We start from the raw sequence: 89,183 nt of genomic DNA, 5'->3' as shown, positions 1-89,183 counted from the left end.
GGAGGAGGGCGACGGGCGGGCGGGGGGCGGCGAGGGGGGGGGTGGGGGTTCGGGGGTCCAGGGGAGGCATGCACAGGAGACACGCGAGGTCCCTGTTCGTGACGCGGAGGCGCGGAATGCGTCCGGGGTGGCGCAGTGATCGGTGTCGGACCGGCGCGACCGGCAGGGGCTGTGCCATCGTCGGGAGAGGGCGGAGTCCCCGCCGATCCGGAACCGACACCCAGGAGACGACCGCATGGCGCACGCCGCGCTGATCATCCACAGCGCACGGAAGGTCGACGCGGCCGGGACGGTGGAGGACCACTGGCTCCTCGCGCGGGACGGCGCGATCACGGCGACCGGCACCGGCACCGGCTGGCAGGCGCAGGCGGAGGGGGCGCAGCTGCACGACGCGCGGGGCCTCACCGCTGTCCCGGGCTTCATCGACCTCCATGTGCACGGAGGGGGCGGTCACGGCTTCGACGGAGGAGCGGAGACGATCCGCGCGGGCCTCGCGCTGCACCGCTCCCGCGGCACCACGCGCTCGCTGGTCAGCCTGGTGTCGGCACCGCTGGAGCAGCTGGAGGCCTCTCTGGACGCGGTCTCGGCTCTCGCGGCCGCCGACCCGCTCGTGCTCGGCGCGCACCTGGAGGGCCCGTTCCTTGCGCCCTCGCGCAGGGGAGCGCACGACCCCGCGGCTCTCGTGCACCCCTCCTCCGGCGCGGTCGGCCGGCTGCTGGACGCCGCCCGCGGACGCCTCGCGCAGATCACGCTCGCGCCCGAGCTGCCGGGAGCCCTCGCCGCGGTGGAGCGGCTCGCCGGCGCCGGCACGGTGGTCGCGGTGGGCCACACCGAGGCGGACGCCGACCAGGCGCGGGCCGCGTTCGACCGCGGAGCCCGGCTGGTCACGCACGCGTTCAACGCCATGCCCGGGATCGGCCACCGCTCCCCGGGCCCGATCCCGGTGGCCCTGGGAGACGAGCGGGTCGCGCTCGAGCTGATCCTCGACGGCCGGCACGTGGACGTCGAGGTGGTGCGGCTCGCGTTCGCGGCGGCTCCCGGGCGGATCGCGCTCGTCACCGACGCGATGGCGGCGGCCGGGGCGGGCGACGGAACGCACCGCCTCGGCCCGGTCGACGTCGAGGTGCTCGGCGGAGTCGCCCGGCTCGCGGGCACCGCTGTGCTCGCCGGATCCACGCTCACGCAGGAGGAGGCCCTGCGGCGGGCCGTCGGGCCCGGCCGGCTCGGGCTGGAGGCGTCCGTCGCCGCCCTCACCGCCGTTCCCGCCCGCGTGCTCGGCCGTGGCGACCTCGGCCTGCTGGCCCCCGGGTACCGCGCCGACGTCGTCCTGCTCGACGCATCGCTCCGCGTGCAGCGGGTCTGGGCCGAGGGGCGCCCGTTCCCCGACTCCGCGGCCGGCGCGACGCGACCCCGGGTCAGGGCGTCGGCGTGACGGTCCAGGTCCCCTCGGTCTGGACGGCCATGACGCCGGGCAGGTCGGCCTCGAACACCTCGGAGAAGGCGACGGAGTCGCCGAACAGCTGCGGCTGATCGGAGGTCGTGAACACGCGGCCGGAGAACGAGTCGTCCGGACCCGCGGGCGTGTAGTCGACCGTCACGCGCGGGACGTCGTCGGAGAAGAACAGGACGGCCGGGCCGGTGCCGGACTGCGCACCGCTCACCGTCGCGAGGTCGTTCCAGCTCTGCAGGCCGAGCGTCCACGGCCCGTCGGCTCGGACGATCACCTGCTGCTCGACGGGGTCGTCTCGGAAGATCCCGGTCAGGAACGACCCCGTCATCGGGGCGGCGGCCTCGCCGAAGGGCGTCATCCGGCCCGCGGCGGTGACGATCGCCGTGCCGGTGCAGGCCGAGCAGTCCAGGCTCAGGACGACCGCGAACTCGCCCTGCCGCTGGAACGACACGTCGGCCGGGCCGGTGCCCGAGACGGTGGCGGGGACTCCCTCGCCGACCGGCCCGGCGTCGACGACGGTGCCGACCGGCTCGGCGGTCGCCGGAGCGGAGGGGGTCGGGCTCGGAGTGATCAGGTCGGTGATGGCGGGTCTCGGCGTCCGCGAGGCGGGCGCGGACGCCGTGGCGCCCGCCTCGGCCCCGCCGCCGGCGGTGCACCCGCCCAGCAGCAGGAGCCCCGCCGCTGCCGTCGTCGCCACTGCCGCTGTCGTCCCCCGAGCCCTCATGCGTCCAGACTGCCAGGGCTGGTCCGGATCGTCGTCCCCGGAGGGAGTCAGAGGAGCAGGGCGCCGAGGCCCGCGGCGGCGAGGACGACGATCCACGGGGGCACGGTCCAGCGCGTCAGCGCCACGAAGGCGCCGATCGCGAGCGCCAGAGCGCCGGTCGAGCCGATGCCCTCGGTCAGCACCGGGTCGTAGAGGGCGCCGCCGAGCAGTCCCACCACGCCGGCGTTCACGCCGGCCAGCGCCCTCTGCGCGACCGGCAGGTGCCGCAGCCGCTGCCAGAACGGGAGCACGCCGACCACGAGCAGAGCGCCCGGCAGGAAGATCGCGACCAGCGCGATCGCCGCCCCCGCGACGCCGTCCGGCGTCCCCGCGCCCACCGCGCCGAGGAACGCGGAGAAGGTGAAGAGCGGGCCCGGCACCGCCTGCGCCGCGCCGTAGCCGGCCAGGAACTCGCTCTGCCCGACCGTGCCGGCGCCGACCGTCTGCGCCTCCAGCAGAGGCAGCACGACGTGGCCGCCCCCGAACACCAGAGCGCCCGCGCGGTAGAAGACGGAGGCGAGACCCGCCGCTCCCTCGCCGGTGAGCGCGGCGAGCAGGGGGAGGCCGGCCAGGAGGAGCCCCCAGAGGGCGAGGGCCGAGACCGCGAGCGCCGTCGGGATCCGGACCGCGAAGCCCGGGCCCTCGTCCGGAGCCGCCTCCTCGCCGCGCAGCCACAGGACGCCGGCCAGGCCCGCCGCCGCGATCACCGCCACCTGCAGCGCGGGCTCCGGGGCGAGGAGGACGGCGACAGCCGCTGCGCCGGCGATCGTCGCGCGGCGGCGGTCCGGTGCGAGCGAGCGCGCCATCCCGAGCACGGCCTGCGCGACGACCGCGGCCGCCGCCGCCTGGAGGCCCAGGAGCCAGCCGGCGGAGGCGACATCGCCCGCACCGGCGACGAGACCGGCGACGAGGACCAGGGCGATCGCCGAGGGGAGCGTGAATCCGCACCACGCGGCGACCAGTCCGGCGAGCCCCGCGCGCTGCAGGCCGACCGCCATCCCGACCTGGCTGGACGCGGGTCCGGGGAGGAACTGGCACAGCGCGACGAGGTCGGCGTACGCGCGATCGGTCAGCCAGCCGCGGCGCACCACGAACTCCTCGCGGAAGTAGCCGAGGTGCGCGATCGGCCCGCCGAACGAGGTCAGCCCGAGGCGGAGGAACACGAGGAGCACGGGGAGGGCGCCGCCCCGCTGCAGCCGACCCGTCTCCGACACGGGGGCATCCTGCCAGACGGCGGTGTCCGGCGCGCGTCGTGTCACCGGAAAAGGGACGATAAGCGGCTGGATAAGCGATTCCTCGCCCATTCTCCTCCGGTTGATAAAGCGGTGGGTAGAAATACTGAACCCCTTCTCATCCCCTCTGTTAGCCTGATCCGGCTTCCCTTTCCTTCTCGAGGAGAAGGTGATCCGCATCAGTAGCGCGAGCACTGCCGCTCGTTCACTGAACGCCTTCTCCTCCTCTTTCGATCGGTGTACCCGGAACGGTGACGATCGGAAAGGCTATCTCTTCCGTGACTCCTCAGGACACTGCCGTCGGCGACTCCGCCGACTCCTCCCGCACCGGCTCCCGGTCGGGCGTCAAGGCCCTCTCCGCTCTCTCCCGCCGCACGATCCTCGCCGGATCCGTCGCCGGCGCGGGCGCGATCGCGTTCGCGACGCCGGCCCTCGCGGCCGGCGACCTCACCGCGGTGCCCCGACTGCCCGGCGAGGTCTCGCGCCTGTCCACCGCCACGTCGAAGACGGGCGGGAAGCGCTACGAGATCATCGACGTCGTCGTCGCGGGGGACCGGGCGCGCCTGTTCGTGCCGCACGCGACGCCTCCGTCGCAGACCAGGGGCGCATCGATGCTCTGGTACTACCACGCCCGCAACGGCACCCACACGGCGCTCTCGAGCGCGTTCGCCTACTCCGCCGACCTCGCCGTGGACCGCGGCATCGTCAGCATCTGCCCGACCTACGGCGGCAGCATCTGGTCGAGCCCGCGGGCGATCGAGATCCAGGCCGCTGTCGCCGCCTGGGCCTCGTCGGTGTGGCGGATCGACGCGAGCCTCCTGCGCTCCGACTCCGGAGGCGGGCCGCTCCTGGCCTGGGCCTACGGGAAGCGGATGGTGCCGAACATCCGGGGCGCGTACCTCTGCAGCAGCTCCTACGACATGGAGGAGCGCGCGGCGAGCGAGCCGGACAAGATCGGCCCCGAGTACGCGGATGCGGCGGCGATCGCCGCCACCAACCCGGCGCGGCTGCCCGCGTCGGTGTGGCGCGGCGCCCGGCTGAGGATCACCGGATCTCCCGACGACGTCATGGTGCCGCTCGCCCTGCACGGCGCCGCCCTGCACGCCGCTGCCCTGCCCCTGGCGAAGGAGGCGACGCTGCGCACCCACCCGGGGGAGGGCACCGACGGCCACAAGGTCCCGAGCTTCACCAACAAGGAGATGATCGACACCTTCCAGCGCTGGATCGCCGAGGGCCCCGTGCCGCAGACGGAGCCCGTGCCCGAGACGCCGCCCGTGTCCACGCTGCCCGGCGCGGGCACCTACGAGAACGGCGCCGCGCAGATCGTCACCACCGGCACCTGGACGACGCTGAAGGCCACCGCGGACAGCGGCGGGAGCATCGCCTACTCGACCAGCTCCGGCGCCTCCGCGACGCTCGCCTTCACCGGCACGAGCATCGCCTGGATCAGCCGACTCACGTCGTCCTCCGGGATCAACGACGTCGAGCTCGACGGCGTGAAGGTCGCCTCCGTCGACCGCTACAGCGCGTCCGCCCGCTCGAAGCAGACGGTGTGGAGCAGCGGACAGCTCGCGGCCGGGCCGCACACGCTGACGATCCGCCGGGGGAGCAGCCGCAATCCGGCCTCGACCGGCAGCAATCTGCTGCTCGACTCCTTCGTGGTCGGCGACGCGACGCCTCCGCCGGCGACGACCCTGCCCGGAGCGGGCACCTACGAGAACGGCGCCGCCCCGATCGTCACGACCGGCACGTGGTCGACGCTGAAGGCGAGCACGGACAGCGGCGGCAGCATCGCCTACTCGACCACCGCGGGCGCCTCCGCCACCCTCGCCTTCACGGGTACCAGCGTGAGCTGGATCAGCCGCCTCACCGGCTCGTCCGGCATCAACGACGTCGAGCTCGACGGAGTCACGGTCGCGTCCGTCGACCGCTACAGCGCCGCGACGCGGTCGAAGCAGACGGTCTGGAGCAGCGGACAGCTCGCGGCCGGGCCGCACACGGTGACCATCCGCCGCGGAAGCGGCCGCAATCCCTCCTCGAGCGGCACCAACCTGATCCTCGACGCGTTCGTGGTCGGCGACGCCGCTCCGGTCCCCACGGTCACCGTGCCCACGCCGATCGCGGAGTGGTCCTTCGCCGAGAGCGCCGCCCCCTTCGCCTCGGCCGTCGCGGGCGCTCCGGCGCTCCGGCAGGGTGCGGGCTCCTCCGCCCGCGCCGTCGCCACGCCGTTCGGCACCGGAGTCGCCCTCAACGGGACGACGGACCACCTGGTCGTCCCCAAGGGCGAGGTCGGCCCGCTCAACCTGGGCGCCTCGACCGGCCAGGTGACGATCGCGGTGTGGGTGCTCAACTCCGACGCGGACGGCGCCTGCATCGCGGGCGTCTGGGAGGAGTCGACGGTCGGGCCGCTGCGCTCCTACGCGCTGTTCAACAACCTCCCCGAGTACGGCGGCTGGGAGCGAGTGTGCATGCACGTCTCGAAGCTCGGCGGGCCGACGCCCGGCTACCCGTACTCGCGCGACTACTCGGTGGAGCCCCGCCGGATCACGCGCGGCGTGTGGCAGCTGCACGTCGGGACGTACGACGGCGCAGTCGCGGTCTCGTACCTCGACGGCGCCGCCACCGCGTACCCGGTGTACACCGACAAGCTCGGCGCGACCTACGCCAAGAACCCCTACGTCTACCCCGACGGCCTCAACGCGGCTCCGGGCGACTTCGTGGTCGGAGCGGTCGGCCGGGACGGCACGATGATCAACCGCTTCGCCGGCTCCCTCGCCCGACTGCGGGTGTGGGACCGGGCGCTGACCGCGGAGCAGGTGAAGCAGCTCTACTCGGCCGAGAAGGGCGCTCTCGGCTGACGACACGAGGGCGGTGACACGAGTCCGAGAAGCGGATGATCCGCTTCTCGGACAAGGCCGTGTGAGCGATAGCGGGCGTCCCTCTTTCGAGGGTGGTGTTATCGGTTGAATACAGATCGGCGGGCGTCCGCTTCACGGCTGCTCCACCGTCCTCCGCCGCCTGTATCCGCTGCGCGGAATTCCGTACTCAGGCGGACGTGCGTTCCCGGAGGGCCGTACGGCGGGGGATCATCGCCCGGCGGCCGCGCAGCCCTGTCCCGGATCTCGGAGTGCGGCCCTGCGCCAGATGCGCACCGGCGCGACCACCTCCCAGCCGAGGGTGAGGTAGAGGGCGCGGCCGTCCGTGCTGGCGACGAGGAGACCGTTCCGTGCGCCCTCGGACCGGGCCCAGGCGGTGAGGGCGTCGACGACCCGCCGTCCCAGCCCGCGTCGGCGGAACCGCGCATCGGTCTCGATCCGGTCCAGGACCGCGACCGTCCCGTGCACGGCGGCGGTGCCCTGAGCGGCGACGACTCCGTCGACCAGCAGCCGGACGCTCGCCACTCCGTCGGCGGCCTCGAGCACGGCTCCCTCGAGCACGGCTCCCTCGAGCACGGCTCCCTCGAGCAGGGCACCCTCGGCGGTGCGGCCCGGGCCGAGGAGCGCCGCCATCAGGCTCTCGTCGCCCGCGACGAGCTCCAGCCCGGCGGCGGGTGCGAGGCGGGCGTCGTCGCCCCGGCCGATGACCGTCAGCCACTCCTGGGGCCCGGCCATCCGCTCGGCGCCCGCCTGCAGCGCGGAGGGCGACGGATCGACCAGGATCCGCTCCCGCGTGCGCGACTCCGCTCCGACATCGACCAGCCATGCCCCGTCCTCGCGGACGCGCTGCACGCCGCGTGCCCGGCACCAGCCCTCGACCCAGTCGTCCACCCGCTCCGTCGTCGTGATCACGCCCCGAGAGTAGCCGCGACCGGACGGGCGCGATCGTGGGAAGCGGGTTCTCCCGGCGGTGGCCGTCGATCCCCAGCAGGACCGCCCTCGCCCGGATCGCACCCCGCGCACCGCGATCCGCCGGGTCCTCCCGTTGTCAACCTCAGTGCCACGGCGCCGTCCCCGGCCCTACCGTCGGCGCGAGACATCCGCTGCACCGCCGGGACCCTGACGGCCGTGCCGAGAGTGAGGGGCCGATCCGATGCCCAGGCAGGACGGCGACCCGCGGAGCACCACCCGAGTGCTGCGCGAGCTGGTCGCCGCGTTCGAGGATCCGGGGGCCGTGCACCCGGCGCTGGCGCGGCAGGTGCGGAGCGCCGCCCGCGAGCTGCTCGGCGCGTCGGAGCGGGAACCGCTGCGCCTGCGCGTGCGGATGCCGACCCTGATGGTCCCGCGCTCGGTCGTGGACGAGGTGCCCGATCCGCCCCCGGTGCCGCCCGCCGCGCTCTGACCCGACGGCGCTCGTACACTCGGACGATGCGACACGGCATCGTCATCCTCCCGCAGGACCCGTGGGCCGAGGCCCGCCGGAAGTGGCAGTCGGCCGAGGGCCTGGGCTTCGACCACGCGTGGACCTACGACCACCTCTCCTGGCGCTCCCTCGCCGACCAGCCGTGGCACGCGACCGTCCCCACCCTCACCGCTGCTGCGATGGTGACCGAGACGCTCCGCCTGGGCACGTTCGTGGCCTCCCCGAACTTCCGCCACCCGGTGCCGTTCGCGAAGGAGATCGCGACGCTGGACGAGATCTCGGGCGGTCGGACGATCCTCGGGGTCGGCTCGGGCGGCACGGGCTTCGACGCGCGCGTGCTCGGGCAGCCCGACTACTCGCCCCGGCAGCGGCACGAGCGCTTCACCGAGTTCGTCACGGCCCTCGACGCGCTGCTGCGCTTCGAGGAGCCCGGCTCGAGCGGCGTGGACCTCGAGGGGGAGTGGTTCACCGCCCGCTCGGCGCGCATGGTGGGCGAGCCCGTGCAGAGCCCCCGCGTCCCGTTCGTCCTCGCCGCGAACGGGCCGAAGGGCCTCGCGCTCGTCGCCGATCGCGGGCAGGGCTGGGTCACCACCGGCCCGGAGGGAGTGTCGAGCGAGGAGTGGTGGCGGGCGGTCGCGTCCCTCTCCCGGCGGCTCGACGCGGCGCTCGAGGCGGCCGGGCGCGACCCGCGCACCGTCGAGCGCCACCTCTCGCTCGACTCCGGGAGCGACTACTCCCTCGAGAGCGTCGCCCGGTTCGAGGACATGGCCGGCCGGGCGGAGGAGCTCGGCTTCACGGACGTGATCGCGCACTGGCCGCGGCGCGACGGCGTCTACGCGGGCGACGACGAGGTCCTCTACGAGGTCGCCTCGCGATTCTGACCGGGCCTCGGGGGCTCCGGAGCGGTCCTCAGACCGCGCGGGCGCTCCCGCGGTCGACGAGACGCGCGGGCAGGAGGCGGATCGACGGCTCCTCGCCGCGGGACGGCTGCTCGATCCGCTCGACGAGCGTGTCGACCAGGTGCGCGCCGAGCTCGGCGGCACCCGTCTCGACGTAGCTGTAGGGGAGCGAGAAGTCGCGGGCGAACTCGGCCGAGTACAGGCTCACGACGGACAGCTGCCCGGGCACGGCGACAGCGCGTCGGCCCAGGATCGCGGGAAGCATCGCGATGGTCCGGTCGCTGTGGACGACCAGCGCCGTGAGACCGGGGTTGTCGTCGAGGAACGCCGTGACCATCGGCTCGACGGCGTCGGCGGCGGTGGCGGCCGGGCGCAGCACCAGCTCGATCCCGAGCCGACCGGCGGTCTCGAGAGCCGACTCGCGGAACCGGAGCCCGTAGGTCCCTCCGCGGTCGAAGACGCGCTCAGGAGGGGTGACGAGACCGATGCTCCGATGCCCGAGGGCGCCCAGGTGCTCGATCAGCAGGCGGGCCGCGTCGCCGAAGTCGAGGTCGAAGACGTCCACCCCGGAGGCGTCCGCGGGCACGCCGAGGGCGGCACCGGGCCGCCGCGAGGCGCGCAGGACGGGCAGCCGGTCGTCGTCGTCCGCGACGCTCAGGAGGATCAGTCCGTCGACCTGGCCGGAGCGCGTGAGCCGGCGGACGGCAGCCGCCCCGTCGGCCTCGGTGGCCAGCAGCACGTCGTAGCCGAGCTCGCGGGCGCGGGCCGTGATGGGGAGGACGTACTCGACCATCGCGGGCGCGAACTCGTCCGGGTCGAAGTGGACGAGCAGGCCCAGCGCCATGGTGCGGCGCGTCGCGAGCGCCCGTGCTCCGGCGTTGACCGTGAAGTCGAGCTCGGCGATCGCGTCCTCGATGCGCTTGCGCGTCTCGGGGGAGATGCTGCGCTTGCCGGAGAGGACGTACGACACCGTGCTGCGAGAGACCCCTGCCGCTTTCGCGACGTCTCCGATCGTGGCCATCTCCACCCCCGCTCGAACCGTGTCGAGAGTGGCAGTGCGGCGCGGCGCACGCAACTCGGGCGCCGCGTCCCCGGAGCGAGGACCGGACGCTGCGGCTCCGGCGCTCTGCTCGTCCACGGCGCGCTCGTCCCCGTCGGGGAACGTCCGGTCCCGACGACACGCCGACGCGGCCGGGCGCACGAGGTGCCCGGCCGCGTCAGGGCGTTCTGGACGGATCAGCCGCAGCGCGCCGCACCGTAGGCCGGTGCCGTGGATCCGCTCGCCGCAGCGCCGTCGACCGTCCCCGCGATCCGCACGTCGAGAGCGCCGGCTCCGACGCTCGCAGCGCGGGTGCTGAAGGCGGCTGAGACCGTCTTGCCGGGAGCGACCCCGGTGAAGGTCTTCGTGCCCCAGGCCGAGCCGATCGTGATGTCAGCGGCGACCGCGCTGGTGTTGGTCGCCGTCCCCGTGATCGTGACCTTCCCCGCGGTGCAGCGCGAGGCCGCCGTGCCGGTCACCGTCAGGCTCGTGGTCCGCCCGACGAAGGGCGTGACCGAGATCCTGTCGATGTTGGGCGCGTACTGCGAGGTGAGCAGGACGCCGGGGAAGGTGTCGGAGAGGTAGGTCGTCCCGTCGAAGCCCGGGAGCTCCTTCGAGGTGATCGCGATGGTGTTCGAGCCCTTCCTGAGCGTGACCGGCACGCTCAGGTCCCACAGCTGGTTCTGGTGGAACGTGTGCGGGAAGAGCACGCGCTGCGTCACTCCGTTGACCGTGATGTCCGCGTGGCGGGCGAGCGGGTCGGGGTTGTAGTGCGTCGCGGGGGACTGCTCCTCGTTGGAGTAGCGCAGCGTGAGCGCGTAGGTCCCGTCCTGCTCGGCCTTCACGTCGCCGAAGGTCAGGGTCGAGTCGCCGTCGCGTCCGCCGCCGATGTTCCCGACGGCCTTGCCGCCCGACGCGAAGGACAGGTCGCGGACCGTGGCGGGGCCGGTGATCGTGGCCGCCTCCGCCTCGTAGCTCGTCGTCGCGGGCGGGTTCGCGCTCGCTCCGACGACGATCCGATCGACGAGGAGCGTACCGCTCGTGCCGACGACCTCGATCTTGTTCACGCCGCCCGAGAGGAAGACCTGGCGGGTCGAGCTCGCGCCCACCGGCCCGACCTTCACGTCGTTGACGTAGAGGTCGCCGGTGCCGCCGCCCAGGGTGTCCACGGTCACGGAGGACGGCGCGTCCTTCGCGGAGTAGCCCCAGACGGTGGTGGAGGCACCGCTGGTGAGCGTCGCCGTGCCCGAGCCGGAGACGCCGGCGCGGGAGTAGTCGGCCGTCGCTCCGTTGTCGAGCGTGCCGGTCTCGGCCTCGTGGATCGAGGTCGCGGCGGCCGCGCTGGGGAGGGAGAGCTCGATCTTGTCGACGATCGCGTCGCCCACGGTCGACTTCGTGCCGGCGAGGTTCTTCGCGGCGAGCGAGATCGTGTGGGTGCCGGCGGTCAGCTTCACCTTCGTGTCCGCGTGGTCCCAGACCACGAACTTGTAGGCCAGCGGAAGGAGGATCTCCTGCTCCGCAGCGCCGTCGACGCTCAGGAACGCGTTGATCGGACCCTGCTGGGCGTTGGCGGCGTAGGTGTTGAGGGAGTTGGCGAAGACGCTGAGGTCGTACTCGCCGTCCTTCGGGACGGTGACCGCGAAGTCGAGCTTCAGGTCGCCGCCGGTGCGGATCCCGCCGACGTTGCGTCCGCCCGAGGTGTAGAAGCCGCCGACGTTGGTCGGCGAGCCCTCGGGTCCGTTCAGGTTCCGCGATCCGGTGTAGCGGGCGTCCTCGGCCTCGTACTTCTGGCGGAAGTCGACGGGCGAGGCGGACGGCGACGACGCGTTGGCGCCCGGGGTCAGGACGACCTCGTAGGCGGAGTCGACGTCGAGCGCGGGGAGGGATCCTCCGAAGTCGAGCGAGAGGGCGCCGTCCACGACGGACGCGTCGAACTCCTTCACCGTCTGCGGGGCTCCCGAGTCGCCGACCTGGCCGGTCCAGCGGATCTCGCTGACCTCCACGTGGACCTTCGAGCCGAAGGTGGCGGCCGGGATGCGCTCGAACGCGACCTTCTGCGAGCCGCCGACGCCTCCGAAGAGGGCTCTCGCCTGCTTGGCCGCGGTGTCGAGGGTCGCGACGCCCTGGAGGGTGTAGCTCTGGCCGGGCTTGGGCGGCGTGACCGCGACGGTGTCGCCGGTCATCGAGGCGTAGGCGTTGAGGAGCCACCACTGGCCGTTGGCGCGGTTGGCCTGCACCGCGGAGTCGGAGAGGTTGCCGTCGATGTTCCAGTAGGCGATGTCGCCGTCGACCTTCTTGTCCTCGAGCGCGCTGATCCACTGGACCATCTGGCCGGGCACGGAGGTGTGGTAGTTGAAGGCGTACTCGTTGAGGTTCACCGGCAGGTGCTTCCCGGCGTAGGACGTGCCCGCGTACAGCTCGTCCTCCCAGGCCCGGAAGCGGTCGACGTTGGTGCGGATCTCACCCGGGGCGCTCAGCTCGTGCCAGGTCATCACGTCGGGGACGGTGTCCTGCTCGAGCGTGTGGGTCATGAACCCGCGGACCTGGTCGTAGAGGACGCTGGTGTTCGGTCCGGCGATGCGGGCGTCGGGCATCCGGTCGCGGATCAGCGCGTAGGTGCTGTCCCAGGCCGCGAAGAACGCGGTCGGGTCCTCCAGCCAGCTCTTCCCGTCGTAGCTCCACTTCCCGTTGCCGAACATGTTGCCCTCGGGCTCGTTGAACGGCACGAACACGATGTTGTCCTGGTACTCCTCGGGGAGCGCGAGCACCTGGTCGACCTGCGTGGCGATCTTCGCCTGGTAGTCGGCCAGCTTCTCCTGGGGAGTGCTGCCCGGCCACTCGTAGGGGAAGCCGCGGTAGATGTCCGTCATGTAGATGTAGGTGTCGCCGTCCGAGGTGTCGGCGACGGCCTTCGCGACGCTGAGCGCGTCGGCGCCCGGATGCTGCGGCCCGTCCTGCGCCTTGGTCGAGACCGTGCGCAGGTCGATCCCCTCGAGGAGGTTGTCGGAGGGGAGGCCCTCGCCGTAGACCCCGTAGAGGGTGCCGGACGCGCCGCCCATGAACTCCCCGGTGCTCGTGCCGAGGTCGATGGTCATCTCGTCGAGTGCGCGCACCGTGACGGTCGCCGTGACCGCGGTGCCGAGGCCGGTGACGGTGCCCTTCACGGTGAAGGTGCCGCGCTTCGCGTACGCGGAGGCGGGGACGCTCTCCCAGGTGACCGGGGCGTCGCGGTTCACGCCGTCGGAGTAGGTGGCGGGGACCCCCGGCAGGGCCGGCGCGACGCCGATGCCGGTGGTGACCGCGACGCTCATCGAGAGAACGCCGGTGACGGCCGGCGCGGCGTCGCCCGCCAGACCCCGGACCTGAGCGGCGGTCAGAGCCCGGTCGTAGACGCGGAAGTCGTCGATCGCTCCGTCGAAGTAGGGGTGCACGTTCCAGAGCGCCCGGCCGATGTTGCCGCTCTTGGAGGCGGAGGCGGAGTAGAGCTGCTTCGCGAGGTCGACGGAGGCGGGAGCCGTCGCGACCTGCAGACCGTTGAGGTACAGGGTCACGGTCGTGCCGTCCATCGTCGCGGTGACGTTGACCCACTGGTCCTTCTGCAGCGGCGAGGAGCTGGAGACTCCGGTCTCGCCGCCGTCCTTCAGCTGCTTGATGATCGCGCGGGCGCTGCCGCCGTCGAACGACGGAGCGAAGGCCGACGCGGCGTCGGGGCTGATGCCCAGGCACCACAGCCACTGGAAGCCTCCGGTGCCGGACCACTTCGTCCAGGCGGAGACGGTGGTCTGCGTCACGCCCTGGAAGAGCCCGTTCGGCACGGTCAGGTACGGCGCGGAGGTCGAGTCCGCTGCGCCCCCGGGAAGGTCGATCGCGGTCGTACCGGCCTTCCGACCCGCGACGTACGTCGCTCTCGCGCTGTTGACGACGGTGCCGTCGAGCTTCTTCGACGAGAGGTCGGCGACCGTGGATCCGGACACCTGCCCCTGCTCGAAGTCGTACTGGAGGATGAGCGCGTCGGCGGGGACGGAGGTGTCGGCCGCGGAGGCGGACTCGGCGCTCGGGAGAGCGACGGCGAGGGCGGCGAGTGTCGCGGCACTCAGCGCGAGGGCGAGGGAGCGGGTGCCGCGCCTCGGGGAGGACATCGTTGTCACGCTGGTCACTTTCTGTGGGGACAGCCGGCCGGACGACGGCGGGCGTCGGTCCGAGGTCGGAGCAACAGTGCTTCGAACCGGTTCGACAAAACTAGGTTCCGCGCCTGCGACACGCAAGAGGACCTGAGAAGTTCCTCGTCCGGCTCGCAGGTGACGGCAGTCGCTCCGGGCTCTCGCCGGGACCCGTCAGCCCGCCGGAGCGGCCGTCGCCGCGACGCTCGACGGTGAGCGGACGGGTCCGAGGGGGGCGCGCATCGCCGGGGGAGTGCTGCTGATCGGGATGCTCGCCGGATGCACGGCGGGTCCCTCCGCTCCCGTCGACGACCGGATCATCGTCGCCGCGGAGACCGGCGACCGGCCCGCAGGAGGACGTCCTGGACGCGGTCGAGGGGAGCCGCCCGGTCTGGCTGAGCCCGGACGGCGTCCTCCCGCGGTGACCCGCAGGACCGCGGCGGCCTGTGCCGGGTGCGGGAGGATGAGGGCATGACGCTCCCTCCGCCGACGCTCCTCTCCCCGCCGCTCCAGGACCGGCTGGCCCGGTGGTTCGACGGGGAGGCGCCGCCGGCCCCCTCGGTGAGCTGGGCCCTGTTCGACCGCACCGGGCTGCTCGTCCACCACGGCCGCGGCGAGCACCGCCTCGACGGCGCCGCTCCCGGGCCCGGGACCGTGCACCGCATCGCCTCCATGTCGAAGAGCTTCGAGGCGGCGGCGGTGCTGATCCTGCGCGACCGCGGGCTGCTCCGCCTCGACGACCGCGTCGCCGACCACGTGCCGGAGTTCACCGACCCGCTCGACTCCGCGGGCCGGCCGCTGCCCGTGACGGTCAGGATGCTCCTCAGCAACTGCTCGGGGCTCCCGGAGGACAACGGCTGGGCCGACGACGTCATGGCTCTGACGCGGGAGGAGTTCCTCGAGGTCGTCCGCCGCGGGCTGACCTTCACGGAGCGGCCGGGTGAGGTCTACCAGTACTCCAACATCGGCTTCTGGCTGCTCGGCGTGCTCGTCGAGAACGTGACCGGGGAGGACTTCCCGTCCTTCGCGACGCGGACGATCCTCGAGCCGCTCGGCCTCCACGACACCCGCTACGACAGCGGCGACTACCCTGACGGCACCGACCTCGCGGCCGGCTTCAGCACCTTCGACGACGGAGCGACCTGGGTGCCCCGCCCCGTCACCGGCACCGGAGCGGGCGCCTGCGCCGCGAGCATGTTCAGCACGGTCGGCGACATCGCCCGCTGGAGCGGCTGGCTCTCCTCCGCGTTCGAGGGCGAGGACGGCGCGGACGACGACCCGGTGCTGAGCCGCGCGTCCCGCCGCGAGATGCAGCGCGGCTGGACGCCGGTCCCCGCGCTGAGCCCTCGCGCCGTCGAGAGCACGCTCGACGGCTCCGCCTACGGGTTCGGCCTCGTCGTCGAGCACGACGTCCGCTTCGGCGGGATCGCCCACCACTCCGGCGGCCTGCCGGGCTGGTCGTCGAACATGCGGTGGCATCTGGAGTCGGGCCTGGGGGCCGTGGTCTTCGCGACCGCGAACGGGGCGAAGCTCGCCGCCGCCGCGACGGGACTCCTCCGCGCCGCCCTCGAGGACACCGCTCCTCCGGCGCGGACCATCACCCTCCTCCCGTCGACGCTCGCCGCGGCCGCCGCCGTCGAGGCCGCGATCGTCGCGGGAGACCTCACCCGGGCGGGGGAGCCGGGCAGCGGCGCCCTGTTCAGCCCCAACCTGCTGAGCGATGTGCCGGCCGACGTGCGCGCCCGCCGCCTCGCCACGGCGATCGCGGAGATCGGCGGGCTCGCCGAGGACCCGACCGCGAGGCCGCTGGTGGAGCGGCTGCTCTGGAGCGCCTCCGCGGCGCAGGCGGCCTTCCTCCTGCCGGGCCGCGACGGAGAGCTCGAGTGCCGGCTCGAGACCACGCCGACCGTCCCGGCCCTGATCCAGCGCCTCGAGATCGTCGTGCGCGAGGCTCCGACGGCTGCCCTCCCGGTCGTGCGCTTCTACCGCCCTCGGGCCGGCTAGCGGTCGAAGACGAGGCGCGGACGCGGCGGACCTCGACGCTCCCGCATCGAGAACGGCGGGCGGCCCGCGAGGGACCGCCCGCCGTCACGCTCCCGCGGTCAGCGGATCGTCGTGCTCGCCGTGTCCGCGTTGCTGCGGATGGACGGGTCGGGCGTCTTCGTCGAGAACGCCGCCGCCAGCGCGGTCGCCGTGCCCGAGACGGCCGCCCTCACCGTGATCTTCTCCGACACGGTCCGCCCGTCCGCCAGGCCGGCCCGCTGGAACACCACGACGTTCCCGACCCTGGTGTACGAGCCGGTCGCCGAGACGAACTGCACACCCGCGGGCAGGACGACCTGCGAGAAGACCGACCCAGACGCAGCCGGACCGGCGTTCGTCGTGATGAGGGTGTAGGTGAGCGTCCTCCCCTTCACCGCCGAGGCCGGCCCGGAGAGGTCGACGCGCAGATCGGCCTTCGTCGCGACCTGCTTCGGCGAGACCGTCAGCGTGCTCGTCGCCCGAGCCGTGCCCGCCGAGTTCGCGGCCTGGATGCTGAAGGTGGTGGTCCCGGCCGTGGTCGGCGTCCCGGAGAGGCGCCCGGTCGCGTCGAGGGTGAGTCCGGCGGGCAGTGCGCCGGAGACCAGGGAGACCGACGGAGCGGGCGTGCCGCTCACCGCGTAGCGGAAGTCGTAGGCCGAGCCGACGACGCCGGCCGCGACCGTCCCGGAGAGGGTCGGCGCGACCGTCGGCGACGAGACGGTGACGGTGCTGGTGGTCTCCGCGGAGGCGGTGCCGGCGCGGGCCGCCAGCGTGAACGTGAAGGTGCCCGGCGCGGACGGAGTCCCGGTCAGGCGCCCGGCCGGAGTCAGGGTGAGGCCGGACGGGAGCGCACCGGAGGAGACGGCCACCGACGGCGCGGGGAAGCCGGAGACGGTGTAGCCGAAGTCGTAGGGGGTGCCGACGACGCCCGGCCCGGGGGTGCCGGAGATCGCCGGTGCAGCGGCGGCGGGGGAGACGACGACGGTGCTGGTGGTCTCCGCGCTCCCCGCAGCGCTCGAGGCCCGCAGGGTGAAGGTGGAGCGTCCGGCGGTCGTCGGCGTCCCGGTCAGGCCGCCACGATCATCGAGGCTCAGGCCGGCGGGGAGCGTTCCGGAGACGAGCGAGACCGTCGGCGCCGGTGTGCCCGTCACGCTGTAGTCGAAGTCGTACGGGGTGCCCACCGTCGCGGCGGGCGGGTCGCCGGCCAGGGTCGGCGCGACCGTCGTCTCCGCCACGGCGAACGTGTGCGGGGCCCCGACGGTGGCGCCGAAGGGGTTCCGCGCGGAGACGGCGAAGGTGGACGTGCCCGCGGTCGTCGGCGTGCCGGAGAGGACCCCGGACGCGCTGAGGGTCAGGCCGTCGGGGAGGGAGCCGGAGGCGATCGCGAACGAGGCGGGGCGGTCGGCCGCGAAGGTGTACGAGGCGGCCGCTCCGAGCGACCCGGACGCGGGAGGAGCGTCCGCCGTCAGGACGGGACGCGGGCCCCGGGCGAGCACGTGATCGGGTCCGGCTGCGAGAGCCGTCGTGCCGGCGAGGCCGGCGGGGAACTGCAGCTGCCCGGCCGAGCTCCGGCCCCACCCGACGATCGTGCCGTCGCCCTTCAGCGCGAGGCTGTAGTCGGACGCGGCGGCGATCGCCACGACCCCGGACAGGCCTTCCGGCACCGTGGTCTGGCCGTAGTCGACGACGACCGAATCGGAGCTCGCGCCCCAGGCGACGACGGTGCCGTCCTCCTTCAGCGCGAGGCTGTGGGTCTCTCCCGCCGCGACGGCCACCACGCCCTCGAGCCCCGCGGGGACGTCGGTCTGCCCGTAGAGGTCCCAGCCCCAGGCGACCACCCTCCCGCCGGACACGGCGAGGCTGTGGCGCCGGCCCGCGGCGATGGCCGTGACGCCTCCGAGGCCGGCCGGGACCAGGCCCTCGCCCAGCCCGTTGCTGCCCCACGATGTGACGGTGCCGTCGTTGCCGAGCGCGAGGCTGTTGTCGCGGGAGGACGAGATCGCGACGATCCCGGTCAGCGCGGCACTCCTCGACACCTGCCCGTCACCGTCGTAGCCCCAGGAGACGACGGTCCCGTCGCTCTTCAGCGCATGGCTGCTGTAGTCGCCGGCGGAGACCGTGACGACCCCCGTGAGACCGTCGGGGACGCTGGTCTGCCCGTACGACCCGCGGCCCCAGGCCACGACCGCGCCGTCGCCGTTCGCGGCGAGGCTGTGGGTCCGGCCCGCGGCGAGGGAGCGGACGCCCTCGACCCCGGCCGGGACCGTGGTCTTCCCGTCGGTGCTGCTTCCCCAGGCCGCCACCCCGAGGACCGGGACGGACGGAGCGGCGACCGCCGCGAGAGGAACGGCGGTGCCGACGAGGAGCGCGACGGCCGCGATCAGCCCGAGCAGACCCCGCCGGAGCCGCCGCGCCGCTCCTGGATCCCGCGGCTGCGACGTGCCGTCCTCGACGGCGGGCGGACGAGGGACGGTGCTGGAGCGCATGTGCTGCCTTCGATCGGGACGGCCCCCATCGGCCGTCCTCGAACCGTGGCACGGCCGTCCCGCCGCTGACAATGTCCTCTAGCGGCCCTGTCCGGAAGAGGGCGCTGCGAAGCTCCGCGGAGGGGACGTAGGCCCGGTCTCACTGCGGCCGAGCGCTCCCGCCGCGGGCCCGTGACGGTCAGCGCATCCCGAGGGACGCCGTCGCGTCCTGACCGCTCAGCGGGGTCGGAACGGGGACCCCGACCCTCCCGCGTACGGGGCGTCCGCCTGGTCGAAGTCCCAGCGGCCCGCGGTGGACGGGCGGACGACGGGGGTCTTCGTCGGGGTCGGCGTCGCCGACGGCGCCGGCGCGGCGGCCAGCGCGGCGTGCCAGCGGAAGATCGCGTCGATGCCGTCCTGGTTCACCCACGACGGCGCGTTGTGGCCGAGCGCGTGCGTCCGGACGGTCGCCTCCCTGGCCGTGGCCGTCGCCTTCTTCACGAGGGCGAGCCCGTGCAGTGCCGGCGGCACGCTCGGGTCCGGGTGAGCCGTGTCGGACACCACCGCGCGGATGTTCGCGCCGGCCCAGGCGGAGGCCGGCAGCCGCTTCGGGTTGTGGGAGTCGATCTGAGCGGTGCTGCCGCCGAAGGCACCGCCGATCGAGAAGCGGCCCCGCGCCGTGCGGTCGTGGGTGTCGCGGAGGTCGTAGACGCCGTTGACCAGATAGACGCCGTTGATGCCGGGGAAGACCCGTGCGCCGTAGTCCTCGCAGGCGAGCGCGCCGCCGGCCGACATCGCCCAGAGGTAGCTGGCGGCGATCGGGAACTGGCCGGAGAGGTAGGCGTAGCCGTTCCGCTGGTGCTTCTGCGCGGTGTCGTTGGTCCAGATCGTGCCGCCGAGCGTCTGGCAGATCGCGATGGCGCCCCGCTCGACGGCGAGCTCGGCCGGGTACGCGAAGACGCTGGACAGCGAGGTGTGGTCGGCCTGCGCGGAGTGGATGAACCAGATCACCGGAACCGCCGCGGCCTGCCGCGGCTTCACCGTCTGCGGCACGAAGATCCGCGCGAGGTCGCCCGCGATCGAGACCGTGAGGACGTCGTAGAGCACGCCGCGGTTCTTCGTCCTCACGTTGATCGTGCGGGTCCTCTCCCCGGGCAGGCCGGGCACGGGGGAGGCGGAGGCGGAGGCGGCCGGGAGCGTCGCCGCGCCCAGAGCGAGAGCACCCGTGAGGGCGCCGCCGATGACGGCGCGCCGCCGGAGGCCGGGAGTTCGAGAGGGGGGTCCTGCGGAATCGTCGGGGGACACGGGAGCTCCTCGTGCAGGGACCGCGGGCCGACGAGGTCGGCGGAGCAGTCCGGGTCGGCGGGGGGTGTGCCTGCAACGCTAGCCGGAGGACCGGCCGGACGACCCGTCGATGCGCGCCAGTCGCGAGACGGCGGAGGGACGACGCCGCAGGGGCGGAACGATCCACGGGCTCGGCGACCGCATCGGCGGCGGATCGAGGCGCTCCGGAATCGAAGGAGAGGCCCGTTCCTGATCGCCCGCCCCACCGGTTCCGACCCTTTCGCTCCGTTCGGGAGCACTTCCCCGCACCGGTCCGGCCCCCCGGTGTGAAGGCTCCCGGCTTCCTCGCGCTCGCCAGCGGTCCGGAACGACCACGCCGTCCGACCTGTCCTCCCGTCGACCCGCCCGAGCATCACTCCAGCACAGGCCCCAGCTCCGCCAGGACCTCCGCGACCCGGGCCCGCGCCCGTGCACCGAGCCCGCGGACCGGACGCGGGAGGCAGCGCGCCTCGGCGAGACCGAGCTGCTCCGCCATCGCCGCGACCACGCGGTAGCTGCCGCCGTGCTCCGCGAAGAGGTCCCAGACGGGCTGCAGGCGTGCCGATCCCGCGATCGCCGCCGCCTCATCGCCCGACTGCGCCGCCCGGGCGATCGACAGCGCCGTCCGCGGGAAGATGCCGCCGATCACCGAGTACCAGGCGTCGCAGCCGCCGAGCAGCCCGCGCGCACCCGCGGCGTCCCCCGAGACCCCGACAGTGACCCCCTCCGGCACCCGCGCCCGGATCTCGCTGACGCGCGCCGCGCGGCGCCCGGTCCCTCCGGCACGCCGGGGATCTTGAGGGAGGCGACCTGCGGCAGCCGGGCGACGGCCCCGTAGAGGTCGTCGGAGAAGGAGAAGCGCGTCGTCCCGGGGTTGTCGTACACGACGAGCGGCACCGAGAGCTGAGCCGTCACGTCCTCGTAGAGCCCGAGCACATCCTCGTCCGTCAGCGGCTGGTAGCCGAGCGGCGCCAGGAGCACCGCGCTCGCCCCGGCGCTCTGCGCGTCCTCGGCGAGCGCCAGCACCTGCGAGGTGCGCAGCGCCCCGATCCCGACCACGACCGGCACCGGGCCGGCGCCGCGGACGGCGATCTCGACGGCGCGCCGGCGCTCGCCGCGGTCCAGGTACGGAGCCGAGCCGGTCGAGCCCAGGGCGCCGATCGAGTCGACTCCCGCCCGCGCGAGCCGCTCGACGAGAGCGGCGAACGACCGCTCGTCGATGCTGTCGTCGCGGAGCGGTGTGAGGGGGAAGGCGCTGAGTCCGGTGAGCACGTCGGTCCGTTCGCTGGGGGCGGGAGGGGCCCGGACAGTCTCCCCGGCGGCAGGGGCCCGGTCGAGGCCAGAACCGCCGGGGGCCGGGGGACCAGCCGTCACTCCGCGTCGAGCACCACTCGGGAGTGGAGTCCGAGCCGGTCGAGGAACGCCTCGTCGTGGCTGACGACGACCAGGCCGCCCCGCCAGGCGGCGAGAACGTCGACGAGGTGGTCGGTCGTGGCGAGATCGAGGTCGTTCGTCGGCTCGTCGAGCACGAGCAGCTGCGGAGCGGGCTGCGCCAGCACGAGCCCGGCGAGCGCGACGCGGAACCGCTCGCCGCCCGAGAGCGACGCGATCCTCCGATCGACCACGTCGCCGCGCACCAGGAGCCGCGCGAGGGCGTTCCGCAGCTCGACCGAAGGACGATCCGGCGCGGCCCGGGAGACGTGCTCCCGGACGGTGGCCTCCTCGTCGAGGAGTCCCTCGCGGCGCTGGGGGAGCCAGCCGACCCGCTCCGTCAGCGCTCGGGCCGTGGTGCCGGCGAGCGGATGCTCCCGCGCACCCGGCGCCCCGACGAGGTGCTCGAGCAGGGTGGTCTTCCCCGCCCCGTTCGCGCCGACCACGGCGATCCGCTCCGGCCCCTGGAGCACCGTCGTCCGGCCGCGCACCGTCACCTCCGCCAGACGGCGCCCGGCCGCGACCCCGGGGTCCGGCAGGTCGAGGCGGACCCGGTCGTCGTCGCGCACTGCCCGCGACGCGGCGTCGATCTGCTCGCGCGCCCGCGCCTCCGCAGCCCCGTGCCCGGAGCGCAGCCGTCCCGCGGTCGCCTCGGCGCGTCCTCTCCGCGCGTTCGCGAGGATCGCGGGCATCGACTCCGCCGATCGCGCCCCCGCCCGCGCCCGGCGGGCGATGGTCGTCTCGGCCTCGATGCGCTGCCGCCGCTCGGCGCGGAGAAGCCGGTCGGCGTCGCGCAGATCGCGCTCCGCGGCCGCCTGCTCGAGGGCGAGCCGCTCCTCGAACGCCGAGAACGTCCCGCCCGAGGTGCGGACCGCCCCGTCGCGCAGCTCCGCGATCTCGTCGACGTGCTCGAGCAGTTCCCGGTCGTGGCTGACGAGCACGAGCGTCCCGCGCCACCGGTCGACCAGGTCGAGCAGAAGCCCTCGGGAGCGCCGGTCGAGGTCGTTCGTCGGCTCGTCGAGCACGGCGATCGGCCGGCCGCGCAGCCGGACGCCGGTCACGGCCGTGAGGACGGCCTGCCCTCCGGAAAGGGTCGCGACCGGCCGCAGCAGGTCCGCCTCCTCCAGGTCGAGACCGGCGTCGCCGAGTGCGGCGAGCGCCCGGGCCTCGAGGTCCCAGTCGTCCGCGAGCACCTCGAAGTGCCTCGGATCCGCGTCGCCGCGGAGGATCGCGTGCAGAGCGTCCAGGCGCTGCCGGATCCCGAGGAGATCGGCGACGGTGTCGTCGGGCCCTCGCCGGAGGCGCTGGGGCAGCAGGTCGACGGGTCCCGTCGTCGAGACGCTCCCGGCGGTGGGGGAGAGGCCGCCGGTGACGAGGCGGACGAGGGTGGATTTGCCGGCGCCGTTCGCGCCGACGAGACCGGTGCGCCCGCGTCCGAACGCAGCGGTGACGCGGTCGAGGACGACGGAGCCGTCGGGCCAGGCGAACGTGCAGTCGTGGAGGACGACGGCGGGCGGGGTGGTGCGGGAAGTGGAGGGCACGGTACTCCAGGGGTCGGTGTCGGCGCACGACGACCACCGGGCTCCGAGGGAGCAACGGCTCGCCCCTGAGGGGCGGGCACGGGGGACGTCAGTGCGAGAGCAGCTGCTGCGTCGTGGACGCAGTACCGGTGCTGGGGCGCAAGAGTCCGTCTTCCGTGCGGGGAGCCCCCGTGACCGCGAGCCGCTGGATCGGCCGGTGTGGCGGCCGCACCGACGTCGCGGCTCGCGACGAGGTACGGGTCGACCGTACGTGCCCGTCGGACCCGTGCGCAACCGTGACCGACTGCTCGTCCGCGGCCTGCGTCCGTCGGCGCCGTCGCGCGGCTCGCGGCGGACGGCTCTCCCCCCACGGCGGGACGGCCGGACCGCCCGGGTGTGCACGCTGCTGCCCGCCGGTCGAGGGGGTCGCCGGCGGGCCCTCCCGTCGCCGGGCCCTCACTACGCTGAGCCCATGGTGACCATTCGCGACGTCGCGGCCGATGCGGGGGTGGCCCGCAGCACGGTGTCCTACGTGCTCTCCGGCAACAAGAAGCTCCCGGAGGCGACCCGGCTGCGCGTGCTCGCGAGCGTCGAGCGGCTCGGCTACCGGCCCGACCCGATGGCGCGGGCCCTGGCGCTGCGGCGCACGAACATCCTCGGCTTCTTCGCCTCCGTCGATCCGGAGTCGCGGCAGACCGACGTCGACGTCTTCATGCGCTTCGTGCGGGCGGCGATGTACGCGGCCCGCGCCCGCGGCTTCGACCTGCTGATGATGGGCACGGGCGAGGGGGAGCTGGCGCGCGACGTCCTCGCCGATGCGCTCGTCGTGATGGACATCCGCCGGGACGACCCCCGGCTGCCGGTCCTCGCGAGCATCGGCCTGCCGACCGCGCTGGTCGGCTACCCGGGCGAGGGCAGCCCGTTCAGCGCGATCGACCTCGACTTCGACGGCGCGGCGCGGGTCGCCGTCGACCACCTCGCCGACCTCGGGCACGTCGAGATCGCGGTCCTCGGGATGGGCCCCGACGCCTACGAGAGCGGCTACGCCTTCGCCCTGCGGTTCCGCGAAGGCTTCCTCGACCAGTGCCGCCTGCGCGGCGTGCGGGGAGCCGTCATCCCCAGCACCGACGACGTCGACGACTGGTTCGAGCAGGCGCAGGAGCAGCTCCCCGGCCTGAGCGCCGTGGTCACGCACGGGCCGGGCGTGCTCGAGCCGTTCCTGCAGCGCCTCAGCGGCCTGGGCCTGCGCGTCCCGGAGGACTGCTCGATCATGACCATCGCTCCGGAGGCGGTGATGCGGCACGCCGACCAGCCGGTCACCGTGGTGGACCTGCCCGGCGACGAGATGGTCTCGCGGGCGGTCGACCTGGTGCTCGACGAGCTCGCCGGCACCGCGACTCCGGGAGTGACGGAGCTGCTGCCCGCGGTGGTCGTGGACCTCGGCACCACCGCGCCCTTCTCGCCGGGCACCAGCCGGGGCGTCGTCCCCTCGTGGCGGCGGGCGCGCGGCTGACGTCGACCGGGTCGCCCGGGGCGTTCCCCGGGCGATCGGTGAACCGGTTCTCCGAAATCTATTGAACCGGTTCTCCGACTCGGTTAGGCTCGCCACGACTTCCGGACGGACCGCCTCAGCGGGCGCCCCCGGAGGGTCTTCCCGGCGCGAGCGCTCCGCTCGTCCCGACCGTATTCAGAGAGGAATACCGTGAAGAACAGCATCCGACGGGCCGCAGGCGCCGCCTCCCTCGTCCTCATCGCCGGAGTCGCCCTCAGCGCGTGCAGCGCACAGGGAGCGGGCGACGACTCGTCGAAGTCGCTCACTCTCTGGGACAGCTTCACCCAGTACGACGCGTCCTCCCCCTACGGCCAGCTCCTGGCCGGCTGCGAGGCCTCGACCGGGATCACCCTCGAGCGCACCTCCGACCCCGACCTCACCACCAAGCTCCTGCAGTCGGCCGCGTCGAAGACCACGCCGAACCTGGTCGTCCTCGACAACCCCAACGTCGCGAAGTTCGCCGACACCGGCCTGCTCGTCGACAACGCCGCCTCCGGGCTCGACACCAGCGACGTCCTCCCGAACGTGCTCGCCGCCGGCCAGCTGGACGGGAAGACCTACGGCTCGTCGATCGGCTCGAACACCCTCGCGCTCTTCTACAACAAGGCGCTCTTCGAGGCCGCCGGCGTCACTCCGCCGACGACCTGGGACGAGCTGACCACCGCCGCGAAGGCCCTCACCGCGGGCGACGTCACCGGGCTCGGCTTCTCCGCGATCGGCACCGAGGAGGGCACCTTCCAGTTCCTGCCCTTCTTCTGGGGCTCCGGTGCGACCCTCGAGGACATCTCCTCCGACGACGCCGTCTCGGCGCTCGCGCTCTGGACCGACCTGGTGAAGAGCGGCTCGGCCTCGCAGGCGAACGTCAACGCCAACCAGCAGGACGTCCGCGACCAGTTCCTCGCGGGCAAGCTCGGGATGATGGTCAACGGCACCTGGCAGCTCTCCGCCCTCGACGAGGCGGGCATCGACTACGGCGTCGTGCCGATCCCGGCGAAGGACGGGGGAGCGGCACCGAGCCCGCTCGGCGGCGAGTTCGTCGAGGTGGTCGCCTCCGACGCCGCGAAGCAGACCCTCGCCACGGAGTTCGCGCAGTGCGTCATCCAGCCCGACAGCCTGAAGGCCTGGGCGGCCGGCCAGTCGTACATCATGCCGTACGCCGACGCGGCCGCCGAGCAGGCGACCGAGGACCCCGCGCTCCAGCCGTGGGTCGAGGCCATCTCGGTCGCGCAGGGACGCACCAGCGACCTCGGCGTCGCCTACCCGGACACCTCGAAGGCGCTCTGGACCGCGATCCAGGAGTCGCTGACCGGCTCGAAGACGCCGCAGGCGGCCCTCGACGACGCCGCGGCGAGCCTGAAGTAGCGGCCGCATGACCGACCCCGCCGTGCTCACGGCGCCGGTCGCGGGCGGGGCGGCCACCAGGCCGCCCGCCCGCCGCCGACCCCGCTCCCACCTCCGCCTCGCCGCCGCCGCCTTCATGGCGCCCGTGGTGATCTTCCTCGCCGTCTTCTTCGTCTACCCGATCATCCGCGGCGTCGTCCTCAGCCTCCAGGACTTCGGACCGTCGTCCTTCGTGACCGGGATCGCCCCCTTCGTCGGCTTCGACAACTACGTCACGGTCGTCACCGATCCGATCTTCGCGAGCATCGCCTGGCACACCGTGGTCTTCACCGTGGTCTCGCTGGTGGGCCAGTTCACGATCGGCATGGCCCTGGCGCTGTTCTTCAGCCGCCGGTTCCCGCTCTCGGCGACGTTCCGCTCCCTCATCCTGCTGCCGTGGCTCCTGCCGCTGATCGTCTCAGCGACGGCCTGGCGCTGGATCTTCGACCAGCAGTTCGGCATCCTGAACGCCGCGATCGGCACGCCGGTCGGCTGGCTGACCGATCCGTCCGTCTCGCTGTGGGCGGTCATCATCGCCAACATCTGGCTGGGCATCCCGTTCAACATGGTGCTGCTGCACGGAGGCCTGCAGGGCATCCCCGAGAGCCTCTACGAGGCCGCGGCACTGGACGGCGCCTCGCGCTGGCGGTCCTTCTGGAGCATCACCTGGCCGCTGCTGCGACCGGTGACCTCCGTCACGCTCCTCCTCGGCCTCGTCTACACGATCAAGGTGTTCGACGTCATCTGGATCCTCACCAAGGGAGGCCCGGCCAACAGCTCGCACACCCTCGCGACCTGGGCCTACGAGCAGTCCTTCACCGACCTGCAGTTCGGAGTCGGTGCGGCGGCCGGCCAGATCCTCGTGATCGTCGCCCTCGTCTTCGGCGTGATCTACATCCGCGCCCAGCGCAAGGAGGACCTCGGATGAACCGGCACACCACAGGGCTGCGCCGCGGGATCGACGTGGTCATCGCGATCGTGCTCTGCGGCTTCCTCCTCTTCCCGCTCTACTGGATGGTCAACGTCTCGCTGACCAAGCCGCAGAACCTGATCCAGACCCCGCCGAGCCTGTTCCCCGGCGACCCGACGCTCGACGGGTACGTGCAGGCGTTCTCGACGCAGCTGCCGAACCTCATCACGAGCCTCGTGATCTCGATCGGCTGCGTGATCCTGACGCTGGCGATCGCCCTGCCCGCCGCCTTCGCGATGGCGAAGTTCCGGGTGCGGGGGACCGGCGTCGTGATGTTCGTGTTCCTCCTCGCCCAGATGATCCCCGGGATCGTCCTGGTCACCGCGCTGTTCGCGATCTACAACGCGCTGGGGCTGCTCAACACCTATCCGGGCCTGATCCTCGCCGACGCGACCGCCTCCGTGCCGTTCGCGGTGATCATCCTCCGGGCCTTCATGCTCGGCATCCCCGACGAGCTGATCGAGGCCGCGCGGATCGACGGTGCGAGCAACTGGCGCTCCTTCGTCTCGATCGTCATCCCGCTGAGCCGGAACTCGATCGTGACCGCGGGCCTGTTCTCGTTCCTGTTCGCCTGGGCCGACTTCCTCAACGCGAACTCGCTCACCTCGGGCAACAGCATCGTGCCGTTCACCCTCGGCCTCTACCGCTACATCGGATCGACCACCACCAACTGGAACGGGATCATGGCGACCGCCGTGATCGCCTCCATCCCGGCCGCCGTGCTGCTGATCGTGGCCCAGCGCTACGTCGCCGCCGGGGTCACCGCCGGCGCGGTCAAGGACTGAGCGCCGTGCCCGAATCGAGGAAGCAGGAGCACATGGACACCGACGCGTTCGCGCTCGAGGGGGACCGCCTCGTCTGGCGCGGCGACGGCGAGACCGTCGTCGTCGAGCCGTGGGGGAGGGACAGCGTCCGAGTCCGCGCCCGCCGGTCCGGGGAGGTCCTCGACACCGACTGGGCGCTGATCGCCCCCGAGCGCCGCGCGCCGGAGGTCTCGATCGAGGGACCGCGGGCGACGCTGCGCGCCGGCGGCATCACCGTCGTCCTCGAGCAGCAGGAGGGCTACGGGTACCAGACCGGCTACCACGAGCTCTCCTGCTCCCTCTCCTTCTACGACCGTCGGGGGGAGCTGCTCTTCCGGGAGCTCGGGAGCGGGGGAGCGCTCAAGCTGCGCGCCCGCGAGCAGCGTCCGCACCTGGGCGGCGACTTCCGGCTGACCGCGCTGTTCGAGACGTCCCCCGACGAGAAGCTGTACGGGATGGGGCAGTACCAGCAGGACATCCTCGACCTGAAGGGCTGCACGCTCGAGCTCGCGCACCGCAACTCCCAGTCGAGCGTCCCGTTCGTGCTGTCGAACCGCGGCTACGGGTTCCTCTGGCACAACCCCGCGATCGGCCGCGCGACCTTCGCGGCCAACCGCACGGAGTGGTCCGCCGAGTCCTCCCAGCAGCTCGACTACTGGGTGACCGCGGGGGAGACCCCGGCCGACATCACCCGGGCCTACGCCGACGCGACCGGGCACGTCCCGATGATGCCCGAGCACGGCCTCGGCTTCTGGCAGTGCAAGCTGCGCTACTGGAACCAGGAGCAGCTGCTCGAGGTCGCCCGCGAGCACCGGCGCCGCGGCCTGCCGATGGACGTGATCGTGGCCGACTTCTTCCACTGGCCGCACATGGGCGACTTCCGCTTCGAGGAGGAGTTCTGGCCGGATCCGTCGGCCATGGTCGCCGAGCTGCGCGAGCTCGGGATCGAGCTGATGGTGTCGGTCTGGCCGCAGGTGTCGGTCGAGTCCGAGAACTACATCGCGATGAAGAAGGGGAACCTCCTCGTCAAGGCCGAGCGGGGCCTGGACCTGCACATGCAGTTCGAGGGTCCGAGCGCGTTCTACGACGCGACGAGCCCCGCCGCCCGGAGGTTCGTCTGGGAGGCGTGCCGGCGCAACTACGGCGAGCACGGGATCCGGCTCTTCTGGCTCGACGAGGCCGAGCCCGAGTACGGCGTCTACGACTTCGACAACTACCGCTACGCCGCCGGCCCCGCCGTCCAGGTCGGCAACCTCTACCCGCAGGCGTTCTCCCGCGGCTTCTTCGAGGGGCAGAGCGAGGGCGGGGAGACCGCGATCGTCAACCTCGTCCGCACCGCGTGGGCGGGCAGTCAGCGCTACGGCGCGCTCGTGTGGTCGGGCGACATCCACTCGACCTTCGCGGACCTGCGCCACCAGATCACGGCCGGCATCCACATGGGCGTCGCGGGGATCCCGTGGTTCACGACCGACATCGGAGGATTCGCCGGGGGAGACCCGTCGGATCCGGAGTTCCGTGAGCTCCTCGTGCGCTGGTTCCAGTTCGGCGCGTTCAGCCCCGTGATGCGCTTGCACGGCGACCGCGCGCCGTCGGCCCCGGTCACGGCCGCCGACGGGAGCCGCCGCGCCGCGACCGGAGCCGCGAACGAGGTGTGGAGCTTCGGCGAGGAGGCCACGCCGATCCTCACCCGCCTGTTGCATCTTCGCGAGACCCTGCGCCCGTACACGCGCGAGGCGATGCGGGAGGCGCACGAGCTGGGCCAGCCCGTGCTGCGCGCGGTGTTCCACGAGTTCCCGGGGGACCCGGAGGCCTGGGATCTGGCCGACCAGTACCTCTTCGGCTCGGACCTGCTGGTGGCTCCGGTCACGCACGCCGGAGACGTCTCCCGACGGGTCTACCTGCCCGCCGGGGCGCGGTGGACGGAGCTCTCGACGGGCGCCGAGCACGAGGGCGGGCAGTGGATCGTCGCCGACGCGCCCCTGGCCGTCATCCCGGTCTTCGCGCGCGACGGCCGGCAGGCGCACCTCGTCGGGCAGCTCTGAGCGGAGGCTCCCCGCTGACCGGAGGGTTCCGCCGCGAGGAGCGCCCCCGCGTCAGCCCGTCCCCTCGAGCCAGAAGTCGACCGCGTCGGGGGACGGGCGCCCGGCGACCCGGACGACGTCGCCGAACTCGAGCACGCTGTCCGGATCCTCCTGGACGGCCGGCCACCGCTCGCGGCCGGCGGCGTCCGGATCGCCGTGGGAGACGAATGCGAGCCAGCGCGCGGTCATCTCCTGCTCGAGCCGGCGGTCGACGTCCGTGTAGTCGGCGTCGCCGTCCGCCCCGAGGTTCCCGTACGCGTACATCACCTCGGCGCCGTGGTACGCGCCGAACCGCTCGAGTCCGCTCTCCGGGGGAGTGCGCGTGAAGATGTAGGCGTGGACGCCCGCCCGCCCGGTCCGGGCGGCCGTCAGCGCCCAGAGCCGCATCGGGGCGGTCATCGTCCGGTCGCTGTCGGCGCGCAGCCGGGAGTCGACGACCTGGTCCTCGACGGCACCCGGGTACAGCGCGAGGAATCGGTCCGCGTCGTCTCCGTGCTCCCGGCGCACCTCCTGCTCGTAGGCGTTCGGATCCGGGTCGACGCCTCCCAGCAGATCGAGCGAGGTCTCGTCGGAGTTGCTGCCGAGCAGGAGGGGGACGTCGTTCTGCCGACCGGCCTCGTAGACGGCGAGCGGCGTGTCGGGGAGGACGACGCCGTCGATCGAGGGCCACCAGTGCTGCGAGAGGCCCGCGGCGGCCGCGACGATGCGCTCGGCCGGCAGGGCCCTCATCTCGGCCAGGCTCGCCCCGCCGAGGGCCTCGCTCAGGCGCGCAGCCGCCTCCCGTGCGGTGGCGGCGTCGTCGTAGAGGTCGCCGGCCTCGCGATCTCCCGCCGACCCCAGGCATCCTCCGCTCTCCCCGATGATCCCGTGGAGGAGGCCGGCCGCGAGGGGCGAGGCCCCGAGGATGCAGGCGCTGCCGGAGCCGGCGGACTGGCCGGCGACCGTCACCCGCCCCGGATCCCCGCCGAAAGCGGCGATGTTGTCCTGCACCCACTGCAGAGCGGCGACCTGGTCGAGCAGTCCCTGATTCCCCGGGGTGCCGCCGCCGAGCACATCACCGGCGAGGAAACCGAGGACGCCCAGACGGTAGGCGACGGTGACGACCACCGCGCCCCGGGAGGCGAGCGCCGCGCCGTCGTAGGCGGGGAGGGCGCCGGACCCCGAGACGAACGCGCCGCCGTGGAGGTAGACGAGGACCGGGCGGGAGTCGCCCGCTCCGCCGGCCGGCGTCCAGATGTTCAGGCGGAGGCTGTCCTCGTCCGTCGCGTACCCGCCGAGGAGCGTCTCCTCCAGCGGCAGGTCGAGCACGCGGGTCGCCGCTCGGGAGAGGAACGTCGGCTCCGGCTGAACGGCGGAGGGTCCGAAGTCGTCGGCCACGAGGGTCGCCGACCGCTGCGGGGCCGGGCGGGGCGCCTCCCAGCGCAGCGGGCCGACCGGGGGAGCGGCGTAGGGGATCCCCGCGAAGGCGTCGACCCCGGCCGCGGCGTCGTGCACACCGACGACGTCGCCCTGCCGGGTCGTGACCGGGGCGGTGTGCGGACCGGCGAGCGTCCGCGTCGCCGGGAGAGGACCCGCGGCGAGGGCGACGGCTCCGACGAGCCCTGCGGACGCGACCCAGGCCGCCGTACGCAGCATCCAGTGCCGGTGCCGCCAGCTCCTCGAGACGGCCGCGATCAGGACCGCGGCCGCCGCGACGACGAGCCACCCCCACCACTCCACCCGGTTCAGCCAGGCGAGGACCGCCCCGATGAGCACGACGGTCGCGGTCGGCAGCCACCGGGACCGTCGCCGTCGAGGTTCGGGCGTTCCAGTTCTCGATACGGTATGCATTGGATACGAAACATACTGAAAAGGCCCATTCGGCGCAAGGATCCGAATAGGCTGGGGGCGTGGTCACAGGCGAGCAGGCTCCGGTCCGGCGGAGGAGCGAGACGCGACGACGTCTCCTCGCCGCGGCCGCCGAGCTCTTCGAGAGCACGGGCACCATCGGCCAGCGCGTCGAGGACATCTGCGCGCAGGCGGGCTTCACCCGCGGCGCGTTCTACTCGAACTTCGCCGGTGTCGACCAGCTCTTCCTCGCACTCCACGAGGAGCAGGCCGCGAGAGTGTGGGGGAGCCTGCAGGAGGCCCTCGACGTCCAGCTGCAGGAGGAGCACCGCGAGGCGACCCTCGACGGCGCCGTCCGCTCCCTCCTCGACGCGCTCCCGTCCAGCCGCGAGTGGTTCTCCCTGCGGTCGGTGCTCCTGGCCCGCGCCGCCGCGGACCCGGAGTTCGCCGAGCGGATGATGATCGACGACGACCGCGTCTCGCTTGAGCTGGGCGAGCGCTTCGCCGCCCTCGCGGCCGTGCACGGCCGCGTCCCCGCCGTCGAGTCCGCCGTCCTGGCGAAGGCGGTCGTCGCGGCGCACGTCGGATCGGTGAGCCAGTGGCCCGTGGACACCAGCGCCGCGCTCACGCAGCGCCTGGTCGTCGCCGCGGTGATCCGAGGTCTCACCGTTGAAGCGCCCGGTCTGTCACCGGAGCTCGACGGCGACCGGTGACATCCTGTCGCAGGAGCGATGAGGGGAGTCGATCGCCATCCTGCCGACCGGGGCTTCGGTCGAACTGACATAATGTGCATTATCGGATGACGGTGGAAGGGCCGGACGGACCGGGACTGAGGCCGCCCGACGGTCCGGAACGTCATCAGCGGATCGGCGAATGCTCCACCCACGCCTCGACGTCCTCGTACCAGCACGTCTCGGTCGGAGTGTCGAAGCGCGTGACCAGCCGCAGCCGCGGATCGACGGTCATCGTGCCGCGGACGCCGTCGTCGGCCTGGTGTCGAAGACGGATCACGGTGAGCGCGCCGTCGATCGACGCGCCGGTCATCCGGTACCCGTCGCTCGGCCGTCCCCAGACCGGCAGGTTCAGCGGGAAGGCCAGGCGGGCCGCCAGCGGCTCCGGCAGCAGCTGCCATCGGTCCAGCGGACGCTCCTCGCCCCCGGAGACGTACCGGCCGGTCGGGGCGTCGTACGCGTCGACCGTCCCGGTGCGCTCGTCGACGCAGGAGAACGACGCCTCGACGGGCCGCACCTCCAGTCGGTAGGTCTCGGTCCTCTCGGGCGTCCGCCGGAAGGCGCGGCACCGGAAGGGCGAGCGCCTCCTCCAGTTCGCCATCACCGCGAAGGCGTCGAGGAGGATGCTCGTCTCGCCGTCCCTGTCGAAGTCGCCACGCCGCCCGGAGGCTGCCGATGTGCGAAACCCGTCGGCGCGGACGGACTCCCCCGATGCCGGTCCGCTGCCGTCCATCGGAGTCATCCGTCGAGGATCGCAGACCCGCGCGCCGGGGTCATTCCGCGAAGGCGATCAGGCGAAGTCGGAGATGTCGCCGACGAGGCGGGTGTTGTCCGCGGGGATCGGCTCGACGGCCGCCAGAGCGACCTCGGCCGCGAACTCCTGCACGTTGTAGAGCTTGCCGGCCGACTCGCGACGCGAGCTGATCGCGCCCGGGTTCGCGCGCTCCAGCAGGGTCGCGGTGATGGTGCCCTCGATCATGTCGCCCGAGACGACGACGAACTCGATCCCGCGCTCGGCGAGCTCACCGATCCGCTCGCGCAGGGCGTCCTCGCCGGCGCGCTTGGAGAGCGCGACGGGCTCGTACTCGGGCATCGTGGGCGTGGTCCGGATGAAGTGCGCCTGGTGGCTCGTGACGAACACGACACGGGAGCCCTCGGAGAGCAGCGGCAGCGCCGCGTCGAGCACGGCGACCTGCGAGTCGCGGTTGAGGACCATCGCGTAGTCCTCCCCCATGTTGCTCTCCATGCCGCCGGAGGCGTTCAGGACGAGCACGTCGAGTCCTCCGTACTCCTTCTCGATGCGGGAGAAGAGCTCGGCGCGCGAGTCGGCGTCGGTGAGATCGGCGCCGACGGCGACGGCGGTGCCGCCGGCCTCGACGATCTGCGCGACGAGCTTGTCGGCGCGCGGCGCCTTCGAGCGGTAGTTGACGACGACGCGGGCTCCGGCCTCGGCCAGGTAGCGGACCGTGTCGGCGCCGATGCCGCGGGACGACCCGGTGACGAGAGCGCGCTTGCCGTCGAAGGAGCCGGGGGCGAGGGGATTGGACACGGGTATTCCTCCAGAACGCCGGCTCGGAGACCGGATCGGGCACGATGACGGGCCACGGCCCGACGGAGGAGTCTACCAAGGGCCTCGAGACCGTCGGCGCACCCCCTCTCCCAGCCCTCGTCCGGGGGGCGTTGATAGCCTGGGAATGCTCGTCGAGGGGAAGGAGCACACAGCATGGACGCTGTCACCCAGTACGCGTGGATCCTCTGGCTCGCGCTGATCCTCATCTTCGTGATCGTCGAGATGATCACTCTCGAGTTCACGTTCCTGATGCTCGCCGTCGGCAGCATCGGCGGACTGCTGACCGGGCTGGTCGGGGCTCCCTTCTGGGTCCAGGTCCCCGTCGCGGCCGTCCTCGCCGCCCTCCTGCTGTTCACCGTCCGGCCGCCGCTGCTGCGGCTGCTGAAACGGGGCGGCGATCCCACCCCCAGCGGAGCGGACGCTCTCCTCGGGCTCTCCGGCAGCGTCGTCCTCGCCGGCCCCGGAGCCGGCCAGGTCAAGCTCGCCAACGGCGAGACCTGGACCGTCCGCCTGTCCCCGCTCGTCGAGGACCGCACACTCGGAGTCGGCGAGAGAGTCGTCGTCACCGCCATCGAGGGCGCGACCGCGGTCGTCGTCCCCGCCGAAAGGAGCACACCGTGACACCGTCCTCCGTCGTGACGATCGTCGTCGTCGCCGCCGTCGTCCTCTTCGCCCTGGTCGTCCTCTTCCGAGCGGTCCGCATCATCCCCCAGGCCACCGCCGGGGTCGTGGAGCGCCTCGGCAAGTACCACAAGACCCTGCTGCCGGGCCTCAATCTCGTCGTGCCGTTCATCGACCGGGTCCGCCCGCTGATCGATCTGCGTGAGCAGGTCGTCTCGTTCCCGCCCCAGCCCGTGATCACGGAGGACAACCTCGTCGTCTCGATCGACACGGTCGTCTACTTCCAGGTGACGGACGCCCGCGCGGCGACCTACGAGATCGCCAACTACCTCGGCGCGGTCGAGCAGCTGACCACCACCACGCTCCGCAACGTCGTCGGCGGCCTGAACCTCGAGGAGGCGCTGACCTCCCGCGACAACATCAACGGGCAGCTGCGCATCGTCCTCGACGAGGCCACCGGCAAGTGGGGCATCCGCGTCGGACGCGTGGAGCTCAAGGCCATCGACCCGCCCCTCTCCATCCAGGACTCGATGGAGAAGCAGATGCGCGCCGAGCGCGACCGTCGAGCCGTGATCCTCACCGCCGAGGGCACCAAGCAGTCCCAGATCCTGAACGCCGAGGGTCAGCGCCAGGCCGCGATCCTCGCTGCGGAGGGCCAGGCGAAGGCGGCGGTCCTGCGGGCCGAGGGTGAGGCCAAGGCGATCACCACCGTCTTCCACGCCATCCACGAGGGCCGCCCCGACAGCGAGCTCCTCGCCTACCAGTACCTCCAGACACTCCCCAAGATCGCCGAGGGTAGCGCGAACAAGCTCTGGGTCATCCCGAGCGAGCTCACCGAGGCGCTGAAGGGCATCGGAGGAGCGCTCGGCCAGCGCGGCCAGTCCGCCCCGGCGGTCCGCCCGCAGGACGCGGCACCCACGTCGGCGCCTGCGGCTTCCGCGCCTGCCGCATCCGGGTCCGTCGGCTCCACGCCTGTCGTGCCCGGATCCGACACGTCCGCCCCCTTGGCGGCCGCGACGACCGACGGAAGCCCGGACTCCGCGCCCACTCCCCCGCCGCCGGCCGTCTGAGCCGCGGATCCGGTCCGCGATGCGCGCCTCCGAGCGACCCCTCGCCCTGAGCGGGCCGACCCCCCGGGTGATCGCGCATCGCGGGTTCGGCCCGCAGGCCGAGGGCAACACGCTCGCCGCCTTCGAGCGCGCCCTCGCCGCGGGTGCGGACCTCCTCGAGACGGACGTGCGCGCGTCCCTCGACGGGGTCGCCGTGCTCGTCCACGACGCCGAGGTGATCGACCACTCCGGCCGCCGCCACGTCGTCGCCGCCACCCGGTGGGAGGAGCTCGCGGACCTCCGGCTGGCGGGCGGCGCCCGGCTCGCCTCTCTCGAGCAGGCCCTCGCCGCACTCCCCCGCGCGCGCTTCAACATCGATGTGAAGTCGCGGGACGCGATCGGTCCGGTCGTCGCGGCGGTGTCCGGCGCCGCCGCCGCGGAGCGCGTCCTGATCACTTCGTTCTCCGAGCTCCGTCGAGCAGCGGCCCTCCGCCGTCTTCCCGGCGCCGCGACCTCGGCGTCGGCGGTCCGCTTCGTCGTCGCCCTGGTCGCCGCCCACCTCGGCGCCGCCCTCCCCGTGCGTCTCGCTCTCCGCGGCATCGACGCGCTCCAGGTGCCCGAGCGCGCGCTCGGCCTCCGCGTCGCGGAGCCGCGGATCCTCGCCCGGCTGCGGGTGACCGGCTGCGAGATCCACCTCTGGACCATCGACGATCCGGAGCGGATGGAGCAGCTCCTCGCACTCGGGATCGACGGGCTCGTGACCGACCGCACCGACCTCGCCCGAGCGGCCGTCGACGCCTTCCTCAGCGCCCGTCAGCCACGCCCTCAGGAACCGCGGAATACGCCTCCGACCTGAGGATTCTCTGGCAATGGCAGGGACGGGAAGACCACCTCCAGGTACGACGTTGACACTGGGGAAGCACAGCGAGAGGAGACCACACAATGGCAGATCGAAGCTTGCGAGGAATGCGGCTCGGATCCCAGAGCCTGCAGAGCGAAGAAGGCGTCGTCTTCTCCCCGCGATCGACGTACGAGTACCACTGCGCGAACTGCGGCCACGACACCGACATGGTGTTCTCGGCCGACGCGGAAGCACCGGAGACCTGGGAGTGCCGCTCCTGCGGTCACGAGGCCACTCTGATGGTGGACTCGAAGCCGGTCGTCGTGGACAAGGGCGAGCAGAAGGCTCCGCGCACCCACTGGGACATGCTGCTCGAGCGTCGGACCCGCGCGGAGCTGGAGGAGCTGCTCGAGGAGCGGCTCGCCTATCTGCGCGCCAGGCGCGGCGAGCACAAGATCGGCGCGTAGCGCCGGTCAGCGGGAACGGCGTCGCGGCTCGCGCGTCCTGAGGACGAACGAGACCATGCCGATGAGACCGGCGGCCAGGAAGTACCAGCCGAGGTCTCGCGCCCACAACAGAGCCGGGGTCGTGGTGGAGCTGAGGGGGACCTCGTCCACCATGGCACCCGGCTCGAACCATGTCAGGGAGTCGATCGTCGCGCCGTCCGGCCCGATGATCGCACTCGTCCCGACGGTCGAGATGTTGACCACGCTGCGCCCGGTCTCGATGGCCCGCAGGCGGGCGATGGCGAGCTGCTGGACGCTCTCGTCGGTCCGGCCGAAGTCGGCGTTGTTGGTCTGCCCGAGGATGACCTGGGCTCCCCCGTCGACCATCGCGTTCGTCAGCGCGTCGTCCGAGATGTCGAAGCAGATCGCGATGCCTGCGAGGACGCCGTTCACGTCGAAGACGTTGGGACGGGTGCCGATCGAGTAGTCCCGGCTCACCAGGTCGACCAGGTCCGGAGCGAACATCCGCCAGAACGCGCGGTCCGGCATGTACTCGGCGAACGGGACGGGATGCACCTTGTCGTAGACCTGCGTCGCCCCCTCCCCCGCCTTCCAGAGCAGCGAGCTGTTGTAGAAGACGTCGTCCGAGGGGTTCGTGATCGTGCCCACGATGAACGGCGCGTCCATCGTCCGGCTGAGGTAGTCGAGGACGGCGGCCGACTGGGCGTTCCGGGTCGGATCGATGTCGACGCCGTTCTCGGGCCACACCACCATGTCGACGTCCTGATCGAGGATCGGCAGCGTCGCCGAGGTGTGGTCCTCGAGGATCTGCCCGCGGTAGCTCTGCGAGAACAGGCCCGCATCGGAGTCGCCCTGGACGGCGGCGATCCGGGTCGTGCCCTCCGTCGGTGCCGGCCAGGCGGGGAACACCAGCGCCACGATCGCGAAGCCCGCGAGAGCGCTGACGCGAGCGGAGGCCGGGACGGACATCTCGCGGACGGCCTGCGCGAGCACGGCGGCGAGGAACGCGACCACGAAGCCGAGGCCGGCGAAGCCGATCCACGCCGCGAGACCGGCGAGCGGGCCGAGGGACTGCGAGATCGCGAGGCGGCCCCAGGCGAAGCCGCCGTAGGGCCAGACGCTGGTGATCGACTCGCGCCCGATCCAGAGCGCCGCCAGGAGGGCGGGGAGGCCGACCATCCGGCCGAGCGGTCCCGTCCAGACGCGGTGGCCGCGCGTGGAGACGACCGCCATCAGCCCCGCGGAGAGCGCGAAGAAGATCGCCTGCAGGCCGGCGAGGGCCGCCCACGGGACCGGGCCGAGGTAGAGGGTCAGCCACTCGATGTGGACACCCCAGAAGACCGCTCCACCGACGAGGCCGACGAGGCTCCCGCTCCAGAAGCCGCGCCCCGCCAGCGCGAACAGGATCGCCGCGGCGCCCACGATCGCCAGCGGCCAGACATCGGAGTCGGGGAAGCCGCGGTCGAGCACGGCGCCGCCGAGGGCGGCGAGGGGCAGCGCCACCCACAGCGGAACGGTCCGCCCGTCGGGCGGAGGAGCGACCGGCGTCATGCGACGGTCGAGTACGCGACGATGCCGCGGCGGACCAGGTCGAGGGCGGTCCGGGCCGCGCGGCCGACCTTGCCCTCGGCGACGACGGAGAGCTGGTCGAGGAGGTCGATGGTCTGCTTCGCCCAGCGCACGAAGTCGCCGGCGGCCATGTCGGACTCGCGGAGCACCATGTCGAGCGGCATGCCCTTGGCCCACATGTTCATCGACAGCGCCAGGCTCGTCGAGATCGGGTTGCTGCCCGGCAGGCGGTGCTCCCGCTCGACGTCGTCGAGCCGGGCCCACAGCAGCTGGGTCTTCTCCAGCGCCTCGGGGAACGCGCCGCGGGGCAGGAACTGCTCGCCGAGCGTCCCCTCCTCGCGTCGCGGCTCGAAGACCAGGCAGCACGCCATCGCTGCGAGGCCGGCCGGATCGAGCTCCGTCCACGCCTGCTTCCGGAGGCACTCGGCGACGAGCAGGTCCCGCTCCCCGTAGATCCGGCGGAGCGTGCGACCGTTGGGCGTCAGCGAGAGCTCGCCGACCTCGTCCCGGCGGAAGTAGCCGAGCTCGAGCAGCACATCCGTGATGTGGTCGAAGATGCGGGCGACGGCGCCGGTGCGCGAGCGGATCTGGCGCTCGATCTCGTCGGTCTCGCGGCGCAGCTTCCACCAGCGCTCGGCCCAGCGCGCGTGCTGCTCGCGGTCGGAGCAGGCGTGGCACGGGTGCGCCTTCATCCGGCGCCGCAGGCTCGTGAGCTGTCCCTGGCGCTTCTCGCGCTCGGCGTGGGACGCGGACTCGCCGCGCACCGCGCCCCGGCGCTCGAGGTCGCCGATCTCGCGGCGGATCGCCGCGTACTGCTCGAAGTCGCCCAGGTGGCACTGCATCGCCGTGACGTAGCCCGCCATCGACTCCTCCTGCTGGCGGACCCGGCGGGCGAGATCGACGACGGACCGGTCGGCCTGGAACTGCGCGAACGACGACTCGAGGATCTCGCGCGTGCGCACCCGCCCGAACTGCTCGATCAGGTTCGCGGCCATGTTGTAGCTGGGGCGGAAGCTGGAGTTGAGCGGGTAGGTCCGCCGGGAGGCGAGGGATGCGACCGCCTGGGGGTCCATCCCGCCGCGCCACTGGATCACCGAGTGGCCCTCCACGTCGATGCCGCGACGGCCCGCCCGGCCGGTGAGCTGGGTGTACTCCCCCGGTGTGATCGGGACGCGCGCCTCGCCGTTGAACTTCTCGAGCTTCTCGAGGACGACCGTGCGGGCGGGCATGTTGATGCCGAGCGCGAGCGTCTCGGTCGCGAAGACCACGCGCACGAGCCGGCGCAGGAACAGCTCCTCGACGACCTCCTTGAAGGCGGGGAGCATCCCGGCGTGGTGCGCGGCGACGCCCCGCTGGAGTCCGTCGAGCCACTCCCAGTAGCCGAGCACCGCGAGGTCCTCGTCGCGGATCGTCCGGCACCGCTCCTCGACGATCGCGCGGATCTCGTCGCGCTCGTGGCGCTCGGTGAGTCGCACGCCCGACCGCAGCACCTGGCGCACGGCCTGGTCGCAGCCCGCACGGCTGAAGACGAAGAAGATCGCGGGGAGGAGGTTCTTGCCGCGGAGGATCTCGACGACCTCCGAGCGCAGCACGAGCTCCTCGGTGCGCTGCTCCAGGTAGCGGCCGCGACCGCCTCGGCCGTTGCGGCCGCCCCTGCCGCCGCGCTCGACCCGGGAGCCGCCCTGGGCCATGCGGGCGAGCTCGGGGTTCACCCGGTTCGTCGCCGCCCGACCGGAGGAGTCGAAGAGGTCGACCAGCTTGCCGCCCACCAGGACGTGCTGGTCGAGCGGGACGGGCCGCTCCTCGGAGACGATGACCTCGGTCTCGCCCCGGACGGTCTGGAGCCAGTCGCCGAACTCCTCGGCGTTCGACACGGTCGCGCTGAGCGAGACCAGCCGCACGCGCTGCGGGAGGTGGATGATGACCTCCTCCCAGACGGCGCCGCGGAAGCGGTCGGCGAGGTAGTGCACCTCGTCCATCACGACGTAGGCGAGGTCAGGCAGGAGGTCCGAGTCGGCGTACAGCATGTTGCGCAGCACCTCGGTCGTCATCACGACGATGCGGGCGCGCGCGTTGACGTTGGAGTCGCCGGTCAGCAGACCGACCTCGGAGGCTCCGTAGTCCTCGACGAACTCCTGGAACTTCTGGTTGCTCAGCGCCTTCATCGGCGTCGTGTAGAAGACCTTGGCCGTCGGGTCCTGCATGGCCAGGTGGATCGCGAACTCGGCCACCGCCGTCTTGCCGGCGCCGGTGGGCGCGGCGACGAGGACGCTGTGGCCGTCGTCGAGAGCGCTGCAGGCCTCGTACTGGAAGGGGTCGAGGTCGAACGCGAGGGTCGAGCGGAACGCCTCGACCCTCGCGTGGCCCTGGCGCGTCCGGAACGCGGCGAACCGCTCGGCGGGAGACGGTCCGGTCACGCGGGCAGGTCGGAGGGGCTGCCGTCGAACACCAGCTGGCGCTTGGCGGCGCGCCGGTCGTGCAGGATCGCGATCCCGCAGGCGAGGAAGAACAGGAAGATGATCGGGATGGCCAGGAGGAACATCGAGATCGGGTCGGCCGCGGGGGTCGCGATCGCCGTGAAGAGCACGATCGCCATGATCGCGATGCGCCACGACTTGAGGATCAGCATGCCGGGGAGGATGCCGAGGAAGTTGAGGAGCACCAGGAAGACGGGCAGCACGAAGGCGATGCCGACGACCAGCACGAGCTTGAGAACGAACTCGTAGTAGATCTTGGCGTCGAGGAAGCTCGCCGCGTTGCTGCCGGTGAAGCTCGTCAGGAGCTCCACGATGTGCGGGAAAACGAACCAGCCGGCCGCGCAGCCCGCGAAGAACAGCGGGATGGCGGTGAGGATGAAGCCGAGGCCGTACCGCATCTCCTTGCGGGTCAGGCCCGGGACGAGGAACGCCCAGATCTGGTAGAGCCAGACCGGGCTCGCCAGGACGATGCCCACCGTGATGGCGATCTGCAGCCGCAGATCGAAGGCACCGGCGATCGTCGGGAAGTTGAGGATCGCCTCCTTGCCCTGGGTGGAGGCCACCTCGGAGATCGGAGCCTTGAGGGCCTCGAAGACCCACTCCGAGACGAACCACCCCGCGACGCACGCGATGACGATCGCGATCGCCGACTTGAAGAGCCTGTTGCGAAGCTCGACGAGGTGCGCCCCGAGCGACATGCGCCCGTCGGGGTTCTTCGTCCGCTTCGTCCGTGGCTTCTTCGGTGCCACGGACGTCATTACTTGAGCGGGGACTCGGGCGGCGTGGTGGTGCCGGTGCCGGTGGTCGTGCCGGTGGATCCGGCGACCGTGCCGGTGGTCCCCTCGGTCGACTCACGGCGCTCGGTGCCGTCCTCGTCCTTCATGGTCTTGACCTCGCTCTTGAAGATCCGCATCGACTGCCCGACACTGCGGGCCAGCTGCGGGAGCTTGGGCGCACCGAACAGGAGGAGGATCACGGCGAGGATGATGAGGAGGTGCCACCCCTGGAGGCCAGCGAACATTGCAGACTCACTTCACTTGTCGGTTGCGGTGTACGAGGAGCTTACCCCGTTCGACCCGTCCTGACCGGCGGAGATCGATCCTGTCGCGACGTGCGTCACGTCGGCCCTCGTGCGCACGCCTCACGTCGTCGCGATCGGCGAACAGCGACGAGGGCGGACGGGGCGGCAGGTCGTCCGTCACTCCAGGACTCAGTGTCTCGAGTTTCGCGGTGACCTCGGACAGCTGTCCGAGGAGCACCTTCCCCTTGCGCCAGTAGGAGAGGGCGAAGAGGACCAGCATCGCCAGAGCGCCCAGCGCGAGGCCGAGCCAGATCAGGATCCACGACCACCAGGTCACGACGGCTCCCCCTCGTTCGCGGCGAGCGCGGAGGCCGCCCAGTGCGCGACCGCGGTGCGCGCCTCGGGGGGTGCCACCACGGTGACGAGACCCGCCAACGACGCCACCAGGCGCGTCAGTCCCTCCAGATGGGCGACGCGGAGACGGACGAGGACACCGTGGTCCTCCTCCCCCGGCACGGGATCGGGGAACTCGGCGTCGGCCGCGTAGTCGCCCAGCAGCACGACGGCGCTGGGAGCGACGCGCAGGTCCACGACGAGATCGGAGGCGGAGGCCTCGAAGAGCCGTTCCGAGAGGGTCACCTCGTTGCGGCGCCGGACGATCGGCGTCCCCGTGTCGCGGAGGGAGCGCATCCTGTCGACCCGGAACGTCCTGACGCCCTCGCGGAGGTGGTCCCATCCGCGCAGGTACCAGTCCCGGTCGACCGATTCGAGCACGAAGGGGTCGACGAGCCGGGACTCGGTCTCGCCGCGGGCGCTGCGGTAGTCGAAAGCGACCTGCGTCGCCGAGCCCATCGCTGTCCGCAGGAGCGCTACAGCGCTGTCCGCGCCCGTGCCGCGCGAGACCGCCACCGCGCTCGGGGCCGAGGAGGCGCCGCGTGCGAGCTTCCCCATCAGCGAGGCGATCCTGTCGTTGCCCTGGTTCTCGGGCAGCGCTGCGAGGTACTGCATGCCGGCGATGAGGGCGGCGGCCTCCCGCGCCGAGAACCTCGGCGAGTCGTCGATCGCGACCTGGTGGGTGAGGACGACGTGGTCGTTCTCCTCGAAGTCGTCCCAGCCGATGTCGAAGAGATCGTTCGCCTGGTACTGCGCGGTCTCGCCGGGGATGCCCGAGACGGCGATGAGGCGCACCGCGCGGCGCACCTCCTCCTCCGGGATCTCGAAGTGCGCGGCGACCTCGGCGACGGAGACGCGACCCCGGTCGAGCAGGTAGGGAACGAGGGAGAGGAGGACGGCCAGTCGGTCGCGCGCCTGCAGGGAGCGGGGTCTAGCCACGGGGATCCCCTCCATGGTCGTCCAGGGTGCGGCGGAGGCGGTCGAGGACGCGGCGGCGGAGCTCCTCCGGCTCGAGCACCCGCACCTCGGGACCGTGACCGGCGAGCTCGTCCGCGAGCACGTCCGGGTCGGTGTAGTGCAGGCGCAGCAGGCCCTGGCCCTCGCCCTCGGCCTCGGCACGCCCGCCGAGACGGAGGGCGGCGTCGGAGTCGGGGGCGACGCGCAGGAGCGCGCTGTTGCGCTGCAGGATCTCGTCGAGCTGGGCGAGAGCGGTCGCCGCGTGGTCCCCCTCCGCGGGAGGCGCGGTGCGGCCGGTGGACGCGACCGGCCCGACGATCCGCGACAGGAGGAAGGTCCGCGTGCCCTCGGCGCCCTCGTCCCAGCCGTGGAGGTGCCAGCGCCCCTGGTGGTTCACCAGGGCGCGGGGCTGCACGGTGCGCATGCGCGGCTCCTCGCCGCCGGGCTTCAGATAGGGGAAGCGGACGACCTGGCCGCGGTCGAGCGCGGCGTTGAGCGGCTCGAACGAAGCCTCGCGGACCCGGATCGAGGGGCTGATGCCGATGACGGGGTCGACGGACTCGACCCCGATCGAGCGCAGCTTGATCAGCGCGCGCCGCGACTCCGCCGAGAGCGTCCCCTCGCGCCAGACCGCCCCGGCCAGGCGGAGCAGCGCGAGCTCCTCCGGATCGAAGGTCAGGTCGGCCGGGAGGTCGTAGCTGCGCTTCGCGATGCGGTACCGGACGGTCTGGGTGTTGCCCGGGTCGCCCGGGGCGTCGACCGTCTCGATCGGGATGCCCAGCTCGCGCAGGTCGTCCTTGTCGCGCTCGAACTGGCGCTCGAGCGAGGTCCGGTCGCCCCGGCCCACCCGCTGCCGGTAGCCCTGCACCGTCGAGAGGACGTCGGCCTTCGTCAGTCCGTTCTCGGCCGCGACGAGCGCGAGCACGAGGTTGAACAGACGCTCCTCGGCCGGGACGCGGCTCGAGGACGGGGCGTCGGAAGGCACGCCCTCCAGTCTAGGGCCGGGCCCGGTCAGACCTTTCCGAGGATGTCGGCGACGAAGATCAGCGTCGCGCCGCCGGGGATCCCGCCCTGAGGGGAGCCCTGGTCGCCGTAGCCCTGGTCCGGCGGGATGACCGCGATGACCTGGGATCCGACGGGCTGGCCGATGAGGGCGTCGGCGAATCCGGCGATGACTCCGCCCTGGGTGGTCGAGCCGTCGGCGGCAGTGAACACGGCGGGAGCGCCCTTCTCCCAGCTGGAGTCGAACACCTTCCCGTCGCTCCACTGCCAGCCGGTGTAGGCCACGACGACCTGGTCGCCCTCGGCGACGACGTCGCCGTCGCCCTTCTTGAGCTGGGCGATGCGGAGGTCGGACGGTGCGTCGCCCGAGGGCTTCGCGAGCCCCGGGCGTCCGTCGTCGCCGAGCGTGACCGTCGGGAAGCCGTCGGGCGCGGGCTGGGCGGCGCCGTTCGCGCGGGCCAGCGAGGCCTCGCGGACGTCCGCGACGAGCACGAGCGTGTCGTCCTCCGAGATGCCGAGCTGCGACGAGGACTGGCCGAAGCCGTCCTCGGGGGCGATCGCGATGGCGACGCGCGAGCCGACCTGCGTGCAGAGGAGGCCCTCGTTCAGGCCGACGAGCCCGGCTCCGCCGACGCCGAAGCGGGCGGTGCTCGACCCGTCGTAGGGCGAGGTCTCGAGGACCGTGCCGTCCGCGCCGTTGACCAGGGTGTAGTCGATGGTGACGAGCTGGCCCTTCTCGAGCGGTGCGCCCGAGCCCTCGATGAGGGTGCTGACCTGCGTGCCGTCCGCCTTCAGCGGCGTCGGGACGCTGACGTCCGGCTTCGCTCCGAAGTCGCCCGTGGCGCTGACCGCCGCCGAGGAGTCGCCGGAGGAGAACGGAGCGTCGCAGTCCGCCTGCGAGGAGGACGCGGTGCATCCGGTGAGAGCGGCGACGATGCCGATGCCGGCGATGAGCGCGGTGGTCCTGCGCACGGGTCCTCGATTCGAGAGAAGGGGAGCGGTGACGCCCGAGGTGGAGACGGCCCGGAGGCCGGGAACAGCTTAGAGGATGCCCTCGTCGTCGGGCTCCGCGGTCTCCTCGCCGAACCCGCGGGCCCGGGAGAGCTCGGCGCTGGTGGCGGACTCGCGGACCCGCTTGCGGAGGCTCTTGGGGCTCACGGCGCGCTCGCCGAGCGCGCCGGGGGTCCAGGCCTCCACGTCCTCGTCGCTGAAGTCCGTCTTCGACGGGCGCCGCTTGAGCTCGGGGAGCACGGTGTCCGGAGCGAGCCGGCGAGCGGTGATGAGGAAGCCGGTGTGGCCGATCATCCGGTGGTCCGGCCGGACCGCGAGGCCCTCGACGTGCCAGCCGCGGACCATGGTCTCGTTCGACGACGGGTTCGTGAACAGGCCCGAGGCGCGGATCGCCTCCGCCGTCCGCGAGAGCTGCGTGACGGTGGCCACGTAGCAGAGGAGTACTCCGCCGGGCGTGAGAGCGTCGGCGGCGACGTCGAGGCACTCCCAGGGCGCGAGCATGTCGAGCACGACGCGGTCGGCCTCGCCGGACGGGACCGTGCCGGGCAGCGCCTCGACGAGGTCGCCGACGGTGACGCTCCAGTTGTCGGGCGTATAGCCGAGGAAGGTCTCGATGTTCGCCCGTGCGACATCCGCGAACTCCTCGCGCCGCTCGAACGACGACAGCCGGCCGGTCGGACCGACCGCCCGCAGCAGCCAGAGCGAGAGCGCGCCGGAGCCGACACCGGCCTCGACCACGCGGGCGCCGGGGAAGACGTCGGCGAGGGCGAGGATCTGGGCCGCGTCCTTCGGGTACACGATCGCCGCGCCGCGGGGCATCGACATCACGAAGTCGGCGAGGAGAGGGCGCAGCGCGAGGTGCTCGACGCCGACGGTGTTGGTCACCACCGAGCCGTCGGGCAGCCCGATCACCGTGTCGTGCTCGATGCCGCCCCGGTGCGTGTGGAACACCTTGCCGGGAACGAGCGTGATGGTGTTCATCCGCCCCTTGGGTCCCGTCAGCTGGACGCGGTCCCCCGCGCGGAAGGGTCCGGAATGCTGCAGTGCCTCACCGGTCATCGGCGGGCCTCCGTCTCGGTCGTGGCCGGGCCGGAGCCGCGGTGCTCGGAGGACACCGTCGCGAGGTCCGCGACGGTGCGGCCCGCGAGAGTGGGCCAGAGGGCGTAGGGGGCGGCGGGATCCAGCTCCAGCTGGTGCGGGACGCCGATCGCCGCGGCTCCGGAGGCGACGGCCGCGCCGAGGCCCGTGAGGGAGTCCTCGATCGCGACGCAGGCGGTGATGTCGACACCGAGGGTGCTCGCGGCGAGGAGGTACGCCTCGGGGTGGGGCTTGCTGCGCTCGACCATGTCGCCGCTGACGACGGCGGCGAAGGCGGGGAACGGGATCCGGTCCACGACGGCCGCGGCCATCCGCGAGATCGACATCGTGACCAGCGCCTGCGGCACACCCGCCTCGGACACGGCGTGCAGCAGCTCGAGCGCGCCCGGTCGCCACGGGATGCTCACGGCCAGCTGGTCGACGACCTCGTCGGTCATCCGGTCGATGATCGCGTCGACGGAGAGGTCGACGCCCCTGCCCTGCAGGATGTGGGCGGCGGCGGGCAGGCCCGAGCCGACGAGTCCCATCGCGTCCTCGTGGGTCCACACTCCGCCGAAGGAGGAGACGAGCGCGTGCTCCGACGCCATCCAGTACGGCTCGGTGTCGACGAGCGTCCCGTCCATGTCCCAGAGGACGGCGGCGGGGGCGGACGCTCCTCCGAGCGACTCGGAGGACAGCGGCCGGGCGGAGGTCTCGGGAGTCACGAGCGACCATGGTACCGGCAGGGCCGCGCCCCTCCCCGGCCGCGGGCCGAGAGCGAACAGCGCGGCCGATCCCGCCGGACGGGACGGGCGCGGCCGGGGGCGGTCCTATCCTGGACGGAGGGACAGGCGCGGTGTGCGCTCCCCGCACATCGAGCCGAACGCGGAGATCCTGCCTATGAACGTGATCACGGGGAACGTCCTGGTCGTGGCCTTCGAGGGCTGGAACGACGCCGGGGACGCCGCCAGCGGCGCGCTGCGGCTGGTCAAGGACGCCGGGGAGTACGTGCCCCTGTTCGCCGTCGACGCCGAGCAGTACTACGACTTCCAGTACACCCGCCCCATGCTCTCGATCGGCGAGGACGGCCGCCGCAGCCTCGCCTGGCCCGGCACCCAGATCTTCGGCCCGGCCGACACCTCGGTCGACGCCGAGAGCGCGCTGTACCTCATGATCGGCACCGAGCCCTCGCGCAGCTGGAAGAGCTTCGCCGCCGAGGTCGTCGACGCCATGCTCGCGATCGACATCTCCGCCGTCGTCTTCCTCGGCGCGATGCTCGCCGACGTCCCGCACACCCGGCCGATCTCGATCTTCGCCTCGAGCGAGAACGCGGAGCTGCGGAGCTCGTTCGAGCTCGAGCGCTCCAGCTACGAGGGGCCGGTCGGCATCCTCAGCGTGATCGGCGAGGCCGCGCAGAAGGTCGGCATCCCCGCCGTCTCGATCTGGGCCTCCGTCCCGCACTACGTGCACAACGCGCCCTCGCCCAAGGCGATGCTGGCGCTGCTCGAGAAGCTCGAGGAGGTCGTCGGCCTGGCGATCCCCCGCGGCGACCTCGTCGAGGAGGCGGAGGAGTGGGAGCGCGGCATCGACGCCCTCGCCGCCGAGGACGAGGAGATGGCGTCGTACATCGCCCAGCTCGAGCAGGCGCGCGACACCGTCGACTCGCCCGAGGCGAGCGGCGAGGCGATCGCCCAGGAGTTCGAGCGCTACCTGCGCCGCCGCGGCGACGGCCGCTCCGGCGAGGAGCCCTGGCGGCCGTAGCCTCCGCCGGCGCCCGCTCGTCCGAGACGGTCGTCGATCACTGGACTGTTCCCGACCGATGACACTCCGGGCCGCCCTGACGGGACTCGCCCCTGACGGGACTCGCCCCTGACGGGACTCGAGCCGTAGAGGACTCGAGGCTTACGGGACTCTAGCCGTACGGAACTCGAGCCGTACGGAACTCGAGCCTTAAGGGGTTCAGGCCGGGCGCACCCCGAGCAGGGCGTCGACCGCGTCGCGCAGGAGCGACGGGTCGTCCACGCCCTCGGTCAGTGCGGCGTCGACGACGGCGAGGGCGGCCGGAGTGCCGAGGTCGTCGGCCAGCGCCTCGCGCAGCTGCGCCAGCACCTCGAGCGCCGAGCGCGGTCCCACGGCGGCGAGGGCCGCCTCCCAGCGCACCAGGCGCGCCTCGGCCGACGGCAGGTCCTCGGGCAGCCACTCCCAGTCGGAGCGGTAGTGGTGCGCGAGGAGCGCGAGGCGGATCGCCCGCGGGTCCGCGCCCTCGCTCCGCAGACGGGAGACCAGCACCAGGTTCCCGAGCGACTTGCTCATCTTCTCGCCCTGGTAGGCGACCATCCCGGCGTGCGCGTAGGCGCGGGCCAGAGGACGGCCGGACAGCGAAGCGGCGTGGCCGGCGCTGAACTCGTGGTGCGGGAAGACCAGGTCGCTGCCGCCGCCCTGCAGGGTGAACTCGGGTCCGAGCCGGTCGAGGGCGATCACCGAGCACTCGATGTGCCAGCCCGGACGGCCGCGGCCGACCTCGGCGTCCCAGGCGGGCTCGTCGGCGCGCTCGGCCCGCCAGAGCAGCGGATCTAGGGGGTCGCGCTTGCCGGCGCGCTCCGGGTCGCCCCCGCGCAGCGCCGAGAGGCGGGCCATCGACTCCGCGTCGAGCCGGCTCTCGCTGCCCAGGTGCCAGACGGCGCTCTCGGCCGCGGCGATGTCGTAGTAGAGGTCGCTCGCGCCCTCCTCCGCCGCGTCCGGAGCAGCGACGCGGTAGGCGACGCCGTCGCGCTCCAGGCGGGCGACCGCTTCCGCGATGGGATCCACGGTCTCGGTGACTCCGACGTAGTGCTGCGGAGGCAGGACGCGCAGGGCGGCCATGTCGCCGCGGAACAGCTCGACCTGCTCCTCGGCGAGGTCGCGCCAGTCGACGCCGGTGGCCGTCGCACGCTCGAGCAGCGGGTCGTCGACATCGGTCACGTTCTGGGTGTACTCGACCGTGTAGCCCGCGTCGAGCCAGACGCGCTGGACCGTGTCGAAGGCGAGGTAGGTCGACGCGTGCCCGAGGTGGGTGGCGTCGTAGGGCGTGATGCCGCAGACGTAGAGGCTCGCGACTCCGCTGGGCGCGTCGAGCTCGACGGGGCCGGCGGTCGCGGTGTCGTGCAGGCGCGGTGCGCTCCCCCGGCCGGGCAGGGCGGGGACGTCGGCGGCGGTCCAGGCGCGCATCTAGGCGGCGATCAGGCCGGTGGCGAGCGCGACCATCAGGACGACGCCGAGGACGATGCGGTACACGACGAACGGGAGGAAGCTGCGGCGGGAGATGTAGCTCATGAAGAACGCGATCACGACGAAGCCGACCACGAACGCGACGATGGTCGCCACGAGGGTCTCGAGCCCGCCGACCTGGACCTGGTTCGGGAGCACGACCGGGTCGCTGATGCTCTTGTACAGCTGGTAGAGACCGCTGCCGAACACCGCGGGGATCGCGAGGAGGAAGGAGTAGCGCGCCGCCGCCTTGCGCTCGTAGCCGAGGAAGAGGCCGGCGGTGATGGTGCCTCCCGAGCGCGAGACGCCGGGGATCAGGGCGAGCGCCTGCGCACCTCCGAAGATCAGGCCGTCGCGGACGCCCAGGTCGCGCAGGCGGCGCTTCTTCGCGCCGACCGCGTCGGCGATGCCGAGCAGGATTCCGAAGAGGATGAGGGTGGTGGCCACCACCCACAGGGAGCGGAGGGTCGTCTCGATCGCGTCCTGGAAGACGAGGCCGAGGACGATGATCGGAAGGCTGCCCAGGATGATGAGCCAGCCCATGCGGGCGTCCGGGTCCGAGCGCGGGATCCGGCCGACGAGGGAGCGCGCCCAGTGCGACACGATCCGCACGATGTCGCGCCAGAAGTAGATGATGACGGCGGTCTCGGTGCCCAGCTGCGTGATCGCGGTGAAAGCGGCTCCGGTGTCGCGGCCGCCGAGACCGGGCAGCAGCTCGCTGACGATCCGGAGGTGGGCGCTGGAGGAGATGGGGAGGAATTCGGTCAGACCCTGGACGAGTCCCAGGATCAGCGCGTCGAGCAGGCCCATGCGTCACTTTCGAGGAGGGCTGGGGCGTCGTCGGCCAGCAGTCGGTCGGGATCGGTCGGTGCTGACCCGGTCCGCGGCGCCGTCAGGAGCTCAGCAGGAGATCGGTCAGGACCTTCCTGCCAAACACTAGTGCGTCCAGTGGAACGCGCTCGTCGACCCCGTGGAACAGCGCCGGGAAGTCCAGGGACGACGGCAGCTGGAGCGGCGCGAACCCGTATCCGGTGATGCCGAGCGTCGAGAGCGCCTTGTTGTCGGTGCCTCCGGAGAGCAGGTACGGGAGGACCTCGGCGCCCGGATCGAACCGGCGGATCGAGGCGGCCATGCTCTCGACGAGGGGGCCGGCGAAGGGCACCTCGAGTCCGATGTCGCGGTGCTGGACGAGGATGTCGACGTGCTCGCCCGCGAGGACCTTCAGCCGCTCGAGCACGGAATCCTCCTCGCCGGGGAGGACGCGCACGTCGATGGTGGCCTCCGCGGTGTCCGGGATGACGTTGGCCTTGTAGCCGGCCGACAGCATCGACGGATTGGCGGTGGTGCGCAGCGTCGCGGCGATGAAGCGCGAGGCGGTGCCGGTGGCGAGTGCCAGCTCCTCCGGAGTGCTGCGCTGAGGGTCGTGGCCGAGCAGGCGGGCGACCTCGTCGAGCAGCTCGCGCGTGGTGTCGGTGAGGCGGGTGGGCCACTCCTCGCTTCCGATGCGGGCGATCGCCTGCGCCAGCCGGGTGACGGCGTTCTCGGAGTTGATCTGCGAGCCGTGCCCCGCCGTGCCGTGCGCGCGGAGGGTCAGCCACATCAGCGCCTTCTCGCCCGTCTGCACGAGATAGGCGCGCTTGCCGGCCAGCTCGATCGAGTAGCCGCCGACCTCGCTGATCGCCTCGGTCGCTCCGGCGAACAGCTCGGGCCGCTCACGGGCCAGGAATCCCGATCCCCGCACGCCGCCCGCCTCCTCGTCGGCGAAGAAGGCGATGACGAGGTCGCGGGAGGGGCGCCTCCCCTCGCGGAGGATGTCGCCGAGCGAGGCGAGGATCATCGCGTCCATGTTCTTCATGTCGACCGCGCCGCGGCCCCAGAGCATGCCGTCCTTGATCTCGCCGCCGAACGGGTCGACGCTCCAGTTGTCGGCGATGGCGGGCACCACGTCGAGGTGCCCGTGGACGACGAGGGCGCCGCGCTCGCGGTCCTCCCCCGCGACCCGCGCCACGACGCTCGTGCGCCCCGGGTCGGAGTCGATCAGCTCGGGCTCGAGGCCGAGGTCGCGCAGCTTCGCCGCGACGTACTCCGCTGCCGGGCGCTCCGGCTCCGCCTTCCCGTCGCCGTAGTTGCTGGTGTCGAAGCGGATGAGATCGCGCGCGATGAGCGCCGTCTCGTCGAGGGTGCTGTCGGTCACGGGCGCGCTGTCGATGCTGTCGGACATGCGGGCAACGGTACCGGCGCGGGCTCGACGGCGCGCGGAGGTCGGTGGGCCGGGAGGTGGCGTGAGAGGCTCCGGAACCGTGCTAATGTCTTCTTCGGCCGCGGAAACGCAGGTCGAAGGAAACACTCGTCCGGGTGGCGGAAATGGCAGACGCGCTAGCTTGAGGTGCTAGTGCCCGTATAGGGCGTGGGGGTTCAAGTCCCCCCTCGGACACACTGATCGGAACCCCTCGTCTCTCTTCGGAGAGGCGGGGGGTTCCGTCGTTCCCGGCACCGTCCCCTCCTCGCGCCGGCGGGAGGGATGCTGTGGGCGGAGAGTGCAGACGCCCCGGCTCCTCACGAGGAGACGGGGCGGCTGCTGCATCGGACGGGCGCTTCTGCAGCGGACGGGCGCTCCTGCACCGCAGGGCCCTCCCGCACAGACCGTGCCTCGGCGTCAGACGCCTGCTGTCGTCGGCGACCAGCCGAGAGCCGGAGCGATCGATTCCACGACAGTGCGCAGGAGCCGCGCGTTGTACTCGACCCCGAGCTGGTTGGGAACGGTGAGCAGCAGCGTGTCCGCCTCCTGCACGGCGGCGTCCGCAGCGAGCTCGGCGGCGACGGCGTCCGGCTCGCCCGTGTAGCTGCGGCCGAAGCGGGCGCGGACGCCCTCGAGGGTGGCGACCTGGTCCTGCTCACCGCGGCCGCCGAAGTACAGGCGGTCGAGATCGCTCGTGATCGGGAGGACGCTGCGCGAGACGGAGACGCGCGGGGTGCGCTCCCAGCCCGCCTCGCTCCACGCGGCGCGGTACTCGCGGATCTGGCGGGCCTGCAGCTCGTCGAAGGGCACGCCCTCCTCCTCCAGGAGCAGGGTCGACGACTGCAGGTTCATGCCCTGCTCGGCTGCCCAGCGCGCGGTCGCGAAGCTGCCGGCACCCCACCAGATCCGGTCCTCGAGGCCGGGCGAGCGCGGCTCGATCGAGAGCGGGAGCGACTGGCGCGTCATCGCCGGATCCGACTGCGCGACCGGCGCTCCGCCGAGCGCCTCCCGGAGGATGCGCACCTTCTGCCGGGCGAGGTCGGCGTCGGTCATCCCCTCCGGGGGGACGAAGCCGAACGCCTCGGACCCGCGCAGGGCGGTCTCGGGCGATCCCCGGCTGACCCCGAGCTCGAGCCGGCCGTCGGAGATCAGGTCGGTGGCGGCCGCCTCCTCCGCCATGTAGAGCGGGTTCTCGTAGCGCATGTCGATGACCCCGGTGCCGATCTCGATGCGGCGGGTGCGCGCGGCGATCGCCGCCAGCAGCGGGAACGGCGAGGCGAGCTGCGGCGCGAAGTGGTGCACGCGGACGTAGGCGCCGTCGATGCCGATCTCCTCCGCCGCCTCCGCGAGCTCGATCGTCTGGAGGAGGACGTCGCGAGCCGAGCGGGTCTGAGACCCGGGGACGGACTGGTAGTGGCCGAAGGAGAGGAAGCCGATGCGCGAGACCATGCCTGCCTCAGCGCCCGGGGGTCCCCCGCTATTCCCGGAGGGTGTGCACGGCGGTCGCCGAACCGCGACAGCGCTCCCGAGGAGTCCTCAATACACGTATGGTGGTCGCGTGCCCGCTGATCGGGGCGGAGAGGGGTCGTCGTGGAGCCGATGGTCGGTCGCCTCGGGGCGACTCTCGGGGTCGCCATGCAGACGATCAGCGGGTCGCAGGTGCAGGCAGGCGCTCTCCGTCCGCAGCGGAACCGGGCGCCCGGTCGCGTCTCCGCGTCAGTGCGCCTCGAAGTCGGCGGAGACCGAGGCGGTGACCTCGATGTCCTCCGGCTTGAGGGCCAGCGGCTCCTCGGGAGAGGAGAACGCCTTGGCGCGGCTCATCATCGCCGAGCCGCCCTCGATGCGCGTATGCGGCCGCAGTCCCGGCTCGAAGAGGGTCAGCACCCGCACCTCGGTCAGGCCGAGAGCCGCCGCATAGGCCTCGGCCCGCTCGCGCGCGTCGCGGACGGCAGCGGTGCGGACCTCGCGCTCGATGCCCGCACGTCGTGCCGCCGTCACGTCCCAATCGACCCCCGAGATCTGGATCCCCGGCACCTCCGAGATCGAGCCGACCCAGCGCCCGAGAGCCGCGAAGTCCCGGTACTTCACCCGGACCCCGGCGGCCGCGACATGGAACAGCTGCGTGACGTCCGAGTCCTTGATGTACCGGCGGATCGAGGAGACCGAGATCTGATCGGAGGACCACCAGGTGGCGGCGCCGGACGCCTGCTCGGCGGCCGCCTCCTCACGGACCCGCGCGTGCAGGGCGGTGACCTCGGCGAGCGCCTGGGGCCGGGATCGCGACTCGCGCCGGATCTCGAGGCGGACGGTGCCCCGCTCGGCGGGGTGGAAGTGCTGGGCGAGACCGGCGACGGTGATGGTGACCATGGCCCCATCGTGCCGTACGCACCCCGTCAGCTCCGAGCGGCGAGCATCTCCCGGATGCGGTCGGCGAGGGCCCGCTCCGTCGTCAGGTTGCTGACCAGCTGGGCTCGGTGCCCCCCGCAGGCGCCCGGGAGGGGAGCTCCGCTGCTCGGGTCGACCCGGCCCAGCAGTGCCCGCTCCCCTTGGGCGATCGAGGCCTCGAGCAGGGCGAGCCGCCGCTCGAGCCTCTCGGTCTCGAAGCTCTCGGGCGTGATGTCGGACTCGCGGAAGTGGCCGGCTGTGGAAGTGGGGACGCTCATCGATGATCCGTTCCGTCGGGGGCGCCCAGGAGCGGCGCCATCACCAGGAAGACACCGGAGAACGGCGATCATGACGCGAAGGCGCGAAATGCACTGAGAAGTGGCGTGCCACCGGCGGTCAGGAGCGGAAGACGGCCAGGTTCTCGTTCTCCACGATGGCGAGGGTACGGACGAGGCGGGTGTAGCGCTCGACGAGCTCGCCCTCCCCCGCGCCCTGTCCCAGCAGGGCCGAGATGCTCTCGGCGGGGAAGAGGGAGACGATCTCCATCGCGACGGCCCGCGCGTGCTCGGAGGAGAGAGTGCGCGCGTACTCCAGAGCGCGGGTCAGCTGCGGCCTCTCCTCCCCCTCCGGACTCGCCGACGGCGCCGTCGTGGCGGCATGCCCGAGGACCGCCACGAAGACGCGAGCGATCTCGTCGACCCGGAGTGCGCGGACCAGGGTCAGCAGGCGCGAGGAGACGCGGGAGACGCCGCGCGCGAGGAGCTCTCCGCTGAGGGCGCGCACCTCGATCACGTCGCCGCCGCCGAACTCGCCGGAGACGCGCTTGATGCCCGAGGCGAACAGACTCGAGCCGGCTCCGATGCTCCGCTCGGCCTCGAGGTTGATCTCGACGCGGCCGCGGCCGGTGGCCACTCCGGAGATCCAGCGCTGCTCCACGGGCGGATGCGCGTGCACGGCGCGGACGAGGGTGCCCGGGCCCGGCCCTCCCAGGGCGCCCAGGATGACCTCGGGGGTGCGCGCCCCAGCGATCCTGGTCGAGACGCCGTTGTGCGCGGCGAGCTCGGCGGCCCGCAGCTTGGATCGGATGCCCCCTCGGCCGGTACCGCCCTTCTGCACGCCGATGCGGCGCAGCTCCGAGATGCCCAGCTCCTCGAGGTGCACCCCCTCGGCGATGCTGCCGGCGAAGACGCCGGGGACGTCGGTGAGCAGCAGCAGCAGGTCCGCGCCGAGGAGCATCGCCAATCCGCCGGCGACGCCGTCGTTGTCCGAGCCGGCGGAGTCGATCGTGTCGTTGCCGTTGACCACGGGCACGACTCCGGCGTCGAGGGCGTGGCGGATCGCCTCGGCGACGTGTGCCATCTGCCGGGGAGAGGCGAGGTCGGACTCGCCGATGAGGATCTGAGCGACCAGGGCGCCCGAGAGCTCGGCCACCGAGCGGTAGAAGCCCATCAGGACGGTCTGGCCCACCGCTGCCGCCAGGCGGGCGCTGATCGGCTCCTCCTGTGAGCGGGCGAAGAGCGCCCGGCCCGAGGAGACGGCGCCGGAGGAGACCAGCACGACGTCCCAGCCCAGCGCGCGGGCGGCGAAGGCGCTCTCGAGCGCGCTGGCCAGGAGAACGGGATCCGGACCCGACTGCTTGGTGACCGAGCTGGACCCCATCTTGACCACGAGGGTCCTTCTGCGCGGCGCGGCCGGGGCGGTGGCGTCGGAGTCGGCGGGGTCGAGCAGGGCGTCGGACATGGCTCCCATGGTAGAGGCGCGGCAGGAGGCCCTCCCTCGCCGAGACCCGGTGGAGAACGCCCCAGGACGGGGATGTCGGAGGCGAATGCGAGACTGCCCGGGACGCCTGGAACCTCCTCCTCAGTGCGCCTCGCCGGGCGGTCGCGGAAGGGTCCGAGCGGCTCGCCGGTGGATGTCGGTGGCGATTGACATAATCGAACACATGTTCGAACATGGGCAGATGAGCCCCCCTTCATCCCTCGTCTCCGCGGAGACGGCCGAGGCCGCAGAGCCCCTTCTGCGGCAGCTCGCGTCGGTGAAGGAGCTGCAGTCCCGCATCCGGGACATGCAGGCGACCACTCTCGAGACCAGGAGCCTCGCCACCCTGCCGGCCTTCTCCTCCGTGCTCCCGGGCGGCTCGCTCAAGCAGGGTGCCGCCTACTCGGTGGAGGGCTCGATGAGTCTGGCGATGGGGCTGCTCGCCGGCCCGTCCGCCGAGGGCTCGTGGTGCGGCGTGGTGGGCGTCCCGGAGTTCGGGGCCGAAGCCGCGGCCGGCATGGGGATCGACCTCGAGCGCCTGGTGCTCGTGCCCGCACCGGCCGAGCACTGGCTCACCGTCACCGCCACTCTGGTCGATGTGCTGACCGTCGTGCTCACCCGTCCGCCCGCCTCCGTCTCCTCGGCCGACGTCTCGCGTCTGGGAGCACGACTGCGCCAGCGGGGTGCCGCGCTCGTGGTCCTCGGCGAGTGGCCCCAGGCCGAGGCGCGGCTCAGCATCCGCAGCAGCCGCTGGGAGGGGCTCGGCGACGGCCACGGCTACCTGCGCTCCCGGGAGGCGATGGTCGATGTGGTCGGCCGGGCCGGCACCCGGGTGCGCACGGTGCGGATGAGCATGCCCGGCGTCGAGAGCGCCTTCGGCTCCCGGGTCGAGCACGGCCGCCTGCACGAGCGGGCGGTCTGAGATGGCGAGCGCACCCGAGCTGCGGCGGACGATCCTCGTCTGGTGCCCCGACTGGCCCCTCCTCGCGGCCGCCGCCGACGCCGGCCTCGGCGACGAGCACCCCCTGGCCCTCACGGAGAAGAGCCTGGTCTTCGCCTCCTCCCCCGCTGCCCGGGCGGAGGGAGTCCGGCGGGGCATGCGCGTGCGCGAGGCGCAGTCCCGTTGCACGGGTCTCGCCGTCCTCCCGTACGACCCGGTGCTCGACCACCGGGCGTTCGAGCCGCTCATCCAGGCGCTCGAGGAGATCACCCCGGGCGTCCAGCTGATCAGGCCCGGTCTGTGCGCGATCCGCGCCCGCGGTCCGCGCCGCTACTACGGGAGCGAGCAGAGCGCGGCCGAGGCGATCCTGCAGCGGCTGGCCGAGCTGGGTCTCCCCGACGCCCGCATCGGGATCGCCGACGGGCTCTTCGCCTCCGAGCTCGCCGCGAAGATCTCCGGCCGCCCCGTCGCCGTCGTGCCCCCAGGAGCAGCGGCAGGCTTCCTCGCTCCTCTCCCGCTCGACGCCCTCGAGACCGAGTCCGTCGCAGCCCCTGCCCGTGCTCCCCGCCGGGGGGACGACCTGGTGGCGCTCCTGCGCAGACTCGGCGTCCGCACCCTCGGCGCCTTCGCCGCCCTCCCTCGCGAGGACGTCGCCGCCCGGTTCGGACCGGAGGGCGCCCACGCGCACCTCCTCGCCGCCGGTGCGGAGTCGGAGACGGTGGTGCCCCGGCTCCCGCCGGAGCGTCTCGACCGGGCGATGGAGTTCGAGCCCCCTCTGGACCGCATCGACCAGGCCGCCTTCGCCTTCCGCGTCCCCGCGGAGGAGTTCGTCGCCGGGCTCACCCGCGCACAGCTGGTCGCGACCGCCATCCGCATCGAGGTCGTCAGCGAGCGCGGTGAGGTCTCCTCCCGGAGCTGGCTGCACCCGAGATGGTTCACCCCGGGCGACGTGCTCGACCGAGTCCGCTGGCAGCTGCAGGGCAGCGGGGAGATCGACACCGGTCTCGGAGCGCCGATCTCGCGGCTGTGCGTCGAGCCCGAGGCGGTCGACGCGATCGGCAACCACGAGCAGGGTCTCTGGGGCACCGCTCCGGAGGAGCGCGTCCACCACGGGCTGAGCCGCGTGCAGAGCATGCTCGGGCACGAGGCCGTGATGACCGCGTCGATCGGAGGGGGTCGATCCCTCCGCGACCGCCAGCACCTGATCCCCTGGGGCGACCGGGAGCCGGGCGACGCACGGCCGAGGACCCTGCCCTGGCCCGGCTCCCTGCCGCCGCCCCTCCCGCCGACGGTCTTCGCGGAGCCCGCGGCCGTGCTCGTCCGCGGACCGAGGGGCGAACCCGTCGCGGTCGACGAGCGCGGCGCCCTCAGCTCCGTGCCCGCCTACTTCACCCCCGGGACCTCTCAGGCACGCCTGGAGCCCCTCGCCGGATGGGCGGGTCCCTGGCCGATCGACGAGCGCTGGTGGGATCCGAGCACCGCCGTCCGCTACGACCGCTTCCAGGTGGTCGACGCCGCCGGTGTCGCCTGGCTGCTGCTCTGCCTCGACGGGGTCTGGGCAGCCGAGGCCCGCTACGACTGAACCGGAGCATCCCTCCACCACCGCGAACGAGCACCGAAGGAGCCCCGATGGGCTGGAACAACCCGCCGATCCCCTGGTCGGAGTTCGAGCGCCGCCTCTCCAGCGGCAAGCGCGCCGACGGCACGGTCGTCCGGGGCGACGGCGGCGACAGTCCGGCCTGGTCGCACAAGCGCCCCGCCTACGTGGCAGGGGACGACGTCCGGCCGCCGGCTCATCCGGTGCCCTACGCCGAGCTGCACGCCCACTCCCACTTCAGCTTCCTCGACGGGGCGAGCAAGCCGGAGCAGCTGGTCGAGGAGGCGGTCCGGCTCGGCATCGACTCTCTCGCGCTGACCGACCACGACGGCCTCTACGGCATCGTGAGGATGGCCGAGGCCGCGCAGGGGCACGCCGTCCGCACGGCCTTCGGAGCCGAGCTCTCGATCGGGCTCACCTCGCCTCAGAACGGGGTCGCCGATCCGGAGGGGACCCACCTGCTCGTCCTCGCACGCCGCGAGGAGGGCTACCACCGCCTCGCCCGCGCGATCACCACCGCCCAGCTCGCCGGTGCCGAGAAGGGCAAGCCGAGCTACGACCTCGAGGAGCTCGCGCGCGCCGCCGACGGCCACTGGATCGTGCTGACGGGCTGCCGCAAGGGAGCGGTCCGTCAAGCGCTCGCCGCCGCAGGAGTGGCCGCGGCCGAGCGGGAGGTCCGCGAGCTCGTCCGGCTCTTCGGTCCCGCCAACGTCCTCGTGGAGCTGTACGACCACGGGGATCCCCTCGCCTCGCGCGCCAACGACCAGCTGGCGGCGATCGCCGAGAAGCTCCGGCTGCGGACGGTCGCCACCGGGAACGTGCACTACGCCCGGCCGGAGGAGCGCCCCCTCCAGACGGCCCTCGCCGCGGTCAGAGCACGCCGGAGCCTCGACGAGATGGACGGCTGGCTCCCCGCAGCGGGCGGCGCCCACCTGCGCTCCGGCGCCGAGATGGCCGAGCGCTTCGGCCGCTACCCCGGCTCCGTGGAGAACACGGTGCGCGTCGCCGACGAGATCGCCTTCGAGCTCGGCCGAGTCCGGCCCCGGCTGCCGCGCCAGGAGGTCCCCGAGGGGCACACCTCGATGAGCTGGCTGCGCGAGCTCGTGCGCGAGGCCGTGCCGGCCAAGTACCCCCGCGCCGACGCCGACGTCCTCGCGCGCCTCGAGAAGGAGCTCGCGGTGATCGAGCAGAAGGACTTCCCGGGCTACTTCCTGATCGTCCACGACATCGTCCACTACGCCAAGCGGAACGGCATCCTCTGCCAGGGACGCGGCTCGGCCGCCAACTCGGCGGTCTGCTACGTCCTGGGCATCACGGCGGTCGACTCGATCTTCTACGACCTGCCGTTCGAGCGGTTCCTCTCCAGCATCCGCGACGAGGAGCCCGACATCGACGTCGACTTCGACTCGGAGCGACGCGAGGAGGTGATCCAGTACGTCTACCGGAAGTACGGACGTCTGAACGCGGCCCAGGTCGCCAACGTCATCACCTACCGGCCCAAGTTCGCCGTGCGCGACATGGCCAAGGCCCTCGGATACAGCGCCGGGCAGCAGGACGGCTGGTCGAAGCAGGTCGAGCGGTGGGGGTCCGTCACCGAGAGCACCGACCACGACATCCCCGAGGACGTGGTCGCCCTGACCACCCGAGTGCTGGGCACGCCCCGGCACCTGGGCATCCACTCCGGCGGCATGGTGCTGACAGACCGGCCCGTGGGCGAGGTCTGCCCGATCGAGCCCGCTCGGATGGAGGACCGCACCGTCCTGCAGTGGGACAAGGACGACTGCGCCTGGATGGGCCTGGTCAAGTTCGACCTCCTCGGGCTCGGGATGCTCGCCGCCCTGCAGTACACGTTCGACCTCGTCGCCGAGCACGTCGGCGAGCAGTGGGACCTCTCCACCCTTCCCCGGGAGGAGAAGGGCGTCTACGACCAGCTCTGCCGCGCCGATTCGATCGGGGTGTTCCAGGTCGAGAGCCGGGCGCAGATGGGCACCCTCCCCCGGCTGCAGCCGCGCCGCTTCTACGATCTGGTGATCGAGGTCGCGCTCATCCGCCCCGGCCCCATCCAGGGCGGTGCGGTCCACCCCTACATCCGCCGCAAGCTCGGCGAGGAGCCGGTGACGTACCAGCACCCCCTCCTCGTGACGCCGCTCAAGCGCACCCTCGGCGTGCCGCTCTTCCAGGAGCAGCTCATGCAGGTGGCCGTGGCCGTCGGCGACTGCAACGCGGAGGACGCCGACCTGCTGCGCCGGGCGATGGGGTCCAAGCGCGGGACCGAGAAGATCGAGACCCTCCGCGAGCGGCTCTACCAGGGGATGGCCCGCAACGGCATCACGGGCGAGGTCGCGGACGACATCTACCTCCGGATCCAGGCCTTCGCGAACTTCGGCTTCGCCGAGAGCCATGCGATCAGCTTCGCCCTGCTGGTCTACGCGAGCGCCTGGCTCCGCCTGCACTACCCCGCCGCGTTCACCGCCGCGCTGCTGAGGGCGCAGCCCATGGGCTTCTACGCCCCGCACACCCTGGTCGCCGATGCCCGGCGTCACGGAGTGGAGGTCGTCTCGCCCGACGTCAACCGCTCGCTGGCGCCTCCCGGGCTCGAGGCGAAGGAGGACGCCCCCGCACGCCGGAGGGGCGGCGCCGCCTACGGGAGCGACGACTGCCTCCGCGCCGATCAGCCGCCCACGGGACTGTTCGACCGCACCGAGCACTTCCACACGGACGACCACAGGCGCGACAGCGGCTTCGTGATCCGGCTCGGGCTGGCAGGGGTGAAGGGCATCGGCACCGCGCTCGCCGAGCACATCGTCGCCGAGCGCGAACGCGGCGGACCCTACGCGAGCATGGCCGACCTCTCGCGTCGGGTCGGCACGACCGCGGCTCAGCTGGAGGCCCTCGGCGCCGCGGGCGCCTTCGACTCGCTCGGTCTGCAGCGTCGGCAGGCGCTCTGGGAGGCCGGCACCGCCGCAGGCGACCGCGAGGAGTTCCTCGCCGGCTCCACGGTCGTCGTGCAGCCCCCGCTCCTGCCGATGCTCTCCCCTCAGGAGCGCGTGGTCTTCGACTTCTGGGCCACCGGCATCTCGCCCGACGACCATCCGCTGCGCCACCTCCGCGAGGGACTCGCTCGCCGCGGCGCCCGCTCCTCGGCCGATCTCCCCGCAATCCCCTCGGGGACCCGGATCGAGGTCGGCGGGGTCGTGATCCACCGCCAACGTCCCTCCACAGCCGGTGGAGTGACCTTCCTCAACCTCGAGGACGAGCACGGGATCCTCAACGTGATCTGCTCCGTCGGAGTATGGAACCGCTACCGCCGCGTGGCCCGCGAGGCACCCGCCCTGCTGGTCAGGGGGATCCTCGAGCGCTCCGACGAGGGGGTGACGAACCTCCTCGCCGACAGGTTCGAGACCCTCACGGTCGGCGCTCGCACCACCTCCCGCAACTTCCGATGACCCCTCAGCGGCACCGCCCGCTCGCCCACGAGAAAGCGACACCATGACCACTCTCGACCACGCCGCTCCCGCTCCGCACCTCGATGCGCCGCTCCTGAACGACCGCGAGCTGCGCGAGCGCGTCTCCTCGCTGATCGGACCGGCCTACCGCCGGGCCCTGTGGCCGATCTTCCTCGACCGCGACGGCGTGCAGCTGCCGATCCTCTACCCGGTGGACGGACTCCCCGTGCACCCCGACGAGGAGAAGACCGAGCGGATCGTCGCCACCCTCGCCAAGGCCGTGGCGCACCAGGACGTGGGCTCGCTCGCCTTCGCCCTGGAACGTCCCGGGCGCGCCTTCCTCGGCGAGACCGATCGGGTCCTCGCCCGTCACCTGGCGGCGGCGTGCCACAAGCGGGCCATCCCCCTCCGCGCGCTCCTGCTCGTCCACGACGAGGGAGTGCGGGTCGTGACCGCGACGGAGTACGCCGCGGTCACGCTCTGAGCGCTCGGGCCCGAGGCGGCCGTTCAGGACAGCGGCGGCCGGCCACCTGATCAGCCGGCCGCTACGGAGCTCAGGCGCTCAGGCGCTCAGCGTCACCAGCAGCGAGGAGGCGCCGAGATCCACCTCGGTGTCCCCGGGCTGCACCGCGTACTCCCCGACGCCGAGCAGCGTCTCCGCCACCTCCGGCAGGGCGATGCGGGCGGCGGACTCGCCGACGTTGATCGCCACGGTCACCCGACCGCGGCCGAGAGTCAGCCAGCGGGCCTCCTCGTCGAAATCCACGCGGAGCGACCCGAAGCGCGGGTCCGTCAGCTCGGGGTAGCGGCGGCGGATCGCCGCCAGCTCGCGGTACACCTCGAGGGTGCGGGCGTGACGCCCCTCCCCGACCTCGGACCAGTCGAGCCGCGAGCGCAGGAACGTCTCCGGATCCTGCGGATCGGGCACGACCTCCGGGTCCCAGCCCATCTTCGCGAACTCCTCGATGCGGCCCTTCGCCGTCGCCTCGCCCAGATCCTTCTCCGGGTGCGAGGTGAAGAACTGCCACGGGGTCGACGCCGCCCACTCCTCCCCCATGAACAGCATGGGAGTGAAAGGGCCCAGCAGCGTCAGAGCCGCGGCGATCGCGAGGCGCCCCTCGTCGAGGGTCGCCGTCAGACGGTCGCCGACCGCCCGGTTGCCGATCTGGTCGTGGTTCTGGCTGCAGACCACCAGGCGCCAGGTCGGCATGTGCTCGGTGTCCACCGGACGGCCGTGGTGGCGGCCGCGGAACGTCGAGAGGGTGCCGTCATGGAAGAAGCCCCGCGTCAGCACCTTCGCGAGGGCGCCGAGCGGCGCGAAGTCCTCGTAGTAGCCCGTGGTCTCCCCGGTCAGCGCGACGTGGACCGCGTGGTGGAAGTCGTCGCTCCACTGCGCGTCGAGCCCGTAGCCGTGCGCCTCCCGCGGAGTGATCAGCGTCGGGTCGTTGAGGTCGGACTCGGCGATCAGCGTCAAAGGGCGCCCGACGTGGGCCGACAGCACGGCCACCTCGCTCGCCATCTCCTCGAGCACGTGCACGGCCCGCTCGTCCGAGAGGGCGTGCACCGCGTCCAGGCGCAGGGCGTCGACGTGGTAGTCGCGCAGCCACATCAGAGCGTTGTCGATGATGTACCCGCGAACGGTGTCCGAACCCTCGCCGTCCAGGTTGATCGAGCTGCCCCAGGTGTTGGCCTTCTCGTTCTTGAGGTACGGGCCGAACTCCGGCAGGTAGTTGCCGCTCGGGCCGAGGTGGTTGTAGACGACGTCCTGGACCACGCCGAGGCCGGCGCGGTGGGCGGCGCCCACGAAGCGCTGGTACGCCTCGGGTCCGCCGTACGGCTCGTGCACGGCGTACCAGAGGACGCCGTCGTAGCCCCAGTTGTGCGTTCCGTTCACCGCGTTGACCGGCAGCAGCTCGATGAAGTCCACGCCGATCGAGCGCAGGTGCTCGAAGCGCTCCGCCGCCGCGTCCAGGGTGCCCTCGGGTGTGAACGTGCCGAGGTGCAGCTCGTAGATGACGGCGCCGGCGAGCTCGCGCCCGGTCCAGGCGGAGTCGCCCCACTCGTGCGCCGAGGGGTCGAACGTGCGCGAGAGCTCGTGCACGCCCTTCGGCTGGCGGCGCGAGCGGGGATCCGGCAGCGGACCGCTGCCGTCCACCCGGTACCCGTAGTCGACCTCGCCGGTGGCCGGGGCCGACGCGGGCGCCCGCCACCATCCGTCGTCTCCGTGGCGGGTCATCGTCAGCGACGAGTCGTCGCCGAGAAGGAGCTCGACCGTCGAGGCCTCGGGGGCCCAGACGTCGAACCGCTCGGGCCCGGTCGTCGGGAGTGCGTAGCGGTAGGGAGTCGTGCTGATCACTGCTGTCTCCAGGAGGGGTCGGATCGGTCTGCGGTGCGGTGGCGGAACCGGTCAGGAGACCGGGGCGAGCAGTGCCACGGGGTAGTCGGCGAGGATCTCGGCGACCGGAGTCACTCCTCCCGCGAAGGTGCGGCCGGTGAGGACGTCCTCCATCGGGTGCCCGGGCAGGACCACGACCGTGCCGTTCCACCCGCCCGAAGCGGCGAGGCCCTCGGGGAGCCGGGTCGCGACGGTCAGCGCACCGCCGCGGTCGAAGGCGATCGCGTGCTCGGCGGCGGGCCCGATCGCGGGGACGGCGGCATAGCGGGTGAACAGCTCGGGGCGGTCGCGGCGGAGCCGGAGGGCGCGCGAGGTGACGAGGAGCTTCGCGGCTCCCTCGGCGTCGATCGCGGGCTTCCAGCCGCCGTCGATCCGCTCCAGCAGCGCTCGACGCTGCCCGAAGTCGACCTCGCGGCGGTTGTCCGGGTCGACGAGGGAGGTCTCCCAGAGCTCGCTGCCCTGGTAGACGTCCGGGATGCCCGGGGCGGTGATCTGCACGAGCTTCGCGGCGAGGCCGTTCGACCAGCCGGCGGCCGACACCCGCTCGACGGTCTGCTCGACCAGCCGGCGGACGGCGGGCTCGTCGAACGCCGCGTCGATCGCCGCGTGCATCCGCTTCTCGAACTGCTCGTCAGGAGCGGTCCAGTGCGTCGAGTCGTCGGCCTCGCGCGACGCCTTCTCGGCGTAGGCGTGCAGGCGCTCGCGGCTCGCGGGCCAGGTCCCCACGACGGCCTCCCAGAGCAGGTGCTCGATCGGGCCGTCGCCGAAGCCGACGAGGTCGTGGAGCTCGCGGAGCGTCGCCGCCCACGCCTCCGGGTCCTCGGCCAGTGCGGTGACGCGGGCACGGGTGTCCTCGCCGCGCTTCGTGTCGTGGGTCGAGAGCGTGGTGAGCGAGGCGGGGAACGAGGCCTGGCGCACGGCCTGGCGGCGGTGGAACTCGACCAGGTCGATCGCGAACTCGTCCGGGTCCGCTCCGACCTCGTTCAGCGAGGTGAGGCGGCTGAAGCGGTAGAACGCCGTGTCCTCGACGCCCTTCGCCATCACCATGCCGGAGGTCTGCTGGAAGCGCACGGACACCGGCGTGCCGGTCTCGCCGAGCGCCGCGGCGACCTCGTCGATGGTCGCGCGGATCTCGGGACGGCGGCGCACGGCGTCGACGCGGGCGTGCTCGAGGTGCTCCGCTCCGTAGGGGAGGTAGCTGCGGTAGACCGGGTAGGTCGCCAGGAGCTCCGCCAGCGCGTCGTCCGCTCCCTCGATGCCGGGGATCAGGCGGGCCAGCCGCAGGACCTCGGAGCGGAGGATGCCGTCGGCGATGCCGCGCTTGGTGTCGTGGATGAGGTCGGCCCACTGCAGCGGGGCGCCCTTCCCCGTGAGCTCGGCGTCGAGGCCCTCCAGCACGGGGCGGGCGTCGGGGTCGACCAGGATGCGGTCGACGTCGGCCAGGGCGTCGTAGCCCGTGGTGCCGACGGTCGCCCAGTGCGGCGGGAGCTCCTCGTCGCCCTCGAGGATCTTCTCGACCCAGACCGGGGCGCCGCCGATCGCGCGGGCCAGGTCGTCGAGGTATCCGCCCGGGTCGGCCAGGCCGTCCGGGTGGTCGACGCGCAGGCCGTCAGCGAGCCCCTCGGTGAACCAGCGGACGATCTCGGCGTGCGAGGCGTCGAACACCTCGGGCCGCTCGACCGTGATGGCGGCGAGGGTGTTCACTGCGAAGAAGCGGCGGTAGTTCAGCTCGGCGTCGGCGCGGCGCCAGTTCACGAGCTCGTAGCTCTGGCGCTCGTGCACCGTGCGGCCGGAGTCGCCGGGCTCGGCGGTGCCGGGCGCGATCGGCAGGCGGTTCTCGTAGTAGTGCAGCTCGTCGCCGACGACCTCGAGCGCGTCGAGCTCGCTGTCGCTGTCTCCCTCGCTCGCACCGTCGCCGAGGATCGGCACGCGCAGCTTCCCGCCCCCCGCCTCCCAGTCGATGTCGAAGGCGGTGGCGTAGCGGGAGGACTTCCCGTTCCTCAGCAGGTCCCACCACCACGAGTTCTCGCTCGGGGTCGCGACGCCCATGTGGTTGGGGACGATGTCGATGAGGACGCCGAGGCCCTCCGCCCGCGCCGCGGCCGAGGCGTTCGCCAGGCCGGCCGCGCCACCGCGGTCGGGATCGACCTCGGTGTGGTCCACCACGTCGTAGCCGTGGTCCGAGCCGGGCTCGGCCTTCAGCAGCGGCGAGAAGTACAGCCAGTCCGCTCCGAGCGCGCGCACGTAGTCGGCGACGCGGGCGGCGTCGTCGAGGTCGAACGCCGACCGGATCTGGAGGCGGTAGGTGGAGGCGGGCAGACGCACGTCAGGCTCCTGTCGAGGGTGCGGTCGCGGAGTCGGTCGACTCGGCGTGGGGGCTGGTGGGTCCCGTCGAGGAGACGATCGGGATGGCCGAGGTGGCGGCCAGGGACGCGAGCGAGGCGGCGACCGAGTGGTCGACCTCGGGCTCGGGGGTGCTGTGCTCCTGGAGGATGACGAGAGACTTCGCCTGGACGGTGAGCATCGCCCCCGCCGGACGCGGGATCGAGTCCGCCTCGGCGCCGGCGGTGTCGACGAGGACGCTCCACTCGAGCGCGTACTCGTCGCTCGGGATCGCGAACTCGACGTCGACGTCGTCGGCGTTGAAGTACAGGAGGAAGCTGTCGTCGGTGACGGGGCGCCCGCGCTGGTCGCGCTCGCGGATCCCGTTGCCGTTGAGGTAGATGCCCACCGATCGGCCGAGACCGGAGTCCCAGTCGGACGGGGACATCTCGGTGCCGGCAGCGGTGAACCAGACGATGTCGGGCAGGGGCTCGCCGTCGCCGCGCAGGACGGGGCGGCCGTCGAAGAAGCGCATGCGTCGGAAGGTCGGGTGCTCGGCGCGCAGGCGGATGAGCGCCGCGGTGAACTCGAGCAGCGGCCGGTCGGCGTGCGCCCAGTCGATCCAGGTCAGCTCGCTGTCCTGGGCGTAGGTGTTGTTGTTGCCGTTCTGGGTCCGGCCCAGCTCGTCGCCGTGGAGGATCATCGGGACGCCCTGGGAGATCAGCATCGTCGCGAGGAAGTTCCGCTGCTGGCGTGCCCGGAGCGCGAGCACCCGCGGGTCGTCCGTGGGCCCCTCCACGCCGTGGTTCCAGGAGCGGTTGTGCGACTCCCCGTCGTTGCCGTCCTCGCCGTTGGCGTCGTTGTGCTTCTCGTTGTACGAGACCAGGTCCCGGAGGGTGAAGCCGTCGTGCGCCGTGACGAAGTTGATCGAGGCGACCGGGTAGCGGCCCGAGTGCGCGTAGAGGTCGGCCGAGCCGGTGAGGCGCGAGGCGAACTCCCCCAGCGTCGACGGCTCGCCGCGCCAGAAGTCGCGGACCGTGTCGCGGTACTTGCCGTTCCACTCCGTCCACTGGGGCGGGAAGTTTCCCACCTGGTAGCCGCCGGGCCCGACGTCCCACGGCTCGGCGATCAGCTTCACCTGCGAGACCACCGGGTCCTGCTGGACGAGCTCGAAGAAGGTGGAGAGCCGGTCGACGTCGTAGAACTCGCGTGCCAGCGCCGAGGCGAGGTCGAAGCGGAAGCCGTCGACGCGCATCTCCGTCACCCAGTAGCGCAGCGAGTCCATGATCAGCTGGAGCGAGTGCGGGTGGCGCACGTTCAGGGTGTTCCCGGTGCCGGTGTAGTCCATGTAGTAGCGCTTGTCGTCGTCGACGAGGCGGTAGTAGGCCTCGTTGTCGATGCCGCGGAACGACAGGGTGGGGCCGAGGTGGTTGCCCTCCGCCGTGTGGTTGTAGACCACGTCGAGGATGACCTCGATGCCGGCCGCGTGGAGCGCCTTCACCATGCTCTTGAACTCCTGGACCTGCTGGCCCTGGTCGCCCGTGGAGGAGTAGGTGTTCTGCGGTGCGAAGAAGCCGATCGTGTTGTAGCCCCAGTAGTTCGAGAGGCCCTTGTCCATCAGCGTGGAGTCGTTCACGAACTGGTGCACGGGCATGAGCTCGATCGCCGAGACGCCCAGGTGCTTGAGGTGGTCGATCACCGCGGGGTGGGCGACTCCGGCGTAGGTGCCGCGGAGCTCCTCCGGCACGTCGGGGTGCGTCTTGGTGAGCCCCTTCACGTGCGCCTCGTAGATCACGGTGCTGTCGTAGGAGGTGCGCGGGCGGCGGTCACCGGCCCAGTCGAAGAAGGGGTTGATGACGACGCCCATCATCATGTGCGGCGCCGAGTCCTCGTCGTTCGTCGAGTCCGGGTCGCCGAAGGTGTACGAGAAGAGGGACTGGTCCCAGTCGATCTCCCCCGAGATCGCCTTCGCGTAGGGGTCCAGCAGCAGCTTGTTCGGGTTGCAGCGGTGGCCGGCATCGGGGTCGTACGGTCCGTGGATGCGGAAGCCGTAGCGCTGGCCCGGCTGGACCTGCGGGAGGTAGCAGTGCCAGACGTAGGCGTCCGACTCCTGGATCTCGACGCGCGTCTCGGTGCCGTCCTCCTCGAAGAGGCACAGCTCGACGCGCTCGGCGATCTCGCTGAACAGGGCGAAGTTCGTGCCGCTTCCGTCGAACGTCGCGCCCAACGGGTAGGCGGTTCCGGGCCAGGTCTCCACGAGACTCCTCAGGGGATTGTTCTCGGGCAGTCCGGGAGACGCCGATGTGCGGTCTGCGGATGCCCGACGTCGGGGGTGATGGTCCGTCACTTCCGCGACGGACCGACTGCTCAGCTTAGCGAGCGTGTCTCGAGCATTCCCCTGACGGTCAGCGCTCATCGCGCGGTCCTCCTCCGGTGGTCACGACCGGCGGCCGGAACCGCCGTCCGGTTCGTCCTGCGGGCGCGTGAGCGGGCAGGTCGTTCCGGTGGGTCACGCTCGAACAGTACGGTCGCGCCCGGTCCGCCGGGGAGGGCTGGCGCCGCGCCGGGTGCATCGGCTAGAACGCGCCGGAGGGACTGTCCGGCGCACGCGGAGGGGCCGGCCGGGCTGGGCAGGAGCAGCGATCGGCTCCGTCGTCGAGAGCGCGGCGCCACGTACCGGGGCGCCTCACCGCGATCAGTGCGAGCCGAGCCTTCGCCGCAGGAGATCGATCCGCGCCTGCAGCTGGGTCACGCTCGCCTGCGCCACCGCGGGTCCGCCGCAGAGCCGGCGCAGCTCGGTGTGGACCTGGCCGTGCGACTCGCCCGTCCCCCGTGCCCACAGGCCGACCAGGGAGTTGAGCAGGCTGCGCTGCTCCTTGAGCGTGCGGTAGAGCGGCGCCGGGATCTCGCTCGCCGGCTCGGCCGGGGCCGCCGCCCCCGCGCGGCTGCCGGCGCGCTTGGCCTGCCGCTGCTGCCGGTGCTGGAGCAGCTCCCGCACCTGGTCGGGCTCGAGGAGCCCCGGCAGGCCGATGAAGTCGAGCTCCTCCTCGCTCTCGACCTCGACCTCCATCCCGAACTCGGCGCCCTCGTAGACGACGCGGTCGAAGGTGGCGGCCGAGCCGATCGACTCGAAGCGGCCCTCCTCCAGGAGATCGGAGGACGCCTTGTCGCTGCGCTCGGCGTCGGCCATCAGGTCGGCCTCGGGGTACTCCTCGTCGTCGGAGGTCCTGCGGTCGAGGGCGTGATCGCGCTGCAGCTCCATCGAGCCCGCCAGCGCGAGCAGGCCGGGCACGTTGGGGAGGAACACCGAGGCGGTCTCGCCGCGGCGCCGCGCGCGCACGAAGCGGCCGATCGCCTGGGCGAAGAACAGAGGAGTCGACGCCGAGGTCGCGTAGACGCCGACGGCGAGCCTCGGCACGTCGACGCCCTCGGAGACCATGCGGACCGCGACCATCCAGCGACCGGTGTCCTTCGCGAACTCCTCGATCCGGTCGCTCGCCTCCTTCTCGTCGGAGAGCACGACGGTGACGGTCTCGCCGCTGATCTCGCGGAGCATCGCGGCGTAGGCGCGCGCGGTGTAGTGGTCGGTCGCGATGACCAGGCCGCCGGCGTCGGGCACGGCGCGCCGCACCTCGGTGAGGCGGGTGTTCGCGGCGCGGAGGACAGAGGGGATCCAGTCGCCCTTCGGGTCCAGCGCGGTCCGCCAGGCCTGCGAGGTGATGTCCTTGGTGTTGCCCTCGCCGAGCCGCGCCTCCATCTCGTCGCCGGCCTTCGACTTCCAGCGCATCTGCCCGGCGTAGACCATGAACAGCACCGGCCGGACGACGCCGTCCGCGAGCGCGCGGCCGTAGCCGTAGGCGTAGTCGGTGAGCGAGGTGCGGATGCCCTCCTCGTCCGGCAGGTAGCTGACGAACGGGATCGCTGCCGTGTCCGAGCGGAACGGCGTCCCGGTCAGCGAGAGCCGGCGGACGGCGGGCTCGAAGGCCTCGCGCACCGCGTCGCCCCAGCTGAGCGCGTCGCCGGCGTGGTGCACCTCGTCGAGGATGACGAGGGTGCGCCCGGACAGGGTGAGCTCGCGGTGGAGCTCGGCGCGGACGGCGACCTGCGCGTAGGTGACGGCGACGCCGTGGTAGTGGCGGGCGTGGCGGCCCATGCGGTTGGTGAAGGTCGGGTCCAGGCGGATGCCGACGCGGTGCGCGGCCTCGGCCCACTGGCGCTTGAGGTGCTCCGTCGGCGCGACCACGGTGATCCGGTCGACCGTGCGGTTGTGCAGCAGCTCGGCGGCCAGCCGCAGCGCGAAGGTGGTCTTGCCCGCGCCCGGGGTCGCGGCGGCCAGGAAGTCGCGCGGCTCGTGCTGGAAGTAGGCCTCGAGCGCCTCCGCCTGCCAGGCGCGGAGCTTGTTCGCGGTACCCCACGGCGCCCTGCCCGGGAACGACGGGGACAGGTGCTCAGCGGCGGAGGTGCCGACCTGATGACCGAAGCTCGAGGGACTGTTCACGTGGACCGAATCTAGCCGACGCCTCCGACAGCGGCTCGGTCTCCGCGGCCCGCCGGGAGGCGCACGGCGTGTCGCGCCGTGCCACCGGCGGCCGGGTGCGGAGCATGATGGAGGGATGGTCGAGCAGCGTCATCCGTGGTCCCGCTACGTCGCCCTGGGCGACTCCTTCACCGAGGGGATCGGCGATCCCGAGCCCGGCAGCCCCGGCGGGCACCGCGGCTGGGCGGACCGCGTGGCGGAGGTCCTGGGCAGCCAGAACGAGGACTTCGCCTACGCCAACCTGGCGGTCCGCGGCCGCCTCCTGCAGCAGATCGTCGACGAGCAGGTCGAGCCCGCCCTGGAGCTGCGCCCCGACCTCATCACCATCTCCGCGGGCGGGAACGACGTCATCCGCCCGGGGACCGACCCCGACGACATCGCGTCCCGCTTCGAGTCGGGCCTCGCCCGGCTCCGCTCCGACGGGGCGACCGTCGTCCTCTTCACCGGAGTGGATGTGGGCTTCTCCCCCGTGTTCGGGCGGATCCGCGGGAAGGTCGCGATCTACAACGAGAACCTGCGGGCGCTGGCCAAGCGGTACGACTGCATCGTCGCCGACCAGTGGTCCCTCCAGGAGATCCAGGACGTGCGGATGTGGGCGCCGGACCGCCTGCATCTCAACCCGCACGGCCACCACGAGGTCGCGCGCATGGTCCTCGAGTCGCTGAACGTCGAGAACGACCTGCGCCCCCTGGCCCCGGAGCCGCCGCACGCCCGCACCTGGCGTGCCGCCCGCACGGAGGACATCCAGTGGGCGCGGGAGTACCTCGTGCCCTGGGTGCTGCGCCGCGTCCGCCACCAGTCCTCCGGCGACTTCATCACCGCCAAGCGGCCCTCCGCCGAGCGCTGGAGCACCGATCCCGCGGCCTCGGAGCCGGGATCGGTCGTGCCGGGCAACGCGACGCCGGAGGAGGTCGCCGAGGACATCGCGACCGCGGGCGTGCGGATCATCGGCGACCGGGCCGCCGGCGACCGGGCCGCGGATCCCCTGGCCTGATCCGCTCCCGGGAGGCGGCGGCTCGCCCCGCGCTCAGCCGAACAGCTCGGCCGGGTGGCCGAGGCGCCAGGCGAAGCCCGGGTCCTCGATCGACCCGTCGGCGACGAGGGGAAGCTCGTACGGGGTGCCGTTGACGTCGACGACGGCGGTCCCCACGCGCTCGCCGTCGGCGACGGTCTCGAGCGGATCGAGGGCGACCGTGGTCGTCGTCGAGACCGCGCCCCACACCAGCACGGACCGCGCCTCCGCGGTCTCGGCCGTCGCCGTCTCCCCCCACGCGCTCGTGAGAGTGCCGTAGTCCTGCCCCTCGACGGTCAGCGGGACGGTCCGGAAGCCCGCCTCGACGGTCGGGACGAGGGTCAGCACGTCCGCGGCGAGCTGCGGGTGCGTGCGCGCGCCCACCACCACGCCGACCAGGGTGACCGGCCGGCCCTCGACGGTCGCGTCGAGCGAGAACAGCAGGCACGAGCCCGCCTCATCGGTCGTCCCCGTCTTGATCCCGTCCACTCCCGAGCGGCCGAGGAGCGAGTTGGTGTTGTCGACCTCGCCGACCCCCGGGATGACCGCGGTCGGCATCCCGACGATCGGAGCGAGCACCGGGTCCGCGATCAGCAGCTCGCCCAGGCGCACCATCTCGGCCGTCGTGCTGACCGTCGCCGGCGAGAGCCCGCTGGTGTCGGCGAGGGAGGTCCGCTCGAGCCCCTGCCCGTCGAGCCAGCCGCGCGCCGCGGCGAGGAAGGCGTCCTCCGAGCCGTACGCCCAGATCGCGAGGGACTTCGCATAGTTGTTCGCGGACGGGAGCATCATGGCGGTCAGCGCCTCCCGCTCGGTCAGCTGCAGACCCGCGGTGACCGGAGCGCTCGAGCCGTTCTCGGCCAGGGTGTCGTTGTAGTACTGCACGTCTGCGCTCGTGAAGGTGATGGTCTCCCCGTCCGTCCCCTCCGCGATCGGCTTCGCCGCGAGGACGACGAGAGCGGTGACGACCTTGGCGATGCTCCCCGTCGGCACGGTTCCGGTGGAGCCGTAGCGGGCGAGCAGCCCGTCCTCCTCCGTCCCGTCGATGCCCACGGCCGCCACGGCGCCGGAGCCGTAGGCCGGCCAGGCCGGAGCGGGCGCGTCGACGGTGCTCGAGACGGGGTCCACCGCGACGGCGCTCGCCGTCGGCAGCTCCGCGGTCGCCGCGTTGGTCGCGTAGGCACCGCCTCCACCGACCAGCACGGTCGCAGCGACGAGACCGGCGACGACCGCCCCGCGCCGTCGACGCGGTCGCGGCTCCGGCGCGGCGGGCTCCCCGAACAGGTCGAGGGCGTCGTCGGATCGGGTCGGGGAGGTCACCCCGTCATCGTACGGGCGGGCCTCTCACCCGTCCCGGACGCCGCCCCGTCGTCGGACGCGGCGGGTGACGCGCGGCACCGACCCCGATCCAGCGGCGGGAGCGTCAGCAGCAGGTCACCGCGGGGCCGCCGAGCGCCGGAGCCGGGCGGTCAGCGCCTGCGGGTCAGCGCCCACAGTGCGACGGCGCTCGCCGAGGCCACGTTGAGCGAGTCGACGCCGTGCAGCATCGGGATGGTGACGACGGTGTCCGAGGCGTCCAGCGCCGCGCGGCTGAGCCCGTCCCCCTCGGCGCCCAGGACGATCGCGACGCGCTCAGGGCGAGCCGCCGCGTACTCGTCGAGCGGCACCGCGTCCGGAGCGAGCGCCAGCGCGGCGACCGAGAACCCGGCCTCCTCCAGAGCGCGGCGAGCCGGTGCCCACTCGGGGGTGCGCGTCCACGGCACCTGCAGGACCGTGCCCATGCTCACCCGGACGCTGCGCCGGTACAGGGGGTCCGCGCACCGCGGCGTCACGAGCACCGCGTCCGCGCCCATGCCGGCCGCGGCGCGGAAGACGGCGCCGACGTTGGTGTGGTCGACCAGGTCCTCCAGGATCACGACGAGGCGCGCGTCCTCCAGCAGCTCGGCCATCGGCCGCAGCGGCGGACGGTGCATCGAGGCGAGCGCTCCGCGGTGGAGGTGGAACCCGGTCAGCTCCTCGATCAGCGGATCCGGCGCCACGAAGACCGGCACCTCGGGATGACGCTCGAGCACCCCGGCCGCGTCCGGCAGCCGCTTCTCCTGCACCAGGACCGAGCGGGGACGGTGCCCGGCGTCGAGCGCCCGCTCGATCACCTTGGCCGACTCGGCGATGTACAGACCGCCCTCCGGCTCCAGCACCCGCCGCAGCGCCACGTCGGTGAGGCGGTGGTAGTCGGCGAGGAGCGGGTGGTCGAGGTCGGTGATGTGCACGATCGGCATCCCGGCAATCTAGGGCACGGCGCGGACTAAACTCGTCCAGGGGCCGCTCGAACGGCCCTCGAAGGAGGCGCGGATGGAGTCGAGTCCGACACCGGTCGCCGAGGGCCCCGAGGCGCTCGCGGTCGAGCAGGCCGTCGAACTCCTCAGCGGGCGCCGCATCGCCGCCGTCACCGGCGCGGGCATGAGCACCGACTCGGGCATCCCCGACTACCGCGGAGCCGGGGCACCGGTGCGCAGCCCGATGACCTACTCCCAGTTCGTCGCCGATCCCGACTACCGCCGCCGGTACTGGGCCGGCAGCCAGCTCGGCTGGCGCCGCTTCACCAGCACGCTCCCCAACGACGGCCACCGGGCCCTGGCCCGGCTCGAGGAGCGCGGCCTGCTCACGGGCGTCGTCACCCAGAACGTCGACGGCCTGCACGTCCGGGCCGGCTCGCGCCGCGTCGTGGATCTGCACGGCTCGGCGGACCGTGTGCGCTGCATGACCTGCGGCCAGTACTTCGCCCGCGACGCGGTGGCCGAGCGGATCGAGGCGCTCAACCCCTGGCTCGACGACCCCGACGTCTCCTCCCTCAACCCCGACGGCGACGCCGAGGTCCACGACGTCTCGGCGATGACCGTCCCCGAGTGCACGGTCTGCGGCGGGATCCTGAAGCCGGACATCGTCTTCTTCGGCGAGTTCATCCCGACCGAGCGGTTCGAGGAGGCGCGCGCCATCGTCGCGGGCGCCGACGCCCTGCTCGTCGCCGGCTCGTCGCTCGTGGTCAACTCCGGCATCCGCTTCCTCGAGATCGCCCGGCGCGCCCGGATGCCGATCGTGATCGTCAACCGCGGCACCACCAAGGGCGACTCGCGGGCAAGCATCAAGATCGACGGAGGCACCAGCGAGGTGCTCCGCGAGCTCGCCGAGCGCCTGCCCGCGCGCCGCACCGCCGCCCTCTGAGCTCCCGCCCGCTCCGCACCCGACCTCCCGAGAGGCCCCTGTGACCCAGCTCACCCTCGTCCGCCACGGCCAGACCGACTGGAACGCCGCCCGGCGCATCCAGGGCAGGAGCGACATCCCGCTCAACGCGACCGGGCGCGCCCAGGCGCGGGCGGCGGCGCGGCTGCTCGCCGACCGGCGCTTCGACGCCGTGGTCGCCAGTCCGCTGCAGCGCGCCTTCGACACCGGAGCGATCATCGCGCGCGGTCTCGGCCTCGACGAGCCGCTGGCGGTGCCGGGCCTGGCCGAGCGCGCCTACGGCGAGGCGGAGGGGATGACCGGTCCCGAGCTCGCCGAGCGCTTCCCCGGAGGCATCGAGCGCGCGCCGATCCCCGGCTGCGAGACCCGCGCCGAGGTCGTCGAGCGGGCGACCGCCGCGCTGCTCGAGGTGGCCGAGCGCTTCCCCGACGCGTCCGTCGTCGTCGCCACGCACGGTGCGGTCATCGGCAGCCTGATCCGCGCGCTCAGCAGCGAGGACCTCCCTGTGCACGGCGTCTCGGTCGGCAACGGCTCCCGGCACGACTTCGCGATCGTCGACGGGGCACTGCGCATCGTCGGCGTCGACGACTCCGGCGACGTGGTCGTGGCGGACGTCGACCTCGACGACGTGCTCAGCCCGGCCCGGGGAGCCTGACGGCCCGCCTCCCGGAGGCGGTCCGATCGCCGGACCGCGTCAGCGCCGGCCGAGGTCCTGCAGGAGCCCGAAGAGCACCCGGGCGGAGTCGCGCCAGGAGAAGGCCGCGGCCCGCTCCGTCGCCCGGGCCGAGTGCGTCCGCCACACGGCGCCGTCCTCGAGCGACCGCACACCGTCCGCGATGCCCTTCGCGCTCGACGGGTCGACGTACACGGCGGCGTCCTGGGCGATCTCGCGGAAGATCGGGATGTCGCTCACCACGACCGGCGTCCCGAGCGCCATCGCCTCGACCAGCGGGATCCCGAAGCCCTCGTCCCTGCTCGCCGTCACGAGAGCGGTCGCCCGCGCGAGCACCGCGCGGTACTCCGCGTCCGGCGCCCCCTGGTGGAACACCAGCTTCGCGGTCGGCGCCAGGGCCCGGAGCGTCTCGACGGTCTCGTCGCTCGCCCGGCTCATCAGGTGCAGCTCGTAGTCGGGCAGAAGCCGCATCGCGCGCGCGAGCGTCTCGACGTTCTTGTAGGGCATGAACGAGCCCATGTAGACGAGCGAGCGCCCGGCCGACCGGTCGGGCAGCGATCCCGCCAGAGCGGCGCTCGCCTCGTCGGGCTCGGTCGCCGCGTTCGGGACGACGACCACCGGCCGGGTGGTGAGGCGGTGGGAGCGGATCAGGTCGCGGGTGGTCTCCGAGACGGTGACGACCGCGTCGGCGCGCTGAAGGAGCCTCCGCTGCGGCCACCAGGCGAGGTGGTAGAGCCGCCAGAGCGCGCGCACGGGAGCGGCCAGGTCGCGCGGCGGAGTGCGGTGGCGGTAGTAGATGAGGTCGTGCACGGTCAGGACGAGCCGGTAGCGGCGGCCGAGCGAGCCCATGGTCTGCATCGGCGAGAAGACCACGTCGGGCCGCAGCCGGTTCACCAGCAGCGCGACGAACGGCTCGAACGGGCTGGTCGGCCCGGTCACGCGCTCCCACGGGAGCGACGGGAGCATCGCGAGCTGGCGGCGGTCGCTGATCAGCATGGTCACGTCGTGCAGCTTCGCGAGCTCGCGGACGAGCTCCGCGGTGTAGCGGCTGATCCCGTCGTGCCGCTCGAGCCGGGTGTACCGGCAGTCGACGACGATCCTCATCGGTCGATCCCCTCCTCGAGGGCCGTCCGCAGCACGGCGGCGGCCTCGTCCGGCGTCTCGTAGTGGATCAGGTGGCCGACTCCGTCGATGACGTGCAGGCGGGCGTGCGGCAGCCTCTCGAGCAGGCGGTACTGCGCCGGGAGCGGAGTGATGTCGTCCTGCGCCGCGGCGATCAGCTGCGTCGGCACGCCGATCCGGGAGGCGTACTCGCCGACGTCGTGCGAGACGGAGGCGCGGAACGCCTCGAGGACCGTGTCGCGGGAGGCGAAGGCGCTGAAGTAGCGGTCGTGCTGGTCGTGCACGAAGCGTCGCAGCGCCGGCTCCTTCGTCTTCACCATCGCCAGGCTCATCACCCGCACGATCAGCGGGTCGCTGAGCAGGCGGCGTCCGAGGGGCCCCGGCAGGAGCGCGCCGAGCCGGTAGTAGAGGACGGCGAGCCTGGTCAGGACGCCGCGCGGACCCTGCAGGGCGGGCGCGCCGATCGGGTTGACCAGCACCAGGAGCGGAGCGGGCAGCCCGTCGGCGACGGCCGCGGCCGCGACGATCGAGCCGAAGGAGTGGCCGAGGACGGCCGCCTCGCCGCGGAGCCCCAGCGTGTCGAGGAAGGAGCCGAGCCAGGAGGCGTAGCCGTCCACGTCGTGCGGCAGGCGCGTCATCGGGGTCGAGGCGCCGAAGCCGGGCAGGTCGGGAGCGACGACCCGCACGTCCGCTCCCCCGGCGAGCAGACGGGCGACGACGGGCTCGAGGCCGTGGTGCTCGCCGCGGAACCCGTGCACCAGCACGAGGACGGTCGAGGCGTCCGGAGCGCCGTAGGTCCAGTAGGCGGTGCGGGATCCGGCGACGTCCACCGCGGCCTCGCGGACGGGGACACGGCCGAGATCGGAGGCGTAGGGGGAGGGAGTGGTCATCGCGTTCCTTATCGTAGGGAAAGCCCGTCGAAGATCTGGCCGCAACGCCTTGCGTGGCCTCGATCCGAGCCGGGAGCATGATCACGCGCTCGCAACACGGCGCACCGCCCACCCGTCTCGCGAGACGGTCATCCGCTCAGGCAGCAGCAGAAGGAGCACCGTGAGCTTCACGTCGCCGATCCAACTCCCCGGACTCGCCCTCGACCCCCAGTGGTACCGCCGGGCGGTGTTCTACGAGGTGATGATCCGGTCGTACTACGACTCCAACGGCGACGGCGCCGGCGACATCAACGGGCTCGCCTCCAAGCTCGACTACCTGCAGTGGCTCGGGATCGACGCCCTCTGGCTCCCGCCGTTCTACATGTCGCCTCTGCGCGACGGCGGCTACGACGTCTCCGACTTCAAGGCGATCCTCCCCGAGTTCGGCACGATGGAGGACTTCCGCGACCTCGTGCGGAAGGCCCACGAGCGCAACATGCGCATCGTGATGGACTTCCCGCTCAACCACACCAGCGACCAGCACGAGTGGTTCCAGCAGTCCCGGTCCGACCCCGAGGGCCCCTACGGCGACTTCTACGTCTGGAACGACACCGACGACAAGTGGCCGGACATCCGCATCATCTTCGTCGACACCGAGGACTCGAACTGGGCCTTCGACGCCGAGCGCCGCCAGTTCTACTTCCACCGCTTCTTCTCGCACCAGCCGGACCTCAACTTCGAGAACCCCGCCGTGCACGAGGCGATCCACGACGTGGTCAAGTTCTGGCTCGACCTCGGCGTCGACGGCATCCGGCTCGACGCGATCCCCTACCTCTACGAGTCCGACGAGGGCAACGGAGAGGGCGAGCCGCCCACCCACGAGTTCATCAAGAACCTCCGCACCATGGTCGACCGCGACTACCCCGGCCGCATCCTGATCGCCGAGGCGAACCAGTGGCCGCGGGAGGTCGCCGCGTTCTTCGGCACGGAGGAGGAGCCCGAGTGCCACATGGCGTTCGACTTCCCGGTCATGCCGCGCATCTTCTACTCCCTCCGCGCGCAGACGGCGAACGAGCTGAAGAAGGTGCTCTCCGAGACGTTCGACATCCCCAGCGGCGCCGCCTGGGGCGTGTTCCTCCGCAACCACGACGAGCTCACGCTCGAGATGGTGTCCGAGGAGTACCGCCAGGCCATGTACGGCTGGTACGCCTACGACCCGCGGATGCGCTCCAACATCGGCATCCGCCGCAGGCTCGCGCCGCTTCTGGACAACTCGCGCGCCGAGCTCGAGCTGATCAACGCCCTGCTCTTCTCCCTCGCCGGCAGCCCGTTCCTGTACTACGGCGACGAGATCGGCATGGGCGACAACATCTGGCTCAACGACCGCGACGCGTCGCGCACGCCGATGCAGTGGACGCCCGACCGCAACGCCGGCTTCTCGGCCGCCGACCCCGGCAAGCTCGTGCAGCCGATCGTCCAGTCGCTCGTCTACCACTACAACCAGGTCAACGTGGAGGCGCAGCTGGCGCAGTCCCGCTCCCTGCTGCACTGGATGCGGAACGTCCTGCACGTGCGCCGCGGCCACCCGGCGTTCGGCCTGGGGTCGATGCGCGTCCTCGAGACGGACCACGAGTCGGTGCTCGCCTTCGTGCGGGACTACGCCGGCTCGGGCTCCGAGATGGGCGACCAGCCCGAGGAGGTGCTCTGCGTCTTCAGCTTCAACCACAACCCGGTCTCGGTCACGATCACGGACCCGGAGAACCTCGGATCGACGCTCAGCGACCTGTTCGGCGGCGGCCGTTTCCCCGGATTCTCGGACGACGGCACGCTGACGATGACGCTCGGCACGCAGGGCTTCTTCTGGCTCCACGTCGCCAAGGCGCACGAGGCCCGCTGACCCGGCAGCACGCCGAGGGGCCTCCGGCCGATGTCGGAGGCCCCCTTTAGGCTGTCGGCGTGAGCACCACCGGAACGACCGAGACGCAGACCGAGCCGATGCTGTTCGACGACGCCGAGCAGGAGCTCGTCCCCTCCGAAGGGGCGCGGTGGTTCGACCTGCTGGCCGTGTTCGACCTCGAGACCACCGGCATCGACGTCCGCACGAGCCGCATCGTCACCGCGCACGTCGGCGTGATCGACGCGGCGGGCGAGCCGATCGAGGGCACGACCTGGCTCGCCGATCCCGGGGTCGAGATCCCGGCCGGCGCCTCCGCCGTCCACGGGATCAGCACCGAGCACGCCCGCGCGCACGGCCGCCCCGCCGGCGAGGTCGTGGCCGAGATCTCCGAGGCGCTGCGCTCGCTCCTCGCCCGCGGCATCCCGGTCGTCGTCTACAACGCCCCCTACGACCTCTCGCTCCTCGCCCACGAGGCGCGCCGCTGGGGCGTGCCCGTGCTGCTCGACCCGAGCCCCGTCGTCGATCCGCTCGTGATCGACAAGGCGGTGGACCGCTACCGCAAGGGCAAGCGCACCCTGACCCTCGCTGCCGAGCACTACGGCGTCGCCCTCACCGAGGCGCACGACGCGGGCGCGGACGCGATCGCGGCGGGCCGCGTCGCCCAGGCGCTGGGCCGCGCCTTCGCCGACGAGCTCGGAGTCGGCGCGGAGGCCCTGCACGCGCTCCAGGTCGACTGGTGCCGCACCCAGGCCGAGTCCTTCCAGGAGTACATGCGCCGCGTCCGCGACGAGTCCTTCGTCGCCGACGGGGGCTGGCCGGTCCGCCACTGACCCCTCAGGTCAGCGTGCGCCCCTCGCGCAGGAGCGCCACGTACTCCGCGATCCGCCGCTCCCGCGTCGCCGCCCGCTTCAGCTGCGAGAGGCGGAAGAGGAACGCGAAGCGCTTCTGCCCGCCGACGGTCGCGAAGAAGGCCAGGGCCTGCGGATCCGCGTCGAGCGCCCGCTGGAAGTCGTCCGGCACCTCCGCATCGCGCTGCCGGTAGGCCGCGTCCCAGCGCCCGTCGGCGCGTGCCCGCTCGACCTCGGCCAGCCCGCCCGGCAGCATCCGACCCTCCGCCAGCAGCCGTGCGACGTGATCGCGGTTCACCTTCGACCACGGGCTCGCGCGACGCCGCGGGGTGAAGGCCTGGAGCTTGAACTGCTCGTCGAGGGCTCCCGCCTGACCGTCGATCCAGCCGTGGCAGAGCGCGACGTCGAGCGCCTCGGCGTAGGTGATCCCCGGATCCACGGCGGCCTTCTTGCGCAGCTTCAGCCGGACTCCGTCCGGGTCGGGCTCGCCGCGGAGGTAGGCGTCCCACTCCTCGGGAGTCGTGAACGGCAGGATCGGCTTGTCGGCGAAGGACACCATGCCGGGACGCTACCGCGCCGGCTCCCCGACGGCCACGGACCGCTCGTCGGCGCAAGCCCTCGCTCCGCGGACCGCGGCGCTGTGGGATCGGGTGAGCACGTGTTCCCCCTCCCCCTCTCGCAAGGAGAAGTCATGCCCACCATCCGCACGGTCACCGTCCTCGGCAGCGGAGTGCTCGGCTCCCAGATCGCCTTCCAGTCGGCCTTCCACGGCTTCGCCGTCACCGTCTACGACCTCTCCGACGACGTCCTCGAGTCGGTGCGCGAGCGGCTCCGCGGTCTCGCGGGCGTCTACGAGACGGTGCCCGGCGGCGTCGCCGGCGGACCGCAGGAGGCGCTCGACTCCCTCCGCCTCACCTCCGACCTCGCGGAGGCGGTCGCCGACGCCGACCTCGTGATCGAGGCCGTTCCCGAGGACCTGGGCCTGAAGCAGGAGCTGTACGGCCGCCTGGGTGCGCTCGCTCCCGAGCGCACGGTCTTCGCGACCAACTCGTCCACGCTGCCCCCCAGCGACCTGAAGGCCTCGACCGGCCGACCCGACCGGTTCCTCGCGCTGCACTACGCCAACCACGTCTGGGCGCAGAATACGGCCGAGATCATGGGAACGGCGGACACGGACCCCGCCGTGGTCGACGCCGTCGTGGAGTTCGCCGTCTCCAGCGGCCTCGAGCCCATCAGGCTGCAGAAGGAGAAGGCCGGCTACGTCCTGAACTCGCTGCTGGTGCCGCTCCTCAACGCCGCGTCGGGGCTGCTCATGGGCGGCTACGCCGACCACGAGACCATCGACAAGACCTGGAGGATCGGCACCGGCGCCCCTCTCGGACCCTTCCAGATCTTCGACGTCGTCGGTCTGCGGACCGCCTACAACATCGCCGCCGCGGCCCCGGACGAGGCCTCCCAGGCGTTCGCCGCCCACCTGAAGACGGAGTACCTCGATCGCGGCCGCCTCGGAACGGCCACCGGAGAGGGCTTCTACCGCTACTGAGGACCGCCCCGCGGGAACGACGAAAGGCCCCCGACCGTGAGGTCGAGGGCCCTTCGAGGAGTGCTACTTGCCGAAGTTCTTGTAGCGGCTGTTGAACTTCTCGACGCGGCCGGCCGAGTCCATGATGCGCTGCTTGCCCGTGTAGAACGGGTGCGAGGCGGAGGAGATCTCGACGTCGATGACGGGGTAGGTCACGCCGTCGAGCTCGATCGTCTTGCTGCTCTTCGCGGTCGAGCGGGTGAGGAAGGTCTCACCGGACGCGAGGTCGCGGAAGACGATCGCGGAGTACTCGGGGTGGATGTCGGTCTTCATGGTCGTGTCCTGTCGTCGATGGTCCTGAACCGCACCTGTCGTCGACGGGAACGGGTGGATGAGGGCGGGCGCACCGCGAACGGGCCCGAACCAGCTACCGAGAATACCAGACCGGCAGCGCGCGCAGAAGTCGCGCCGCGCCCGGACCCCGGAGCCGGGGTCAGCCGCGGGCGCGGGCCGAGAAGCGCCCGTTCTCGCGGGTGAGAGCGATGTCGAGCCCGAAGGTCTCGGCGAGCGTCGCCTCGGTCAGGGACTCGGCCAGCGGGCCCGCCGCCACCACCGCTCCGTCGCGGAGGAGCAGGGCGTGGGTGAAGCCGTCGGGGATCTCCTCGACGTGGTGGGTCACCATCACGATCGCGGGCGACGCCGGGTCCTTCGCGAAGCCGCCCAGCAGCTGGACGAGCTCCTCGCGGGCGCCGAGGTCGAGGCTCGCGGCCGGCTCGTCGAGCAGGAGCAGCTCGGGGTCGGTCATGATCGCGCGGGCGATCTGGACGCGCTTCTGCTCGCCGTCCGAGAGCGTCCCGAAGGTGCGCTCGGCGAGGTGCTCGAGCTTCCACTCGGACAGCACCCGGCGGGCGCGGCGCTCGTCGATCGCGTCGTAGCCCTCGTTCCAGCGGCCGGTGACGGCGTAGGCGGCGGTCATCACGACGTCGAGCACGCTCTCGCCGGCCGGGAGGCGGCGCGCCATCGCGGTCGAGGCGTAGCCGATGCGCGGGCGCAGCTCGAACACGTCGACCCGGCCGAGGGTCTCCTCGAGCAGGTGCGCGGCACCGGTCGAGGGGTAGTTCTGCGCGGCGGCGATCTGCAGGATCGAGGTCTTGCCCGCCCCGTTGGGGCCGAGGATCACCCAGCGCTCGTCCTCGGCCACGTCCCACGACACGTGGTCGAGGATCCGCTTGCCGTTCCGGACGAAGGACACATCGACGAACGAGACAACGCTGGGCATGGGAGCCATTCTAAAGGAGGCGGCCGGGAGGCTCAGACGAGCGAGTCGTAGATCGCCCGGGTGTCCCGCGCGATCTGCGTCCAGCTGAAGTGGCTCTGCGCGCGCTCGCGGCCCGCGGCGCCCATCCGCTTCGCCGTCTCCGGGTCGGCGACGACCTCGGCGAGGGCGGCGGCCAGGTCGGCGACGTAGCGCTCCGGGTCCACGGGGGTGCCGGTGCCGTCGGTGACCTGCTCGATCGGGACGAGACGGCCGGTCACGCCGTCGTCGACGACCTCCGGGATGCCGCCGGTCGCCGTCCCGACGACCGCCGCACCGCAGGCCATCGCCTCGAGGTTGACGATGCCGAGGGGCTCGTAGATCGAGGGGCAGACGAACGTGGTCGCGTTCGTCAGGACCGCGGAGAGCTGGTGGCGCGGCAGGTGCCGGTCGATCCAGACGACGCCGGTGCGCTCCTCCTGGAGGCTGCGGACGAGGGAGGTGACCTCGGCCATGATCTCGGGGGTGTCGGGGGCGCCCGCGCAGAGCACGAGCTGCACCTCGGGAGGCAGGGTCGCCGCGGCGCGGAGCAGGTAGGGCAGGCCCTTCTGCCGGGTGATGCGGCCGACGAAGACCACGGAAGGGCGCGAGGGGTCGATGCCCAGCTCGGCGAGGACGGCCTCGTCCTCGACCGGGTGCCAGGCGTCGAGGTCGATGCCGTTGTAGACCACGTGGACCTTCGCCGGGTCCAGGGCCGGGTAGGAGCGGAGGATGTCCTCGCGCATGCCGCCGGACACCGCGATCACGGCGTCGGCGTTCTCGTACGCCTCCCGCTCGATCCAGCTCGAGACGCGGTAGCCGCCGCCGAGCTGCTCGGCCTTCCACGGACGCAGCGGCTCGAGGCTGTGCGCCGAGACCACGTGCGGGATGCCGTGCAGGAGCTTGGCGAGACGCCCCGCAGCGTTGGCGTACCAGGTGTGGGAGTGGACGAGGTCGGCCCCCGCCGCGTCCTGCGCGATCTGCAGGTCGACCCCGAGGGTCTGCAGCGCGCCGTTCGCCTCGGCGAGCTCCGCGGGGACGGAGTACGCGAACGTGCCCTCCTCCTCGCGCGGCGCGCCGAAGCAGCGCACCACGACCTCCAGGTCGCTGCGCAGCGCCTTGGTGAGCTCGGCCACGTGGACACCGGCTCCCCCGTACACCTCGGGCGGGTATTCCTTGGTCAGCAGATCGACTCGCACCCCCGAACCGTAGTACAGGGCGCTCCCCCGGCGACAGCCGGGGTCCACGGGGAAGCCCGAGCCCCTACTGTGGTGCCATGCAGTCAAAGAAGATCTTCGGCATCGTCCTCGCCGGCGGCGAGGGAAAGCGCCTCATGCCCCTCACGGCGGACCGGGCCAAGCCCGCGGTGCCGTTCGGCGGGCAGTACCGGCTGATCGACTTCGCGCTGTCCAACCTGATCAACTCCGGTCTCACCCAGATCGTCGTGCTGACGCAGTACAAGTCGCACTCGCTCGACCGCCACGTCTCGCAGACCTGGCGCCTCTCCGGGCTCCTGAACTCCTACGTCGCCTCGGTCCCCGCGCAGCAGCGGCTGGGCAAGCGCTGGTTCAGCGGCTCGGCCGACGCGATCCTGCAGAGCCTCAACCTGATCCGCGACGAGAAGCCCGACATCGTCGTCGTGGTCGGCGCCGACCACGTCTACCGCATGGACTTCTCGCAGATGATCGACGCGCACATCACGTCCGGTGCGAAGGCGACCGTCGCGGCCATCCGCCAGCCGATCGAGCTCGCGGACCAGTTCGGCGTCATCCAGCTCGCCGGTGACGAGGCGGGCGACGGCATCGTCCCGACGATGATCTCCGAGTTCCTCGAGAAGCCCAAGGACGCCGTCGGCCTGGCCGACTCCCCGCACGAGGTCCTCGCCTCCATGGGCAACTACGTCTTCGACGCGGACGCCCTGATCGACGCGGTCATCCGCGACGGCGAGTCCTCCACGTCGGACCACGACATGGGCGGCGACATCATCCCCGACTTCGTCGCGCGCGGCGAGGCCGGCGTCTACGACCTCAAGCTCAACGACGTCCCCGGCTCGACCGACCGCGACCGCTACTACTGGCGGGACGTCGGCACCATCGACTCCTTCTTCGAGGCCCACCAGGACCTCATCTCGGCGCTGCCGGTCTTCAACCTCTACAACCAGCAGTGGCCGATCTTCTCGTCGCAGCTGAACTCCCCTCCGGCCAAGATCGTCCGCGACGGCAAGGGCAACATGGGATCGACGGTCGACTCGGTCGTCTCGCTCGGCACCGTGATCTCGGGCGCGCACATCGAGCGCAGCGTCGTCGGGCCCTGGACGGTCATCGAGTCGAACGCGACGGTCACCGACTCGGTGGTCTTCGACAAGGTCCGCATCGGCCCGGACGCGCTGGTCGTCCGCGCTATCCTCGACAAGGACGTCGTCGTCGAGCCCGGTGCTCGAGTCGGCGTGGACCACGACCGCGATCGCGAGCGCGGGTTCACCGTCACCGAGTCGGGCATCACCGTCGTCGGCAAGGGCGTCGTCGTCCACCCGTAGCACCCCCGCGGGTCGAGCTCTGCGCCCCGGCGCGCCCACCCGACCGATCGGACCGGCCCATGAGTGAGCGTCCTGCGACGCCTGCCCGCTTCCTCGTCGTCCTCGACGCGGACTCCACCCTCCTCCAGGACGAGGTGATCGAGCTCCTCGCGGTGCACGCCGGCTCCGAGGAGCGCGTCGCCGCCGTCACGGAGCGGGCGATGCGCGGCGAGCTCGACTTCGGCGAGAGCCTCCGCGAGCGGGTCGCCACTCTCGCCGGGGTCCCGGAGTCGGTGCTCCCCGGTGTGAGCTCGGGCGTCCGCGTCACGCCCGGCGCCGCCGAGCTCGTGGCCGGCGTCCACGCCGCCGGCGGCCGCGTCGGTGTGGTGTCCGGAGGGTTCCACGAGGTCCTCGACCCGGTCGCCGGTGCGCTCGGCCTCGACTTCGTCCGGGCCAACCGCCTCTGCTGCGGGGACGGCCTGCTGACCGGAGCGGTCGACGGGGCGGTCATCGACGCCGCGGCCAAAGCGGAAGCGCTCCGCGAGTGGGCGGCGGTCTCGGGCGTCCCGCCGCAGCGCACGATCGCCGTCGGCGACGGTGCGAACGACCTGGAGATGATGGCGGTCGCCTCCCTCGCGGTCGCCTTCAACGCCAAGCCCCTGGTGCGCGAGCGCGCCGACCTCGTCGTCGGCGGCCTCGACCTGTCGCAGCTGCTGCCCGTCCTCGGCCTCCGCGGCTGAGGCCCGCCTCCCCCGCCCTCAGGGGCGTCAACGGCCCGCGATCGCGACGAGTCCGGCACAGCCGAGCGCCAGCGCCCAGCTGACGAGCGAGCCCACCAGGAAGTACTCCGCCTTCTCCCCGCTGCCGCCGTCGCGGGAGATCTCGGGGAATCGCACGATCCCCTTGGCCGCGAGCACGGCACCGGCGAGGCCGATCGCTCCGGCGAGCGTGAGACCGGCGATCAGCAGCCGCTCCAGCGGTCCGATCGTGCGCCCGCCCTGGAGGTCCGGCAGGCGGGCGTCGGCCGGCTCCCGACGCGCGAACCGCTCGCTCCAGCGCGGACGCGGCGCGGGCTCGGCCTGCGGGAGCTCGCGGAACAGCGCCGCCCGCACGATCACGTTGCCGCTCTCGAGCAGGAAGAGCCCGGCTCCGACCGCCAGAGCGAGCTGCTCGATCGGAGGGAGCGCGCTCGCGACGATGGTCGGCGCGAGCGGCCCCGTCGGGACGCCGACGGCGCGGTCGACAGCGGTCAGCACCAGGACCGCCGCGACGAGGGCGACGGCCGGACGCAGACCCCCGGGCGGCCGCGCGTTCTCGACGGTCGTGGTCGTCAGCAGCCAGGCTCCGGCCAGGACGACGACGATCGCCGCACCGAGCGGCGGGGCTCCGACGAGGAGCGCTGCGGTCACGGCTGCGGCGGCGAGCACGGGGATCGCGAGGAGGGCCGCACGGCGGCGGAGGTGCGTGCGCGCGAGGTCGCCGAGGCCGATCACGGCGAGCAGCAGCGCCGTCAGCACGTCTCCTCCAGCAGGCGCGCGCCGGCGAGGAGGGCGCCCGCTCCCGCGCGCCGCAGCGCCTGCGAGACGGCGGGCTGCGAGATCGACTCCTGCTCGCCCAGCTCCTTCTGCGACGCTCCGCGCAGGCTCCCCAGCACGAGTCGGCGATCGCGCGCGCTGAGCGCTCCGACCAGGGCGTCGCGGGAGAGGAGGTAGGCGTTGACCGCCGCCTCGCCGGAGTCCCCGTCGGCGTCCCCGGCGACGAACCACCCGCGGGCCGTGGGCACGGCACCGTCCTCGAGCGCGTGGGCCCGATCGATGGCCTCGCGCGCGCGCCACCAGCCGGACCCGTCCTCGAGGTCCCCGGCGATCCCCGACCCGACCACCCGCACCTCGCCCAGGCCGATGCCGGCGCGGCAGTCGACGCCGGCGGGGAGCGAGAGGCGCGCCTGCAGCGTCGCCCGGAGCGCGGTGTGGACGGTGGGGTAGATCGCCTGGAACTCGTCGCCGACCGTCGGGTGCAGGGGCTGGATCGCCGGGACCGCGGCCTCCACCTCGGCGAAGCCCCGCTCGATCTCGCGCTGAGCACCCGCGCGGTCGACGAGGGAGCGGGAGGTCACCAGGTCCAGGAGCACGGCGACGACATCGGAGGAGGTCATCGCATAAGCCTAGAGCTTATATCCGTCGGATATAAGCCCAGGGCTTATCGGTCAGTGGCCCATCCCGAGGCCGCCGTCGACCGGGATCACGGCACCCGAGATGTACGCCGCCTCGTCACCGGCCAGCCAGCGCGTGACCTTCGCGACCTCGGCAGCGGTGCCGTAGCGGGCGAGCGGGATGCTCTTCCGGTACTCCGCCTGCTGCTCCGGCGAGAGCTCGGCGGTCATGTCGGTCTCGATGAAGCCGGGAGCGACGACGTTGGCGGTGATGTTGCGGGCGCCGAGCTCGCGGGTCAGCGAGCGGGCGAAGCCCACGAGGGCGGCCTTCGACGAGGAGTAGTTGATCTGGCCCGGCGACCCGTAGAGGCCGACCACGCTGGAGATGAGGACGACACGGCCGAAGCGCTGCTTGAGCATCCCCTTCGATGCGCGCTTGACGACGCGGAACGCCCCGGTGAGGTTCGTGTCGACGACGGACGTGAAGTCCTCCTCCGTCATGCGCAGCAGCAGGGTGTCGCGGGTGATGCCCGCGTTCGCCACCAGGATCTCGACCGGGCCCAGCTCCGCCTCGACCTGCGTGAACGCGGCGTCGATGGAGGCGGCGTCGGTCACGTCCGCGACGACGGTGAGAGAGCCCTCCGGACCGGATCCCGAGCGCGCGGTCACGGCGACCCGGTGACCGGCGGCCACGAACTCCTGGGCGATGGCGAAGCCGATCCCCCGGTTGCCCCCGGTGACGAGGACGGTGCGCGGCGTGGTCATGGTGTCCCTCCTGCCGGCGCTCGTGCGGCGCCGGGCGACCCGTACATCCTAGAGGCGCGTCGCGCAACAGATTCCGGGATGAGGCCCTCCCGGCCTGCACCCGCCCGCCGCGACGTAGGCTTGCAGGGCTGTGAAACCACGCGAGACACTCACCTCCCTACCGCCGTCGCCGAGCGCCGAGCGGCGCTCCCGCGCGATCAAGTACTCGATCGCCATGGGCATCAGAATGCTCTGCGTCATCTGCCTGCTCTTCGCCCACGGCTGGTGGCTGCTGTTCTTCGCCATCGGCGCCGTGGTCCTGCCCTACTTCGCCGTCGTGCTGGCCAACGTCGGCAGTGCGGGCGAGCGCGGCAACGTCGAGCGGCCGGGTGCGATCGTCCTCTCCCGGCCGGTCCCGCCGCCCCCCGCCC

Annotated in this window: 74 protein-coding genes and 1 tRNA gene; 30 read left to right on the top strand and 45 right to left on the bottom strand. The window is 72.5% G+C overall.

The features are described 5' to 3' along the window. Window positions 1–235 precede the first annotated feature (235 nt). A complete protein-coding gene (locus tag C5C39_RS11170; protein ID WP_104296154.1) occupies window positions 236–1,432 on the top strand; it encodes an N-acetylglucosamine-6-phosphate deacetylase in 1,197 nt (398 codons plus the stop codon). On the opposite strand, the gene C5C39_RS11165 is transcribed toward C5C39_RS11170, so the two are convergent. Together C5C39_RS11165 and chrA are read right to left on the bottom strand one after the other, a co-directional pair. Beyond that, on the bottom strand, window positions 1,416–2,174 hold the full coding sequence (locus tag C5C39_RS11165; protein WP_146076890.1) for a hypothetical protein: 759 nt from the start codon (window positions 2,172–2,174) through the stop codon (window positions 1,416–1,418). The genes C5C39_RS11170 and C5C39_RS11165 overlap by 17 nt on opposite strands. A gap of 47 nt (window positions 2,175–2,221) precedes the next feature. Beyond that, on the bottom strand, window positions 2,222–3,427 hold the full coding sequence (gene chrA / locus C5C39_RS11160) for a chromate efflux transporter (protein WP_258062957.1): 1,206 nt from the start codon (window positions 3,425–3,427) through the stop codon (window positions 2,222–2,224). A gap of 296 nt (window positions 3,428–3,723) precedes the next feature. Here chrA and C5C39_RS11155 point away from each other — a divergent pair, with 296 nt between their 5' ends. Continuing rightward, window positions 3,724–6,303 carry a LamG-like jellyroll fold domain-containing protein gene (locus tag C5C39_RS11155; RefSeq protein WP_104353397.1) on the top strand — a complete coding sequence of 860 codons (2,580 nt, stop codon included), beginning with the start codon at window positions 3,724–3,726 and terminating at the stop codon, window positions 6,301–6,303. A 228-nt stretch (window positions 6,304–6,531) separates the two neighbouring features. Here C5C39_RS11155 and C5C39_RS17745 read toward each other — a convergent pair whose 3' ends face one another. Beyond that, window positions 6,532–7,233: a GNAT family N-acetyltransferase gene (locus C5C39_RS17745; protein WP_219812608.1), complete on the bottom strand. Its 702-nt coding sequence runs from the start codon at window positions 7,231–7,233 to the stop codon at window positions 6,532–6,534. Window positions 7,234–7,474: 241 nt separating this feature from the next. On the opposite strand from C5C39_RS17745, the gene C5C39_RS11145 reads away from it, so the two are divergent. After that, entirely contained in the window at window positions 7,475–7,723 is a 249-nt protein-coding gene (locus C5C39_RS11145) for a hypothetical protein (protein WP_146078454.1), read from the top strand. Between the two features lie 26 nt (window positions 7,724–7,749). Then, complete coding sequence (locus C5C39_RS11140; RefSeq protein ID WP_104309153.1) at window positions 7,750–8,625, top strand: LLM class flavin-dependent oxidoreductase; 876 nt, start codon at window positions 7,750–7,752, stop codon at window positions 8,623–8,625. Window positions 8,626–8,653: 28 nt separating this feature from the next. Here the strand turns inward: C5C39_RS11140 and C5C39_RS11135 are convergent, their stop codons facing one another. Next, window positions 8,654–9,664 (bottom strand): LacI family DNA-binding transcriptional regulator, encoded by a 1,011-nt coding sequence (locus C5C39_RS11135; protein WP_104246852.1) that lies wholly within the window; start codon window positions 9,662–9,664, stop codon window positions 8,654–8,656. 215 nt (window positions 9,665–9,879) lie between these two features. Further along, on the bottom strand, window positions 9,880–13,821 hold the full coding sequence (locus C5C39_RS11130; RefSeq protein WP_104353396.1) for a LamG-like jellyroll fold domain-containing protein: 3,942 nt from the start codon (window positions 13,819–13,821) through the stop codon (window positions 9,880–9,882). A gap of 492 nt (window positions 13,822–14,313) precedes the next feature. Between C5C39_RS11130 and C5C39_RS11125 the strand changes: the two genes are divergently transcribed. Then, window positions 14,314–15,846: a serine hydrolase gene (locus tag C5C39_RS11125; RefSeq protein WP_104353395.1), complete on the top strand. Its 1,533-nt coding sequence runs from the start codon at window positions 14,314–14,316 to the stop codon at window positions 15,844–15,846. Window positions 15,847–15,944: 98 nt separating this feature from the next. On the opposite strand, the gene C5C39_RS11120 is transcribed toward C5C39_RS11125, so the two are convergent. From C5C39_RS11120 to C5C39_RS11105, 5 genes are all read right to left on the bottom strand, one after another. Further along, the gene (locus C5C39_RS11120) at window positions 15,945–18,350 is read right to left on the bottom strand and encodes a putative Ig domain-containing protein (protein WP_104353394.1); all 2,406 of its coding nucleotides are present in this window, start codon (window positions 18,348–18,350) and stop codon (window positions 15,945–15,947) included. 216 nt (window positions 18,351–18,566) lie between these two features. Beyond that, window positions 18,567–19,634, bottom strand: a complete 1,068-nt coding sequence (locus C5C39_RS11115; protein ID WP_104353393.1) for a hypothetical protein — start codon at window positions 19,632–19,634, stop codon at window positions 18,567–18,569. Between the two features lie 391 nt (window positions 19,635–20,025). Then, a complete protein-coding gene (locus tag C5C39_RS17945) occupies window positions 20,026–20,301 on the bottom strand; it encodes a hypothetical protein (protein ID WP_308471213.1) in 276 nt (91 codons plus the stop codon). Next, window positions 20,298–20,924 (bottom strand): dihydrodipicolinate synthase family protein, encoded by a 627-nt coding sequence (locus C5C39_RS11110; RefSeq protein WP_308471212.1) that lies wholly within the window; start codon window positions 20,922–20,924, stop codon window positions 20,298–20,300. Before C5C39_RS11110 ends, C5C39_RS17945 begins: the two co-directional genes overlap by 4 nt. Before the next feature lie 98 nt (window positions 20,925–21,022). After that, complete coding sequence (locus C5C39_RS11105) at window positions 21,023–22,624, bottom strand: ABC-F family ATP-binding cassette domain-containing protein (RefSeq protein ID WP_104353392.1); 1,602 nt, start codon at window positions 22,622–22,624, stop codon at window positions 21,023–21,025. Window positions 22,625–23,075: 451 nt separating this feature from the next. Here C5C39_RS11105 and C5C39_RS11100 point away from each other — a divergent pair, with 451 nt between their 5' ends. From C5C39_RS11100 to C5C39_RS11080, 5 genes are all read left to right on the top strand, one after another. Then, window positions 23,076–24,116, top strand: coding sequence for a LacI family DNA-binding transcriptional regulator (locus tag C5C39_RS11100; RefSeq protein WP_104222050.1), 1,041 nt, complete (start codon window positions 23,076–23,078; stop codon window positions 24,114–24,116). A 189-nt stretch (window positions 24,117–24,305) separates the two neighbouring features. After that, window positions 24,306–25,517, top strand: coding sequence for an extracellular solute-binding protein (locus C5C39_RS11095; protein ID WP_104222048.1), 1,212 nt, complete (start codon window positions 24,306–24,308; stop codon window positions 25,515–25,517). 7 nt (window positions 25,518–25,524) lie between these two features. Next, window positions 25,525–26,463 (top strand): carbohydrate ABC transporter permease, encoded by a 939-nt coding sequence (locus C5C39_RS11090; RefSeq protein ID WP_104225253.1) that lies wholly within the window; start codon window positions 25,525–25,527, stop codon window positions 26,461–26,463. Further along, on the top strand, window positions 26,460–27,290 hold the full coding sequence (locus C5C39_RS11085; protein ID WP_104222044.1) for a carbohydrate ABC transporter permease: 831 nt from the start codon (window positions 26,460–26,462) through the stop codon (window positions 27,288–27,290). The genes C5C39_RS11090 and C5C39_RS11085 overlap by 4 nt, the downstream gene beginning before the upstream one ends. 32 nt (window positions 27,291–27,322) lie before the next feature. Continuing rightward, complete coding sequence (locus C5C39_RS11080) at window positions 27,323–29,350, top strand: TIM-barrel domain-containing protein (protein ID WP_104353391.1); 2,028 nt, start codon at window positions 27,323–27,325, stop codon at window positions 29,348–29,350. A gap of 51 nt (window positions 29,351–29,401) precedes the next feature. Here C5C39_RS11080 and C5C39_RS11075 read toward each other — a convergent pair whose 3' ends face one another. Continuing rightward, complete coding sequence (locus tag C5C39_RS11075) at window positions 29,402–31,144, bottom strand: carboxylesterase/lipase family protein (protein ID WP_219813333.1); 1,743 nt, start codon at window positions 31,142–31,144, stop codon at window positions 29,402–29,404. A gap of 134 nt (window positions 31,145–31,278) precedes the next feature. On the opposite strand from C5C39_RS11075, the gene C5C39_RS11070 reads away from it, so the two are divergent. Next, window positions 31,279–31,929 (top strand): TetR/AcrR family transcriptional regulator, encoded by a 651-nt coding sequence (locus C5C39_RS11070; protein ID WP_104353389.1) that lies wholly within the window; start codon window positions 31,279–31,281, stop codon window positions 31,927–31,929. 145 nt (window positions 31,930–32,074) lie between these two features. Here the strand turns inward: C5C39_RS11070 and C5C39_RS11065 are convergent, their stop codons facing one another. After that, window positions 32,075–32,689, bottom strand: coding sequence for a hypothetical protein (locus C5C39_RS11065; protein WP_146083703.1), 615 nt, complete (start codon window positions 32,687–32,689; stop codon window positions 32,075–32,077). Between the two features lie 48 nt (window positions 32,690–32,737). Continuing rightward, window positions 32,738–33,496: an SDR family oxidoreductase gene (locus C5C39_RS11060; protein WP_104250337.1), complete on the bottom strand. Its 759-nt coding sequence runs from the start codon at window positions 33,494–33,496 to the stop codon at window positions 32,738–32,740. Window positions 33,497–33,670: 174 nt separating this feature from the next. Between C5C39_RS11060 and C5C39_RS11055 the strand changes: the two genes are divergently transcribed. The 4 genes from C5C39_RS11055 (at window position 33,671) to C5C39_RS11040 (ending at window position 36,495) form a co-directional block, all read left to right on the top strand. Then, on the top strand, window positions 33,671–34,138 hold the full coding sequence (locus C5C39_RS11055; RefSeq protein WP_104222034.1) for an NfeD family protein: 468 nt from the start codon (window positions 33,671–33,673) through the stop codon (window positions 34,136–34,138). 14 nt (window positions 34,139–34,152) lie between these two features. Continuing rightward, a complete protein-coding gene (locus C5C39_RS11050) occupies window positions 34,153–35,208 on the top strand; it encodes an SPFH domain-containing protein (RefSeq protein WP_374953690.1) in 1,056 nt (351 codons plus the stop codon). A 19-nt stretch (window positions 35,209–35,227) separates the two neighbouring features. Next, window positions 35,228–36,043 (top strand): glycerophosphodiester phosphodiesterase family protein, encoded by an 816-nt coding sequence (locus tag C5C39_RS11045; protein ID WP_104353387.1) that lies wholly within the window; start codon window positions 35,228–35,230, stop codon window positions 36,041–36,043. 86 nt (window positions 36,044–36,129) lie between these two features. Beyond that, the gene (locus C5C39_RS11040) at window positions 36,130–36,495 is read left to right on the top strand and encodes an RNA polymerase-binding protein RbpA (protein ID WP_068207052.1); all 366 of its coding nucleotides are present in this window, start codon (window positions 36,130–36,132) and stop codon (window positions 36,493–36,495) included. A gap of 6 nt (window positions 36,496–36,501) precedes the next feature. Here the strand turns inward: C5C39_RS11040 and lnt are convergent, their stop codons facing one another. From lnt to C5C39_RS10990, 10 genes are all read right to left on the bottom strand, one after another. Further along, window positions 36,502–38,046 carry an apolipoprotein N-acyltransferase gene (lnt, locus tag C5C39_RS11035; protein ID WP_104353386.1) on the bottom strand — a complete coding sequence of 515 codons (1,545 nt, stop codon included), beginning with the start codon at window positions 38,044–38,046 and terminating at the stop codon, window positions 36,502–36,504. Next, window positions 38,043–40,481 carry an RNA helicase gene (locus C5C39_RS11030; RefSeq protein ID WP_104353385.1) on the bottom strand — a complete coding sequence of 813 codons (2,439 nt, stop codon included), beginning with the start codon at window positions 40,479–40,481 and terminating at the stop codon, window positions 38,043–38,045. Before C5C39_RS11030 ends, lnt begins: the two co-directional genes overlap by 4 nt. Next, entirely contained in the window at window positions 40,478–41,299 is an 822-nt protein-coding gene (gene tatC, locus C5C39_RS11025) for a twin-arginine translocase subunit TatC (RefSeq protein WP_374952911.1), read from the bottom strand. The genes C5C39_RS11030 and tatC overlap by 4 nt, the downstream gene beginning before the upstream one ends. Beyond that, window positions 41,299–41,562: a Sec-independent protein translocase subunit TatA gene (tatA, locus tag C5C39_RS11020; RefSeq protein WP_104222022.1), complete on the bottom strand. Its 264-nt coding sequence runs from the start codon at window positions 41,560–41,562 to the stop codon at window positions 41,299–41,301. Before tatA ends, tatC begins: the two co-directional genes overlap by 1 nt. A gap of 7 nt (window positions 41,563–41,569) precedes the next feature. After that, the gene (locus tag C5C39_RS11015) at window positions 41,570–41,899 is read right to left on the bottom strand and encodes a hypothetical protein (RefSeq protein WP_104232604.1); all 330 of its coding nucleotides are present in this window, start codon (window positions 41,897–41,899) and stop codon (window positions 41,570–41,572) included. Further along, on the bottom strand, window positions 41,896–42,894 hold the full coding sequence (locus tag C5C39_RS11010) for a YafY family protein (protein ID WP_104283651.1): 999 nt from the start codon (window positions 42,892–42,894) through the stop codon (window positions 41,896–41,898). Before C5C39_RS11010 ends, C5C39_RS11015 begins: the two co-directional genes overlap by 4 nt. After that, window positions 42,887–43,897, bottom strand: coding sequence for a YafY family protein (locus C5C39_RS11005; RefSeq protein ID WP_104262925.1), 1,011 nt, complete (start codon window positions 43,895–43,897; stop codon window positions 42,887–42,889). Before C5C39_RS11005 ends, C5C39_RS11010 begins: the two co-directional genes overlap by 8 nt. A gap of 26 nt (window positions 43,898–43,923) precedes the next feature. After that, complete coding sequence (locus C5C39_RS11000) at window positions 43,924–44,886, bottom strand: FKBP-type peptidyl-prolyl cis-trans isomerase (protein ID WP_104237455.1); 963 nt, start codon at window positions 44,884–44,886, stop codon at window positions 43,924–43,926. Between the two features lie 69 nt (window positions 44,887–44,955). After that, window positions 44,956–45,984 carry a tRNA (adenine-N1)-methyltransferase gene (locus C5C39_RS10995; protein WP_104262927.1) on the bottom strand — a complete coding sequence of 343 codons (1,029 nt, stop codon included), beginning with the start codon at window positions 45,982–45,984 and terminating at the stop codon, window positions 44,956–44,958. Then, on the bottom strand, window positions 45,981–46,727 hold the full coding sequence (locus C5C39_RS10990) for an HAD family phosphatase (protein WP_258075822.1): 747 nt from the start codon (window positions 46,725–46,727) through the stop codon (window positions 45,981–45,983). Before C5C39_RS10990 ends, C5C39_RS10995 begins: the two co-directional genes overlap by 4 nt. Before the next feature lie 175 nt (window positions 46,728–46,902). On the opposite strand from C5C39_RS10990, the gene C5C39_RS10985 reads away from it, so the two are divergent. Next, window positions 46,903–47,763, top strand: a complete 861-nt coding sequence (locus tag C5C39_RS10985; protein ID WP_104222142.1) for a proteasome assembly chaperone family protein — start codon at window positions 46,903–46,905, stop codon at window positions 47,761–47,763. A gap of 198 nt (window positions 47,764–47,961) precedes the next feature. Here the strand turns inward: C5C39_RS10985 and mshC are convergent, their stop codons facing one another. The 3 genes from mshC to C5C39_RS10970 all read right to left on the bottom strand — a co-directional run bounded on the left by mshC (window position 47,962) and on the right by C5C39_RS10970 (window position 51,469). After that, on the bottom strand, window positions 47,962–49,209 hold the full coding sequence (gene mshC, locus C5C39_RS10980; protein ID WP_104353384.1) for a cysteine--1-D-myo-inosityl 2-amino-2-deoxy-alpha-D-glucopyranoside ligase: 1,248 nt from the start codon (window positions 49,207–49,209) through the stop codon (window positions 47,962–47,964). Then, window positions 49,210–50,058, bottom strand: coding sequence for an undecaprenyl-diphosphate phosphatase (locus C5C39_RS10975; RefSeq protein WP_104222008.1), 849 nt, complete (start codon window positions 50,056–50,058; stop codon window positions 49,210–49,212). It lies immediately after the preceding gene. An 82-nt stretch (window positions 50,059–50,140) separates the two neighbouring features. Continuing rightward, window positions 50,141–51,469: a M20/M25/M40 family metallo-hydrolase gene (locus C5C39_RS10970; RefSeq protein WP_181072774.1), complete on the bottom strand. Its 1,329-nt coding sequence runs from the start codon at window positions 51,467–51,469 to the stop codon at window positions 50,141–50,143. A 128-nt stretch (window positions 51,470–51,597) separates the two neighbouring features. Here C5C39_RS10970 and C5C39_RS10965 point away from each other — a divergent pair. Then, a tRNA-Leu gene (locus C5C39_RS10965) sits at window positions 51,598–51,682 on the top strand. A gap of 222 nt (window positions 51,683–51,904) precedes the next feature. Here the strand turns inward: C5C39_RS10965 and C5C39_RS10960 are convergent. From C5C39_RS10960 to proB, 4 genes are all read right to left on the bottom strand, one after another. Next, complete coding sequence (locus C5C39_RS10960; RefSeq protein WP_104353383.1) at window positions 51,905–52,936, bottom strand: LLM class flavin-dependent oxidoreductase; 1,032 nt, start codon at window positions 52,934–52,936, stop codon at window positions 51,905–51,907. Window positions 52,937–53,203: 267 nt separating this feature from the next. Next, window positions 53,204–53,854, bottom strand: a complete 651-nt coding sequence (locus tag C5C39_RS10955; protein WP_104225267.1) for an SIMPL domain-containing protein — start codon at window positions 53,852–53,854, stop codon at window positions 53,204–53,206. A gap of 26 nt (window positions 53,855–53,880) precedes the next feature. Continuing rightward, window positions 53,881–54,150: a hypothetical protein gene (locus C5C39_RS10950; RefSeq protein WP_104254998.1), complete on the bottom strand. Its 270-nt coding sequence runs from the start codon at window positions 54,148–54,150 to the stop codon at window positions 53,881–53,883. A 118-nt stretch (window positions 54,151–54,268) separates the two neighbouring features. Continuing rightward, window positions 54,269–55,612, bottom strand: a complete 1,344-nt coding sequence (proB, locus tag C5C39_RS10945; protein ID WP_181065651.1) for a glutamate 5-kinase — start codon at window positions 55,610–55,612, stop codon at window positions 54,269–54,271. Between the two features lie 220 nt (window positions 55,613–55,832). On the opposite strand from proB, the gene C5C39_RS10940 reads away from it, so the two are divergent. The 4 genes from C5C39_RS10940 to C5C39_RS10925 are packed head-to-tail and all read left to right on the top strand — an operon-like array spanning window position 55,833 to window position 62,097. Beyond that, window positions 55,833–56,552 (top strand): hypothetical protein, encoded by a 720-nt coding sequence (locus tag C5C39_RS10940; RefSeq protein ID WP_104353382.1) that lies wholly within the window; start codon window positions 55,833–55,835, stop codon window positions 56,550–56,552. 1 nt (window position 56,553) lies between these two features. Then, the gene (locus C5C39_RS10935; protein ID WP_104353381.1) at window positions 56,554–58,152 is read left to right on the top strand and encodes a DNA polymerase Y family protein; all 1,599 of its coding nucleotides are present in this window, start codon (window positions 56,554–56,556) and stop codon (window positions 58,150–58,152) included. 47 nt (window positions 58,153–58,199) lie between these two features. Beyond that, entirely contained in the window at window positions 58,200–61,613 is a 3,414-nt protein-coding gene (locus C5C39_RS10930) for an error-prone DNA polymerase (protein WP_104353380.1), read from the top strand. 43 nt (window positions 61,614–61,656) lie between these two features. Continuing rightward, window positions 61,657–62,097 (top strand): hypothetical protein, encoded by a 441-nt coding sequence (locus tag C5C39_RS10925; RefSeq protein ID WP_104221992.1) that lies wholly within the window; start codon window positions 61,657–61,659, stop codon window positions 62,095–62,097. A gap of 78 nt (window positions 62,098–62,175) precedes the next feature. On the opposite strand, the gene treZ is transcribed toward C5C39_RS10925, so the two are convergent. The 4 genes from treZ to C5C39_RS10905 form a co-directional block, all read right to left on the bottom strand. After that, a complete protein-coding gene (treZ, locus tag C5C39_RS10920; protein ID WP_258075821.1) occupies window positions 62,176–63,969 on the bottom strand; it encodes a malto-oligosyltrehalose trehalohydrolase in 1,794 nt (597 codons plus the stop codon). Between the two features lie 51 nt (window positions 63,970–64,020). Next, window positions 64,021–66,333, bottom strand: a complete 2,313-nt coding sequence (gene treY, locus C5C39_RS10915; RefSeq protein WP_104353379.1) for a malto-oligosyltrehalose synthase — start codon at window positions 66,331–66,333, stop codon at window positions 64,021–64,023. Between the two features lies 1 nt (window position 66,334). Next, window positions 66,335–68,587 (bottom strand): glycogen debranching protein GlgX, encoded by a 2,253-nt coding sequence (glgX, locus tag C5C39_RS10910; protein ID WP_104237465.1) that lies wholly within the window; start codon window positions 68,585–68,587, stop codon window positions 66,335–66,337. Window positions 68,588–69,025: 438 nt separating this feature from the next. Continuing rightward, the gene (locus C5C39_RS10905) at window positions 69,026–70,828 is read right to left on the bottom strand and encodes a DEAD/DEAH box helicase (protein ID WP_104221986.1); all 1,803 of its coding nucleotides are present in this window, start codon (window positions 70,826–70,828) and stop codon (window positions 69,026–69,028) included. Window positions 70,829–70,943: 115 nt separating this feature from the next. Here C5C39_RS10905 and C5C39_RS10900 point away from each other — a divergent pair, with 115 nt between their 5' ends. Further along, complete coding sequence (locus C5C39_RS10900) at window positions 70,944–71,861, top strand: SGNH/GDSL hydrolase family protein (RefSeq protein WP_104353378.1); 918 nt, start codon at window positions 70,944–70,946, stop codon at window positions 71,859–71,861. 33 nt (window positions 71,862–71,894) lie between these two features. On the opposite strand, the gene C5C39_RS10895 is transcribed toward C5C39_RS10900, so the two are convergent. Both C5C39_RS10895 and C5C39_RS10890 read right to left on the bottom strand, forming a co-directional pair. Beyond that, on the bottom strand, window positions 71,895–73,196 hold the full coding sequence (locus C5C39_RS10895) for a D-alanyl-D-alanine carboxypeptidase family protein (RefSeq protein WP_104353377.1): 1,302 nt from the start codon (window positions 73,194–73,196) through the stop codon (window positions 71,895–71,897). A 149-nt stretch (window positions 73,197–73,345) separates the two neighbouring features. Beyond that, on the bottom strand, window positions 73,346–74,155 hold the full coding sequence (locus C5C39_RS10890; protein ID WP_104353376.1) for an RNA methyltransferase: 810 nt from the start codon (window positions 74,153–74,155) through the stop codon (window positions 73,346–73,348). A 73-nt stretch (window positions 74,156–74,228) separates the two neighbouring features. Between C5C39_RS10890 and C5C39_RS10885 the strand changes: the two genes are divergently transcribed. Next, window positions 74,229–75,098 carry a Sir2 family NAD-dependent protein deacetylase gene (locus tag C5C39_RS10885; protein WP_104250355.1) on the top strand — a complete coding sequence of 290 codons (870 nt, stop codon included), beginning with the start codon at window positions 74,229–74,231 and terminating at the stop codon, window positions 75,096–75,098. Window positions 75,099–75,138: 40 nt separating this feature from the next. Then, window positions 75,139–75,771 (top strand): histidine phosphatase family protein, encoded by a 633-nt coding sequence (locus C5C39_RS10880; RefSeq protein WP_104353375.1) that lies wholly within the window; start codon window positions 75,139–75,141, stop codon window positions 75,769–75,771. Window positions 75,772–75,810: 39 nt separating this feature from the next. Here C5C39_RS10880 and C5C39_RS10875 read toward each other — a convergent pair whose 3' ends face one another. Together C5C39_RS10875 and C5C39_RS10870 are read right to left on the bottom strand one after the other, a co-directional pair. After that, window positions 75,811–76,893: a glycosyltransferase family 1 protein gene (locus C5C39_RS10875; RefSeq protein WP_104297569.1), complete on the bottom strand. Its 1,083-nt coding sequence runs from the start codon at window positions 76,891–76,893 to the stop codon at window positions 75,811–75,813. Then, window positions 76,890–77,801, bottom strand: coding sequence for an alpha/beta fold hydrolase (locus tag C5C39_RS10870; RefSeq protein ID WP_104267330.1), 912 nt, complete (start codon window positions 77,799–77,801; stop codon window positions 76,890–76,892). The genes C5C39_RS10875 and C5C39_RS10870 overlap by 4 nt, the downstream gene beginning before the upstream one ends. A gap of 160 nt (window positions 77,802–77,961) precedes the next feature. Here C5C39_RS10870 and treS point away from each other — a divergent pair, with 160 nt between their 5' ends. Then, on the top strand, window positions 77,962–79,677 hold the full coding sequence (treS, locus tag C5C39_RS10865; protein WP_104353374.1) for a maltose alpha-D-glucosyltransferase: 1,716 nt from the start codon (window positions 77,962–77,964) through the stop codon (window positions 79,675–79,677). A 98-nt stretch (window positions 79,678–79,775) separates the two neighbouring features. Beyond that, window positions 79,776–80,507, top strand: coding sequence for a 3'-5' exonuclease (locus C5C39_RS10860; protein WP_104222136.1), 732 nt, complete (start codon window positions 79,776–79,778; stop codon window positions 80,505–80,507). A gap of 4 nt (window positions 80,508–80,511) precedes the next feature. Here C5C39_RS10860 and C5C39_RS10855 read toward each other — a convergent pair whose 3' ends face one another. Beyond that, on the bottom strand, window positions 80,512–81,084 hold the full coding sequence (locus C5C39_RS10855) for a YdeI family protein (RefSeq protein WP_104353373.1): 573 nt from the start codon (window positions 81,082–81,084) through the stop codon (window positions 80,512–80,514). Between the two features lie 132 nt (window positions 81,085–81,216). Here C5C39_RS10855 and C5C39_RS10850 point away from each other — a divergent pair, with 132 nt between their 5' ends. Next, entirely contained in the window at window positions 81,217–82,068 is an 852-nt protein-coding gene (locus C5C39_RS10850; protein WP_104353372.1) for a 3-hydroxyacyl-CoA dehydrogenase, read from the top strand. Window positions 82,069–82,131: 63 nt separating this feature from the next. On the opposite strand, the gene C5C39_RS10845 is transcribed toward C5C39_RS10850, so the two are convergent. From C5C39_RS10845 to glgA, 3 genes are all read right to left on the bottom strand, one after another. After that, the gene (locus tag C5C39_RS10845) at window positions 82,132–82,380 is read right to left on the bottom strand and encodes a type B 50S ribosomal protein L31 (protein WP_068253003.1); all 249 of its coding nucleotides are present in this window, start codon (window positions 82,378–82,380) and stop codon (window positions 82,132–82,134) included. Window positions 82,381–82,540: 160 nt separating this feature from the next. Then, the gene (locus tag C5C39_RS10840; RefSeq protein ID WP_104221964.1) at window positions 82,541–83,326 is read right to left on the bottom strand and encodes an ABC transporter ATP-binding protein; all 786 of its coding nucleotides are present in this window, start codon (window positions 83,324–83,326) and stop codon (window positions 82,541–82,543) included. Between the two features lie 32 nt (window positions 83,327–83,358). Continuing rightward, a complete protein-coding gene (glgA, locus tag C5C39_RS10835; protein ID WP_104353371.1) occupies window positions 83,359–84,540 on the bottom strand; it encodes a glycogen synthase in 1,182 nt (393 codons plus the stop codon). A gap of 77 nt (window positions 84,541–84,617) precedes the next feature. On the opposite strand from glgA, the gene C5C39_RS10830 reads away from it, so the two are divergent. Continuing rightward, window positions 84,618–85,877 (top strand): glucose-1-phosphate adenylyltransferase, encoded by a 1,260-nt coding sequence (locus C5C39_RS10830; RefSeq protein ID WP_104221960.1) that lies wholly within the window; start codon window positions 84,618–84,620, stop codon window positions 85,875–85,877. A gap of 59 nt (window positions 85,878–85,936) precedes the next feature. Next, window positions 85,937–86,596, top strand: coding sequence for a phosphoserine phosphatase SerB (serB, locus tag C5C39_RS10825; protein ID WP_104262940.1), 660 nt, complete (start codon window positions 85,937–85,939; stop codon window positions 86,594–86,596). Window positions 86,597–86,623: 27 nt separating this feature from the next. Here serB and C5C39_RS10820 read toward each other — a convergent pair whose 3' ends face one another. Genes C5C39_RS10820 through C5C39_RS10810 form a run of 3 tightly spaced genes read right to left on the bottom strand, consistent with a single transcriptional unit; the run spans window position 86,624 to window position 88,773 of the window. Next, window positions 86,624–87,373 (bottom strand): hypothetical protein, encoded by a 750-nt coding sequence (locus C5C39_RS10820; protein ID WP_104353370.1) that lies wholly within the window; start codon window positions 87,371–87,373, stop codon window positions 86,624–86,626. Beyond that, window positions 87,367–88,011 (bottom strand): SatD family protein, encoded by a 645-nt coding sequence (locus C5C39_RS10815; RefSeq protein ID WP_104353369.1) that lies wholly within the window; start codon window positions 88,009–88,011, stop codon window positions 87,367–87,369. The genes C5C39_RS10820 and C5C39_RS10815 overlap by 7 nt, the downstream gene beginning before the upstream one ends. A gap of 51 nt (window positions 88,012–88,062) precedes the next feature. Continuing rightward, a complete protein-coding gene (locus C5C39_RS10810) occupies window positions 88,063–88,773 on the bottom strand; it encodes a beta-ketoacyl-ACP reductase (protein ID WP_104225284.1) in 711 nt (236 codons plus the stop codon). A gap of 130 nt (window positions 88,774–88,903) precedes the next feature. Here C5C39_RS10810 and C5C39_RS10805 point away from each other — a divergent pair. Next, window positions 88,904–89,183: DUF3099 domain-containing protein (locus tag C5C39_RS10805; RefSeq protein WP_146083920.1), on the top strand; the 280-nt coding region annotated here is incomplete at its 3' end.

The organism is Rathayibacter sp. AY1F3 (assembly GCF_002931975.1).
Classification (GTDB): domain Bacteria; phylum Actinomycetota; class Actinomycetes; order Actinomycetales; family Microbacteriaceae; genus Rathayibacter.
The sequence above is the reverse complement of the archived record's forward strand: the minus strand, read 5'-3'. Positions and strand labels throughout refer to the sequence as shown.

What these genes read in the sequence shown, in the direction of transcription:
- C5C39_RS10960 (WP_104353383.1), bottom strand. Translation starts at nt 52,936, where the DNA reads ATGGTCTCGCGCATCGGCTTCCTCTCCTTCGGCCACTACCAGTCCGTC.
- C5C39_RS10970 (WP_181072774.1), bottom strand. Translation starts at nt 51,469, where the DNA reads ATGTCCGACAGCATCGACAGCGCGCCCGTGACCGACAGCACCCTCGAC.
- C5C39_RS10935 (WP_104353381.1), top strand. Translation starts at nt 56,554, where the DNA reads ATGGCGAGCGCACCCGAGCTGCGGCGGACGATCCTCGTCTGGTGCCCC.
- C5C39_RS11170 (WP_104296154.1), top strand. Translation starts at nt 236, where the DNA reads ATGGCGCACGCCGCGCTGATCATCCACAGCGCACGGAAGGTCGACGCG.
- C5C39_RS11140 (WP_104309153.1), top strand. Translation starts at nt 7,750, where the DNA reads ATGCGACACGGCATCGTCATCCTCCCGCAGGACCCGTGGGCCGAGGCC.
- C5C39_RS11040 (WP_068207052.1), top strand. Translation starts at nt 36,130, where the DNA reads ATGGCAGATCGAAGCTTGCGAGGAATGCGGCTCGGATCCCAGAGCCTG.
- C5C39_RS11135 (WP_104246852.1), bottom strand. Translation starts at nt 9,664, where the DNA reads ATGGCCACGATCGGAGACGTCGCGAAAGCGGCAGGGGTCTCTCGCAGC.
- C5C39_RS11080 (WP_104353391.1), top strand. Translation starts at nt 27,323, where the DNA reads ATGGACACCGACGCGTTCGCGCTCGAGGGGGACCGCCTCGTCTGGCGC.
- C5C39_RS10925 (WP_104221992.1), top strand. Translation starts at nt 61,657, where the DNA reads ATGACCACTCTCGACCACGCCGCTCCCGCTCCGCACCTCGATGCGCCG.
- C5C39_RS11085 (WP_104222044.1), top strand. Translation starts at nt 26,460, where the DNA reads ATGAACCGGCACACCACAGGGCTGCGCCGCGGGATCGACGTGGTCATC.
- C5C39_RS10850 (WP_104353372.1), top strand. Translation starts at nt 81,217, where the DNA reads ATGCCCACCATCCGCACGGTCACCGTCCTCGGCAGCGGAGTGCTCGGC.
- lnt (WP_104353386.1), bottom strand. Translation starts at nt 38,046, where the DNA reads ATGACGCCGGTCGCTCCTCCGCCCGACGGGCGGACCGTTCCGCTGTGG.
- C5C39_RS11100 (WP_104222050.1), top strand. Translation starts at nt 23,076, where the DNA reads ATGGTGACCATTCGCGACGTCGCGGCCGATGCGGGGGTGGCCCGCAGC.
- C5C39_RS10950 (WP_104254998.1), bottom strand. Translation starts at nt 54,150, where the DNA reads ATGAGCGTCCCCACTTCCACAGCCGGCCACTTCCGCGAGTCCGACATC.
- serB (WP_104262940.1), top strand. Translation starts at nt 85,937, where the DNA reads ATGAGTGAGCGTCCTGCGACGCCTGCCCGCTTCCTCGTCGTCCTCGAC.
- C5C39_RS10875 (WP_104297569.1), bottom strand. Translation starts at nt 76,893, where the DNA reads ATGAGGATCGTCGTCGACTGCCGGTACACCCGGCTCGAGCGGCACGAC.
- C5C39_RS10855 (WP_104353373.1), bottom strand. Translation starts at nt 81,084, where the DNA reads ATGGTGTCCTTCGCCGACAAGCCGATCCTGCCGTTCACGACTCCCGAG.
- C5C39_RS10840 (WP_104221964.1), bottom strand. Translation starts at nt 83,326, where the DNA reads ATGCCCAGCGTTGTCTCGTTCGTCGATGTGTCCTTCGTCCGGAACGGC.
- C5C39_RS11145 (WP_146078454.1), top strand. Translation starts at nt 7,475, where the DNA reads ATGCCCAGGCAGGACGGCGACCCGCGGAGCACCACCCGAGTGCTGCGC.
- C5C39_RS10975 (WP_104222008.1), bottom strand. Translation starts at nt 50,058, where the DNA reads ATGGGCCTGCTCGACGCGCTGATCCTGGGACTCGTCCAGGGTCTGACC.
- C5C39_RS10830 (WP_104221960.1), top strand. Translation starts at nt 84,618, where the DNA reads ATGCAGTCAAAGAAGATCTTCGGCATCGTCCTCGCCGGCGGCGAGGGA.
- C5C39_RS10900 (WP_104353378.1), top strand. Translation starts at nt 70,944, where the DNA reads ATGGTCGAGCAGCGTCATCCGTGGTCCCGCTACGTCGCCCTGGGCGAC.
- C5C39_RS10930 (WP_104353380.1), top strand. Translation starts at nt 58,200, where the DNA reads ATGGGCTGGAACAACCCGCCGATCCCCTGGTCGGAGTTCGAGCGCCGC.
- C5C39_RS10995 (WP_104262927.1), bottom strand. Translation starts at nt 45,984, where the DNA reads ATGACCGGTGAGGCACTGCAGCATTCCGGACCCTTCCGCGCGGGGGAC.
- C5C39_RS10885 (WP_104250355.1), top strand. Translation starts at nt 74,229, where the DNA reads ATGGAGTCGAGTCCGACACCGGTCGCCGAGGGCCCCGAGGCGCTCGCG.
- C5C39_RS11055 (WP_104222034.1), top strand. Translation starts at nt 33,671, where the DNA reads ATGGACGCTGTCACCCAGTACGCGTGGATCCTCTGGCTCGCGCTGATC.
- C5C39_RS10890 (WP_104353376.1), bottom strand. Translation starts at nt 74,155, where the DNA reads ATGCCGATCGTGCACATCACCGACCTCGACCACCCGCTCCTCGCCGAC.
- C5C39_RS11120 (WP_104353394.1), bottom strand. Translation starts at nt 18,350, where the DNA reads ATGCGCTCCAGCACCGTCCCTCGTCCGCCCGCCGTCGAGGACGGCACG.
- C5C39_RS11045 (WP_104353387.1), top strand. Translation starts at nt 35,228, where the DNA reads ATGCGCGCCTCCGAGCGACCCCTCGCCCTGAGCGGGCCGACCCCCCGG.
- C5C39_RS11065 (WP_146083703.1), bottom strand. Translation starts at nt 32,689, where the DNA reads ATGACTCCGATGGACGGCAGCGGACCGGCATCGGGGGAGTCCGTCCGC.
- mshC (WP_104353384.1), bottom strand. Translation starts at nt 49,209, where the DNA reads ATGCGCGCCTGGACCGCCGCCGACGTCCCCGCCCTGCCCGGCCGGGGG.
- C5C39_RS11165 (WP_146076890.1), bottom strand. Translation starts at nt 2,174, where the DNA reads ATGAGGGCTCGGGGGACGACAGCGGCAGTGGCGACGACGGCAGCGGCG.
- C5C39_RS10870 (WP_104267330.1), bottom strand. Translation starts at nt 77,801, where the DNA reads ATGACCACTCCCTCCCCCTACGCCTCCGATCTCGGCCGTGTCCCCGTC.
- tatC (WP_374952911.1), bottom strand. Translation starts at nt 41,299, where the DNA reads ATGACGTCCGTGGCACCGAAGAAGCCACGGACGAAGCGGACGAAGAAC.
- tatA (WP_104222022.1), bottom strand. Translation starts at nt 41,562, where the DNA reads ATGTTCGCTGGCCTCCAGGGGTGGCACCTCCTCATCATCCTCGCCGTG.
- C5C39_RS10985 (WP_104222142.1), top strand. Translation starts at nt 46,903, where the DNA reads ATGAACGTGATCACGGGGAACGTCCTGGTCGTGGCCTTCGAGGGCTGG.
- C5C39_RS10810 (WP_104225284.1), bottom strand. Translation starts at nt 88,773, where the DNA reads ATGACCACGCCGCGCACCGTCCTCGTCACCGGGGGCAACCGGGGGATC.
- C5C39_RS10955 (WP_104225267.1), bottom strand. Translation starts at nt 53,854, where the DNA reads ATGGTCACCATCACCGTCGCCGGTCTCGCCCAGCACTTCCACCCCGCC.
- C5C39_RS10845 (WP_068253003.1), bottom strand. Translation starts at nt 82,380, where the DNA reads ATGAAGACCGACATCCACCCCGAGTACTCCGCGATCGTCTTCCGCGAC.
- C5C39_RS10860 (WP_104222136.1), top strand. Translation starts at nt 79,776, where the DNA reads ATGCTGTTCGACGACGCCGAGCAGGAGCTCGTCCCCTCCGAAGGGGCG.
- C5C39_RS11090 (WP_104225253.1), top strand. Translation starts at nt 25,525, where the DNA reads ATGACCGACCCCGCCGTGCTCACGGCGCCGGTCGCGGGCGGGGCGGCC.
- proB (WP_181065651.1), bottom strand. Translation starts at nt 55,612, where the DNA reads ATGTCCGACGCCCTGCTCGACCCCGCCGACTCCGACGCCACCGCCCCG.
- C5C39_RS11130 (WP_104353396.1), bottom strand. Translation starts at nt 13,821, where the DNA reads ATGTCCTCCCCGAGGCGCGGCACCCGCTCCCTCGCCCTCGCGCTGAGT.
- C5C39_RS10815 (WP_104353369.1), bottom strand. Translation starts at nt 88,011, where the DNA reads ATGACCTCCTCCGATGTCGTCGCCGTGCTCCTGGACCTGGTGACCTCC.
- C5C39_RS11125 (WP_104353395.1), top strand. Translation starts at nt 14,314, where the DNA reads ATGACGCTCCCTCCGCCGACGCTCCTCTCCCCGCCGCTCCAGGACCGG.
- C5C39_RS10940 (WP_104353382.1), top strand. Translation starts at nt 55,833, where the DNA reads ATGAGCCCCCCTTCATCCCTCGTCTCCGCGGAGACGGCCGAGGCCGCA.